The 110,426-nt window shown below is 44.4% G+C and carries 94 protein-coding genes, 2 tRNA genes and 1 pseudogene (1 of these 97 only partly in view); 60 read left to right on the top strand and 37 right to left on the bottom strand.

All coding sequences use genetic code 11. From position 1 onward, the window contains the following. Positions 1 to 91 (top strand): annotated as a pseudogene (locus FKN93_RS18080) (RNA-directed DNA polymerase); the annotation flags it as partial. Between the two features lie 323 nt (positions 92 to 414). Beyond that, positions 415 to 924 carry a transcription/translation regulatory transformer protein RfaH gene (rfaH, locus tag FKN93_RS06025; protein ID WP_040904536.1) on the top strand — a complete coding sequence of 170 codons (510 nt, stop codon included), beginning with the start codon at positions 415 to 417 and terminating at the stop codon, positions 922 to 924. 85 nt (positions 925 to 1,009) lie between these two features. Here the strand turns inward: rfaH and asnB are convergent, their stop codons facing one another. From asnB to nagA, 3 genes are all read right to left on the bottom strand, one after another. Beyond that, positions 1,010 to 2,674, bottom strand: a complete 1,665-nt coding sequence (gene asnB / locus FKN93_RS06020) for an asparagine synthase B (RefSeq protein WP_170904682.1) — start codon at positions 2,672 to 2,674, stop codon at positions 1,010 to 1,012. A 313-nt stretch (positions 2,675 to 2,987) separates the two neighbouring features. Beyond that, positions 2,988 to 4,202, bottom strand: coding sequence for an ROK family protein (locus FKN93_RS06015; protein ID WP_154168703.1), 1,215 nt, complete (start codon positions 4,200 to 4,202; stop codon positions 2,988 to 2,990). Between the two features lie 2 nt (positions 4,203 to 4,204). Next, a complete protein-coding gene (gene nagA / locus FKN93_RS06010; protein ID WP_170904681.1) occupies positions 4,205 to 5,341 on the bottom strand; it encodes an N-acetylglucosamine-6-phosphate deacetylase in 1,137 nt (378 codons plus the stop codon). 570 nt (positions 5,342 to 5,911) lie between these two features. On the opposite strand from nagA, the gene nagE reads away from it, so the two are divergent. From nagE to purF, 9 genes are all read left to right on the top strand, one after another. Next, positions 5,912 to 7,384, top strand: a complete 1,473-nt coding sequence (gene nagE, locus FKN93_RS06005; protein ID WP_170904680.1) for an N-acetylglucosamine-specific PTS transporter subunit IIBC — start codon at positions 5,912 to 5,914, stop codon at positions 7,382 to 7,384. Between the two features lie 321 nt (positions 7,385 to 7,705). Beyond that, on the top strand, positions 7,706 to 9,376 hold the full coding sequence (glnS, locus tag FKN93_RS06000) for a glutamine--tRNA ligase (protein ID WP_170904679.1): 1,671 nt from the start codon (positions 7,706 to 7,708) through the stop codon (positions 9,374 to 9,376). A 425-nt stretch (positions 9,377 to 9,801) separates the two neighbouring features. Continuing rightward, entirely contained in the window at positions 9,802 to 13,674 is a 3,873-nt protein-coding gene (locus FKN93_RS05995) for a FimV/HubP family polar landmark protein (RefSeq protein ID WP_170904678.1), read from the top strand. A gap of 95 nt (positions 13,675 to 13,769) precedes the next feature. After that, positions 13,770 to 14,564, top strand: coding sequence for a tRNA pseudouridine(38-40) synthase TruA (gene truA / locus FKN93_RS05990; RefSeq protein WP_170904677.1), 795 nt, complete (start codon positions 13,770 to 13,772; stop codon positions 14,562 to 14,564). A 169-nt stretch (positions 14,565 to 14,733) separates the two neighbouring features. Further along, positions 14,734 to 15,660, top strand: a complete 927-nt coding sequence (accD, locus tag FKN93_RS05985) for an acetyl-CoA carboxylase, carboxyltransferase subunit beta (protein WP_040904527.1) — start codon at positions 14,734 to 14,736, stop codon at positions 15,658 to 15,660. A gap of 44 nt (positions 15,661 to 15,704) precedes the next feature. After that, positions 15,705 to 16,970 carry a bifunctional tetrahydrofolate synthase/dihydrofolate synthase gene (folC, locus tag FKN93_RS05980; protein WP_170904676.1) on the top strand — a complete coding sequence of 422 codons (1,266 nt, stop codon included), beginning with the start codon at positions 15,705 to 15,707 and terminating at the stop codon, positions 16,968 to 16,970. Then, positions 16,971 to 17,516 (top strand): SPOR domain-containing protein, encoded by a 546-nt coding sequence (locus FKN93_RS05975; RefSeq protein WP_154168687.1) that lies wholly within the window; start codon positions 16,971 to 16,973, stop codon positions 17,514 to 17,516. Between the two features lie 62 nt (positions 17,517 to 17,578). Then, positions 17,579 to 18,070, top strand: a complete 492-nt coding sequence (locus FKN93_RS05970) for a CvpA family protein (RefSeq protein ID WP_170904675.1) — start codon at positions 17,579 to 17,581, stop codon at positions 18,068 to 18,070. Between the two features lie 34 nt (positions 18,071 to 18,104). Next, positions 18,105 to 19,619, top strand: coding sequence for an amidophosphoribosyltransferase (gene purF, locus FKN93_RS05965; RefSeq protein ID WP_170904674.1), 1,515 nt, complete (start codon positions 18,105 to 18,107; stop codon positions 19,617 to 19,619). 86 nt (positions 19,620 to 19,705) lie between these two features. On the opposite strand, the gene FKN93_RS05960 is transcribed toward purF, so the two are convergent. Both FKN93_RS05960 and rnt read right to left on the bottom strand, forming a co-directional pair. Continuing rightward, entirely contained in the window at positions 19,706 to 21,034 is a 1,329-nt protein-coding gene (locus FKN93_RS05960; RefSeq protein WP_170904673.1) for a Na+/H+ antiporter family protein, read from the bottom strand. A gap of 11 nt (positions 21,035 to 21,045) precedes the next feature. After that, entirely contained in the window at positions 21,046 to 21,702 is a 657-nt protein-coding gene (gene rnt, locus FKN93_RS05955; protein ID WP_004395676.1) for a ribonuclease T, read from the bottom strand. 205 nt (positions 21,703 to 21,907) lie between these two features. Here rnt and FKN93_RS05950 point away from each other — a divergent pair, with 205 nt between their 5' ends. After that, entirely contained in the window at positions 21,908 to 22,792 is an 885-nt protein-coding gene (locus FKN93_RS05950; RefSeq protein ID WP_040904520.1) for an OmpA family protein, read from the top strand. A gap of 105 nt (positions 22,793 to 22,897) precedes the next feature. On the opposite strand, the gene gloA is transcribed toward FKN93_RS05950, so the two are convergent. From gloA to rsxA, 8 genes are read right to left on the bottom strand one after another with little or no spacing between them, the layout of a single operon-like run. Beyond that, positions 22,898 to 23,314: a lactoylglutathione lyase gene (gene gloA, locus FKN93_RS05945; protein ID WP_004395674.1), complete on the bottom strand. Its 417-nt coding sequence runs from the start codon at positions 23,312 to 23,314 to the stop codon at positions 22,898 to 22,900. Positions 23,315 to 23,322: 8 nt separating this feature from the next. Further along, on the bottom strand, positions 23,323 to 23,964 hold the full coding sequence (nth, locus tag FKN93_RS05940; protein ID WP_004395673.1) for an endonuclease III: 642 nt from the start codon (positions 23,962 to 23,964) through the stop codon (positions 23,323 to 23,325). Between the two features lie 23 nt (positions 23,965 to 23,987). Then, a complete protein-coding gene (locus FKN93_RS05935; RefSeq protein WP_004395672.1) occupies positions 23,988 to 24,680 on the bottom strand; it encodes an electron transport complex subunit E in 693 nt (230 codons plus the stop codon). Next, a complete protein-coding gene (gene rsxG / locus FKN93_RS05930) occupies positions 24,681 to 25,310 on the bottom strand; it encodes an electron transport complex subunit RsxG (protein ID WP_004395671.1) in 630 nt (209 codons plus the stop codon). An 8-nt stretch (positions 25,311 to 25,318) separates the two neighbouring features. Beyond that, the gene (rsxD, locus tag FKN93_RS05925; RefSeq protein WP_004395670.1) at positions 25,319 to 26,365 is read right to left on the bottom strand and encodes an electron transport complex subunit RsxD; all 1,047 of its coding nucleotides are present in this window, start codon (positions 26,363 to 26,365) and stop codon (positions 25,319 to 25,321) included. Beyond that, on the bottom strand, positions 26,365 to 28,569 hold the full coding sequence (gene rsxC / locus FKN93_RS05920) for an electron transport complex subunit RsxC (RefSeq protein WP_004395669.1): 2,205 nt from the start codon (positions 28,567 to 28,569) through the stop codon (positions 26,365 to 26,367). The genes rsxD and rsxC overlap by 1 nt, the downstream gene beginning before the upstream one ends. Before the next feature lie 8 nt (positions 28,570 to 28,577). Then, positions 28,578 to 29,165, bottom strand: coding sequence for an electron transport complex subunit RsxB (gene rsxB, locus FKN93_RS05915; RefSeq protein WP_004395668.1), 588 nt, complete (start codon positions 29,163 to 29,165; stop codon positions 28,578 to 28,580). Next, a complete protein-coding gene (gene rsxA, locus FKN93_RS05910; RefSeq protein WP_004395667.1) occupies positions 29,166 to 29,744 on the bottom strand; it encodes an electron transport complex subunit RsxA in 579 nt (192 codons plus the stop codon). Between the two features lie 262 nt (positions 29,745 to 30,006). Here rsxA and FKN93_RS05905 point away from each other — a divergent pair, with 262 nt between their 5' ends. From FKN93_RS05905 to FKN93_RS05885, 5 genes are all read left to right on the top strand, one after another. Then, complete coding sequence (locus tag FKN93_RS05905) at positions 30,007 to 30,366, top strand: hypothetical protein (RefSeq protein ID WP_040904516.1); 360 nt, start codon at positions 30,007 to 30,009, stop codon at positions 30,364 to 30,366. A gap of 61 nt (positions 30,367 to 30,427) precedes the next feature. Further along, positions 30,428 to 32,539 carry a protein-disulfide reductase DsbD domain-containing protein gene (locus FKN93_RS05900; protein ID WP_004395666.1) on the top strand — a complete coding sequence of 704 codons (2,112 nt, stop codon included), beginning with the start codon at positions 30,428 to 30,430 and terminating at the stop codon, positions 32,537 to 32,539. After that, complete coding sequence (locus tag FKN93_RS05895; RefSeq protein ID WP_040904513.1) at positions 32,536 to 33,054, top strand: protein disulfide oxidoreductase; 519 nt, start codon at positions 32,536 to 32,538, stop codon at positions 33,052 to 33,054. The genes FKN93_RS05900 and FKN93_RS05895 overlap by 4 nt, the downstream gene beginning before the upstream one ends. Positions 33,055 to 33,189: 135 nt before the next feature. Then, positions 33,190 to 33,906, top strand: coding sequence for a DsbA family protein (locus FKN93_RS05890; RefSeq protein ID WP_170904672.1), 717 nt, complete (start codon positions 33,190 to 33,192; stop codon positions 33,904 to 33,906). A 253-nt stretch (positions 33,907 to 34,159) separates the two neighbouring features. Next, positions 34,160 to 35,398: a dicarboxylate/amino acid:cation symporter gene (locus FKN93_RS05885; protein ID WP_212755125.1), complete on the top strand. Its 1,239-nt coding sequence runs from the start codon at positions 34,160 to 34,162 to the stop codon at positions 35,396 to 35,398. Positions 35,399 to 35,500: 102 nt separating this feature from the next. Here the strand turns inward: FKN93_RS05885 and FKN93_RS05880 are convergent. Then, a tRNA-Asn gene (locus tag FKN93_RS05880) sits at positions 35,501 to 35,576 on the bottom strand. 483 nt (positions 35,577 to 36,059) lie between these two features. On the opposite strand from FKN93_RS05880, the gene uvrB reads away from it, so the two are divergent. The 5 genes from uvrB to FKN93_RS05855 all read left to right on the top strand — a co-directional run bounded on the left by uvrB (position 36,060) and on the right by FKN93_RS05855 (position 42,459). Further along, positions 36,060 to 38,090 (top strand): excinuclease ABC subunit UvrB, encoded by a 2,031-nt coding sequence (uvrB, locus tag FKN93_RS05875; protein WP_158144095.1) that lies wholly within the window; start codon positions 36,060 to 36,062, stop codon positions 38,088 to 38,090. 143 nt (positions 38,091 to 38,233) lie between these two features. After that, positions 38,234 to 39,595, top strand: a complete 1,362-nt coding sequence (gene luxO / locus FKN93_RS05870) for a quorum-sensing sigma-54 dependent transcriptional regulator LuxO (protein WP_158144961.1) — start codon at positions 38,234 to 38,236, stop codon at positions 39,593 to 39,595. Between the two features lie 7 nt (positions 39,596 to 39,602). Continuing rightward, positions 39,603 to 39,950, top strand: coding sequence for a quorum-sensing phosphorelay protein LuxU (gene luxU / locus FKN93_RS05865; RefSeq protein ID WP_154168657.1), 348 nt, complete (start codon positions 39,603 to 39,605; stop codon positions 39,948 to 39,950). Between the two features lie 51 nt (positions 39,951 to 40,001). Continuing rightward, complete coding sequence (locus tag FKN93_RS05860; RefSeq protein ID WP_170904671.1) at positions 40,002 to 40,955, top strand: LysR family transcriptional regulator; 954 nt, start codon at positions 40,002 to 40,004, stop codon at positions 40,953 to 40,955. A 301-nt stretch (positions 40,956 to 41,256) separates the two neighbouring features. Further along, a complete protein-coding gene (locus FKN93_RS05855; RefSeq protein WP_154168655.1) occupies positions 41,257 to 42,459 on the top strand; it encodes a NupC/NupG family nucleoside CNT transporter in 1,203 nt (400 codons plus the stop codon). A 91-nt stretch (positions 42,460 to 42,550) separates the two neighbouring features. Here the strand turns inward: FKN93_RS05855 and folD are convergent, their stop codons facing one another. Beyond that, on the bottom strand, positions 42,551 to 43,423 hold the full coding sequence (gene folD / locus FKN93_RS05850) for a bifunctional methylenetetrahydrofolate dehydrogenase/methenyltetrahydrofolate cyclohydrolase FolD (RefSeq protein ID WP_158138136.1): 873 nt from the start codon (positions 43,421 to 43,423) through the stop codon (positions 42,551 to 42,553). 333 nt (positions 43,424 to 43,756) lie between these two features. On the opposite strand from folD, the gene FKN93_RS05845 reads away from it, so the two are divergent. Then, positions 43,757 to 43,833, top strand: a tRNA-Arg gene (locus FKN93_RS05845). A 43-nt stretch (positions 43,834 to 43,876) separates the two neighbouring features. On the opposite strand, the gene FKN93_RS05840 is transcribed toward FKN93_RS05845, so the two are convergent. Next, positions 43,877 to 45,433, bottom strand: coding sequence for a PAS domain-containing methyl-accepting chemotaxis protein (locus tag FKN93_RS05840; protein WP_158138138.1), 1,557 nt, complete (start codon positions 45,431 to 45,433; stop codon positions 43,877 to 43,879). A gap of 221 nt (positions 45,434 to 45,654) precedes the next feature. On the opposite strand from FKN93_RS05840, the gene FKN93_RS05835 reads away from it, so the two are divergent. Further along, positions 45,655 to 46,434 (top strand): EAL domain-containing protein, encoded by a 780-nt coding sequence (locus tag FKN93_RS05835; RefSeq protein WP_170904670.1) that lies wholly within the window; start codon positions 45,655 to 45,657, stop codon positions 46,432 to 46,434. Between the two features lie 111 nt (positions 46,435 to 46,545). Here FKN93_RS05835 and FKN93_RS05830 read toward each other — a convergent pair whose 3' ends face one another. From FKN93_RS05830 to FKN93_RS05820, 3 genes are all read right to left on the bottom strand, one after another. After that, complete coding sequence (locus FKN93_RS05830) at positions 46,546 to 47,811, bottom strand: SLC13 family permease (RefSeq protein ID WP_170904669.1); 1,266 nt, start codon at positions 47,809 to 47,811, stop codon at positions 46,546 to 46,548. Positions 47,812 to 48,222: 411 nt separating this feature from the next. Next, a complete protein-coding gene (locus FKN93_RS05825) occupies positions 48,223 to 48,654 on the bottom strand; it encodes a thioesterase family protein (RefSeq protein WP_170904668.1) in 432 nt (143 codons plus the stop codon). 185 nt (positions 48,655 to 48,839) lie between these two features. Continuing rightward, entirely contained in the window at positions 48,840 to 50,372 is a 1,533-nt protein-coding gene (locus FKN93_RS05820) for a bifunctional GNAT family N-acetyltransferase/carbon-nitrogen hydrolase family protein (protein WP_004395651.1), read from the bottom strand. 267 nt (positions 50,373 to 50,639) lie between these two features. On the opposite strand from FKN93_RS05820, the gene FKN93_RS05815 reads away from it, so the two are divergent. Further along, the gene (locus FKN93_RS05815; RefSeq protein ID WP_170904667.1) at positions 50,640 to 51,413 is read left to right on the top strand and encodes a sugar transporter; all 774 of its coding nucleotides are present in this window, start codon (positions 50,640 to 50,642) and stop codon (positions 51,411 to 51,413) included. 102 nt (positions 51,414 to 51,515) lie between these two features. Here FKN93_RS05815 and FKN93_RS05810 read toward each other — a convergent pair whose 3' ends face one another. Next, positions 51,516 to 52,883: an L-serine ammonia-lyase gene (locus tag FKN93_RS05810; RefSeq protein WP_158138145.1), complete on the bottom strand. Its 1,368-nt coding sequence runs from the start codon at positions 52,881 to 52,883 to the stop codon at positions 51,516 to 51,518. A gap of 338 nt (positions 52,884 to 53,221) precedes the next feature. Here FKN93_RS05810 and FKN93_RS05805 point away from each other — a divergent pair, with 338 nt between their 5' ends. The 14 genes from FKN93_RS05805 (at position 53,222) to pyrF (ending at position 69,594) form a co-directional block, all read left to right on the top strand. Next, positions 53,222 to 54,691, top strand: a complete 1,470-nt coding sequence (locus tag FKN93_RS05805; RefSeq protein WP_170904666.1) for a protein adenylyltransferase SelO — start codon at positions 53,222 to 53,224, stop codon at positions 54,689 to 54,691. Positions 54,692 to 55,260: 569 nt separating this feature from the next. After that, positions 55,261 to 56,562, top strand: a complete 1,302-nt coding sequence (tig, locus tag FKN93_RS05800; protein WP_154168638.1) for a trigger factor — start codon at positions 55,261 to 55,263, stop codon at positions 56,560 to 56,562. Between the two features lie 109 nt (positions 56,563 to 56,671). Further along, positions 56,672 to 57,298, top strand: coding sequence for an ATP-dependent Clp endopeptidase proteolytic subunit ClpP (gene clpP, locus FKN93_RS05795; RefSeq protein WP_170904665.1), 627 nt, complete (start codon positions 56,672 to 56,674; stop codon positions 57,296 to 57,298). A gap of 83 nt (positions 57,299 to 57,381) precedes the next feature. Continuing rightward, complete coding sequence (gene clpX, locus FKN93_RS05790; protein WP_004395645.1) at positions 57,382 to 58,662, top strand: ATP-dependent protease ATP-binding subunit ClpX; 1,281 nt, start codon at positions 57,382 to 57,384, stop codon at positions 58,660 to 58,662. A 120-nt stretch (positions 58,663 to 58,782) separates the two neighbouring features. Continuing rightward, a complete protein-coding gene (gene lon / locus FKN93_RS05785; RefSeq protein ID WP_004395644.1) occupies positions 58,783 to 61,134 on the top strand; it encodes an endopeptidase La in 2,352 nt (783 codons plus the stop codon). Positions 61,135 to 61,328: 194 nt separating this feature from the next. Continuing rightward, on the top strand, positions 61,329 to 61,601 hold the full coding sequence (locus FKN93_RS05780) for an HU family DNA-binding protein (protein WP_004395643.1): 273 nt from the start codon (positions 61,329 to 61,331) through the stop codon (positions 61,599 to 61,601). A gap of 152 nt (positions 61,602 to 61,753) precedes the next feature. Next, positions 61,754 to 63,613, top strand: a complete 1,860-nt coding sequence (ppiD, locus tag FKN93_RS05775; protein WP_154168636.1) for a peptidylprolyl isomerase — start codon at positions 61,754 to 61,756, stop codon at positions 63,611 to 63,613. Positions 63,614 to 63,848: 235 nt separating this feature from the next. Then, positions 63,849 to 64,142 (top strand): helix-hairpin-helix domain-containing protein, encoded by a 294-nt coding sequence (locus FKN93_RS05770; protein WP_154168634.1) that lies wholly within the window; start codon positions 63,849 to 63,851, stop codon positions 64,140 to 64,142. 157 nt (positions 64,143 to 64,299) lie between these two features. Continuing rightward, positions 64,300 to 64,980, top strand: a complete 681-nt coding sequence (gene cmk / locus FKN93_RS05765; protein WP_154168632.1) for a (d)CMP kinase — start codon at positions 64,300 to 64,302, stop codon at positions 64,978 to 64,980. Between the two features lie 104 nt (positions 64,981 to 65,084). Then, the gene (gene rpsA / locus FKN93_RS05760) at positions 65,085 to 66,755 is read left to right on the top strand and encodes a 30S ribosomal protein S1 (protein WP_004395639.1); all 1,671 of its coding nucleotides are present in this window, start codon (positions 65,085 to 65,087) and stop codon (positions 66,753 to 66,755) included. 131 nt (positions 66,756 to 66,886) lie between these two features. After that, the gene (gene ihfB, locus FKN93_RS05755) at positions 66,887 to 67,171 is read left to right on the top strand and encodes an integration host factor subunit beta (RefSeq protein WP_004395638.1); all 285 of its coding nucleotides are present in this window, start codon (positions 66,887 to 66,889) and stop codon (positions 67,169 to 67,171) included. Positions 67,172 to 67,329: 158 nt separating this feature from the next. Next, the gene (locus FKN93_RS05750) at positions 67,330 to 67,614 is read left to right on the top strand and encodes a lipopolysaccharide assembly protein LapA domain-containing protein (protein WP_004395637.1); all 285 of its coding nucleotides are present in this window, start codon (positions 67,330 to 67,332) and stop codon (positions 67,612 to 67,614) included. A gap of 3 nt (positions 67,615 to 67,617) precedes the next feature. Beyond that, positions 67,618 to 68,787, top strand: coding sequence for a lipopolysaccharide assembly protein LapB (gene lapB, locus FKN93_RS05745; protein WP_158138152.1), 1,170 nt, complete (start codon positions 67,618 to 67,620; stop codon positions 68,785 to 68,787). A 105-nt stretch (positions 68,788 to 68,892) separates the two neighbouring features. Continuing rightward, positions 68,893 to 69,594: an orotidine-5'-phosphate decarboxylase gene (gene pyrF, locus FKN93_RS05740; RefSeq protein ID WP_154168630.1), complete on the top strand. Its 702-nt coding sequence runs from the start codon at positions 68,893 to 68,895 to the stop codon at positions 69,592 to 69,594. Between the two features lie 17 nt (positions 69,595 to 69,611). Here the strand turns inward: pyrF and miaE are convergent, their stop codons facing one another. Both miaE and FKN93_RS05730 read right to left on the bottom strand, forming a co-directional pair. After that, positions 69,612 to 70,379, bottom strand: a complete 768-nt coding sequence (gene miaE / locus FKN93_RS05735) for a tRNA isopentenyl-2-thiomethyl-A-37 hydroxylase MiaE (protein WP_158139025.1) — start codon at positions 70,377 to 70,379, stop codon at positions 69,612 to 69,614. A 222-nt stretch (positions 70,380 to 70,601) separates the two neighbouring features. After that, positions 70,602 to 71,366: a hypothetical protein gene (locus tag FKN93_RS05730; protein ID WP_040904878.1), complete on the bottom strand. Its 765-nt coding sequence runs from the start codon at positions 71,364 to 71,366 to the stop codon at positions 70,602 to 70,604. A gap of 238 nt (positions 71,367 to 71,604) precedes the next feature. Here FKN93_RS05730 and FKN93_RS05725 point away from each other — a divergent pair, with 238 nt between their 5' ends. Beyond that, the gene (locus tag FKN93_RS05725; RefSeq protein ID WP_154168628.1) at positions 71,605 to 72,843 is read left to right on the top strand and encodes a methyltransferase; all 1,239 of its coding nucleotides are present in this window, start codon (positions 71,605 to 71,607) and stop codon (positions 72,841 to 72,843) included. A 59-nt stretch (positions 72,844 to 72,902) separates the two neighbouring features. Here FKN93_RS05725 and ald read toward each other — a convergent pair whose 3' ends face one another. Beyond that, the gene (ald, locus tag FKN93_RS05720; RefSeq protein ID WP_170904664.1) at positions 72,903 to 74,027 is read right to left on the bottom strand and encodes an alanine dehydrogenase; all 1,125 of its coding nucleotides are present in this window, start codon (positions 74,025 to 74,027) and stop codon (positions 72,903 to 72,905) included. A 155-nt stretch (positions 74,028 to 74,182) separates the two neighbouring features. On the opposite strand from ald, the gene lrp reads away from it, so the two are divergent. Together lrp and FKN93_RS05710 are read left to right on the top strand one after the other, a co-directional pair. Continuing rightward, positions 74,183 to 74,677 (top strand): leucine-responsive transcriptional regulator Lrp, encoded by a 495-nt coding sequence (gene lrp / locus FKN93_RS05715; protein WP_115152709.1) that lies wholly within the window; start codon positions 74,183 to 74,185, stop codon positions 74,675 to 74,677. A 182-nt stretch (positions 74,678 to 74,859) separates the two neighbouring features. Continuing rightward, the gene (locus tag FKN93_RS05710; RefSeq protein ID WP_170904663.1) at positions 74,860 to 77,703 is read left to right on the top strand and encodes a DNA translocase FtsK 4TM domain-containing protein; all 2,844 of its coding nucleotides are present in this window, start codon (positions 74,860 to 74,862) and stop codon (positions 77,701 to 77,703) included. Positions 77,704 to 77,775: 72 nt separating this feature from the next. Here the strand turns inward: FKN93_RS05710 and FKN93_RS05705 are convergent, their stop codons facing one another. The 8 genes from FKN93_RS05705 to cyoA are packed head-to-tail and all read right to left on the bottom strand — an operon-like array spanning position 77,776 to position 84,311. Next, complete coding sequence (locus FKN93_RS05705) at positions 77,776 to 78,303, bottom strand: hypothetical protein (RefSeq protein ID WP_346009387.1); 528 nt, start codon at positions 78,301 to 78,303, stop codon at positions 77,776 to 77,778. A gap of 18 nt (positions 78,304 to 78,321) precedes the next feature. Continuing rightward, on the bottom strand, positions 78,322 to 78,858 hold the full coding sequence (locus FKN93_RS05700; protein ID WP_004395627.1) for a copper chaperone PCu(A)C: 537 nt from the start codon (positions 78,856 to 78,858) through the stop codon (positions 78,322 to 78,324). A gap of 2 nt (positions 78,859 to 78,860) precedes the next feature. Further along, the gene (locus FKN93_RS05695; RefSeq protein WP_004395626.1) at positions 78,861 to 79,487 is read right to left on the bottom strand and encodes an SCO family protein; all 627 of its coding nucleotides are present in this window, start codon (positions 79,485 to 79,487) and stop codon (positions 78,861 to 78,863) included. Further along, positions 79,484 to 80,401: a heme o synthase gene (gene cyoE, locus FKN93_RS05690; RefSeq protein WP_004395625.1), complete on the bottom strand. Its 918-nt coding sequence runs from the start codon at positions 80,399 to 80,401 to the stop codon at positions 79,484 to 79,486. The genes FKN93_RS05695 and cyoE overlap by 4 nt, the downstream gene beginning before the upstream one ends. A gap of 12 nt (positions 80,402 to 80,413) precedes the next feature. Continuing rightward, positions 80,414 to 80,752, bottom strand: a complete 339-nt coding sequence (cyoD, locus tag FKN93_RS05685; protein ID WP_004395624.1) for a cytochrome o ubiquinol oxidase subunit IV — start codon at positions 80,750 to 80,752, stop codon at positions 80,414 to 80,416. After that, the gene (gene cyoC / locus FKN93_RS05680) at positions 80,752 to 81,360 is read right to left on the bottom strand and encodes a cytochrome o ubiquinol oxidase subunit III (protein ID WP_158138158.1); all 609 of its coding nucleotides are present in this window, start codon (positions 81,358 to 81,360) and stop codon (positions 80,752 to 80,754) included. The genes cyoD and cyoC overlap by 1 nt, the downstream gene beginning before the upstream one ends. A 16-nt stretch (positions 81,361 to 81,376) precedes the next feature. Next, on the bottom strand, positions 81,377 to 83,437 hold the full coding sequence (gene cyoB / locus FKN93_RS05675; RefSeq protein WP_170904662.1) for a cytochrome o ubiquinol oxidase subunit I: 2,061 nt from the start codon (positions 83,435 to 83,437) through the stop codon (positions 81,377 to 81,379). Next, positions 83,427 to 84,311 carry a ubiquinol oxidase subunit II gene (gene cyoA / locus FKN93_RS05670; protein WP_158144077.1) on the bottom strand — a complete coding sequence of 295 codons (885 nt, stop codon included), beginning with the start codon at positions 84,309 to 84,311 and terminating at the stop codon, positions 83,427 to 83,429. Before cyoA ends, cyoB begins: the two co-directional genes overlap by 11 nt. Positions 84,312 to 85,272: 961 nt before the next feature. Between cyoA and FKN93_RS05665 the strand changes: the two genes are divergently transcribed. Next, complete coding sequence (locus FKN93_RS05665) at positions 85,273 to 86,277, top strand: carbohydrate porin (protein ID WP_170904661.1); 1,005 nt, start codon at positions 85,273 to 85,275, stop codon at positions 86,275 to 86,277. A 52-nt stretch (positions 86,278 to 86,329) separates the two neighbouring features. Here the strand turns inward: FKN93_RS05665 and dsbB are convergent, their stop codons facing one another. Next, the gene (gene dsbB / locus FKN93_RS05660; protein WP_158138161.1) at positions 86,330 to 86,848 is read right to left on the bottom strand and encodes a disulfide bond formation protein DsbB; all 519 of its coding nucleotides are present in this window, start codon (positions 86,846 to 86,848) and stop codon (positions 86,330 to 86,332) included. Positions 86,849 to 86,945: 97 nt separating this feature from the next. Then, positions 86,946 to 88,532 (bottom strand): Na(+)/H(+) antiporter NhaB, encoded by a 1,587-nt coding sequence (gene nhaB / locus FKN93_RS05655; RefSeq protein WP_158144075.1) that lies wholly within the window; start codon positions 88,530 to 88,532, stop codon positions 86,946 to 86,948. A gap of 340 nt (positions 88,533 to 88,872) precedes the next feature. Here nhaB and fadR point away from each other — a divergent pair, with 340 nt between their 5' ends. Next, positions 88,873 to 89,712 carry a fatty acid metabolism transcriptional regulator FadR gene (gene fadR / locus FKN93_RS05650; protein WP_154168618.1) on the top strand — a complete coding sequence of 280 codons (840 nt, stop codon included), beginning with the start codon at positions 88,873 to 88,875 and terminating at the stop codon, positions 89,710 to 89,712. Positions 89,713 to 89,836: 124 nt separating this feature from the next. Here fadR and FKN93_RS05645 read toward each other — a convergent pair whose 3' ends face one another. Further along, on the bottom strand, positions 89,837 to 90,997 hold the full coding sequence (locus FKN93_RS05645; protein WP_170904660.1) for a DUF1887 family protein: 1,161 nt from the start codon (positions 90,995 to 90,997) through the stop codon (positions 89,837 to 89,839). A 270-nt stretch (positions 90,998 to 91,267) separates the two neighbouring features. Then, complete coding sequence (locus FKN93_RS05640) at positions 91,268 to 93,259, bottom strand: methyl-accepting chemotaxis protein (protein WP_004395615.1); 1,992 nt, start codon at positions 93,257 to 93,259, stop codon at positions 91,268 to 91,270. A 362-nt stretch (positions 93,260 to 93,621) separates the two neighbouring features. On the opposite strand from FKN93_RS05640, the gene hinT reads away from it, so the two are divergent. The 7 genes from hinT (at position 93,622) to FKN93_RS05605 (ending at position 98,944) form a co-directional block, all read left to right on the top strand. Further along, positions 93,622 to 93,972 (top strand): purine nucleoside phosphoramidase, encoded by a 351-nt coding sequence (gene hinT, locus FKN93_RS05635; protein ID WP_004395614.1) that lies wholly within the window; start codon positions 93,622 to 93,624, stop codon positions 93,970 to 93,972. Then, on the top strand, positions 93,972 to 95,393 hold the full coding sequence (locus FKN93_RS05630; RefSeq protein WP_249374154.1) for a hypothetical protein: 1,422 nt from the start codon (positions 93,972 to 93,974) through the stop codon (positions 95,391 to 95,393). Before hinT ends, FKN93_RS05630 begins: the two co-directional genes overlap by 1 nt. After that, a complete protein-coding gene (locus FKN93_RS05625) occupies positions 95,393 to 95,782 on the top strand; it encodes a YcfL family protein (protein WP_040904485.1) in 390 nt (129 codons plus the stop codon). Before FKN93_RS05630 ends, FKN93_RS05625 begins: the two co-directional genes overlap by 1 nt. Positions 95,783 to 95,808: 26 nt before the next feature. Beyond that, a complete protein-coding gene (gene lpoB / locus FKN93_RS05620; RefSeq protein ID WP_040904483.1) occupies positions 95,809 to 96,399 on the top strand; it encodes a penicillin-binding protein activator LpoB in 591 nt (196 codons plus the stop codon). Positions 96,400 to 96,421: 22 nt separating this feature from the next. Beyond that, positions 96,422 to 97,291, top strand: coding sequence for a phosphotransferase (locus FKN93_RS05615; RefSeq protein ID WP_158138167.1), 870 nt, complete (start codon positions 96,422 to 96,424; stop codon positions 97,289 to 97,291). A gap of 87 nt (positions 97,292 to 97,378) precedes the next feature. Beyond that, positions 97,379 to 97,918 carry an alpha/beta hydrolase YcfP gene (ycfP, locus tag FKN93_RS05610; RefSeq protein ID WP_040904480.1) on the top strand — a complete coding sequence of 180 codons (540 nt, stop codon included), beginning with the start codon at positions 97,379 to 97,381 and terminating at the stop codon, positions 97,916 to 97,918. A 270-nt stretch (positions 97,919 to 98,188) separates the two neighbouring features. Continuing rightward, positions 98,189 to 98,944, top strand: coding sequence for a DUF481 domain-containing protein (locus FKN93_RS05605; RefSeq protein WP_158138169.1), 756 nt, complete (start codon positions 98,189 to 98,191; stop codon positions 98,942 to 98,944). A gap of 88 nt (positions 98,945 to 99,032) precedes the next feature. On the opposite strand, the gene rne is transcribed toward FKN93_RS05605, so the two are convergent. Beyond that, positions 99,033 to 102,176, bottom strand: a complete 3,144-nt coding sequence (gene rne, locus FKN93_RS05600; protein ID WP_199249803.1) for a ribonuclease E — start codon at positions 102,174 to 102,176, stop codon at positions 99,033 to 99,035. A gap of 610 nt (positions 102,177 to 102,786) precedes the next feature. On the opposite strand from rne, the gene rluC reads away from it, so the two are divergent. Then, the gene (gene rluC, locus FKN93_RS05595) at positions 102,787 to 103,734 is read left to right on the top strand and encodes a 23S rRNA pseudouridine(955/2504/2580) synthase RluC (protein ID WP_040904874.1); all 948 of its coding nucleotides are present in this window, start codon (positions 102,787 to 102,789) and stop codon (positions 103,732 to 103,734) included. 61 nt (positions 103,735 to 103,795) lie between these two features. Here rluC and FKN93_RS05590 read toward each other — a convergent pair whose 3' ends face one another. Next, complete coding sequence (locus FKN93_RS05590; protein WP_158138171.1) at positions 103,796 to 104,377, bottom strand: nucleoside triphosphate pyrophosphatase; 582 nt, start codon at positions 104,375 to 104,377, stop codon at positions 103,796 to 103,798. 217 nt (positions 104,378 to 104,594) lie between these two features. Between FKN93_RS05590 and yceD the strand changes: the two genes are divergently transcribed. From yceD to fabF, 8 genes are all read left to right on the top strand, one after another. Next, positions 104,595 to 105,119 (top strand): 23S rRNA accumulation protein YceD, encoded by a 525-nt coding sequence (yceD, locus tag FKN93_RS05585; protein WP_040904477.1) that lies wholly within the window; start codon positions 104,595 to 104,597, stop codon positions 105,117 to 105,119. A 31-nt stretch (positions 105,120 to 105,150) separates the two neighbouring features. Next, the gene (gene rpmF, locus FKN93_RS05580) at positions 105,151 to 105,321 is read left to right on the top strand and encodes a 50S ribosomal protein L32 (protein ID WP_004395602.1); all 171 of its coding nucleotides are present in this window, start codon (positions 105,151 to 105,153) and stop codon (positions 105,319 to 105,321) included. An 11-nt stretch (positions 105,322 to 105,332) separates the two neighbouring features. Further along, a complete protein-coding gene (gene plsX, locus FKN93_RS05575) occupies positions 105,333 to 106,358 on the top strand; it encodes a phosphate acyltransferase PlsX (RefSeq protein WP_004395601.1) in 1,026 nt (341 codons plus the stop codon). Positions 106,359 to 106,363: 5 nt separating this feature from the next. Continuing rightward, positions 106,364 to 107,314 (top strand): beta-ketoacyl-ACP synthase III, encoded by a 951-nt coding sequence (locus FKN93_RS05570; protein ID WP_004395600.1) that lies wholly within the window; start codon positions 106,364 to 106,366, stop codon positions 107,312 to 107,314. A gap of 75 nt (positions 107,315 to 107,389) precedes the next feature. After that, entirely contained in the window at positions 107,390 to 108,313 is a 924-nt protein-coding gene (gene fabD / locus FKN93_RS05565) for an ACP S-malonyltransferase (RefSeq protein WP_170904658.1), read from the top strand. A 26-nt stretch (positions 108,314 to 108,339) separates the two neighbouring features. After that, positions 108,340 to 109,074: a 3-oxoacyl-ACP reductase FabG gene (gene fabG / locus FKN93_RS05560; protein WP_040904873.1), complete on the top strand. Its 735-nt coding sequence runs from the start codon at positions 108,340 to 108,342 to the stop codon at positions 109,072 to 109,074. A gap of 233 nt (positions 109,075 to 109,307) precedes the next feature. After that, on the top strand, positions 109,308 to 109,544 hold the full coding sequence (gene acpP / locus FKN93_RS05555; RefSeq protein WP_000065130.1) for an acyl carrier protein: 237 nt from the start codon (positions 109,308 to 109,310) through the stop codon (positions 109,542 to 109,544). An 87-nt stretch (positions 109,545 to 109,631) separates the two neighbouring features. Continuing rightward, positions 109,632 to 110,426, top strand: the 5' portion of a protein-coding gene (gene fabF / locus FKN93_RS05550) for a beta-ketoacyl-ACP synthase II (protein WP_161438383.1). 450 nt of this gene lie beyond the right edge of the window; the window shows 795 of its 1,245 coding nt (coding positions 1-795); the start codon lies at positions 109,632 to 109,634; its stop codon lies beyond the right edge, outside the window.

Genomic DNA, 110,426 nt, shown 5'->3' with positions numbered 1-110,426 from the left:
GTTGGGGTTATACTCATTGTTGGAAGGGTATGAAACATTGAAAATCTATTCGGAACCGCCGTATGCGATCCACGCTTGTACGGTGGTGTGAGAGGACGGCGGGAGTGATCCCGCCTCCTACTCGATTTTTAACTCTTGATATTGAGTGAAAACTAAGTTTTCATATTTGGTTACATTTTGGGCGTGGATGGATTGTGGGAGTAATTATTGCTGTTGTTTGTTGTTAAGCCGCGCTGAGTAAACGATTATCTGCATAAAGTGACGGGATGGCATCTAATCAATACCAGCTTCGAGCCCTATTAATGATCGGAGGGTTTATCCTCTTCCCACTTCAAGTAGTTTAGGTATACTTTCGCTATTGCCCGATACATAAGTGGCGTAAATAAAAGCATAATAAGAAGGTTGGCTAAGATTATGAAAGGTTGGTATCTGCTTTATTGTAAGCGAGGTGAACAAGCAAGGGCAAAGAGCCATCTTGAAAATCAAGGGGTTGAATGTTTTTATCCGCAAATGGAAGTTGAGAAAATTCTTCGTGGTAAAAGAAAAAAAGTACAAGAGCCCGTTTTCCCGTCTTATATTTTCGTGTGTTTTGATTATAAGCAAGGACCAACGTTTACGACGGTCCGTTCAACACGTGGTGTTGTCGATTTTGTTCGTTTTGGCCCTGAACCTAAAGAATTATCGGAAGCATTAATCACCGAGCTAAAAAAACTGGAATATCTACCCGATCACGAGCAACTTGGATTACCAGAAGTAGGGCAAGAAATTGAAGTTAAAGGTGGTCAGTTTTGTGGTATTCGGGCTTTATATCAAGAGCCGGACGGTGAGGCACGCTCTATGATGTTGGTGCAGATGATCAATCAGCCAGTGGTGATCAGTATTGATAATAAAGATTTGGATCTTAAGCATCGCTTAGACAATTGAGCTTGCGTCGTTGAGAGCGTTTGATGATTAAGTAGAAAAGCTCAAGGCGCCATAGAGGCGCCTTGATTATTTATATCGAAGGTTATTAATAAGCTTCATTATGTACGGCTTTTACTGCCCGACCTGAAGGGTCAATGCAGTTTTTGAAAGACTCATCCCATTCTACAGCTTTGGCGGATGAGCAGGCGACGGATGGACCACCAGGTACGCAGCGTGCTGCAGACTCTAATGGGAACAGCTCTTCAAAGATTTCTCGATACACATAGCCTTCTTTGGTTGTTGGCGTATTGTATGGAAAGCGGAATTTAGCCGTTGCCATTTGTTGATCGCTAACTTTCGCTTCTGCGGTTGATTTCAAGGTGTCTATCCAGTTATAGCCGACGCCATCGGAAAATTGCTCTTTTTGACGCCAAGCAATGGAATCCGGTAAATAGTCTTGAAAGCATTCGCGTAAGATGTGTTTTTCCATCTTACCATTACCACACATTTTGTCGGCAGGGTTGAGACGCATCGCGACATCAATAAACTCTTTGTCCAAGAACGGTACTCGTCCTTCAACGCCCCACGCCGCGAGTGATTTATTCGCTCGAGCACAATCAAATAGGTTTAATGCGAGCAGCTTACGGACGGTTTCTTCATGAAACTCTTGCGCATTCGGCGCTTTATGAAAGTAAAGATACCCGCCAAATATTTCGTCAGCGCCTTCACCCGATAGCACCATTTTTATGCCCATCGCTTTAATTTTTCGTCCGAGTAAAAACATCGGTGTTGAAGCGCGAATGGTCGTCACATCATAAGTTTCAATGTGATAAATCACATCACGAATCGCATCCAGCCCTTCTTGAATGGTATAGGTCATTTCATGATGTATTGTGCCGATTTTTTCAGCCACTTCACGAGCGGCTTTTAAATCAGGTGCGCCTTCTAGACCAATGGCAAACGAGTGCAGTTGAGGCCACCACGCAGCCGATTGTTCATCATCTTCAATACGCATCGCGGCGTAACGTTTGGCAATGGCTGAGGTGATAGAAGAATCTAACCCGCCAGATAATAATACGCCATAAGGTACATCGGTCATTAACTGGCGTTTGACCGCCGCTTCTAACGCTTCCGTGAGTTCTTTTTTACTCGATATATTCCCTTTTACAGCATCATATTCAGTCCAATCGCGTAGGTAATAGCGGTAAGGTTCTGGATCGGTTGAACGAAAGTAACTGCCAGGAGGGAATTCACTGATCGATTTACAAACCGGCACTAATGCTTTCATTTCTGAGGCGACATAGTAGTTGCCATGCTCATCGTGACCTTGATAGAGCGGGATGATGCCAATATGGTCGCGGCCAATTAGGAATTGATCTTTTTCCTGGTCATAAAGAGCAAAAGCAAAGATACCATTGAGTTCTTCGAGTAATTCAGCGCCTTTATCTTGGTAGAGGGCTAAAATGACTTCACAATCGGAATCGGTTTGAAAGTCGTATTTATCTTGATAGCGGGCACGAATTTCTTTGTGGTTATAAATTTCACCATTAACGGCAAGAATAAGTTTTTTATCAGGGCTATACAGTGGCTGAGCACCGCTGTTTAGACCGACAATCGCTAAGCGCTCATGAGCAAGAATAGCGCGCTCAGAGGTGTAAATACCAGACCAGTCGGGGCCACGATGACGTAGTTTTTTAGACATTTCTAAGGCAATTGTCCGTAATGCACTGGCGTCGCTTTTGATGTCTAAGATACCAAAGATAGAACACATACCGCTTCCTTAATTAGATGATGTTTAATCAGATGACTTTAATTTGCCATTTTGGTTAAAAAAGGCAACACTTCTTTGTTTAAATAATTAATAGTTGCTTGTTGTGGTGAATTTTTTCTAATTTAAATTGCTTTTCAGTGAATGAGTTCTAATTTGCGTCTAATAAATCAGCAATGAAGGTGTGAGAAAGGTTAATTAGAAAGGCGATATCCCCAATCGCGTTGATGACAACGTTCATGGGGAGAGAAAGTGAATAGTTGATCTGACTTGATTAATGTGGCGAGTTGAGCACGACAACGAGGATCAATAGACCTTAGTCTTCGAGCAATTTCTGGAGTAAAACGCCATTAAGCATGGCTCGTTTTATCATAGCAAAAGCCCCAATCGTGGGTCGCTTGTCAATCGTTGATGCCACAATAGGTAACTGACGATGAAAAGCCTGTAACGACTGATTTTCAACATTACGTAAAATAGCCGGAAAAATAACCTCTTGAGCCGCAGTAATATCACCCGCGATGATGACTTTCTGAGGGTTAAATAAGTTAATCGTCATGGCTATTGCTTTACCAAGTTGATTACCGACTTGCACTAGGGCTTGCTTCGCTAGCTCATCATCTTGCAAAGCGTGTTGACAGATATCGTCAATGGTTACTTTAGGCAGATCAGATAAACTTGATTTGTAACCTTGAGCAAGCCGTTTCTTGACACGAGCGACGATGGCTGGATTGCTGGCGACGGTTTCTAAGCAACCAAAATTTCCACATTGACACTGTTCACCAAGAGGATCGATTTGGATATGGCCGATTTCGCCAACGTTGCGGTTAGTTCCTAGAAAAACGTGTCCATTGACAATGATTCCAGCTCCTGTACCACGATGCACGCTGACTAAAATAGAATCTTGACAGTCTTGGCTCGCGCCAAAGTAGTGTTCTGCCAGCGCCATGCCACGCACATCATTACCGACAAAACACTCAACATGAAAGTGGTCTCGAATAATATCGCCAAGCCCAAGCGCATCAATTTCAATATTGGGCATATATTCAACAACCCCGAGTTCAGGGTTAACGAGACCGGGTAAAGCAATACCAATCGCAATTAATTGTTTAATATTACTTTGTTGTTGGGCAAGAAAGGCTTTTAAATGATGAATTAACCCTTCGATTAGCTGAGGTTGATGAGCGTAATGAAACTCATAGGAAGAGCAAGCCAGTTCTTGGCCTCCCAAATTATACAGGCCCAGCTGAATATAATCGCGACCTAATCTGACGGCGATAGAATGAAATGGTTCGACTTCCGTGGTTAAAGAGATCGCACGTCGTCCACCGGTCGAGGCTTGCTGTGCGACTTCTTTAATCAACCCTCTTTCTAGGAGTTGGCGGGTTATTTTTGTCACACTTGCTGGTGCAAGTTGACTGACATCGGCAACTTGGATGCGCGAAATTGGCCCCTGTTGGTCGATTAAGCGATAAACAGCTGCGCTATTGAGCTGCTTAACGAGATCTACATTACCTATTTGTCCGCCATTCATGATTACTTTTGCTCGTATTGTCCATTCACTACTGTCGCTTTTACATTGAAGTCACGGTCAAAAATGGTCAGGTTAGCAATATAGCCTGGTTTAATGCGACCTAACGTCTTATCAACACCGATGGCTTTCGCTGGATATAAGCTGGCCATCCGCAATGCTTCATCTAAAGCGATTCCGACATGCTCAACCGTATTTTGGACTGCTTCAATCATCGTTAAGGCTGAGCCGCCAAGTGTACCGTGTTCATCAACACACTTGCCGTCTCGGTAATATACTTTCTTACCGACAAAAATAAAGTAATCCATTTCAGCGCCTGCAGGAGCTGTGGCATCGGTCACTAATACGAGCTTATCGCCTTTTATTTTGTGAGCAATACGGATGTTAGCGTAATCAACATGAAAACCATCAGCGATGACCCCCGTATAGACTTCGGGTGTGTCATAAATAGCACCAACAACGCCGGGTTCACGACCAGCCATCGGTGTCATTGCATTGAAAAGATGGGTTGCGAAAGAGATACCTGCAGCAAAGCTTTTACGCGCTTCCGCATAAGTGGCATTGCTGTGGCCGATAGAAACAATAATGCCCGCGTCAACGAGTTGCTCAATATGTCGCAAGTCATTATTTTCTGGTGCTAAGGTGACTTTAGTAACGACATCGTTATTTTGACAAATGAAGTCAATCATCGCTTGATCTGACTGACGAATGAAATCGACACTATGAATGCCTTTTTTCATTACATTCAAATAAGGCCCTTCTAAATGCAGACCGAGAGATTGATGTGGGTATTTTTTTTGGTACTCACGTTGTGCGCTGATGGCTTGTTGAATATCGTGATCTGACGAAGTAATTAATGTCGGGAGAAAACTAGTACAACCGGATTTTAAGTTCGCCTGATGCATTACTTGGATGGTATCTGCCGAGATTTGATCATTAAACATCACGCCACCACAGCCATTGAGTTGCAAATCAATAAATCCAGGACAGAGATTAGCACCATGGAGATCAACATGATTGATCGTGGATGGAAGTTGATTTATCGGACAGATAGCTTGAATGATGTCGTTATCCACGATAACGGCATGATCAGTTAACTTATCACTACCAGTGTAGATTTTGCAGTTTGTGAGCGCATACATAATCAGTTAATCCTTATCTATCGGGGGGAGCATTCATTGTGTTGATACCCTTGCGACTTGAAGTCTGCGTACTGTTACTCAAAACGATAACAGCCATGGTGATTTAGCGGGAGGTTATCGAGGCCAGCCGATAAGTGAAGATAGTGGTATGGCCTACTTTTTCTCCCAGTAAGTCGGGTATCTCAACTTCAATTAGTTCGCGAAATATCTATCAATCGTGTGCTTACCAAAATCGTAAGCAAAAATAAGTTTTTGAAAACCTTGTTATATAAAGAAATCATCACTGAATAGGTTATCGATTTGGCAAATAATCTATCTTTGACTGGTGCTTTATAAGCTATCTTCTTGATTAAGGATAGCGGCAAAGGTTTGTTTTTTTATATGGTAAAATAAGCTTTATGATCCTGCTAGCAAAATTGCTCGATTTCGCTGCTTTCTGGTGATTATGATCACAATTGATAAGGTTTTAATTTGCGGAGCAAAATTAATGTCATAAACTGACAGTGACTAAATTGGGCGATCAAAATAAGTAGCTCAACATATACAAAAATCCTATAGGGGGAACTTAAGGTGAATATTCTTGGATATTTTCAAAAAGTAGGTAAGGCCCTGATGGTGCCTGTCGCGACATTACCTGCGGCAGCCATTTTGATGGGGGTTGGCTACTGGATTGACCCAACGGGTTGGGGTGCAAACTCCGCCTTAGCGGCATTCCTAATTAAAGCGGGTGCAGCGATTATTGACAATATGTCAGTACTGTTTGCAATTGGTGTCGCATTCGGGATGTCAAAAGATAAAGATGGCTCAGCAGCCTTGGCGGGCTTCGTTGGCTTTTTGGTGGTGACAACCCTGCTGTCGCCTGGATCGGTAGCACAGATTCAAGGTATTGATTTAGCAGCTGTTCCTGCAGCTTTTGGTAAAATCAATAACCAATTTGTCGGCATTCTGGTCGGGATTGTTTCGGCAGAAATTTATAATCGCTATTCAACGGTTGAGTTACATAAAGCGCTCGCCTTTTTCTCTGGTAAGCGTTTAGTCCCCATTTTAACCTCATTTGCCGGTATTCTTATCGCTTTTGTATTAATGTACGTTTGGCCTGCCGTTTATGGGGGGTTGGTTTCTTTTGGCGAATCTATCCAAGGTTTAGGTGCGACAGGTGCGGGTATCTACGCATTTTTCAACCGTCTATTGATCCCTGTGGGTTTACACCATGCCCTTAACTCTGTGTTTTGGTTTGATGTTGCGGGTATTAATGATATTCCGAACTTCCTTGGTGGTGCAAAATCGATTGCTGAAGGCGTCGCTATTCCTGGCGTGACCGGGATGTATCAAGCGGGTTTCTTCCCGATCATGATGTTTGGTTTACCCGGTGCAGCGCTGGCTATTTATCATACATCTACGGCTAAGAATAAAGAAAAAGTAGCAGGCATTATGATTGCAGCAGGTTTTGCCTCTTTCTTTACTGGGGTGACAGAGCCGCTAGAGTTCTCGTTCATGTTCCTTGCTCCTCTACTGTACCTCTTGCACGCGGTACTCACTGGTTTGTCGGTATTTATTGCTGCTTCAATGCAGTGGATCGCTGGCTTTGGTTTCTCCGCTGGTTTGGTCGATATGGTATTATCTTCACGTAACCCGCTAGCCGTACAGTGGTACATGCTGATTGTTCAAGGTTTAGTATTCTTTATTATCTACTATGTGGTTTTCCGTACCGTAATTTTGAAGTTTGGTTTAAAAACTCCGGGTCGTGAAGATGATGACGAAGCCGTGAGCTCGGTTAAAGGTTCACAAGAGTCTTCTGAATTAGCAAAACAGTACTTAGAAGTACTTGGTGGCCATGAAAACTTATCGAATATTGATGCTTGTATTACTCGTTTACGTTTAACCGTAAAAGATATGTCAATCATTGATGAGAAACAGTTAAAAGCATTAGGCGCAATAGGCGTGGTTAAATTAGGGACCAATAATTTACAAGTCATTCTTGGTCCTTTAGCGGAAATCATTGCTGGTGAAATGAAATCGATAGATTCCAAATCACAACAATAATCTCTCAATCGCAGAGCGAGCTGATCACTACGGTGAGCGGCCTCAATGGCTGGTGATTATTCTGAAGCCTTCACATTAGTGAAGGCTTTTGTTTTGCTTGCGAAAAGATCCTGATTGACATCGTTAGGGTATAAAACGATAGATTAGGTCACTTATACCACCAGTTCTGGTAAATATTCGTCTGAAAACCGCAGTTTTTATTGTGAAATAGGGCGGAATTGTGGATGATTGGTGGTAATACCTATGTTGAGTTGGAGATCGCCAACTCATAACGTAGAAAATCATTTCTGACAATACTAATAAATTTTTGAGGTGCTATAGATGAGTGAAGCTGAGGCTCGTCCATCGAATTTCATTCGCCAAATTATTGATAAAGATTTAGCGGATGGTAAACACACTAGCGTACAGACTCGTTTTCCGCCAGAACCGAACGGTTATCTACATATTGGTCATGCGAAGTCGATTTGTCTGAATTTTGGTATTGCCCAAGACTATCAAGGCCAGTGTAATCTGCGTTTTGATGACACCAACCCAGAAAAAGAAGATCTTGAATACGTTGAATCCATTAAAAAAGACGTTAATTGGCTAGGCTTTGAGTGGTCTGGTAATGTTCGTTATTCATCCGATTACTTCGATCAACTGTATTTGTACGCAGTAGAACTGATCAATAAAGGGTTGGCTTATGTTGAAGAGCTGACTCCTGAGCAAATTCGTGAATACCGTGGAACATTAACTCAAGCGGGTAAAAATAGCCCATATCGTGATCGTCCGATTGAAGAAAACCTGGCTTTATTTGAAAAAATGCGTGCTGGTGAGTTTGCAGAGGGCCAAGCTTGTCTTCGTGCAAAAATTGATATGGCGTCTTCATTTATGGTGATGCGTGATCCGGTGTTATACCGCGTGCGTTTTGCAGAGCATCACCAAACCGGCGATAAATGGTGCATTTATCCGATGTATGATTTTACGCACTGTATTTCTGATGCGCTCGAAGGCATTACTCACTCATTGTGTACTCTGGAATTTCAAGACAACCGCCGTTTGTACGACTGGGTATTAGACAACATCACCATCGATTGTCATCCAAGACAGTATGAATTCAGCCGTCTAAATCTAGAATACACGGTGATGTCAAAACGTAAGCTCAATCAGTTGGTGGTTGAAAAGCTGGTCGAAGGGTGGGATGACCCACGCATGCCGACCATCTCTGGTCTGCGCCGTCGTGGTTTTACTCCTGCTTCTATTCGTGAGTTTTGTAAGCGTATTGGGGTCACTAAGCAAGACAATATGATCGAGTTTAGCTCTCTTGAGTCTTGTATCCGTGACGATCTCAATGAGAATGCACCTCGTGCTATGGCTGTACTTGATCCAGTGAAAATTGTCATTGAAAATTTTGCTGAAAATAGTGTTGAGCCGCTTACGGTTGCCAATCATCCTAATAAACCAGAGATGGGTGAGCGAGAAGTGCCTTTCACGCGTGAAATTTGGATTGAACGTGAAGATTTTCGTGAAGAAGGCAACAAAAAATATAAGCGTTTGGTCTTAGGTAAAGAAGTGCGCCTACGAGGTGCTTATATCATTAAAGCTGAGCGTATTGAGAAAGATCAACAAGGTAACATCACAACCATTTACTGCACTTATGATCCAGACACGCTGGGCAAAAATCCAGCCGATGGACGTAAAGTCAAAGGGGTTATTCATTGGGTTTCAGCAGATAAAGCCTTGCCTGCTCAATTCCGTTTGTACGATCGCTTATTTACGGTGGCAAATCCTGCCGCGGCAGATAACTTTGCGGCAACAATTAACCCTGACTCATTGATCACCATGCATGGTTTTGTCGAACCAAGCTTGAAGGATGCTCAGCCTGAATTTGGTTATCAGTTTGAACGTATGGGATATTTCTGCGCAGATATCAAAGACTCGCGACCTGATTCGCTAGTTTTTAACCGTACGGTTGGTTTGCGTGATACTTGGGCAAAAATAGACCAAGAGTAAGCCGCTTTACGTCTATCTACGGTGATTTACACCAAGCCAACCGACTTTTAGGTTGGCTTTTTTATTGGTTTTCTTTCTCATGTGATGCTTCGAGGGGGATGTCTGCTTGCTCCTATCGGAATCTTCAAGTAGCTTAGAATCAGGGGTAAGGTAAGAAAAAGAGCGGGTCTGCCAGATATTTGTGTGAGATTCCTGCGATTATTGTAGGTAAGGCACATTTTTTGTATTAGTCCCTATAGTTTTACTGGGGTAATCCGATATATTTAACAGATCGTTGTATTCCCATCTTACTTAACGTTGCAGCGGTGTTAGGCTGCATTAGTTTGGTTTGTTTATGTTCACGGAGATTCACGCACTTGCCGTCTACCTGCATTGTTAAGTTGTTTAGGTCATATTCATTTTTAAAGCACAGAGCTGAGCCTTTTATGCGTCAATTTTTTAAGCGATGGCTGTTGCCATTAACGATCGCCGCCGTGACTCAGACTTCTATCGTTAGTGCAGAAGTCATTCGTCTCATCGGCCCAAACGGTGAAGTGCAATCTGCTCCGCGTTTTAGTCGTGATATGGGACAAAATACCACCAACAATTCTGAGCCTTCACGCTTTTTCGGCCCCACATCGCCCCAAGACACATTGTGGTCTATTGCAACGCAATTAAGGCCATCAGCGAATGTTTCAGTTCAGCAAACGTTATTAGCCATTTATCGTTTAAACCCTCAAGCGTTTGAAAATCAAAATATTCATAGTTTATTGCCCGGAAGCACTCTGCGGATACCATCGATAGAACAGATTAATCGTTCGTCAACGCAAGAAGCGATCACGATTATGACGGCTCATCAAGCGCGTTTAACGGGAGCACCAGAACCAGCGGTCGCGGCTGTCCCAACGCCTGCACGTCCTCCAGTCGCACCACCCGTTACGGAAGCATCACCGCTGGTTGAACAACCGGCGCCAAGCGTTGCTCCTGATCCAATCCCTGCACCTGCGTCACTCACTGACGTTGCGCAAGCCGAACTTCTCGCTTTAGAAGAAAAAAATCATCAGTTACGACTTCTATTAGCACAAATGCAATCTGAGGTGAGTGAGTTAAAGCATGAATTGGGTGATGACAATCGAATCCGCGCTGAAGTTGAACGCTTATTAAATGAAGACCGACGTAATAATCAACAAGTTCAGCAAGGCCCTTCTACGTGGGAGGAATTATTATCCAGTACTTGGTTTGTCGCGCTATTAGCACTGATACCCGGTTTACTGATTGCGGGTATAGTCATGCTTCTATTGAGTCGCCGCTCGAAAGCCGATCAGCCAGAGCCGGTTCAATCATCAACAGAAGAGAAAGTCGCTCCGCCACCAGTTGCTCCAGTTTTACCTGAAGAGGGAGAAGAGCTAGGAGACGATGATCTTTTACTTGATGATGATCTCTTCGGTGAATCTGACAGTAGCGAAATATTGTACGGCGATGATATGGCTGAAGAAGAGGATGTCTTTGCTTCTCTTGATGAAGGCGATATGGATTTAAATCTTGACGAAGATGACGATCCTTTCGCTGGTATTGATGACGATGGTGATTTGGATACCAATTTTGCCGATTTAGCGGAAAATCAGCCATCAAGTGATGAACTTGATGAAGAAGACTTTGATCTCGCAGAAGAAGACCCACTGTCTCAAGACGCGATGGATGCTTTATTAGCCGGTGACGAGGATGAGCTTTTATCAGGCAATGAAGTTGATCAAGCGTTACTTGATGAGTTACTCATGGAAGCTGAGGTCGATGATGCGGAGCTTGACTTAGATAGTCAACTTGATGAGCTTAAAGCAGACAGTATTGATAGTGAGCCTGAGCTTACCTCAGATGAAGAGCTGGACTCGCTTTTAGACAGCATTCAATCACAAACGACAGAGTCAGATCAAGCTGATGAAGTATTGGACGACTTATTAGATGGTTTGGTTGGGGACGATCTGGATCTTTCGTTGGACGATGACAGTACCGAATTACTCGATGAATTATTGGTGAGTGAGGAGTTATCAGAACAAGATTTAGATACCGCTGTTGATAAATTACTTGATGAACTACTCGATGAATCTGACGTTGATGAAGCGCTGTCATTTAATCACGACAGCCCGACATTATTAGATGAATGGATTGATGAGCAAGAGCCAAAAGTAGAGAGCAATGAGTCCGTCGAATCTGATCCACAAGAAGCGATCAATGTATCATTGGATGATGGAACGGAGTTTCTCGATGAACTACTCGAAATTGAGCAGCAGGCTGAAGTTGAAGATAGTGAGTTCGATAGCAATAACTTTATCGATGATCTGATCAGTAATGCTCCAGCACAAGATCCGTTACTTGATGATATTCATCTTGAGGATAAGGATGAATCAACGCTTAACCAGCCAGTTGAGGAAGAGGAATTTGATTTTGATCCTCAGATTGAAGGGGGAGAAGCGGCTAGCGCGAGTGATCCAGAACCGCTAGCGAATGAATTTGGTGTTCCACAAGATGAAGATTGGTTGGTTGATGATGAAGATCCCGAACCGATAGAGCCTTTAGATGCACCATCGCCGAGTATCGATGAAGCCAAACAAGAGGTCTCTGCGCTTGATGGTGAAGTCAGCGAACCTTCTACCAAAACCGATACACCTGAAGAAATACTAGAGGTTGAAGAAGGGGAGAAAACAGATGTTGAATCGAGCTTTGAAAGTGAAGATCAAGCCTCTATTGCGACCGATGGTGAGCCACAAGCTACGCAAAGTGACCCTACTGAGTCAGAGAATGAGCCGTTAATCGAGCAAACCGAGGTTAGCGATGTTGCTCATTTAATCGATGAAGAGCCTGATGCGCCAGTTTTACCAGAAACAGAGGGGCCGCTAAGCATTGATGAGAGTGAGCTTGCCGAGTATACCGAGCAAGACGCCTTGGCGGATTTAGACGATGATATTGAGCAACTCGATACTGACTCGGTGACAGAGCCATCGAGCGTTACTACTGATACTGAAGACGCCGATGAGAATGATGCTGTTCAACCGGAACAGCACGTACCAAGTGAAGAAGAGTCATTATCCGTTGATAGCGATGAGTTAGAGAATGATGACTCAGATCCAGAGCCGGAAAGCAGTCTTGTCAATCAGGTAGCAGATCAAGATACGCTTGAAGAGCAACCAGAAACGCAAGTAGATCAAGCGCCGTCATTTGATTTGGATTCGATGTTAGAAAGTGTCGATGACGATGATCGGCTGAGTGATATTGAGCAGCTTGAACCCCAGCAGTCTGATTCTGATAGTGAGGATATCGCCTTTGATGCCGCTCTAGAGACCATTGAGGATCAAGACCCTGAATCGATTGATGAGAATGGTCAGCATGCTGAACCGTCGGAAGATGGTCCATTAAATATTGATGAAAGTCAGCTTGCTGAATATACCGAGCAAGATGCCTTAGCCGATACGGAATTTGAAACCGAATCAGAGGTTATTTTTGATGGTGATGAAGATGCTGCTGAACTTAATGACATCATGGCTAACTTTGATCAACAAGATGAGTTACAGACACCACATCAGGTTGCTGAACACTCAGACTTGACGGATCAGCAAAACACCGCTTCAATCCCTGCAGAGCCAGAGCCAGAGCCAGAGGATCAAAATGATGAGCCGATTGATTTCGCTACGTTATCCAGTAAGGCGTACAATGAGCAACAATTTACGGATTTATTGAATGACCCAATGGCCCGTCCAATGGATCTGTTTAATTCGCCGTTAGATGCTAAAACCATTGACAGTGCAGGCATGGATATTGATGCCATGTTACAAATGGGTGGAGAAGACTGGAATGGTTTTAGTTTAACCGAGGATCAAAAAGCCGTTATCCCTGATGAGATACCGGAAGAAGATCAAGCGATCTGGCAAGAGGAAATACAAAATCAGCAACCTGAAGTTGAAGTGGAAAATTGGGAAAATCAGGAAGATGTAGTTGATTTTTCACCTGAAAAGCGTGAGTTCATGACCGTTGATGAGTTGATGGCTCAAGTAGAAAGGGATGAAGGCTCGATAAATCCTGATGATGAAGCGCTTAAGCTGGATGTCGGTTTAGATGAATTTCCTGATGTGCTTGGAGATATCACTGATTTTGATGTTGACAATAATGCCGAAGCGGCCGGTAAGCTTGATTTAGCGAAAATTTACTTGGAAATGAATGACAGTAAAGGAGCAATCAAGTTACTGGAAGAAGCGATCGTTGATGGTGATGATGAAATTCGTCGCCAGGCAAAATACCTTATTGATAGGATCAATGGTCGACAATAGCCTGTAAAGATGGATGACTTTCGCGGCGTAGGTGTCTTCACGTTGTTTGGCGATCAGTATATACTGCCCGCCCCATTTTCAATGAGAAACAGAACATGAGAATTGCTCTGGGTATTGAGTACGATGGTACCCATTACTTTGGCTGGCAACGGCAACGAGACGTCATTAGCGTACAGGAAAAGCTTGAAAAAGCTCTGTCGATTATCGCGAATCATCCGGTAGAGGTTCAATGTGCTGGACGTACCGATGCAGGAGTGCATGGTACAGGGCAGGTTGTCCACTTTGATACGACAGCTGAACGTAACATGGCTGCATGGACGATGGGTGCTAACGCTAACTTACCGAAGGATATCGCTGTTCGATGGGCGAAAGTGGTTGCCGACGATTTTCATGCTCGTTTTAGTGCGACGGCGCGTCGTTATCGATACGTTATCTATAATCATACTTATCGCCCGGGGATCCTATCTTCGGGAGTAAGTCATTATCATCCAGAATTAGACGTTCAGCGAATGCAGCTGGCAGGTCAATATTTATTGGGTGAAAATGATTTTACTTCTTTTCGAGCGGTACATTGCCAGTCTCGTAGTCCTTGGCGTAATATTATGCACCTGAATGTTTCTCGCCATGAGCGTTATGTTGTCGTTGATATAAAAGCGAATGCTTTTGTTCATCATATGGTGCGTAATATTGTCGGTAGTTTGATTGAAGTCGGACGTGGAGAGAAAGAACCACAATGGATAGAGTGGTTATTGGCAGCCAAAGATCGCAAATTAGCTGCCGCAACGGCCAAGGCTGAAGGCTTGTATCTCGTTGCTGTCGATTATCCTGCGCAGTTTGAATTACCCAAAGCGCCACTGGGGCCGCTATTTTTAGCAGAGAATTTGAACTAACTGGAGCAAATAGCTTCCAATACACAGATGCATATTGATTGGGCAAAGAAATAGGTACAACCAGTTTTTTGTCTACAGTTGCGGTTTTGTATGCTTTAATCCCACGCGTTTATGTCTAATTTATATCTTTCGCACTAGCGCGGGAGATGAGAAAGTAAAAAGGTCTTGCATGAGTTGGCTTGAAAAGATTTTAGAAAAAAGCAACATTGTCAGTTCACGTAGAGCGTCTATTCCTGAAGGGGTATGGACTAAATGTACCTCTTGTGAAGAAGTGCTGTACTACGCTGAGTTGGAACGCAATTTAGAGGTTTGCCCTAAATGTAACCATCATATGCGCATGAAAGGGCGTCGTCGTCTAGAGACCTTTTTAGACGAAGATAACCGCGAGGAAATCGCTCAAGAGCTTGAGCCACAAGATAAGCTTAAGTTTAAAGATACTAAGCGTTACAAAGAACGTTTAGCGGCTGCGCAAAAAAGCAGTGGCGAGAAAGATGCACTCATCGTGATGAAAGGGCAGGTGATCGGTGTTCCGGTTGTTGCTTGTGCGTTTGAATTCTCCTTTATGGGCGGATCAATGGGTTCCGTTGTTGGTGCACGTTTCGTGCGTGCAGTGGATGCGGCGATTGAAAATAATTGCGGGTTAGTCTGCTTTTCCGCCAGTGGTGGAGCGCGTATGCAAGAGGCCTTAATGTCATTAATGCAAATGGCCAAGACCAGTGCGGCGCTGCAGCGTTTAACAGAAAAAGGCTTACCTTATATTTCGGTGATGACTGACCCAACGATGGGTGGTGTATCTGCGAGTTTGGCGATGTTAGGTGATATTAATATTGGTGAACCGAAAGCCTTGATTGGTTTTGCTGGACGCCGCGTGATCGAGCAAACTGTGCGTGAAGATTTACCTGAAGGTTTTCAGCGCAGTGAGTTTTTGCTTGAACATGGCGCAATAGATATGATCGTCGATCGTCGTGAAATGCGTCAACGTGTGGCGGGATTGTTAGCCAAAATGACCAATCATGCTTCTCCTCTGGTGGTTTCTGTGAACGCAGCGCCAAACGAAGAAACATATTCTGTACCAGAAGCGGATAAAAAAGGGTAAAGTAACCACTAACAAAGCCAAGCATAACTATGGTTCTACGTTAGATGACTCAATACTCTATTCCTCAAGCCACATCGCCACTTACGGTGTGGCTTGAGTATTTATCTCATATCCATACCTCGGCCATTGATCTCGGCTTAGAACGTGTTCAAACGGTTGCCGAGAAAGCGCAACTCACCAGACCATCTGCTACCGTCATCACGGTTGCGGGTACGAACGGTAAAGGCTCAACATGCGCCCTAATGGAAAGTATTCTTCTCCAAGCCGGCTACTCGGTTGGTGTGTACAGCTCCCCTCATCTTATTCGTTACAACGAGCGTGTACGGATTAACGGTCACGAACTTCCGGATTCAAAACATACCCAAGCCTTTGCTTACATTGAAACTCAACGTGGTAATACTACATTGAGCTTATTTGAGTTTGGCACTCTAGCCGCGCTGCGTCTTTTTCAAACTGAGCAGGTCGAGGTGATTTTGCTTGAGGTTGGATTAGGTGGACGATTAGATGCAACTAATGTTGTCGAGCATGATGTCTCGGTGATCACCAGTTTAGCGATTGATCATGTGGATTGGCTCGGTGATGACATCAACGTGATTGGTTTCGAAAAAGCAGGTATTTTCCGTTCAGGAAAACCAGCGATTTGCGGGCAACCTTCTCCACCTGCAACGGTGGCGGCTCATGCTGATGATATTAGTGCGACATTCTATCTGGTCGGTATTCAATATTACTTTGAGACGTTATCGAGTTCATCATGGCGTTGGCGCAGTGGATCATTTGAACTCAGTGATTTACCGATTCCGACATTGCCTCTTGCCAATGCTGCTACAGCCTTAATGGCATTAGGCTGCTCTGGACTTGATATTAGTGACATTGATGTGAGCGAAGGATTACGTAAAGCCAATTTGGCCGGACGTATGCAAGTATTACAGACTCAACCGACGATTTTGTTGGATGTGGCACACAACCCACATTCGGCTGACTATCTTGTCTCGCAATTAGAGCAGCGTTATCCACAGCAAAAAGTGCATATGGTGCTCGGAATGTTGCATGACAAAGACATTAAATCGACTATCGAAGCACTGACCCCAGTCGTGAAGGATTGGTATCCAGCTTCTCTTTCTGGTCCTCGCGCCGCAAGTTCACAAGAGTTAGTGCATTATCTAACCCCGACTCAACGTCAATATTCATCGCCAGTGGAAGCTTTTGAAGCTGCGTTGACCAAGGCACAAAGCAATGATGTTATCGTGGTTGCTGGATCCTTTCATACCGTGGGTGAAGTCCTTGAGCATTGGCAAGGTAAAGGAGAATAAATGGCCAGTAAATTTCAAAGCCGCTTAGTCGGTACGATCATTTTGGTTGCGATTGGTGTGATCGTATTACCCGATCTCTTGGACGGTAAAAAAATGCACTATCAAGAAGACGTTGCTAGCATTCCGCTAAGGCCTGAACTCGATAGTGATATTGAACGGTTTGAGATTCTTGATCCCATAGAAGATCAGGTGGCTTTGCCCGACTCTCCAGTCACCGTCACTGAATCGCCTACAGCAATACCGAAAGAGGCAAGTCATCAAACCGTTACGACGACCACACGTCCTGTGATTGAAAAAAATGATTATCAAGATAGCGCTTGGATCATTCAATTGATGGCACTGAGAAATGCAGAAAATGCTAAAAATGTGGTTGCTGACTTACAACGACGTGGTTATCAGGCACACACAAAACAAGAAAACGATTTTACGCGTGTCATTATTGGGCCTGATGTTTCAAAAAGTAAGTTAGAAAATCAGTTAGTGGAATTAGAGAAAATAACTGGCGCTAAAGGTCAGTTACTTAAATTTAAGCCATTAAATCCTTAAGAAAACGTTTGCGTTGCGCATTTTTCTGTTAAAATGCGCGCCAACTTAGAATGTAAGAACTCATGAATTGGTTAGATATTGTCATTTTAAGTGTGATCGGCCTGTCTGCGTTGATCAGCTTACTTCGTGGCTTTGCGAAAGAAGCGTTGTCATTGGTTATTTGGTTTGCCGCGTTTTATATCGCTTCAGAATACTACGCAAAGTTAGCCGTGTACTTTAGTAACATTAAAGATGAGATGTTTCGTAATGGCTCGGCAATTGCGGTGCTATTTATAGCCACCTTGATTGTTGGAGCGATGGTTAACTACGTCATTTCTCAGTTAGTTGATAAGACAGGGTTATCTGGAACCGATAGGATCCTCGGTGTGGTTTTCGGTGCATTACGAGGTGTTTTGATTGTCGCAGCAGCTTTATTTTTTATGGATGCGTTCACCGCATCACCAAACGCAGAGTGGTGGAAAGGGTCGCAACTGGTGCCAGAATTCAGTCGCCTGATTGCTCCCTTCTTCGAACACTTACAAGCAACATCCAGTTTTCTTTCTGGCGCTCACTAAGCGCCAGTTATTGTTGAAAGTCGAGGGTTAAGACATGTGTGGTATTGTTGGAATCGTGGGTACAACGCTGGTGAACCAGTCAATTTATGACGCGTTAACGGTATTACAGCACCGTGGCCAAGATGCCGCGGGTATTTGTACCATAGAAAGCAATCGTTTTCGTCTGAGAAAAGCGAACGGTTTAGTGAAAGATGTCTTTGAAGCTAAACATATGCAACGCTTGCAAGGAACGGTTGGGATCGGCCATGTGCGTTACCCAACAGCAGGCAGTTCGAGTGCATCGGAAGCGCAGCCTTTTTATGTCAATTCGCCTTTTGGTATCACGCTGGCCCATAACGGTAATTTGACCAATGCGGCAGAGGTGCGCCAAAAGCTGTTTGAAAAAGATCGCCGCCATATCAACACCACCTCAGATTCAGAAGTGTTACTGAATGTCCTTGCCCATGAAATAGACTCTGTTGAAAGCGAAGTGACGCCGGAAGAAGTCTTTCGTGCTGTCGCCAATGTACATCGTACAATACGTGGCGCTTATGCTGTCGCGGCAATGATCATTGGTCATGGCATGGTTGCTTTTCGTGATCCGAATGGGATTCGCCCGCTTTGTTTAGGTAAGCGTCAAGTGGCTGATCGCACAGAATATATGGTTGCTTCTGAGTCCGTTGCCTTAGATGCCGTTGGTTTTAGCTTTATGCGTGATATCGCTCCCGGTGAAGCAATTTATGCCACCTTTGATGGCCAACTTTTTACTCAGCAGTGCGCTCAAAACCCAGTACTTAATCCGTGCATTTTTGAATACGTTTACTTTGCCCGTCCAGATTCTTTCATTGATAAGATTTCGGTCTACAGCGCACGAGTCGAAATGGGTAAAAAATTAGGCGAGCGAATCAAAGAAAGTTTTAGCGATTTGGAGATTGATGTAGTGATCCCTATTCCTGAAACGTCTTGTGATATTGCACTACAAATTGCTCAAGCGATTGATATTCCTTATCGACAAGGATTTGTCAAAAACCGTTATGTCGGTCGAACTTTTATTATGCCTGGCCAGCAGCAGCGTAAAAAATCGGTGCGTCGTAAGTTAAACGCGATTCGCTCCGAGTTTAAAGATAAAAATGTATTGCTGGTCGATGACTCGATCGTTCGTGGCACGACTTCTGAACAAATCATTGAAATGGCCCGTGACTCTGGTGCTAAGAAAGTCTACCTAGTGTCGGCGGCACCAGAAATCCGTTTCCCTAATGTTTACGGAATTGATATGCCAAGTGCCAATGAGCTGATTGCCCATGGTCGCGATAACGAAGCTATCTGTAAACAAATTGGTGCTGACGGTTTAATTTTCCAAACACTACCCGATTTGATTGAAGCGGTGCGTCTCGGTAATCCTGATATTGCTAAGTTTGAAACATCAGTCTTTAACGGTGAATATGTGACGGGTGATATTGATCAGCAGTACCTTGATTTTCTCGAATCGATGCGTGGAGATGATGCGAAAACGCTAGCGGAAATTCAACAAGATTTAGCGAACTTAGAGCTGCATAACGAAGGCGCTTAACCGCTTTTATTTGATGAGTTTACCGAATGGATAAAAAAGAGCGCCTAAATTGAGCGCTCTTTTTTATAGTCAAATCTGATATAGCTCTAGAGCACCATCGCCGCTAACCAACCGAAGGCAATGAGGGGCAGGTTATAGTGAATAAAGGTCGGTACGACCGTTTCCCAAATATGCTCGTGTTGTCCATCGGCATTAAGACCAGAGGTTGGACCTAAGGTTGAATCGGAGGCTGGAGAGCCTGCATCACCTAATGCCGCGGCCGTGCCGACTAAAGCGATGGTTGCCATGGGGGAAAAACCAAAAGCCAAGCAGAGTGGTACATAAATCGTAGCAATAATCGGAATAGTAGAGAAAGACGATCCTATCCCCATGGTGACAAGGAGACCGACGACCAACATCAATAGAGCTGCGAGTGGTTTATTATCGCCAATACTGGTTGACAGCGCGGTAACCAGTGACTCTACACCACCAGTGGCTTTCATCACGGCAGCAAAGCCTGCAGCAGAGATCATGATAAAACCAATCATCGCCATCATGTGCACTCCTTTGGTAAACACATCATGGGTTTCTTTCCAAGCAATCACCCCGCCAAAGGTAAAAATCATAAAGCCAGCTAAAGCACCGATGATCATTGACCCAGTAGCGAGTTGTACCGCTAATGCCGCCACAATACCCAGTGTTGCAGTAAGTAAGTGTTTACGATTGATATGACTGCTTTCTTGGTGCTGAATGGTGGTCAGTTCGGTTGCTTGGTACTCACGTGGTTTACGGTAAGTAAAAAAGACCGCAATCAATAAACCGACTAGCATACCAAAGCCAGGTAGTAACATTGCCATGGGTACTTGACTGGCGGTAACGTTTTGTAGGCCATTATCATGCAGGTTTTTGAGTAAGATATTATTGAGGAAAATCCCCCCAAAACCGACCGGCAGGATCATATAAGGGGTGATTAAACCAAAAGTCAGCACACAGGCTATCATTCGGCGGTCGATCTTGAGACGAGCAAATACCGCCAATAAAGGCGGGATCAGGATTGGAATAAAAGCGATATGCACCGGGATCACGTTTTGCGACGACATTGCCATCAGCAGTAAAGCCACGAGCACGGCATACTTTAATCCCGTTGTCGCTGCATGATTTTGTTTACCATGGAGACGTTTAATCACGCTTTGGGCAAGGACGTCAGTGATACCAGAGCGAGAAATAGCCACCGCGAAAGTGCCTAACATAGCATAGCTCAGAGCAATCGTCGCGCCGCCACCTAAACCACTTTCAAACGCAGCGACAGACTCATTTAAACTCATGCCGGCAACAAGGCCACCGACCATCGCGCTGAACGTGAGGGCGACGACCACATTTATGCGCATCAACGCTAAAATCAGCATGACGCAGACAGATATAACAACAGGGTTCATAAATATCTCAATTAATCAGTTGTGTTTGTTTGGGCAGCTAACGGCCAGCCACCCAGTGCTTTCCATTTATTAATAATTCCGCAAAATAGTGCTGCGGTTTGTTGAGTATCGTAAAGTGCTGAGTGTGCTTCACGATTATCAAATTCCATCCCTGCGGCTTTGCAAGCCTTAGCTAACACCGTTTGTCCATAAGCTAACCCACTGAGTGCGGCTGTATCGAAAGTCGCGAAGGGGTGAAAAGGGACTCGTTTTAATTTACAACGTTCATTCGCTGCCATTACAAAACCGTGATCAAATGATGCGTTATGGGCAACGATGATCGCTCGGCTACAGTCTGCCGCCTTTTGTTCTTTACGCACCTGTTTATAAATTTCTTTTAGGGCATATTCTTCGGTGACAGCGCCTCGCAATGCACTGAAGGGATCATGAATCCCATTAAATTCTAAAGCGGCTTTTTCAATATTTGCCCCTTCAAATGGCTCAATATGAAAATGAAGGGTTGAAGCAGGATGCAAATCTCCTTGTTCATCCATGCATAAGGTAATGGCGCAGATCTCAAGTAAGGCATCCGTTTGTGGATTAAATCCAGCGGTTTCAACATCAATAACTACTGGGAAATAGCCTCTAAAGCGTTTATTTAACGCAAATGCTTCATTAATAACAGTCATGTGAGCCTAAATTAAGTGACAAGAACAACATTATTACAGATTATCTGCTTGAGAAAAACCAAATCCCAGCAATAAAATCATCAAAAGCTTGTTGTTGTGGCGAGTTTTTTGCATGTTTTACGGACCCTTCACGCAGATTGCGTTATTTGCCTTCGTTGCGGCAAGTTATCGCCTTAGTGCTTATTATTGTGGTAAGAGACAGATTATGAATAAATGGCTAATGACAGGTCTTTATGTAGCAGGTTGTCTTGGCACTGTGAATGCATTCGCTTCTGGTAAGCAATACGTTGCCTCGCCACAGCAGTCTACTTGGCAAATGGTGGTCAATACACCATTAGAGTGCCAGTTAGTGCATCCCATTCCTAATTATGGTGATGCTGTTTTCACTTCTCATGCCAGCAAACAGATTAATCTTGATTTTGAACTAAAAATGCGTAGACCGATGGGCGAGACGCGCAATGTAAGCTTAGTCTCTATGCCGCCGAGGTGGCGTCCGGGCGAGCGTGCTGATCGCATCTCTAATATCCAGTTTTTTAAACAATTTGATGGTTATATTGGTGGCCAAACGGCTTGGGCGCTCTTGAGTGAATTAGAACAAGGCCGTTATCCGACCTTTAGTTATCAAGATTGGCAAAGCCGTGACCAGCGCATTGAAGTGATGCTCTCATCGGTACTGTTTCAGCCTCAGTACAACGTGTTTAGTGATTGTGTTGCTAATCTCTTACCATACAGCTTTGAAGATATTGCGTTCACTATTTTGCATTATGATCGAGGAAATAGCGTCGAGCTTAATAAAGCATCGCAGAAGCGTTTAGCACAAATTGCTGATTACATTCGATATAATCAAGATATTGATTTGGTGTTGGTCGCGACTTATACCGATACCAGTGAAGGTCGCAATGAAAGTCAAAGTTTATCAGAGCGTCGAGCAGAATCGTTACAGCGTTATTTCCGTACTTTAGGACTGCCAGAGGATCGTATTCAAGTCCAAGGTTATGGGCAACGTCGTCCTATCGCTGATAATGCATCGCCGATTGGACGGGATAAAAACCGTCGAGTGGTGATTTCGTTAGGGCGAACTCAGGTTTGATGGAACACTGATAAAAACGCACTGGCTGTCGTATCTCATCCCCTCAGAGACAACAAAACCGCTCACTAGAGCGGTTTTGTATATCGGCATTAAACGTTAAGCTGATTAGCCTTCAAGCCCAGTACTGGCTTGTTTGTTTTGAATCAGTTCAACCATATAACCATCCGGATCTTTAATAAACGCGATATGTGTACTGCCACCTTTAACAGGGCCTGGTTCACGAGTCACATTACCACCCGCTGCTTTGATGGTGTCACAAGTGGTATAGATATCATCGACACCAATCGCAATGTGTCCATAAGCATTGCCCATCTCGTAGTCAGCGACTCCCCAGTTATAGGTGAGCTCGATGACCGCACCTTCAGATTCATCGCCATAACCTAAAAAGGCAAGGGTATATTTGTACTCGGTGTTTTCATTTTTACGCAGTAGTTTCATGCCCATGACTTGGGTATAAAATTCGATTGAACGGTCTAAATCTCCAACACGTAGCATGGTATGAAGAATACGACTATTTGACATAATGACTCCTAACTTTCTGGGTAGACTTTCTCTTTGTATTCACACAAGTCTTCAATAATGCAACTCCCGCAACGGGGTTTGCGTGCGATACAAGTATAACGACCATGAAGGATTAACCAATGGTGAACATCGACTTTGAATGCTTTGGGGACGACTTTAAGCAGTTTTTGCTCGACTTCATCGACATTCTTACCGATAGCAAACTTAGTTCGATTTGAGACGCGGAAAATATGCGTGTCAACGGCAATCGTTGGCCAACCGAAGGCGGTATTAAGAACCACGTTGGCCGTTTTTCGGCCCACGCCGGGCAGTGACTCTAAAGCGGCTCGATCTTCTGGAATTTCTCCGCCGTACTGATCAAGCAGTATTCGGCAGGTCTTAATCACATTTTCGGCTTTAGAATTGAATAGTCCAATGGTTTTTATGTATTGCTTCACGCCATCGACACCTAAATCCCATATGGCTTGCGGAGTATTGGCAACGGCGTAAAGTTTATCAGTGGCTTTATTGACGCTCACATCGGTAGCTTGAGCCGATAGTAAAACGGCAATCAGCAGCTCAAATGGCGTATTCCAGTTGAGTTCAGTTTGTGGATTAGGGTTGTTAGCTCTTAACCGCTCAAGGATCGCTAACCGCTTTGCGTTATTCATAATCAAATACCCAGTCAATCGAGTTATACATTGGTGACGCGTGCGCGCTCGATGGCCTGCTTTTCAGGCTTAGGTTGACGCTGAGCAATCTGCTTATCAATCACGTTTTTGGCGGCAATCAGAAAACCGACACCAATGAAAGCGCCTGGTGGTAGTAGTGCGAGTAGGAAACTATTGTCTAAATGCAGAAGATCGATACGCAGTATTGATGCCCAATCACCAAGCAGCAGATCAGCACCGTCGAATAAAGTGCCATTACCCAGAATTTCTCGTAGAGCGCCTAAGACGACCAGAACGGCAGTCATACCTAATCCCATCCAGAAGCCATCTTGAGCGGCAGGAAGCACTTGATTTTTTGAGGCGAATGCTTCGGCGCGACCAATAATGATGCAATTGGTGACAATCAAGGGAATAAATATTCCTAAAGAGAGGTAAAGTCCGTAAGCATAGGCTTTCATTAGTAACTGCACGCAAGTCACTAAAGCGGCAATGATCATCACAAAAATCGGGATCCGTACTTCTTTGGGAACATAATCGCGCACTAAGGAGACGGTCACATTCGAACCGACCAATACCAATAAGGTTGCTAGACCTAAACCAAGCGCGTTAGTGACGGTGGACGAGACGGCTAATAGCGGACACAGACCTAGCAACTGTACTAAAGCTGGGTTGTTATCCCATAAGCCGTTTTTGATCAGTGTTTTATGGTCACTCATCTATTGTCCTCCACAGTTCAAGGGTTGATTAACGATCTGTTCGCGATGTAAATTCACATACTCGACCGTTTGTTTAACTGCTTTTACGACCGCTCTCGGTGTGATAGTCGCTCCGGTAAATTGATCAAATTGCCCACCATCTTTGCGTACTTGCCACTGTCTTTGATTGTCATCATTGACTTGACGGCCAGTAAAACTGAGTATCCAATCGCTGATCCGTAAATCAATTTTATCGCCAAGGCCGGGGGTTTCTTGATGAGATAAAACACGTGTGCCGAGTATATTTCCTTGTTGATCAATACCAACAATGATTTTGATCGCTCCGCTATAGCCATCAGGTGCAATCGCCTCAATAGCCAATGCGGTGTGCTCTCCATTCAGAGTGGCCAGATAAACAGGCATGGCTTTTGAGCTACCGAGTAAGGGATCGCTTACTAGTGTGCATGCGGCTGACAGTTGATTATCATGCCATTCAGGTGGGATCACCTGATTTAACACTGATAATAATTGTGCGGTTTCTTGAGCTTTGATTTGGCTGGCGGTCAAATATTGGGTTAACGCGACGACACCAGTGGAAGCGCAAGCAAAGATAGCCAAAATTAACCCATTTTTACGGATGGCAGTAAACATAATGCTCCTTAATGCCCGTAAGTACGAGGTTTGGTGTAATAGTCGATTAAGGGTACACACATGTTGGCGAGTAATACCGCAAAGGCGACACCGTCAGGAAAGCCTCCCCAACTACGAATCATCACCACTAAACTCCCAATAAACAGGCCATAGATAATCCGGCCTTTATTGGTAGTAGAAGCGGTAACGGGATCGGTAGCAATAAAAAATGCCCCAAGCATCGTCGCCCCAGAAAGTAAATGAATAATCGGCGAAGCGGTCGTGCCCGGAGCCAGCAGCATCAACAGTAAACTAGAGACAATCACCCCAGAGAGAAAAGCGACCGGTATATGCCAATTAATCACCCGTAGCTTAATCAGTAATAAGCCGCCTGCTAGATAAGCGAGATTCACCCAATCCCAACCAATCCCCGCTAAACCACTGAATGGGGGTAAGGAAAGCGCTTGTGATAGTGTATTGCCAGCATGCAACGCCGTTTTTAAAGCATCCAATGGGGTCGCCATGGTCATGCCATCAATCCCTGTGCGGATCTGCTGTAGCGATAACCCATCTTGATTAAAGCCAGTAAAAATCAATGATAAAGAATCAACAAACGACACGGATTCTGGGGCTAATTGATGTGGTGCCAACCAACTGGTCATTTGTACTGGAAATGAGATTAACAGGACAACATAAGCCACCATCGCTGGGTTAAATGGATTTTGACCGAGTCCGCCATACAAATGTTTACCGACCACAATGGCAAAAACTAAACCGATGATCACTATCCACCAAGGTGAGAGTGGGGGAATAGCAATAGCAAGCAACCAAGCGGTGACAAGGGCACTATAATCTCGTAAAGCTAAACGTGGTGAGCGTTTGCGCAGTAACATCACTATGGCTTCTAAACCTAAGGCAACGGTTATCGCCAGTATCAATTGGATTAATGTTCCCCAACCAAAAAAATAGCTTTGTGCAACCAATCCGGGCAGGGCACAAATCGCGACCCATTTCATCAACTCAGCGGTGCAGCGCTTGCTATGCGCGTGTGGCGAACTAGCAATAAAAAAGGCCACTATTTTTTCTCCTCAGCGTTATTGGCTTGGTGATTGGTTTGCAGGGCGGCTTTGCGTGCTTTAGCACGAGCAATGGCTGCGGCAACGGCGTCTTTTTTGTCATCATTGGGCGCAGAGGCTATCGGTTTAGGCGCTGGGCTGGTTGCTGGAGACGAGTCATCAGTAGAAGCCTCTTGCTGGGCGGCTTTACGCGCTTTAGCACGAGCAATGGCCGCGGCGACGGCGTCTTTTTTGTCATCATTGGGCGCAGAGGCTATCGATTTAGGCGCTGGGCTGGTTGCTGGAGACGAGTCATCAGTAGAAGCCTCTTGCAGGGCGGCTTTACGCGCTTTAGCGCGAGCAATGGCTGCGGCAACGGCGTCTTTTTTGTCATCATTGGGCGCAGAGGCTATCGGTTTAGGCGCCGGGCTGGTTGCTGGAGACGAGTCATCAGTAGAAGCCTCTTGCTGGGCGGCTTTACGCGCTTTAGCACGAGCAATGGCTGCGGCAACGGCGTCTTTTTTATCATTGTTAGGCGCAGCAGCTGTAGGCTCAGGCACTGTACTCGTAGCTGAAGAGATTTCTTCGACTGGCGACTCTACGGATTGTCTCGCTTCAGCTTGTTTGGCTTTCGCGCGGGCAATGGCAGCAGCAACCGCTGGTTTCACTGCTTTCTCATTACTATCCTCTTGCTGCTTTTGCGCTTTGACTCTCGCAATAGCGGCGGCGATCGCATCATCACTGCCACTATTTTGCATCTCTTTGCGGCGATCTTCGGCAGCTTGTTTAAAGCGCTGTTCTCGTTCGGCTTTATCACGCTCCATGCGGGCTTTTTTCTCTTCAAAGCGCTGCTTCGCACGCTCAGCCGCTTCGGCTTCACGTTTGCGGGTGCGAATTTCCGCTTTCGCTTGACGATAATATTGCACCAAAGGAATTTCACTTGGGCAAACATAAGCGCAAGCGCCACACTCAATGCAATCTTTTAGATTCAGCTCTTCGCATTTATCATATTCTTCAGCTTTGGCGTGCCATTGTAACTGCTGCGGGAGTAGCGACGCGGGGCAGGCGTCGGCACATAAACCACAGCGAATACAGGCCATTTCTGCTTGCGGTGCACTAATTTCTTTGCTGGTCGGCGCTAAGATGCAGTTGCTGGTTTTGGTAATTGGCACCTGAGCATGAGGTAGGGTAAAGCCCATCATCGGCCCGCCCATGATCAAACGCGGTAATTTTTTGTCGGCTTGGTAAGCAAACTTCTCTAGCAGATGCGCAACTGGCGTGCCGAGCAGCGTCCATACATTGGTTGGTTGTTTAAAGGTATTACCGGTTAAGGTAACCACACGTTGAATCAGGGGTTCGCCATCGATGACTGCACGTTTAATCGCATGTATTGAGCCGATATTTTGCATCATCAAACCAATATCCGCCGGAATGCCATTATTAGGCACCTCAAGGTTGGTCAAAATTTTGATCAACTGTTTTTCACCGCCAGAAGGATATTTAGTCGGGATCACTCGGATCAGCAAATCTTTTTCTTTTGCCGCTTGCTCTAATGCTTGGATGGCTTCTGGTTTGTTATCTTCAATGCCGATAATCGTCAGCTTAGGGCGCAATATATGCTCGACAATACTGATCCCTTGGATGATCTCGTCGGCATGGAAGCGCATCAGTGCATCATCGGCTGTAATGTAAGGCTCACATTCAGCCGCGTTAATGATCAATATTTCAGTACGTGATAGCCCAGTTTGAATTTTTTTTGCGGTTGGGAATCCCGCACCGCCCATTCCTGAAATGCCGGCGTTGCGGATGATTTCAATCAGTTGTTCGGCTGAATACTGAGTAAAATCGGTGATTGATTGGCGCTCTATCCACGATTCTTGACCATCAGGGCGTAGCACAATGCACATTTCTGGCAATCCAGAAGGATGAGCGGTTGTGCGTGGTTCTATTGCGATGATTTCTCCAGACGTCGGCGCATGCACTGGCAGCATAAATGTCGTTGTATATTTGGTGAGCGCTTGACCTTTGAGCACCCGCTGCCCGACCTCAACCAGTAGATCGCCCGCTTTACCTATGTGCTGCTTTATTGGCAGAACAAGTTCATGAGCAATGGGAGCATGAGCGATAGCGGTTTGTGTTGATTGCTGTTTATTTTCAGGTGGATGAATGCCACCGGGGAAATCCCAAAGACGACCAGCTTGGATTTGTTCAATTAATGACAACATACCTATCCTTAATGCGCACTTTTTTGCGAATTAGACGCAGGTTCAACGATATTCACGACTGGGATAGCATTCATTTGCCATTTCCACGTTTCGGGAGTGGTCTCTAATGGGATCATCTCGATACAGTCAGTTGGGCAAGGGGCAACACACAAATCACAACCAGTACACTCGTCTTTTATTACGGTATGTAAGGCTTTGGTGCCTCCGACGATAGCATCGACAGGGCAAGCTTGAATGCATTTGGTACAACCAATGCACATATCTTCGTGAATAAAAGCGACAGTTTTCACTTTATTATCGAGATCATGAGCCGATTCTTGGACTTCAACACCCATTAAATCCGCTAACTTTTCAATCGTCGCTTGGCCACCCGGTGGGCATTTATTAATCGTATCACCATTGGCGATCGCTTCAGCATAAGGTCGACAGCCCGGATAGCCACACTGACCACATTGCGTTTGCGGTAAAATCGCATCGATTTGATCAACAATCGGATCGCCTTCGACTTTGAAGCGAACAGAAGCAAACCCCAAAATAGCCCCAAACACGGCAGCCAGTGCCGCCAGCGCAAGAATGGCGATCAGTAACGTACTCATTTATTTCACCAAACCGGTAAAGCCCATAAAGGCCAAAGACATTAAACCTGCGGTGATCATGGCAATGGAAGCACCTTTAAACGGAGCGGGAACATCGGCGACCTGAATGCGCTCACGCATCGCCGCAAAAAGAATTAGCACCAGAGAAAAGCCAACTGCCGCACCAAAACCATAAATAATCGATTGGATAAAATTATGATTTTCATTGATATTGAGTAGTGCTACGCCAAGCACTGCGCAGTTGGTGGTGATCAAGGGTAAGAAAATACCCAATAAACGGTATAAAGTGGGGCTGGTTTTATGAACGACCATCTCCGTAAACTGCACCACCACCGCAATCACCAGAATGAAACTCATGGTGCGCAAATACTCAATACCAAGTGGCGCGAGAATGTAACTTTCGACAAGATAGGCACATACAGAGGCGAGGGTAAGGACGAACGTCGTCGCTAACCCCATACCAATCGCGGTTTCAAGCTTTTTCGACACGCCCATAAAAGGGCATAAGCCTAAGAATTTTACCAGTACAAAGTTGTTAACCAGAACAGTGCCGATTAACAGCAAAAAATAGTCGGTCATAGTGATCGTTGTCTTAAATTCCGAGCTGGGCATTATCCTGCTTTGCGCAGTCAATAACAACCGAGTAAAACAAAGGTTTTAGTATGTTGACTAAAAAGTATACGCAATAATTGCGGTTAGAGAGTAAATCCTTTGATTGGCAACCTGATGCGAAGAGGAATTTGCACCATTAAGATAAGGTTATGCTGAACTTTATCGATTGAGTTCGGTCATATTCGCCATAGGTTTTAGTTTGTCGATTTTCGTTACTCAGGATAGTTGATTGGATTATTTACGTCGCCCTCGTTACCGATTATTAGCCTTACTGTTGATCAGTTGGGTGATGGTGCTCTGTCTGGCGAAAAATAGCGGCGTGTTAAGTTTTTGCCCTGAGGTGTCCTCAGTGTTCGCTGATCTGGTGTCGGCGGACAAGGATACCTTGAGTGAGCCCTGCCATTTAACAGAAAAACTGCTGAGTCATCATTTACAACAATTAGTGGAGCTATTTAGTCCATTATTGTGGTTAACGGTTGCGATCATTGTCAGTCAACGGCTGATGAGTCGCTTACCTTTTACCATTTTTCGCGAACCGAGAGTTCCCAAGCGGCGACCCCATCTTCAACTGTGTGTTTTCCATGAATAAAACCAGCATGTATTGGCATTAAAGCTACAAACCTGTTGGTGTTTATTAATAAGGAAAAACCATGTTCCCGGTATTTAGAATCTTCTTAACACGTTTAGTGCGTGTCTGTTTGTTATTAAGCTTATTTAGCTCGTTCTTGGCGCAGGCTGGAGTCGTTGCTACCGATTGGTTGACCGATGCTTATCATCCACCTGTTGCGGTACGTTTGGTGTTAACTGGCCAAAGCGATCCGCAAAGCGGAGAGGCTGCTGGTTATCTGGAAGTAAAATTAGATAGAGGATGGAAAACCTATTGGCGTTCTCCCGGAGAAGGCGGTGTTGCCCCAGAAATTGACTGGTCTGCATCTGAAAATGTGAGTGACTTTCAGTGGCATTGGCCGTTTCCTAGCCGCTTTTCGCTGCTTGGTATTGAAACGATCGGTTATCAAGGTGATACGCTCTTTCCGATCACGCTTAAAATACAAGACTGGCAACAGCCAGTCCGGTTTAAGGCGCGCTTACGGCTCTCATCCTGTTCGACCGTTTGTGTGATCACTGACTATCCTGTTGAGCTGAGCTTTGTTCCTGATCAGTTGATACCTAGTAGCGATGAAGTGGCGCAATATGCACAGGCGATGATCCGAGTACCGCAAAAAACGCAGCAATTATTGACATTAGGTGCTGTCTGGGATGAGGCTCAGCAGCGTTTACAAATCACCGCTTATAACCCACAAGGTTGGCAGCAGCCGGATCTCTTACTTGATGGTCAAAGTGATAAAGTCGTAGAAAGTAGCTTTACTCAACCTCGTATTCAGGTTGATGGGCAAAACTTGACGGCGACATTTGCCGTTTCTAGTTGGCTCGGTAAAGTGGATTTAAGTGGTGAATCTGTGCAAGTTACTTTTGCTGATCAGTCGCTCTTAGTTGAACAAACCGTGGCGATTGAATCTGGTTTGATTCAATCCACCACCTCAGGTTGGGGACTGGTACTGATGTTTGCTAGTGCCTTACTGGGTGGGTTGATTTTAAATGTCATGCCGTGTGTGTTACCGGTATTAGGCATGAAGTTAACGTCAGTGTTGACCTTGGATAAACCGCAGCGTCGTAGTGTCCGCTTGCAGTTTCTCACTTCGGCCGCAGGAATACTCAGTGCTTTTTGGTTGATAGCCATAGGATTATTGGCACTGAAATGGAGTGGTCAGGCAATCGGCTGGGGTATTCAATTTCAAAGTGCCAGCTTTATTGTTCTAATGCTGCTGATCACCACCTTGTTTGGCGCCAATATGCTCGGCTTATTCGAGTTACGTTTGCCAGTGAGTGCTTCGACATGGATGGCAACGCGCGGCTCCGATCAGCGTTATTTGGGTCATTATTTACAAGGTATGTTCGCAACTTTATTAGCAACGCCTTGTTCGGCGCCTTTTTTAGGCACGGCGGTCGCTTTCGCATTGGGCGCAGACACGCTCACCCTATGGTTTATTTTTACCGGCTTGGGTATAGGTATGGCGCTACCTTGGTTACTGGTGGCACTGTTTCCTCAGCTTGCTCTTCGGCTACCGAAACCGGGCGCGTGGATGAACCGTATAAAAATCCTCTTTGGGTTGATGTTATTGGCCACCTCATTGTGGTTATTAACCCTACTCGCTCCCCATTGGCCGATGTGGTCAATACTGCTTTATCTGTTATCTACTCTAGCACTGTGTGTTTGGCAAGGATGGAAACACTACGGCGCTCAGCGTATCGTTCTCTTCGTTCTAATTACCGTATTGTCTTTTGGCGCGGGTCTATGGCTGGCCAAACTCAGTACCACTCATGGACTCACTCAGCTTAGTGACGATTTACCCTGGCAGCCACTGGTAGGAGAGCAAATTGCTGAGCATGTAGAGCAAGGTAAAGTGGTGTTTGTTGATGTTACAGCTGACTGGTGCATTACTTGTAAGGTCAATAAAATGAACGTGTTATTACAAAATCCGGTGCATAAAGCTCTACAGCAAGAAGAGGTGGTTTTGATACGCGGCGATTGGACGCTGCCCAGTGAATCTGTCACTGCATTTTTACAAAGCCATGGCCGATTTGGCGTGCCGTTTAATGTAGTGTATGGCCCTCAAGCTCCACAAGGCATTGCTCTGCCCGTGTTATTAAGCGATCGTGCGGTGATGGATGCGCTGCGTGAGGCAAAAGGAGAGGCTCGATGAAGAAAAAGCGTTTATTACGCCTAGGACGTGAGTGGTTGATGATTGGCTTGCTACTGATCGTCGTTTCTGTGGCTATCGATCAATGGCGTAGCCAACAGATGCCAGAGCGTAATCAATTCAGTTTACAGGCGGTGGATCTCCAAGGTCAGTCAATCGATATTCAAGCCATGAGTGCAGAGAAACCCATGGTGATCTATTTTTGGGCCAGTTGGTGCAATATATGTCGCTTTGTCACCCCAACAGTCAATTGGCTCAGTCAATACTACCCAACGTTAGGTATTGCGCTCTCTTCTGGTAGCGATGAGCAGATACGACGTTATTTGGCTTATCATGACATTGAATTTCCTCAGCTTAACGATCCTCGCAGTCAAATAGGACAGGATTGGCATATACGTTACACGCCAACAATCATGATTGTGCATCAAGGGAAAATTGAATTTATTACCAGCGGTTTGACCACTCCATGGGGATTATTGGCTCGTTTGTGGCTAGCAAGTTATCCCCTTCCTACTTGAAGCTGCAGGGGTGTTGGCCACGTTCGTTCACCCCAATCGCATAGCCTATCTATGCTCATGGGGACTTACTCACTTGCCGCCTACCTGCAACTCCAAGTTGTTTGGGTATAGTCATTATTAAATAAAGGATAAAACATGAAAATCTACAAAATGGTGTTGACCGGCTTATTAGCCACCTTTTCACTGAGTAGTGCTGCTGCATTGACGGTAGAGCAAACCAAACAGTTGGCGGATATTGAACAAATTTTACAACGTAATCCGCAAGTGATTGACAATCTGCACAGCACGTTACGTATGTACGAGCAACAAGCCAATCGTTTTGAGCAGGTATTAAAGGATAATCAAGCCTATTTATACAACAACCCTGATCACCCCAGTTTTGGTGCTCAGAATCCTGAATTAACGCTGGTTTTTTTCACCGATTACAGCTGCCCTTGGTGTAAAAAACTCGATCCGGTATTGCATGAGCTGGTCAAACGTTACCCGACGGTTAAAGTGGTGAGTGTGCTGGTGCCGCTGAAAGAACTCGATAGCCCAGTTAATTCGGCCAGTTATGCATTAAACCTATGGCAGATGGATCAACAAAAATTTACTCAAGCGGATGAATTGTTGGTCAAAAAGCCGGGCGCGCATAATCCACAGTCGTTACTGCAAGTGGCTCAAAAAACCGACACTAGCCAAGCGCTGAATACACAGGAAAAAACGCAACAACAACTGGCGAAAAACTATCAGTTATTTAGTGAATTAGGGCTAAACGGTACGCCGGCGCTGTTAATCGGCCAGCAAATCATCCCCGGTTATCTACCGCTAGATAAGTTAGCACCATTAATTCGTGAAAAACTCGCGAAATAATCTTTCACTTAGCAAGTGGCTTTCTATTTGTTGAGGAAATGCAATAGGTGTCGATCTATTTTTTGTTTTTATTATGTAAGAATTTGCAAGTAAAAATGACATTTCCTTAACATTTCGCTCACGTTGACAGAACAAAAATTGACTTTAGGCCAATACCTCTCTGCTAATCTGCTGCTCACCTCGCTTTCCGCAGGAATAACATCTGCTACGACACACAGCTAATTGAAGCTGTATACATGGAGTGATCATTGAGATGAATAGGTTAACGAGAGCTATTATTATTGCTATGTTGCTGGGGATTGCTACCGGACAAGCTATTCGCTGGTATGCCCCTGTTCAGCCAGAAGAGTTTGCTAATAACATCACCCTAATCACGGATGTGTTTTTACGGCTGATTAACATGATCATTGCCCCTTTAGTGTTTACCACGTTAACGGTTGGTATTGCTAAAATGGGCGATACAACGACAGTTGGCCGTATAGGCATTAAAACTTTACTGTGGTTTATGATGGCGTCAATGATGTCATTAATTCTTGGCTTGGTGATGGTGACCATTCTATCTCCAGGTGTTGGCCTACATTTAGATATCCCTTCGAGCTCTTTGGCCAGTGGGGTTGATGCACAAGCACTGAGCTTCCGTGACTTTGTCATTCATGCCGTACCAAGAAGTGTGATTGAAGCCATGGCCAGTAATCAAATTCTGCAAATTGTGGTGTTTTCTCTATTCTTTGGCTTAGCTGCCGCTGCCATTGGTGCTCCGGCCTATCCAGTGATTGATATGCTAAAAAGCGTGTCAGAGATCATGCTGAAGGTAACCGCTTATGTGATGAACTTTGCTCCATTTGCCGTTTTTGCTGCAATCAGTGCCATGGTGGCTAAAGAAGGAATGGGGATTTTGAGTACCTATGGTGCTTTCATGGGGCAATTTTATTTCTCGCTTAGTGTCTTATGGGGAGCTTTGTTACTAATGGGCGCGTTGGTGCTCGGACGACGCGTGTTTACCCTGTTTCGCATGATACGCGAGCCAATACTATTGGCATTTTCAACGGCAAGTTCAGAATCTGCTTATCCAAAAACGCTAGAAAGTTTAAGTGCTTTTGGTACTCCTAAGCGAATTTCTAGTTTTGTATTACCGATGGGCTATTCATTTAATCTTGATGGTTCGATGATGTACTGCACCTTTGCCGTTATGTTTATCGCCCAAGCTTATGGGATTGAGTTAACCATGGCACAACAGGTGACCATGTTACTTATTTTAATGGTCACTTCTAAAGGTATGGCAGGAGTGCCTCGCGCGTCATTGGTGGTGATCGCCGCCACGCTCCATCAATTTCACATCCCTGATGCTGGCATATTGTTACTACTCGGCATCGATCACTTCCTAGATATGGGACGTTCAGCGACTAACGTATTGGGTAATGCGATTGCTGCTGGTGTCGTGGCGAAAAGTGAAGAGGGTAATGAAGCTCCGCTTGAAGAAAATGTGGCTTAACCGCTAGGTTAATCGAGTGATGTTGTTGCCTTCTCAGTTGTGAGAAATATCAGTCGACTGAAAGCAAAAAAGACGTCCTAGGACGTCTTTTTTTCTGGAATTTGGCTCCCCCTGCGGGACTCGAACCTGCGACATACGGATTAACAGTCCGCCGTTCTACCAACTGAACTAAGGGGGAATAGTTTTGCGGCGAGAATACTACTTATCCGCTCTTTTTCTGTCAATATCTACCCCTTAAAAAATCATAGATATTTTTGATGATAGAGACTTTACTTTTCTGTACTCCTTATCAGGCATGCGTTGCATTTACTTATCCACCAATTTTGTGGATAAGTGTATAAGGGGATTTGTAAAATTAGCCGTAGTTCCAATTGTTATCATACCCCCGCCAGTGTAATCGATTGCTTTTTATGGCTAGTATTTTGACTTTATAGGATTTTTTAGTTTTACCCACAGATTGTTCAGGTGTAGTTGTCAGATTCATGATTATTGCAGTGATGCGAGGTCGAGAGTCTTTTTGTGGATAAGTAATGGGATGTTTTTTGTACCAAAGGGATAATCGTTACGCGTTTTTAGTGTTAACACCTAAACTACTTGCGAGTTTGCAGCGCTGACCGGACAATAGTCATTCAAAGCAATGAATGCAGCAGGATAATGGGTAATGAGCAAAACGTTTGAGCTGGTCTCTGAATACCAACCCTCTGGCGATCAGCCGGAGGCAATTGAACGATTATTGGCAGGCATTGATGCGGGATTGGCGCACCAAACCTTATTGGGAGTAACGGGATCGGGAAAAACCTTCACGTTAGCGAATGTGATAGCTCAAGCCCAACGCCCAACCATTTTATTAGCACCGAATAAAACATTAGCGGCCCAGCTTTATGGTGAGATGAAAAGTTTTTTTCCTCACAATGCGGTGGAGTATTTTGTCTCATACTATGATTACTATCAGCCGGAAGCGTATGTTCCAACTACCGATACCTTTATCGAAAAAGATGCTTCGGTTAACTCTCATATTGAACAGATGCGCCTATCGGCGACCAAAGCGCTATTAGAGCGTAAAGATGCGATCATCGTCGCTTCGGTATCGGCAATTTATGGCTTGGGCGACCCCGATTCTTACCTAAAAATGATGTTGCATCTAAGACGCGGCGATGTGCTTAACCAACGTGACATGTTACGGCGCTTAGCAGAGTTGCAATACAGCCGTAATGATATTGCTTTTGAGCGCGGTCAGTTTCGGGTTCGTGGTGAGGTGATTGATATTTTCCCAGCCGAATCGGAGCAAGAAGCGGTTCGGGTTGAAATGTTCGACGATGAAATTGAGTGTATCAGTCTGTTTGACCCATTAACGGGTGTTATTCGCCAGCGTGATTTGGCGCGTTTTACCGTTTACCCCAAAACCCACTATGTAACACCTCGCGAGCGGATTCTTGATGCGATTGAACAGATCAAACAAGAGTTACAACTTCGGCGTCAAACCCTGTTAGATAATAATAAGTTATTGGAAGAGCAGCGCATCTCACAACGGACACAATTTGATATCGAAATGATGAATGAACTGGGTTTTTGTTCAGGCATTGAAAACTATTCTCGATATTTAAGTGGTCGTAGCGCCGGTGAACCGCCACCGACCTTATTTGATTACTTGCCTCACGATGGTTTATTGGTAATTGATGAATCACACGTGACGGTGCCGCAAATTGGCGCCATGTATAAAGGCGACCGCTCACGCAAAGAAACCTTGGTTGAATTTGGCTTTCGTTTGCCTTCAGCGTTGGATAACCGACCTTTAAAATTTGAAGAGTTTGAAGCCTTAGCACCGCAAACGATTTTTGTATCTGCAACGCCGAGTGCCTACGAATTAGAGAAATCCGCAGGTGATGTGGTTGAGCAGGTCGTCCGGCCAACGGGGTTACTCGACCCTGAGATTGAAGTACGTCCCGTAGCCACTCAAGTTGATGACCTATTATCAGAAATACGCATTCGGGCCGCCAAAGAGGAACGAGTGCTCGTAACGACACTGACTAAGCGTATGGCGGAAGACTTGACCGAGTATTTACACGAGCACGGGGTAAAAGTGCGCTATTTACACTCGGATATTGATACCGTTGAACGGGTGGAGATTATTCGTGATTTACGACTAGGAGTGTTTGATGTCTTAGTTGGGATCAACTTATTACGCGAAGGGCTGGATATGCCTGAAGTATCCTTAGTCGCGATTTTAGATGCTGATAAAGAAGGTTTTTTACGTTCAGAGCGCTCATTGATCCAGACTATAGGTCGCGCTGCGCGTCATTTGCGTGGTAAGGCGATTTTGTACGGGGACAACATTACCAAGTCAATGCGTAAAGCGATTGATGAAACCGAGCGTCGCCGTGAGAAGCAGCAAGCGTATAACCAACAGCGGGGAATAGAACCTCAAGCGCTAAGACGCAGCATTAAAGATATTATGGAATTAGGCGATGCGACGAAGCCGAAACAGCAGAAAGCGAGCAAAGTTGTGCCACTTGCTAAGGTTGCCGAACCCGGTGCGAGTTATGACTTACTCACTCCCCAGCAGTTAGAAAAGCAGATCATGAAGCTCGAAGCTGAAATGTACAAACACGCACAAGATCTCGAATTTGAATTAGCGGCTCAAAAGCGCGATCAAATTACGCAATTACGTCAGCAGTTTATCGCTAATAGCTAGAGCATATAAGAGTTGCATACGGGATAATGGTAATAAGGAGTTTGCAAAATGCGACTCTTGATGCAACAATTAAGCAAAATGCAAAAATAAAATGGCTGGGTAGGCAATTGAGCGAAAATAACGTTAAAACCAAGTATCTGTTGATGGTTGAGGATACGGCTTCTGTAGCAGCATTGTACCGATCCTATCTGACTCCGCTAGAGATTGACATTAATATCGTCAGCACCGGGCGCGATGCGATAGAGAGCCTTAACCGACGAACGCCCGATTTAATCCTGTTAGACTTGCGTTTGCCTGATATGACAGGAATGGATGTGCTTGCCGCGGTAAAAAAACAATCTCCCGATGTGCCGATCATCTTTATGACCGCACACGGCTCGATCGATACTGCGGTCGAGGCGATGCGTCAAGGTGCACAAGACTTTCTGATCAAGCCGTGTGAGGCGGATCGGCTACGTATTACCGTCAATAATGCGATGCGCAAAGCGAATAAGCTTAAAAGCGAAAATTACGATCCAAATAATCAAAACTATCAAGGTTTTATTGGCAGTAGCCAAACGATGCAGGCGGTATATCGCACGATTGATTCCGCAGCGAGCAGTAAAGCCAGCATTTTTATTACCGGTGAGAGTGGTACTGGTAAAGAAGTGTGCGCCGAAGCGATTCATGCCGCCAGTAAACGAGGCGACAAACCGTTTATCGCCATCAACTGTGCTGCGATTCCAAAAGACTTGATTGAAAGTGAACTGTTTGGTCACGTCAAAGGTGCCTTTACCGGAGCCGCCTCAGATAGACAAGGTGCTGCGGAGTTAGCTAATGGTGGAACGCTCTTTTTGGATGAGCTGTGCGAGATGGATCTTGACCTGCAAACCAAATTATTGCGTTTTATCCAGACTGGTACTTTTCAAAAAGTCGGCTCTTCTAAGCTACACAGTGTCGATGTGCGCTTTGTTTGTGCGACGAACCGTGATCCCTGGAAAGAAGTTCAACAAGGCCGTTTTCGCGAAGACTTATATTACCGTTTATACGTGATTCCATTACATTTACCGCCACTACGAGAACGGGGCGATGATGTGATTGAAATTGCTTATTCATTATTAGGTCATATGGCGAAAGAGGAAGGCAAAGGATTTGTTCGTCTCTCTTCAGAAGTGACAGAGCGTTTTAAGCATTATGAATGGCCAGGTAATGTGCGCCAGTTACAAAACGTACTGCGTAATGTCGTGGTATTGAATGATGGACAAGAAATTACCTTATCGATGCTGCCTCCGCCACTCAATGCGCCAAGAATGGCAGAGCCTACCTTTTTGTCTCAGGATGAGAAGGTGCTTTCTGTGCATGATATTTTTCCGTTATGGCTAACGGAAAAGCAAGCGATAGAAAAAGCCATTGAAGTGTGTGATGGCAATATTCCAAGAGCGGCGAGTTATTTAGATGTCAGTCCCTCAACGATTTATCGCAAACTGCAAACCTGGAATGAAAAAGAGCAGGAAAAGGAGCGTTAGAGACGTTATGCAGTGGATGAATACCGAAAAAATTGATGCATTGGCTCAAGAGATAGGCAAAGAGAATATTCCTATCTTAATGGATATTTTTTTAGGTGAACTTCGCCTTTATCATCAGCAGCTCACTCAAGGGGCTGATGGCGGCAATATGACTTACTTAATTGAAATTAGTCATGCTCTTAAAAGCAGTGCCGCCAGTTTTGGTGCCGATAAGCTGTGTGCTTTTGCGACACAAATCGATAGCAATGCTAAGCAGGGGATTGCTATGAATGAAGAAACAGAAACGGCTAAGATGCTAGAGATACTCAGCGAAACTACCCAGTGTTATGCTCAGTTACAAAGCGCGGTGCATTAACCGCTTCAAACCTGTCTTATAACAAGGCGCATTTTACTGGAAGGAAAATCAGTGTTAGCGGAACGAGCTGGGCAAATGGTGATTTTTGCTACTTTGGTGCAGCAAAAAGGCTTTACCGCTGCCGCCAGGCAATTGGGGGTATCGGTCTCTCATGTCAGTAAACAGTTGGCTTTACTTGAAGCGTCTTTGGGAATTAAGTTGGTACAACGTACAACGCGGAGTGTCACCATTACCGAAGCGGGGCAAGGTTTTTATCGGCATTGTGCCGAGTTACTTCGTTTGGTCGATGAGGCGCAAGCTGAAGTTGAAAGTCAGCGTGATGAAGTCGCTGGGCTGCTGCGTTTGGGTTTATCGCAATCTTTTGGAACTTTACATGTTTTACCTGCGCTAGAATCGTTGCGTCAACGTTATCCTGAGCTACAAGTCGAGGTCCACCTGTTTGATCATCGTGTTGACATGTTACAAGAGGGGCTCGATTTATGGATAACCAGCAATGAGCATATACCTCAGGGATACATTGCTCAGCGTCTAGCGGATAGCCGTTTTGTTGTGGTTGCCTCACCGGACTATTTACTACGCCATGGTACGCCGCATACTCCGGAAGCGTTATCAGAGCACAATTGTTTGATTTATCGCAGTTGGGATCGTGACTATACCCGTTGGTCTTTTGCAAAATCGGATCACAAGTTGACCATACAAGTTTCGGGTAACTACTCGGTTGATTTAGCGGAAGCGGTACGTGATGCTGCAGTGGCTGGATGGGGGGTAGCGTATCTAGCGACGTATCTGCTTAAAGATGAATTTCGTCACGGACAATTGATTCAATTATTGCCAGATTGGCACGCCAACCAAAATATGCCGTTTTATGCGGTTTATCCTAGCCGCCAGCATATGCCTAAGAAAACGTCGGCGGTGATCGACTTTATCAAAGACAAATTAGCGAGTCCTTGTTACTGGGACAGCCGCTTAGAGCCTTATGTGCGCTTCGCATCGACAGGATGCTAAGTCTGCCGCCTACTTAATGTTTCAATCTCCCCCTGTTTTCCTCGTCTGGCAACATTGGTCGTCTATGCATGAGTTTGTTCTTTTTTCTTAAGTGATTCTTTCCATGACTAGAAACATTATTTCCATATAGAAATAGTATCAAAAAGCAAACGTTTGTTTTGTTGAAATTCAATGGCTTAAATAGTCAGTGATCGCGTGGATTATTTTTGATCTACTCCGTTAACATTTGCTACTTGCGTATCTACTTTTGCGCTATAGAATGCCTCGCCTTGCATTATTAGTAACTTTTCGGATTGGATTTATGATCTCATTACTTGGTGTGATAGCCATTTTAAGCGTTGCTTGGCTATTTTCTGCAGATAGAAAAAATATTCGACTTAGAACGGTCGGTTTGGCTTTTTTGTTGCAAGTAGGTTTCGCCCTGTTGGTGCTCTACGTGCCAGCAGGTAAAGATATACTCAATGGGGTGACAGGCGCCGTTGCTCATTTGATCGATTATGGCCAAGAAGGGATCAGCTTTATCTTTGGTGGGTTAGCCAGTGAGAAAGTAGGCTTTGTATTTGCCATTCATGTCCTTGGTATCATTATCTTTTTTTCTGCGTTAATTTCGGGGTTATACCATATTGGCTTGATGCCGAAAGTGATTAATTTGATTGGCGGAGCGCTACAAAAATTACTGGGTACTGGCCGAGCAGAATCGCTGTCAGCAACCGCCAATATTTTTGTGGGTATGATTGAAGCTCCCCTTGTGGTTAAGCCTTATTTAAAGCAGATGAGTGATTCACAGTTTTTTGCGGTGATGACTTGTGGTTTGGCATCGGTTGCCGGAGGCACCTTGGTCGGTTATGCGTCATTGGGCGTCAATTTGAACTATTTGATTGCCGCCGCGTTTATGTCTGCGCCTGCCGGTTTATTAATGGCAAAAATGTTGTTTCCAGAAACGGAAACCTACCAACAAAAGGCCGAAATCGATATTGATATTCCAAAGGCAACCAATGTCGTCGAAGCGATGGCTGATGGGGCGATGTCTGGACTACGGATTGCGGTTGCGGTCGGTGCGACACTGCTGGCTTTTGTTAGCGTGATTGCCTTACTCAATGGTCTATTAGGCTGGGTAGGGGACGGGATCGGCATCACATTAAGTTTTGAGCTGATACTAGGGTATTTATTTGCACCAATAGCATGGTTATTGGGCATTCCATGGCATGAGGCGATTACCGCCGGATCGTTGATTGGTAATAAAATCGTCATCAATGAGTTTGTCGCTTTTATTCAATTCATCAACGTACAATCACAATTGAGTGAACATTCGCAAGCGATCATAACGTTTGCTTTATGTGGTTTTGCTAATATTTCGACGATGGCGGTCTTGATCGGTGGCTTGGGGAGTTTAGTACCAGAGCGGCGCAGTTTTATCTCTCAATATGGTTTTAGAGCGATTGGAGCTGGCGTTTTGGCTAATTTAATGAGCGCTGCATTGGCTGGTGTGATCTTATCACTATAAATATAAAAGGGGCGAGAGAGATTATTGCTCGCCCCTTTTTTGTCTCATATGTTACTTCTCATTGTTAATCAGAGATAATTAATGCGAGTGATTAAAGTTGCGTTTTATCTTGAGTATGGAACTGTTCGCACGCCATCATGGTGTTTTCAATTAAACTTGCTACCGTCATCGGGCCAACCCCACCAGGAACCGGAGTGATAAAACTGGCTCGTGTGCGTGCAACTTCAAAATCGATATCACCAATCAATTGTCCAGAAGCAAGACGGTTGATACCGACATCAATCACTACGGCTCCTTCTTTCACCCAAGATCCGGGAATAAAATTAGGCTTACCGACCGCGACGACTAAAATGTCGGCTTGACGAACATGGTGTTCAAGATCTTTAGTGAAACGATGGCAGGTTGTCGTTGTGCATCCCGCTAGCAGTAATTCCAGACTCATTGGACGCCCTACAATATTCGATGCACCAACGACAACGGCATGTTTACTCCGCAATTCGATATTGTAACGTTCTAATAAGGTAATGATCCCTTTAGGGGTGCAAGAGCGCAGTTTAGGGATACGCTGAGCTAAGCGACCGAGATTGTAAGGATGAAATCCATCGACATCTTTATCTGGTACAATACGTTCTAGTACTTGGGTCGTATCAATGCCAGCAGGTAGAGGAAGTTGAACAAGAATACCGTCAATAGTGTCGTCTTGATTCAACGTATCGATTAACGCTAAGAGCTCCGCTTCGCCCGTTGTTGCCGGCAGATCATAAGATTTCGAGATAAATCCGACTTCTTCACAGGCGCGGCGTTTACTGCCGACATAGACTTGCGAAGCCGGATCTTCGCCGACAAGAACAACCGCAAGTCCAGGAGCCCGTAGTCCCAAATCGGTGCGGGCTTTTACTCGTGCTGCGACTTCAGATCGCACCGTTTGCGAGATTAATTTTCCATCAATATATTGAGCCGTCATAACATTCCTTACTTACACTGCAAAGCACAAAATTTTGCGCGCATTGTGGCAGATGACAAGCAAAATATCCATAAGCAAACGTTTGCTATTTGATTTTTAATGTTTGTGCGGATTTTTCTGTTTCAAATTCGGTAAAGGTGATCCGCTAAATAGTGATGAGTCATGCTATTTTAGTAAGACGTTATGTGGTTGGCTGACGATAACATCGTGAGTTATGTACTCGTTAATCCGTTTTAAAGTAGTACTTTTGCTTTATATTTAGGCACTTGATAGAAAATAACGGTCAAAAGCGTTGATTTACGCGCTTGAACTCGTATAATCCTTTCCCGTAACGCGCCCTTAGCTCAGCTGGATAGAGCACCTGCCTTCTAAGCAGGTGGTCACAGGTTCGAATCCTGTAGGGCGTGCCATATTTAAGCCCCAGTACTTGTACTGGGGCTTTTTGATCGGCGCTTATTGTTTGAAGCGCACGACAAGTTCATGCAAATCGTCCGAGACTTTATCGACATCATTAATACAGTCATTCAACTGATTTGCACTCCGTTGGGTGGATGCCGCTAAGTTTGAAATATTGACGATTTGTTGATTAACGTCCTCTGCTACATGAGCTTGCTGCTCAACCGCAGTAGCAATTTGTGCTGACATATCAGCAATCTGCTCAACGGTCTGTGAAATACCTTCCAATACTTCACTACTTTTTAAGACGTATCCTAGTCCTTCTTCAGCATTTTGCACGCCTACTTTGGATACGTTTACTGCTTGCTGAGCTCGACCGGTCAGCTCAGAAATAATATTGTGGATATCTTGCGTTGATTGCTGAGTTCGAGTCGCTAATACGCGTACCTCATCAGCGACGACAGCAAAACCTCGTCCTTGCTCTCCAGCTCTTGCCGCTTCGATAGCCGCATTAAGTGCTAATAGATTTGTTTGTTCAGCAATATTTTCAATGATTTGGGCGACTTGAGCAATTTTTGTGGTCTGCTCAGAAACACTTTCAACAGAGTGACCAATCTGCTGCACCGTTTGTTTGAGCTTTTCAATTGAATCTCGAGTAATGTGGGCCGTTGTGACGCCGTTTTGAGTCAACGTATTGGCTGTTGATGCTTGCCCCGCCGTATTATTAACATGCTCGGAAACATCATTGATTGAAGTGCTCATTTGGTTCATCGCCGCAGCGACAGTCTCGGTTTCGGCTTGCTGGCGTATGATTTCTTTACGGGCGCTTTGAGTTAAGCTTTGCCCACGCTTCATGCCCGATGAAACGTCACTGGCCGCGTTTTCAATTCGCGCCAAAATGGTACTTAGATGAGCGGCTTGACTGTGGAGGGAGACTTTAATCGTTCCTAGATCGCCACTATCGTCTGTATAAGTGCTGACCGCTAACGGGTGACTAAATGAGTTTTTCAGTAGTGCGCTGAGTGATGCAAACATTTTCTTGCGTGCGTATGATACCCAGCCTGAGAAAATAACAACACTGAGCAGAAGAAATCGCTCAGAGAGTTGGGGATAACCCAAATGCCATAGTACGATAGCGAACAAGAAAGCGATGCTTAACCATAGATATTCAGGGTTTGCGATAAAAGTGAGTGGTTTTGTCGATTTTCCAGACTTAATGCGTTGATAAAATTTTTCTGCTCTGGCAACTGCTTGTCTCTCTGGACTGGAGCGGACGGATTCATAACCGACGACTTTTCCATTTTTAGTAATAGGAGTAACGTAGGCATCTACCCAGTAAAAATCGCCATTTTTACAGCGGTTTTTCACCAATCCCATCCAAGGCTTTCCTGCTTTTAGATATTGCCACATTACCTCAAATGCTTCAGCGGGCATGTCGGGATGGCGTACGATATTATGCGGTTGACCAATTAGCTCGTTCTTGCTGAAACCACTGATGTCGACGAAGGCATCGTTACATTCCAAAATAATACCTTGGGTGTCGGTCACCGTAATTAATTTGGTTTTTGGGTCAAAGGTTTTTTCTTTATTGGTCGTTGGTTGGTTATTACGCATAACGATATCCTAAGCAAGGGGATGCAGTGAATCAAATCGTTTCTATTAATAAGCGTAATACAAATTTCATAATCGGCTATGGCGTAATAGGGTAAATCCACTCGCTTATTTAAAAATAGGATCAGAATCGGTTCGGTTTACTTTTAAAGAATCGCAGGTTTTGCTTGATTATTATGCTACTATTTTCTGGTGTATAAGTTTGTTTGATAAGGCTCGTTGTTATGACTTCTTGCTCTGATCCTCTTTCTCGTGTGAGTTGTGCTCACTGCCAATCTCATGATGGACTGGAATTTTCATTTACGATGGCTTTTCAGCCGATCATTGATGTTAAAAATCGGACGATTTTTGGCTATGAAGCATTGGTGAGAGGCGAGCAGGAGCAGTCTGCTTACTCAATAATTTCTCAAATTAATGAGCATAACCGTTATTTGTTTGATCAAACTTGCCGAGTGAAGGCGATTCAGCTCGCTAGCCAATTAGGGTTAGATTCGATGTTGAGTATCAATTTTTTACCGAATGCGATTTATCAACCAGAACGCTGTTTGCGGACAACGATAGAAGCTGCTCAACGCTATGATTTTCCTATCTCCCAGATTTTATTTGAATTTACTGAAGTTGAAAAATTTGAAGATACGACACACGTTAAACGAGTAGTGGAGTATTATAAATCGTTGGGCTTTTTAACCGCGATTGATGATTTCGGTTCTGGCTATTCTGGATTGAATCTCTTGGCTGATTTTCAAACCAATATCGTTAAATTAGACATGCAGTTAATTCGTGGTATTGATGTGGATCTGACCCGACAAAGTATAGTGCGTAACTGTTTAACGATGTTTAAAGATCTGAATATTACACCGTTGGCCGAAGGGGTTGAAACGCTGGCGGAGTTGGGCTGTTTAATCGCACTGGGCGTTCCATTAATTCAAGGTTATGTCTTTGCTAAACCTGGTTTTGAGCGCTTACCTAAACCGGATATAGACTATATATTGAATAGCCTATAGCGGTGAAGACGAAATCGTATCGCATAAAAACGCTAAGTTACAAAGTTACTTAGCGTTTTTTTGTTATTTTATCTCAGATATCCGTTTAAAGGGATTCTGTTAGGCTTCGTTTTAAATAATGACAACAATCGCCAATAGCACCAATAATCCCCCCAAAATAGAAGGGCGTTGGAAGCGGTTCGCCGCTTTTAGCTCTGAACCAGGTACAACGGGCACGGTGGTTGAAAGAGCAGCAACGGGACCCCCTGTTAAGAAGTACTGCATAACCGCACAACCACCAGCAGCGGCCGCGGCGGCGGCAAGTGGAGAAACATCGTATTTCAGTACAATCGTCAGAAATGGTAATACAATCGCTGCTGATGCTGCGTTTGATTGAGTGATCAAACCAGCAATCGCTGACACTAACAACATTACCACGATCGGTGCGTAGTTAAGCGCAGGATCAAACCAGTTGGCGACTATGTCTACGACACCAACATTACGAATGACAGTTGACATAAATAAGAAGCCGATAGTCGCAATGAGCGGGATAGCAACTCGTTGTACGCCTTCAAGCATCATTGACTCAGCTTGTCCTAGTGGTGTTTTGGCTAAAATGGCGACTAACAAAGCAGAGAACACACCAACTAAAAACACTGGATAACCGATAGTAAAACCAATCACCAAAGCAATGAAAGGTAAAATAGCGATTAAAAAGCTTTTGTCTTCATATTTATCTTTAATGTCTTGCAAAATGGCATTGATTTGCTCTTGGGTATAAGTAATACTACTACGTTTTTGCTCAACGCGTAGACGCCAAAAGCTGATCGCAATAATTGATAAAGCGGTCACCGCACCAATGACGTTGATCATACCAAAGCCAATACCAGCAGTGGCGATGACAGCAAGTAGGGTTGGGTGAGTGAATCCACCAAAGTTACCTAAGTGACCGGCATGCGCTTGTAATCCTGCGACTTTATCTGGATTAACACCGAGTTTAATCGCGGCAGGACCAGTAATGACCGCAGTAATAGCGGGTTGGGTAAAACCAGTCAGACCACCAATCACGCCAGCAGCGACGGTTCCTGCACTGGCAATGCCAGGGCCTCCTCCAAAGCGGCTACCCAACAAAATGATGCGTTGAATAATCACGTTGAGGAAGCCGGTTTTTTCCATGACACCAATAAAAAGTAATACACCCGCCATATCAGCAATCACGGGGTGTAAACTGCCGTTGACCATTTTCAAAACAGTAATATCCGCACCGCCGGTGACGGGGAAACCAGCCAGTAAAGCGGCCAATGTCGAGCCGATAATCGCGGTCATATACAGTGGCGTTCGACCACTGATCATTAATATCAGGGTAAGCCCGATAACTAATTGTGCAATAAGTAACATAGTACCTCTCTTAATTTAGTAATTGATGATCCCTTCTCACTTGCCGTTGCCGAGGTATTGAATGTATCAATGACACTTAATCATAATGTTACCAATCTTAAGGCCACGGATTCACTGACCACCGACTCGCTATCTCATGTTGTCTGGGCATCGAAGATGTTGATGATGAACCATTTTGAGCAGAGAATATCACCACTTCAGAGTTAGATAATGAGTATAAAGTGTTATAAAAAGTAATTACCTAGTGTTTCAGTCTGTAAGATGAGGAAACTATACCGAATTAAAGGGGGTTAATGATGACAATGATCATGGTTGTTGCCGAAAAGAGACGGCCTTTCTCGGAGAAAGGCCGTTTTGTCTAATAGCTCTCAAAATCATCTTAAAGCGATGTCAGGGAGAAGGTGGTTGGAATCACGATGTTGCTTCAATCGTATTAATGGCGTGGATCAGTTTGTCGGATAGGTGAGCTTTTTGTCCGTTTTTGAAGTTAAACATGACTACGGTCGCCGAGCCTGTCGTGGTCACTTTGCCGATCTTTTTACTGACCGCTTGATATTCCATAGTAAAACGATCGCTTTGAATATCAACTACACGTGAACCAATCAGTAAGGTATCAGGAAAGGTGACCGGAATTTTGTAACGGCATTGGGTTTCACTTAGCACTGGGCCGATACCTGTACTTTGCGTTTCTTCCATCAGGGCAACTTGTTTGAAATAGTCGATACGCGCGGTTTCAAAATAACGAAAGTAAACCACATTGTTCACATGCTGTAGCGCATCCATTTCTCCCCAAGCCACAGGGATTTCAGTAATAACCGGAAAATCAGCGAGTAAATGTTCCATAAAAGTTAGTTCCTATGTGCGTGTGACAGGGTATTCTAACGTGAACGGAATGAATGATGGTGAGTTTGGTAACATTAATTTAACGTTTTGAGGGGTGAGTAGCAAAGTTAAAGACAACCTACGGTGAATAATTTCATTTTTAACAGTAGGTTGTCTTGAGTGCGTGTCATTTTGTTAAGAGAAGGTTAGTTTTTGGGGTGAGTAAATCCACCGTACAGATCCATACGACGATGGCGTAAATTAGTCACTGAGCCTTCAGTATTGAGCTGCTTCAGTTTATCGAGATCAACATCGGCAAAAATGATCATTTCGGTGTTAGGACTTGCTTCAGTGATCGTTGCATCGTGTGGGAAAAAAACATCGGACGGTGAAAATACAGCCGATTGCGCATATTGAATATCGACATTATCAACCCGTGGCAGGTTACCGACGCTTCCCCCGATAGCTACATAACACTCATTTTCAATCGCTCTGGCTTGCGAGCAAAGCCGCACACGTTGATAGCCATTTTTGGTATCTGTCCAAAATGGCACAAAAATAATTTGCACATCTTGCTCTGCTAACATCCTTCCTAGTTCTGGAAATTCACTATCATAACAAATTAAAATCCCCACTCGTCCGGCATCGGTTTCAAATACGCGGACTTGATTGCCTCCATCAATTACCCAGTCACGTTTTTCATGGGGAGTAATGTGTATTTTGTATTGTTCGTCGATAGAACCATCACGATGCAGCAAATACGCTACGTTATACAATTGACCATTTTCTAACACTGGCATGCTGCCAGCAATAATATTGATGTTGTAAGTGACGGCCAGCTTTGAGAAATGATGTTTGATTTGTTCACTAAAAGAAGCAAGAAAACGAATCGCTTCGACGCTGTTTTGTTCACGTTTTAATCCCATCAGTGGCGCATTAAAAAACTCCGGGAACAGGGCAAAGTCGGCTTGATATTTGGCTAATGAATCAATGAAAAACTCAGCTTGATCGAGCAAATCCTCTACGCCATCAACGGCGCGCATTTGCCACTGGATGATACCAATACGAACCAGCGTTTTTTCAACGTCGTGTACCGACTGAATATCTGCCTCATAGAAAAAATTATCCCATTCTAATAATGTTGCGTAGCCTTTTGAGTGGTCATCTTCTGGGAGATAATGGCGCATGATACGCTTAACATCAAAATCGTTCGCTAATTGAAAAGAGAGGATCGGGTCGTGTAACTCACGGCGTTTTACTTTTTCAATATAGTCAGCAACGGGCATTTGATCGGCGTGTTGAGCATAGCCTGGTATACGTCCACCCGCTAAAATCGCCTTAAGGTTATTACTGCGGCATAACTCCTTTCTCGCCGCGTACAACCGTCGCCCTAAACGTAAACCACGATAATCAGGATGGACAAATACATCCAAGCCATAGAGAGCATCACCGCTGGTTTTATGCTGAATGACATTATGTTCACTGATAATGTCAGTGTAGACATGCGGTAGAGAGAATCGGTTGTAATCGACTTTGATGGTGAGAGCGGCACCGATGATTTTACCATCGTCTTCGATACAAATCTGACCATCGGGAAATTGATGAATGAGATCCATGATCGTCATTCGTGGCCAAGCTCCCCCAACATCGTGGAAAACGAGATCCATCAGTGCGGCTAACTCAGGATAATCGTTCTTTTCAATCACACGCAGAGTTAAGCGTGGCGCGATATTACTCATACTTTATGAACTCCTTTTTTAACCATACTGGCTAATTTATTGGCGCGATTCAAGGTTAAAGATAGTGAGCTATCTATTCGTTACCGCATTAGGTGGTGTCGATAGGGTTAATTTTATAACAGAAATGTCATTAACTTGTCGCACAACCTGGATGCTTGTTACGCGATTGCCGCTGAAAAAATAGTCACCATGGTCCATAGTACTAGCTTATTTTTCGTCAACCGATAGATGACATTTATCGGTTTACCATACATTGAGGTAACACTCATGAAGTCCTGTCCATTACCGCTTTTATATACTTTAGTCAGCGCGGCTCAGCTGATTAAACGTCAATGGCGGAAATTTTTATGGCTCTCTTGGCCACACTTAGTGATCACTCAGTTAGGGGGATGGCTTCTTTCCAATCCGTTTTTCTCTGAGCAAATGCCTTTGGTGTTCCTAACGGGGGTAGTAATGATTGGTGTGACGGCTTGGGTTACCGTCAGAATGCACAGAGCTATTTTACTCGATCATTCATTCGAGATAAAGAATCCACAACCCGTCTCTGGGCTAAGAGAATTGAGAGTCATCGGTTATTGGTTATTGCTATTTTCGGGATTATTGGTACTTATTTTTCTATTAACTTTCTCAGTCATGATTCTATTTGAACTCTCTTTCTTTGGTTTAGCGTTGCTGTTTTTGCTATTGGCTGTACCGGTTATTTGGTTATTTTCTCGCTGCCTATTAGTGATCCCTGCGGTATCGATCGACGATGAACCACGCGGGCTCATTACCGCATGGCGTTTGTCTCAGCCTTATCAGATATCGCTGTTTTTGCTCGTTGGTGTGTTACCACTAGGGGTTGGGTTCGTGGTGTATCAGTCAGCCCAATGGCATCAAAGTGTCAGTTTTTCATTGTTGGTGAATATATTGGGTTATGCATTTTGGATCTACGAGCTGTGTCTATTGTCGCTCAGTTATCGATGGATTAAACAGCGTAAACAGATCGATAACATGCTTGATACCTCGTCAAATAAACCGTCTTTACTGATTAAAGAATAATGTTGGTATGGGTAGAAGCGTCATTCATATAGATAAGAGCCATCCTTGGTTCGCATCTGCATCTATCTATCTATCTATCTATCTATCGTGTCAGGGTAAGCATTATTCGCAAGGGGGGGCTAAGTGAATTAACGCTAAACCGCCCAACGCCGTTTCACGATATTTTTTATTCATGTCTTTCCCTGTTTGGAACATGGTTTCAATCACTTTATCTAAAGAGATTAAGCACTTACTTGTGCGTTTCAGTGCCATGCGAGAGGCATTAATCGCTTTAACGGCGCCCATCGCATTACGTTCAATACAAGGAACTTGCACTAAGCCACCAATTGGGTCACATGTCATTCCTAGTGAATGTTCCATGGCAATTTCTGCTGCCATACAAATTTGCTCATTACTGCCGCCACGTAATGACGTTAATCCTGCCGCCGCCATCGAAGAGGATACGCCTATTTCTCCCTGGCAACCGACTTCGGCTCCTGAAATGGAGGCATTCATTTTATATAGCATACCAATTGCCCCCGCGACGGCGAGAAAATCTTTAATTTGTTTAAGATCCAAAGGGCGAATAAAGCGATGATAGTACATCAGTACTGCGGGAATGACTCCGGCTGCGCCATTGGTTGGGGAAGTGACGACCTGACCTCCAGCCGCATTTTCTTCACTGACAGCAAAAGCAAATAAGTTAATCCAATCCATGACTTCTAATGGGTCTTGTTCTGTGGACGCATTGGCTTCGAGTTTTTTCAAGAGCGCAGGTGCTCGGCGAGTCACATTAAGTCCGCCTTCTAAAATGCCTTCGGTTTCAAACCCTCGTTCCATGCAAGAGGACATCACTTGCCAAATCTGTTCTGATTTTCGATCGATCTCTTGCCCATCACGCAAAGCAAGTTCATTGCGAAGAACGAGACCGGCGAGACTAAGCCCATTACGTTGCGCTTTGTTGAGCAAGTCATCGGCACAGGTAAAAGGAAATTCAACGTTAATGGGTGAAGCGGCGTGACCATGTTCAAGTTGCGCAGCGGTAGCAATAAACCCACCACCAATTGAGTAGTAAGTTTCAAAAGCGACAAGGCGATGTTGCTGATCAAACGCGCTAAACGTTAGGCCATTTTCATGTAAAGGTAAGCTCTGTGGATGAAAAAGGAGATCATCTTGATGAGAAAAAGGGATGTTTTTTTTACCTGCTAAATTTAACGTAGCGGTTTGTTGAATGGTGTGTAAATCCATCTTCGCTTGTGTGATATCAATAGTATCTGGCTGATTACCGAGTAGTCCGAGTAATACCGCGCGATCGGTATGGTGACCTTTTCCGGTCAATGCTAATGAGCCATACAAATCAATCTGGACTCTGGTCACTAGCGATATATCCTCAATCAAGGATAAAAATTGAAAGCCAGCGATCATCGGTCCGTTGGTATGAGAGCTGGATGGCCCAACACCAACTTTAAAAATATCAAATATTGACAACATAATGTTTCCCTTATTGGTGTAATGCACTCGGCTACGTTTAGTGAGTATATACCCTTCCAACTTGAAGCTGCAGCGGTGTGAGCGGCGTTTGTTTATCTCTATCACATCGTGTCTATGTTCATCGGGCTTCACTCACTTGCCACTTCGCTGCGACTCCTCGTTATTCGGGGATAGCGCTCTTTTTCTTGTCATACTGAAAGCGACGCTGCGTTCAGCGCAAGGTTGTTTTGATGAGTGTTATCCATCGAAAACCGAGTGTGCAGAGGATAATATAAAACCTAGTATTTTACTCAAGTATTTGCTATTTTTCGCAAAATACCACCAAAAGAGCAGCATTGATGTCTATCTGGCAAACCACGACACTGACCAATCGTTACCATGCGTTACCCAAGGTTTTTTATCGAGAAGTAATGCCTCAACCGCTCGATAATCCAAAATGGATAGCATGGAATGCGGAATTCGCTACTCAGTTCGGTTTACCCGATCAACCCGATCAAGAACTGCTTGTTTGTTTCTCTGGGCTACAGATGCCGGAGAGTTTTAAACCATTGGCAATGAAATACGCGGGTCATCAATTCGGGGTTTATAATCCAGATTTAGGCGATGGGCGAGGTGTGCTATTAGCCGAAATAACCAGTCTCTCAGGGGAAGTCTTTGATCTGCATTTAAAAGGTGCTGGGCTTACCCCTTATTCACGGATGGGGGATGGGCGTGCGGTCTTACGTTCGACAATCCGTGAGTATTTATGTAGCGAGGCGATGGCGGGATTAGGCATTGCCACCACTCGAGCGCTGGGGATGATGGTTAGTGATACGCTAGTCTATCGTGAGCAAGCAGAAAAAGGCGCTTTATTAGTCAGAATAAGCCAAAGCCACGTGCGTTTTGGTCACTTTGAGCATTTCTTTTATACTAATCAAATCAATGAGCTACGTTTATTGGTCGATAAGGTTATCGAGTGGCATTATCCGCAATGTCTGCAAGCGGATAACCCTTATGCTGATTGGTTTGCACAGGTTGTTGAGCGAACCGCAAAGATGATTGCTCAATGGCAAGCGGTCGGTTTCGCTCATGGGGTGATGAATACGGATAATATGTCTATTCTTGGACAAACGTTTGATTATGGTCCTTTTGGGTTTTTAGATGATTATGACCCAAGTTTTATTTGTAACCACTCGGATTATCAAGGCCGTTATGCCTTTAATCAGCAACCAAGAATAGGTTTATGGAATCTGTCTGCTTTAGCACACGCTGTATCACCACTTATTGACCGCGGAGATTTAGAACAAGCATTGAGCCGTTATGAACCGCTACTTAATCAATATTTTAGCGAGCTAATGCGTCAGAAACTAGGCTTATTGACTCAGCAGCCTGGGGACAGTGAGTTATTCGAACAGCTATTTACGTTACTCGCGAAACATCGAGTCGACTACACGCGTTTTATGCGTCAGTTATCGTGTTTAGATCATGCTGATGAACAAAGCGTTATCGATCTCGTTGCTGATAGAGACGCTGGTCAGCGGTGGCTAGAGCATTATCTGCAGCGTTGTCAGCAAGAGAAAGACGCTCAAGGCCATTTAGTCTCGATCTCTCAACGTTGTGCCACGATGCGCAACCATAATCCGAAATACATTTTACGAAATTACTTGGCACAGATCGCAATTGAACGCGCTGAGCAGGGGGACTATCGTGAATTGGAGCGGTTAACCAACGTATTACGTCACCCTTTTTCTGAACAAGTCGAGAACGAGCATTATGCTCAATTGCCGCCCGATTGGGGAAAGACGCTGTCGATAAGCTGCTCTTCTTAGCTTATGATCTCTTGCACCTCGAGGTTACTATCGGTCTTTTTTAAGTAGGACCTTCATCCTATTCTCATCTCGACGATGCCTTGTTGACTATAGACTCGTCATTACGGTGGGACCGTCGAGTGTCGAATTTTTTAAAGTATAAAAGTAAGAGCAAGATCTCTTTTTATCGATTTGGATAAAAAAAGACCTCGATTCTCTTGAAAAAGCCTTTATTGTCCCCATTTCGATTACAGCGTGTTGAAACGAGGTGATGGATTTTTTAGCACTTAGGCGAGTTTTTATCAGATTGACGGGTTCCGGCTTGGGGTTTAACTCGACAGCAAAAGCTTGGGTCGGTAGAATGTCGCGTCTAAATTTTTGTCCTGAGACTAATCAGAGATACCTTTATTCGGCGCAAATCGGCAAAGATATCACTCATTAGTCCGGCGTGAAGGTGAGTTAACTGGATACGCCGATGCTCCATGTTTTATCGCTAAGTGTTCAATCGAGCACCACACAAGGATGCAGCCAGTCAACGTATTGGCTCATGATGCTCAGTAATACTGAGCCAGTTTTGAGGTTTATAAATAATGCAAGTTACTGTTGAAACGCTAGAAGGCCTAGAGCGCCGTCTCAATATTACTGTTCCAGCTGCAAACATCGAAGATGCGGTGACAGCGGAACTACGCAACATCGCGAAAAACCGTCGTTTTGATGGTTTCCGTAAAGGCAAAGTGCCAATGAAAATGGTTGCTAAGATGTACGGCAAAGCAGTACGTCAAGATATGCTTGGTGAAGTGATGCAGCGTCACTTTATCGAAGCTATCGTAAAAGAAAAAATCAACCCAGCGGGCGCACCAACGTTTGCTCCTGTTTCAATGGAAGAAGGCCAAGATTTGGTATTCACCGCTACTTTTGAAGTTTATCCAGAAGTTGAGTTGAAAGGTTTAGAAAACATTACGGTAGAAAAACCAGCAGCAGAAGTGACCGACGCCGACGTCGCTGAAATGCTAGAAACGCTTCGTAAGCAGCAAGCGACTTGGGTAGAAGTGGATGAAGCGGCTGAAGAAGGTAAGCGTGTTTCTATCGACTTCATCGGTTCGATTGACGGTGAAGAGTTTGAAGGCGGCAAAGCGGAAAACTTCCCACTAGAAATGGGCGCAGGCCGTATGATCCCTGGTTTTGAAGACGGTATTGCTGGAAAAACCAAAGGCATGGAATTTGAAATCGACGTGACTTTCCCAGAAGATTACCATGCGGAAAATCTAAAAGGTAAAGCGGCTAAGTTTGCTATCAAAGTAAACAAAGTTGAAGCTCGTGAGCTACCAGAATTGAACGATGAATTTGTTGCTAAATTTGGCGTTGCAGACGGTGGTCTTGAAGGTCTTAAAGCTGAAGTTCGCAAAAACATGGAACGTGAGCTAAAGCAAGCCATCAAAACACGCGTTAAAGAGCAAGCGATTGAAGGCTTAGTAAAAGAGAACGAACTACTGGTTCCTTCTGCTTTGGTTGACCAAGAAATCAACGTACTACGTCAGCAAGCAGCCCAACGTTTTGGTGGTAACACTGAAGCGGCTAACCAACTTCCACGTGAGCTATTTGAAGAACAAGCGAAACGCCGTGTTGTTGTTGGCCTACTACTTGGTGAAGTGATCCGTACTCAAGAGCTGAAAGCGGATGAAGAGAAAGTAAAAGCGATCATCGAAGAGATGGCCACCGCTTATGAAGATCCAAGTGAAGTGATTGCTTACTACCAGCAAAATGAGCAAATGATGAACAACATGCGCAATGTAGCTCTAGAAGAGCAAGCGATTGATGCCATCATTGCCAAAGCACAAGTAACGGAAAAAACCGTTAGCTTTAATGAGCTAATGAACCCAGAAGCGGCTTAATTTTAGTCGGTGATCAGCAAGAAGGGTTGACGAAACCTCGACTCTTCTGCTAACAATGGTCCGTGTGATGCCCATCATTCGGGCCATTTATTTTAGGGATATTAAGACTATGAGCTACCAAGAAAAAAATGCAATGTCGCCAATTATTGACGCGCTAGTACCCATGGTGGTGGAACAAACTTCTCGTGGTGAGCGCTCATACGACATCTATTCTCGCTTATTGAAAGACCGTGTTATTTTCCTAACGGGTCAAGTAGAAGATCACATGGCAAATCTTGTCGTGGCTCAACTGCTTTTCTTAGAATCTGAAAATCCAGATAAAGATATTTTTCTATACATCAACTCACCCGGTGGCAGCGTAACCGCAGGTATGTCGATTTATGACACGATGCAGTTTATTAAACCGAATGTAAGTACCCTGTGTGTTGGACAAGCTTGCTCTATGGGTGCTTTTTTATTGGCAGGTGGTGCTCCTGGCAAACGTTACGTTCTGCCTAACTCACGTGTCATGATTCACCAACCACTCGGTGGATTCCAAGGGCAGGCATCGGATATTCAGATCCATGCGCAAGAAATTTTGAGCATCAAGAATAAATTAAATATGCTACTTGCAGAGCATACCGGACAGCCACTAGATGTCATTGAACGTGATACTGACCGAGATAACTTTATGTCAGCGCAGCAAGCAGTCGATTACGGTATTGTTGATGCGATACTTACCCATCGCGGTGAATAACAATCGTAATAATTGATTAACGCAATTTGGGGTAAATTGTTATACACTCAAATTATCAAGAGTAAAGGCTAAGAGGTTAGCGAATGACAGATAAAAGCAAAGAGGGTAGTAGCAGTAAGCTACTGTACTGCTCTTTCTGTGGCAAAAGCCAGCACGAAGTTCGCAAGCTAATCGCAGGTCCTTCAGTCTACATTTGTGATGAATGTGTCGATCTTTGTAACGATATTATTCGTGAAGAGATCAAAGATGTTTTACCGAAGAAAGAGTCGTCGGCGTTACCAACACCGCGTGAAATTCGTGAACATCTTGATGACTATGTGATTGGCCAAGAACACGCGAAAAAAGTGCTCGCTGTTGCGGTATATAACCACTATAAGCGTTTACGTAACGGTGATACGACCAGTGATGGTGTGGAACTCGGTAAAAGTAATATTTTGCTGATCGGTCCAACCGGTAGCGGTAAAACACTGTTGGCAGAAACGTTAGCTCGCTTTTTGGATGTGCCATTTACTATGGCCGATGCTACGACCCTGACGGAAGCGGGTTATGTGGGCGAAGATGTTGAAAACATCATCCAAAAATTGCTACAGAAATGCGATTACGACGTTGCAAAAGCGGAGCGCGGAATCGTGTATATTGATGAAATCGATAAGATTTCACGCAAAGCAGAAAATCCGTCGATCACTCGAGATGTCTCTGGTGAAGGCGTTCAACAAGCACTGCTTAAATTGGTTGAAGGTACCGTTGCTTCTGTTCCGCCACAAGGTGGACGTAAGCATCCTCAGCAAGAGTTTTTACAGGTTGATACCTCCAAAATCCTCTTCATTTGTGGTGGTGCTTTCTCTGGTTTGGATAAGGTGATTGAGCAACGCGTTGCTAAAGGCACTGGGATTGGTTTTGGTGCTGAAGTTCGTTCAAAAGACAACAGTAAGTCATTGAGTGAATTATTCACCCAAGTTGAGCCAGAAGATTTGGTTAAATACGGTCTGATTCCTGAGTTTATTGGTCGTTTACCAGTGACCGCAACCTTGACGGAGTTGGATGAAAAAGCGTTAATTCAAATCTTGTGTGAGCCTAAAAACGCGCTGACTAAACAGTACGCTGCTCTTTTCGAGTTAGAGAAAGCAGAACTTGAATTTCGTGAAGATGCCTTGCGTGCTATCGCTGCTAAAGCGATGAAACGCAAAACAGGAGCACGTGGTTTACGTTCAATTCTCGAAAATGTTCTGTTAGAAACCATGTACGAGCTCCCTTCAATGGCAGACGTTGAAAAAGTCGTGATTGACGAATCCGTCATTAATGGTGAGTCAGAGCCGCTACTTATTTATTCTGGAAATGAGAGTCAGGCAGCAGGCGCTGAGTAAAAAGTGTTCAACCATTTTTAAAAGGAGGTAGTGATACCTCCTTTTTTTAATTCCGTCATTGAATCCAGTCAGTTAGGCCCCATATACTCCGATATACATAAAAGCGGAAGAGAGAATAATATGAACTTGGAACGTTCCGAGCGTATCGAGATCCCAGTACTACCTCTGCGCGATGTGGTGGTATACCCACATATGGTCATTCCTCTGTTTGTTGGCCGTGAAAAATCCATCCAATGCTTAGAAGCAGCGATGGATAACAACAAACAAGTGCTCTTGGTTGCTCAAAAACAAGCTGAAACCGATGAGCCGAAAGTTTCCGATCTATTTGCAGTAGGAACGGTAGCGACCATTCTTCAACTATTAAAACTGCCAGACGGTACGGTCAAGGTTTTGGTTGAAGGCCAGCAGCGCGCGAAAATTAATCAATTTCATGAGGGTGATTTCTTTTCAGCAGAGGCGGAATATCTGCTGACACCAGAGTTGGATGAAAAAGAACAAGAAGTGATTGTTCGCAGTGCGATCAATCAATTTGAAGGCTTTATCAAACTGAATAAGAAAATCCCACCTGAAGTACTTACTTCACTGAATGGGATTGATGAAGCCGCTCGCTTAGCTGATACCATCGCCGCTCACATGCCTTTAAAATTGGTGGATAAGCAAAAAGTATTAGAGATTTTAGACATTTCTGAGCGTTTAGAATTTTTAATGGGGCAAATGGAGTCGGAAATCGATCTGTTACAAGTTGAGAAGCGTATTCGCACTCGAGTGAAAAAACAGATGGAGAAATCTCAGCGTGAGTATTATTTGAATGAGCAAATGAAAGCTATTCAAAAAGAGCTCGGTGAGATGGACGACACGCCTGATGAATTCGAGACTCTGCAAAAGAAAATCGATGATTCAAAAATGCCCAAAGAAGCTCGCGATAAAACTCAGCAAGAGCTACACAAACTCAAAATGATGTCACCGATGTCAGCAGAAGCAACCGTGGTGCGTAGCTACATCGATTGGATGGTCAGCGTGCCTTGGACGAAGCGTTCAAAGGTTAAAAAAGATCTCGCGAAAGCGGAAGAAATCCTTAACGCTGATCATTACGGTTTGAAACGAGTTAAAGAGCGCATCTTAGAGTATCTTGCGGTGCAAACTCGGATCAATAAACTCAAAGGCCCTATCCTATGTTTGGTTGGACCTCCAGGGGTTGGTAAAACGTCATTAGGTCGTTCTATTGCATCAGCAACGGGTCGCCAGTATGTGCGTATGGCACTAGGTGGGGTACGTGATGAGGCGGAGATTCGTGGTCACCGTCGGACTTATATTGGCTCACTGCCTGGAAAATTAATTCAGAAAATGGCTAAGGTTGGGGTAAAAAACCCACTTTTCCTGTTGGACGAAATTGATAAAATGTCTTCAGACATGCGTGGCGATCCTGCTTCAGCGCTGTTAGAAGTTTTGGATCCAGAACAGAACAATTCGTTTAACGACCATTACTTGGAAGTGGATTACGATTTATCTGATGTGATGTTCGTTGCAACATCAAACTCGATGAATATTCCAGGGCCACTGCTGGATCGTATGGAAGTGATTCGCTTGTCTGGTTATACCGAAGATGAGAAGCTCAATATTGCTAAGCGCCATTTGGTGAATAAGCAGATTGAGCGTAATGGACTAAAGCCCAGCGAAATCATCATCGAAGATTCAGCGATCACTGGCATTATTCGCTATTACACGCGTGAAGCTGGTGTGCGTGGACTGGAACGCGAAATTTCGAAAATTTGTCGTAAAGCGGTGAAGAAGATCCTGCTCAATGCCTCAGTGAAAACGGTAACGGTCAACCAAGAAAACTTAAAAGAGTTTTTAGGGGTACAGCGTTTTGATTACGGTAAAGCCGATGATAGTAATCGAATTGGTCAAGTAACGGGGTTAGCGTGGACAGAAGTTGGTGGTGACTTACTGACGATTGAGACTCAATCGATGCCAGGTAAAGGTAAGTTAACCCAAACGGGTTCACTTGGCGATGTGATGCAAGAGTCTATTCAGGCCGCCATGACCGTCGTTCGTTCTCGTGCTGATAAATTAGGCATCAATAGCGATTTTTACGAGAAAAAAGACATCCATGTCCACGTTCCTGAAGGCGCAACTCCGAAGGATGGGCCAAGTGCAGGTATTGCAATGTGTACGGCACTGGTATCTAGCTTAACGGGTAATCCTGTTAAAGCTGAAGTCGCAATGACGGGAGAAATCACGTTACGTGGTGAAGTGCTCCCTATCGGTGGCTTAAAAGAGAAGTTGTTAGCAGCGCATCGTGGCGGCATAAAAATGGTCTTAATTCCAAAAGACAATGAACGTGATTTGGAAGAGATCCCAGATAATGTCATCGCAGATTTACAAGTGATCCCTGTCCAGTGGATCGATGAAGTCTTGCAGCTTGCCTTAGAAAATGACCCAGCTGGGGTTAGTTTTGCTGTTGTAAAATAGTGATGTGTAGCAAAAATAACTAAAAGATTACGCTGATAGGTCGAAAAAGGCTTGTCAGCGTTTTTTTTGGGAGCTAACGTTACCAACTATGGCTTAAGCCCTGTTGTAATAAGGCATTAAGCCTGTTTTTAATCTTAATGGAACGAAATCGGCACCGAACAAAACAATAACTTGGTGACCAAAGGGGAATTACAGTGAATAAGACACAACTAGTAGAAAAAATCGCAGAAAATGCGGATATTTCCAAAGCATCCGCTGGTCGCGCACTGGATGCATTTATCGAAGCAGTGACCGATACACTTCAATCTGGTGATCAAGTAGCGTTAGTAGGTTTTGGTACTTTCTCTGTCCGCTCACGCGCAGCTCGTACTGGCCGTAACCCAAAAACGGGTGAAGAGATCCAAATTGCTGAAGCTAAAGTACCCGCGTTTAAGGCTGGCAAAGCTTTAAAAGACGCTTGTAACTAATACAGGGTGTTTTTTGCCGTTTTAACGCAAAAATAATTCGAACCTTTTGAAATTATGCGCATCCTACTGATGCGCATTTCTTTTTCTGATATTATCGCGCTATTCAATTTTGGCTGAAGCATTTAGCTTCAAACCCGGAGAGCAGTACAACTATGATGGAACGATTACGCGAAGGCGTGAACAGCATCGCGGTGAAAATTATCCTAGGACTCATCATCCTATCGTTTATCTTTGCAGGCGTGGGTAACTATATCGTTGGCGGCGGCAATAATGCAGCGGCCAAAGTCGGCAAGACAGAGATCAGTCGTGGGGAATTTGAACAGGCGTATCAAAATGAACGTAATCGCATGCAGTCACAACTTGGCGATTACTTTTCTACATTACTAGCAGACCCAACTTATGTCGCTTCACTACGACGCTCAGTGCTTGATAGCATGATCAATGATATTTTAATTGAGCAGCATGCACAGTCGCTCGGTTTACGTGTAAGTGATAATCAAGTTCGTCAAGCCATTATTGCCATGCCAGAGTTCCAGTCGGCAGGTCAATTTGATCAAAATATCTATCAATCTGCTCTGCGTCGTGCAGGGTTTACCCCCGATGCTTTTGCCGAGTATATGCGTCGTAGTCTGGTCCGTGATCAACTGGTTGCGGCTTTACAGACCAGCGAGTTTACTTTACCCGGTGAAGTCGAAGGGTTGAGTGCGTTAGTGGCTCAAGCTAGAGATGTGCGAACCATCACGCTACCGACCACTGATTTCGCAAAAGAGGTTCAGCTAACAGATCAAGAGATTGAGCAGTATTATCAACAAAATGATGATCGATATACTCGTCCGGAACAGATGAGAATTTCTTATATCGAGTTGTCAGCGCAGCAGTTGAAACAAGCCATCACCATTACGGATGAGCAGACCAAAGCATTCTATGACGCGCATCAAGATAAATATGCTTCTAAAGAACAGCGTAAAGTCAGCCACATCATGATCCAAGGTGATGATCAACAAGCAGCTCAGGCGATTTTAGATCAATTACACAATGGGGCGGACTTTGCTCAATTGGCGAAAGAGAAATCACAAGACATTGGTAGTTCCCAAGAGGGTGGTGAGCTAGGTTGGATTGAACGTGATACGATGGACGCGGCTTTTGAAAGTGCGGCTTTTGCTCTTCAACAAGTCGGTGAAATTAGCGGGCTGGTAAAATCGGATTTCGGCTACCACATCATTAAACTTGATGAACTTAAGGCTCCAGTGATTAAGCCTTATGAGCAAGTTGCTGCTGAGATAAAAGCAGAGTTACAAGATCAGCAAGCGGTTGATCGGTTTTATCAACTACAAACTGAGCTAGAGCGTATTGCTTTTGAGTCACCAGACTCGTTAGATGAAGCCGCTAAGGCAATTGGCGCAGACATTCAACGTACGGATTTTATTTCAGTCGCAGAATTGCCTGCTACATTGAGTGCTCCTGCGGTTATACAAGCGCTGCGACAGCCAGAAGTCAAAGAAGATCAACTGAACTCGGATGCAATTGAAATTGCCCCTGAGCATGTTGTGGTTGTCCGTGTTGAGCAAACTCGTCCAGAAATTATTTTACCGTTGGCCGAGGTTCGTGAGCAAATCGTTGCGACGTTATCGCGTTTAAAAGCGGAGCAGCAAGCATTGCAATTGGCAAACGATTTAGTCACGGGTTTAAACGCTGGCGATAATAGTTTATTAGACGACCATCAATTAGCCTTTAGTGAGGTTCAGCGTATGGACAGAAGTTCTCCATTGGCTGAAATCGTCTTCTCTATGCCGAAGCCAGAAGGCGAGCATCATGTTTATGCACATGGCAAAGATGCACAAGGCAACGTTGTTGTTATCGCTTTAGCTGCTGTGACGACTGAGGTTGACCCACAATTGAATCAGCAAATTGGCGCTCAGTTATCTCGCATTGGACTACAACAGAATGTTGAGGGTATTTTGGGTGTATTACGTCAAAATACGAAAATCCAATATTATGGTTTAGAGCAATAACGGCCTGTTATGTAAATAACATGTTTGTCATTTTGGGCTGCATTTGCAGCCCATTTTATTTTCTTGTTTTGTTCAAATAGTCGATGTGACTAATCCTTTATTATCGTCTTGTCTACCCCTGTGCTATGAGAAAATACAACGTTGTTGATCACCAAGATCCAGCGTGTTCGATCGGTGATTCCTGTTCTATCTGGTGGTGTAGGGATGCGATAAACACTTAAACAAGGAAGGAACAATGATTAAGAATTATTTACTTGCCCTGCTGCTGGGCTTAAGCCTGCCCGTTAGCCAAGCGATGGGCGAAGAAACGGTCAGCGTTAATCAGGGCTTTGAGATCACAGTGAATGTTAATACCGCCTCTGCAGAAGAGATCGCAACTTTGTTACAAGGCATTGGCTTGCAAAAAGCTCAGGCGATTGTTGAATATCGTGAGATAAATGGTCAGTTTTTAACAAAAGAAGATCTAACTAAAGTGAAGGGAATCGGGCCAGCAATCGTGGCAAGAAACGATAAACGTATTTTACTGTAATGTGAACCACCCGCGAACAAGAAACTCAGGCTTAGCCCTGAGTTTTTTTATGAGGGGGACTCCTCGTCTGAAACTCGCATCTTATTGCCAGTTCAGTATATAATTCATCGTTGACCAATCACGCGATGAGTCGTGAACTAAACGAATGGAGTAAAGCATGTCCTTGCAAACAACGGTAATTACCGTGGATGGACCTAGTGGCGCTGGTAAAGGCACACTGTGTATGTTGTTGGCGAAAAAGCTCGGTTTTCAACTGTTAGATTCGGGCGCAATCTATCGCGTACTTGCCTTAGCCGCGATTCATCATGGCGTTGACCCTGAGTCTGAAGAGGCATTAGTTCCTCTAGCCACACACCTTGATGTTGAGTTCATTGCTGAAGGCGACTTGGTTAAAGTAATTTTAGAAGGTGAAGACGTTTCTAAGGCCTTGCGTAAAGAAGAAACGGGTATGGCCGCCTCAAAAATTGCTGCCTTGCCTCGTGTCCGTGAGGCGTTATTGCGTAGACAGCGTGCGTTCGAGCAAGGTAAAGGCTTAGTGGCCGATGGGCGAGATATGGGAACCGTGGTCTTTCCTGAAGCTGCGGTAAAAATTTTCCTTGATGCAAGTGCAGAAGAGCGTGCGCGTAGACGCTATAAGCAGTTGCAACTGAAGGGCCTTGATGTTAAATTTGACGCCCTTTTAAGCGAAATTCAAGAACGTGACGATAGAGATCGTAATCGTTCAGTGGCGCCACTGCGTCCAGCGGAAGGTTCGCTATTATTAGATTCAACGACTTTGTCTATCGACGAGGTTGTGGCTCAAGCATTACAATACATCGAATCGAAGTTAGCGGAATAAACCACGTTAGCTAAGAACGTTGGTCGCAAGGATGATGACTGGCGATTTTAACAACCCCATGCGGTAGGATACCCGTGGACGTTTAATTATTGAAGATTAAATACATGACTGAATCTTTTGCTCAACTCTTTGAAGAGTTTCTAAACGAAACCCAATTTCAACAAGGTACTATCGTTAAAGGTACTGTAGTTGCGATTGAAAATGGCTATGTACTTGTTGATGCAGGCCTTAAGTCTGAGTCTGCTATTCCAGCAGAACAGTTCAAAAACGCTGCGGGAGAACTAGAAGTAGAAGTTGGTTCAGAAGTTGACGTAGCACTTGACGCTGTTGAAGACGGTTTCGGTGAAACTCAACTTTCTCGTGAGAAAGCTAAGCGTCACGAAGCTTGGATCGTTCTTGAGAAAGCTTACGAAGAAGCTGAAACGGTTATCGGTATCATCAATGGTAAAGTTAAAGGTGGCTTCACTGTTGAATTGAACGGTATTCGTGCATTCCTTCCAGGCTCTCTAGTTGACGTACGTCCTATCCGTGACACTGCTCACCTAGAAAACAAAGAGCTAGAGTTCAAAGTTATCAAGCTAGACCAGAAGCGTAACAACGTTGTTGTTTCTCGTCGTGCTGTTATCGAATCAGAAAGCAGTGTTGAGCGTGACGAACTTCTTGAAACTCTACAAGAAGGTACTGAAGTTAAAGGTATCGTTAAGAACCTTACTGATTACGGTGCATTCGTTGATCTTGGCGGTGTTGATGGTCTACTACATATCACTGATATGGCGTGGAAACGTGTTAAGCACCCATCAGAGATCGTTAACGTTGGTGACGAAATCCTAGTTAAAGTTCTTAAGTTTGACCGTGACCGCACTCGTGTATCACTAGGTCTAAAACAGCTAGGCGAAGATCCATGGGTAGCTATTGCTAAGCGTTACCCAGAAGGTCACCGACTAACTGGTCGTGTTACTAACCTAACAGATTACGGCTGCTTCGTAGAAATCGAAGAAGGCGTTGAAGGTCTAGTACACGTTTCAGAAATGGATTGGACTAACAAGAACATCCACCCATCTAAAGTTGTTAATGTTGGCGACGAAGTAGATGTGATGGTTCTTGATATCGATGAAGAGCGTCGTCGTATTTCTCTAGGTCTAAAACAGTGTAAAGCTAACCCTTGGCAGTCATTCGCTGAAGCGCAAGCTAAAGGCGACAAAGTAACTGGTAAGATCAAGTCTATCACTGATTTCGGTATCTTTATCGGTCTTGACGGTGGTATCGATGGTCTTGTTCACCTATCTGATATCTCTTGGAATGTTCCTGGAGAAGAAGCGGTACGTGATTACAAGAAAGGCGATGAGATCTCAGCAGTTGTTCTAGCAGTAGATGCAGAGCGTGAGCGCATCTCTCTAGGCGTTAAGCAAATGGAAAATGACCCATTCAATGCTTACGTTGCAGACAACAAGAAAGGCACTCTAGTTAACGGTACAGTAACAGCCGTTGATGCTAAAGGCGCAACGATCACTCTTGAAGATGGCGTAGAAGGTTATATCCGCGCTTCTGAAATTGCTCGTGACCGCATTGAAGATGCCTCTCTTCTTCTAAGCGTTGGTGATAAAGTTGAAGCGAAATTTACTGGTGTTGACCGTAAAAACCGCGTAATCAACCTATCTATCAAAGCGAAAGATGAAGCTGATGAGCAAGAAGCAATGGCAACTATCAACAAGCAAGATGAAGCTGCTTTTGGTAATGCAATGGCTGATGCTTTCAAAGCTGCTAAAGGCGAATAAGTTAAATTCGTAAATAGAAAGGAACCTGCATAGGTTCCTTTTTTTTGCCTTTTCTCTACAAAATTAAGCAAGTGTTTGTTGGAACTGCTATTACTGACTATAATCAAGGTAAAAACTCAATGAGGGAAACTATGACTAAGTCTGAATTGATAGAAAGGCTGTGTGCAGTACAAACGCATCTGTCAGCCAAAGAAATTGAAGATGCCGTAAAAGATGTTCTTGAACACATGTCCAAAACGTTAGAAGACGGAGAGAGAATCGAAATTCGTGGTTTCGGCAGTTTCTCTTTACACTATCGTGAGCCTCGCATTGGACGTAATCCAAAGACTGGCGAAAAAGTAGAGTTAGAGGGAAAATATGTACCTCACTTTAAGCCGGGTAAAGAACTACGTGAGCGGGTTAACCAGAACATTTAGTAATACGACAAGTACACCAGCGGCATGCTTTTTCAGTATGCCGCTTTTTTGTGTCTCAAAAGTCACTGGATTATTAGATTGAGCATGGTTTGTCAGACGAATTTACTGCATAATCAGCAAGCGAATTGGTGAATATGAACCTAAATAGGATAGGTATTATGAAAATAATAAAAATTATCGTGTTATTGGCCTTATTTCTTATCGCGTTAGCGTTAGGTGCTCAAAATCAAGCGATCGTGACGTTTAATTATCTGCTTGCCCAAGGTGAGTTTCACTTATCAACGTTATTGGGCGGCGTGTTTGTGACCGGTTTTTTAGTGGCTTGGATTTTATTTGGTGGTTTGTATCTTAAAGCGAAGCTTGAGATACGTAAGCTTAATCGTAAAATAGCCAAGCAAGTCGTGCCGCAAACGCCAATCAAGCCAAAAGCTAATCTGGAATAATTAATGTTAGAACTTCTCTTCTTGCTCTTGCCCATTGCTGCCGCTTACGGATGGTATATGGGCAATCGTAGCGCCCAGCAAGACAAGCAGAAGCACTCTCACCAAATCTCCCGCCAATACGTTACGGGGTTAAACTTATTACTTTCTGATCAATCTGATAAAGCCGTTGACCATTTTATTGAACTGCTTCAAGTTGATAATGAAACGATTGATACTCATCTCGCGTTAGGTAATCTGTTTCGTTCCCGTGGTGAAGTCGATCGCGCCATTCGCATCCACCAGAATCTTATTTCCCGATCAGGCTTAACGATTGATCAAAAAAATCTAGCACTGCAACAGCTTGCTAAAGACTATATGGTGGCAGGTTTTCTCGATCGCGCCGAAAAAATATTTGAACAATTGATCGATGAACCTGAGCATCGCGAGTCCGCTTTGCAACAATTAACGGCGATTTACCAACAAACACGCGAATGGCATAAAGCGATTGAGTGTGCACAGGCGTTAGTGAAGTTGGGGCGTAAGCGGATGAAAAATAGTATCGCTCATTTTTGGTGTGAGTTGGCAATGCTAGAGCAATCTGACGGGCAAGATAATAAAGCCATGCAGTTTTTTAAACGTGCATTGCATGAAGATCCTAAATGTGTCCGCGCCAGTATTTCGCTGGGTAAGCTGTGTCTCGCGAATCAGCAATATCAGCAGACGATCAGTCATTTAGAGCGTGTCTTAAGCCAAGATATTGACTTCATTGGTGAAGTGTTACCAACCTTGGCTGAATGTTATCATCACCTTGGTCAAGAAGATGCTCTGGTTGAGTTTTTGCGCCAATGTATTGATAAGAATGCCGGAGTTTCTGCGGAGTTAATGCTTGCGCAGTTGGTCGCTCAACATGATGGTGTGGCAAGTGCTCAAGAGCTGTTAACTCGTCAATTAGTTAAAAACCCGACCATGAAAGGTTTTTATCGCTTAATTGGTTATCACATCGCAGAAGCGGAAGAAGGCAGAGCGAAAGCCAGCCTTTCTACCTTACAAAAATTGGTTGGAGAACAGCTAAAAGCCAAACCTCACTATCGCTGTCGTCATTGCGGATTCTCGACTCACTCGCTGTATTGGCATTGCCCCTCTTGTAAGGGGTGGGGGACAATTAAGCCGATCCGTGGTTTAGATGGTGAGTAATTCCCTCATGTATGTTTAACCAGAAATAGACCGAGCATCCATCGGTACGTATTGAATGGAACAAAGGTTAAGTATCAAAACGATAGGTCATTATTAGGAGTAAAAATGAACGACCAAAAAGTCATTGTTGCCTTGGATTATGAAAAACGAGCAGAGGCGCTTGCCTTCGTCGATAAGATTGACCCATCGAGCTGTCGATTAAAAGTGGGTAAGGAAATGTTTACTCTATTTGGCCCGGAGTTGATACGTGAATTGCATCGCCGTGACTTCTCTGTCTTTCTTGACTTAAAGTTTCATGATATTCCGAATACTTGTGCGAAAGCGGTTCGCGCTGCAGCAGAGCTTGGCGTATGGATGGTAAATGTCCATGCTAGTGGCGGTGAGCGAATGATGGTGGCCGCTCGTGAAATACTCGAACCTTATGGTAACGAGCGTCCGTTACTGATAGCGGTGACCGTATTAACCAGTATGGAGCAGGTCGATTTGGCAGGGATAGGGATTAACCTTGCGCCAGAGCAGCATGTACTACGTTTAGCGACCTTAACTAAAAATGCTGGCTTAGATGGCGTGGTCTGCTCTGCTCAAGAAGCCTCTGCATTAAAACAGCATTTAGGCTCATCGTTTAAGTTGGTTACACCGGGGATTCGTCCGGTTGGAGCTGATGTTGGTGACCAAAAACGGATTATGACGCCGATTCAAGCCCTAGAAGCGGGCTCGGACTATTTAGTGATTGGACGGCCTATCACTCAAGCTAATCATCCCGCTCAAGTCTTAGCTGAGATTAATGCCTCACTGATGGCTGTTTAGCATTGAGAGTGCGCCAATTAAATTGGCGCACCGCTATGAAATTTAAAATCATCATCTGGGCTCTGGATGAGCTCAGCTTCAATAGCAGCAAAATAGTCGATACGTTGACGGATATCGTTTGCTGCAATGTGTTCAGCTAATGCTAGATAATCTTGATAGTGCCGAGCCTCAGAACGCAATAATGAGAGATAGAATCGTCCAATCTCTTCCGGTAAGTGAGGGGCTAACTTAGCAAATCGTTCGCAAGATCGAGCTTCGATAAACGCACCGATGATCAATTTATCAATCAATGCATCCGGTTCGAAGGTTTTAACGTGCTTAAGCATGCCTTTGGCATAGCGACTCGCATTGATTGGCTGATACTCTAACTCTTGGCGTTCAATAATTTCTGCTACTTGATAAAAATGATGCAACTCTTCTTTGATCAATAAAACCATTTTCTCAATCATCGCTTCGCCATAGGCACAGTCACTTCTCGCGTGAATCGATTTCGACAACTGACTGGTTCCTTTGAGAGAAAGCAAATCGCCTTGGCATTGATAAGCAAAACGTTCATAGGGTTGAATTAAGGCTGTCAATTGCTGAGTGGCTTCATCGGTTAGCACATAGCGTTTGAGTAAAAAAATGGCGCTTTGCGCAGCCTTCAGCTCACATAATAAATGATCTCGTAAAATAACGTTTAAATTCTCAGGTCGTTTGGCTTGAACTATCCAAGAGTCGGGCGTCGGGCAGAGTAGGAATTGCTCAATTGGAGCGAGTAATGGTTGAATGGCGGTCTGTATCATGGTCATTAAAAAATATCGGCTTAAGCTATCATTTGGATCAGTAGTGATAGGATGAACTTGACGTGGAGCCCCAATCATACCATTGGTCGATATTCATGGGGAACAATGGTAACGTCCTATACGGTTACTTGTCTCGGGATAAAAGACGGTAAATGATGAATTGTCGTCTGTCTGGCATTTGATGATGGAGGATGGCTATGGGAAAAGTATCGAGTTGTCCCTTTACCACTTTTTCTTCTCACCAAATAATGCTTCCATATCACTGTTGCGCTCTTTGTCTTCCATTTGTTGGACATCAGCAGCACTTTTAGTTTGACGGCGTTGTTCAATGTCATCATGCATGGTTTGCAGTTTTTCTCTTGCTTGAGTCGAATAGCTGTCGTTTTTGGTATTCAGAACATCAATCCCTTTGCGGAGAAGTTGCAGTGCGGTACCTGGTTGTCCACGAACAATCGAATCGTTGGCACGCTTAATCACGTTTTCAATATTAATTCGAATTTGAATGGTTTCAAGCCGAGCGTTTTCTGCGACGAAGGCTTGGGTATCAAAACGACCTTTGTTGTGTTCACTGCGTACCGTATCTCGGAGTCGTTTAACCAGTTTGAGCATGACAATGGCTTGCTTATCGCTACTTGGAACTTTAAACGGCGTACTTTCTCCACCGGGATGGTTTTCTTTTAGGTGTTTAATTTGTGCCTGCATATTTTCGACGCGCTGTGCCAATTGCTTATTTTTGGGATCTAAATCAAGCATGTTTTGCAGAGCATCAAGAATTCGGTTATTTAAACAAACCAGCAAATCTTTACTAAATGGCATATGATGCGCATTACCGATTAAATCTTCAGTAGCATCAATAATGGTTAGATAACGTGCAGATTCTTGTTTCTTGGCCGTTTCTATTTTCAATCGATACTGCAACATAATGTTGTAGCCTAAGATCAAAACCAGAAGCACGACTCCGAGAGCGATAAGTAAACCTATATTCATAAAATCCGTATCTTTTTTAGAGCCCGATAATAAAGGATACACTATCCTACCTGTATCGACATCACCAACAAATAGACAATCTTAATTATTTATGTGTTAAGCATAAAAAAGTGTAACCGAGCCGTCATTTTAGATGAGGATAGGCGATCTATTGGCAGTATAGTACGGTTTTTTGCCAATGGTCTTCTTTCTTCCTCGTTAACTTGACCCTAAAATAGCGCTTTAGTTAGGGGGCATAATGCAGACACTTTTTACTCAGCTCGATAAATTTCTTTCTCAAACCGCGTTGTTTTGGCGTTTTGAGCCCTTTCATCATAGTGTGGATGATACTGATCATTGGCATGGGGTTAACTCTGAACTGGATCGTTGGCTTAACTCGCTCTCTCCACAGCAAATAGCTCAACTGAAACAGCAACCGGATGTTTTGCTTTGCCATCTATCGATATATATTGAAGGACTTGCTGAGATCATTGCCAGCACTCACGATTTTCTTGTAAAACAGCCATTACTCACGGTATTGCCTACTGACGAGAATACGCAAAGGCTGCATTCGCTCTATACGGGTATTCCTGGGCGAAAAATTGAACAAATTAAGCGATTGGGACAACAGTTGATCGCTCGGCATCAAGGTCAATCATGGTTAGAGTGGTGTGCAGGTAAAGGGTATCTGGGGCGTTTTTTAGCCACTTATTCTGATAGTCCAGTGCTCAGTTTTGAATATCAAGAGGCCTTATGTCTACAAGGACAAGCTGAAGCGGATAAGCGCCAATTAGCGATGATGTTTGTGCAAGGCGATGCTTTTAAACCGAGTAGCCAAAAGTTGTTTAAACCCTGTCAACATGCGGTGGCTTTGCACGCTTGTGGTGATTTACATGTGCGCTTAATGCAATACGCTGCGCAAGCTTCGGTGTCTGCAGTGAGTGTTGCGCCTTGTTGTTATCATCTTATCGAAGCGGATCACTATCAACCATTATCGAGTTTAGGTCAGCAGTCTGGGTTGAATCTCACTCGCCAAGAGTTACGTATTCCTGTTCAAGAGACGGTTACTGGAGGTGAGCGAGTGAAACGTCACCGTCAACAAGAGATGAGTTATCGCTTAGGCTGGGATGAGTTACTTAAAGCGGAATTAGGCTTAATAGACTATCAACCGACACCAAGCATTAAAAAATCACAGCTTTCTGAAGGCTTTAAAGCATTTTGTCTTTGGGCAGCAGAACAAAAAGGCTTTTTGTTGGCGTTAGATAAGATTAATTTTGCGAACTATGAACAGCAAGGGTTAGCCCGTTATTGGCGTATGGAAAAATTGAGCCTTGTTCAACAAGGCTTTAGACGCTTATTAGAAATGTGGCTCGTTTGTGATAAGGCACTGTTCTTAGAAGAGCAAGGTTATCAAGTGTCAGTCAGTGAATTTTGTCCGCGAGAGGTAACACCAAGAAACTTGCTCATTCATGCCAAGCAGGCTTCTTTACTGGGGTAAAGCGGTCGTATCAGTCGACACTATCGTTACGTGCAGCCAGTTTTAGCGTCGACTTAAACTCAATGCGTAGATTTTAGCGCCTCTATCGCGTTGATATAAGGTAAATTAAAGCTGTCTGCGACTTCTTTACAAGTTACTTGTCCTTTGAGGATGTTCAGTCCCGCCAATAATCCTTTATCCTCGAGCAACGCTCGTTGATAACCCAGATTGGCAAGTTTTACAATGTAGGGAAGGGTAGCGTTATTGAGAGCAAAAGTGGAGGTTCGTGCTACGGCTCCCGGCATATTCGCGACACAGTAGTGAACCACATCATGCACGACATAACTGGGTTGATCGTGGGTAGTGGGATGAGAAGTCGCGAAGCATCCCCCCTGATCGATAGCGACATCAACGACCACCGATCCGGGTTTCATGCGTTTAATATGTTGTTCATTGACCAATTTTGGGGCGCTGGCTCCAGGGATCAACACCGCACCAATCACTAGATCGGCGTGAATAATTTGTTGTTCAATGACGTCAGCGGTGGAGTAGAGCAGTGTCGCTCGACCTTGGAACTCTTCATCTAATTTGCGTAAGGTTTCTAGATTACGGTCGAGTAGAGTGACATTCGCACGTAAGCCAATGGCGATTCTTGCGGCACTCGCGCCGACTACTCCACCTCCCAATATCAATACGTTGGCCGGCGCGACACCGGGCACGCCGCCGAGGAGAATTCCCATTCCTTTGTGAGATTTTTCCAACATACGAGCTCCGGCTTGAATGGACATTCTGCCAGCCACCTCAGACATTGGTGCTAGTAGTGGTAATCGACCCATACTATCTGTTACAGTTTCATAGGCAATACAGACAGCATTACTCTTGATAAGTGCTTCAGTTTGTGGAAAATCTGGAGCAAGATGCAAATAGGCAAATAAAATTTGCCCTTCTTTGAGCATAGCGCGTTCTGTGGCTTGAGGTTCTTTGACCTTAACGAGCATTTCGGCTTGCGAGTATACGTTTGCTGCATTAGGAACAATGGATGCCCCTGCAGCGATATAATCATCGTCTGAAAAGCCGATACCGGATCCTGCTTCGGTTTCGACAATCACTTGGTGGCCATGTAAAGTAAGCTCTCTTACACTGGCGGGTATCATTCCCACGCGATATTCGTGGTTTTTGATCTCTTTAGGTACACCAATAATCATTCTAACTCCTTACATGAATCATTCATGTTGGGTTTTTGTTGGAGTTTTGTGTCGAGTTTATGACTAGTATAGTTGTGCGTATATAAAGTTTGATGCTGAATATGAAGAAGTTGTAATATATTTTTTTGCAAGGAAGTAATAAGGTGGAATAAAAAATGGCAGACAACTATAAAAGGCCCTCCAAGGATCTTGACCGTATTGATCGCAATATCTTAAATGAGTTGCAAAAAGATGGTCGTATTTCGAATGTAGAATTATCCAAACGGGTTGGTCTCTCGCCAACCCCTTGTTTGGAGCGGGTAAGACGACTTGAGCGTCAAGGATACATTACTGGGTATACTGCCCTGTTAAATCCCCAGTATCTTGATGCCTCACTGCTCGTGTTTGTGGAGATTACCCTTAATCGGGGGGCACCAGATGTTTTTGAGCAATTTAATGTTGCTGTGCAAAAACTCGATGACATCCAAGAGTGTCATCTCGTTTCTGGGGATTTCGATTATTTATTGAAAACACGAGTATCCGATATGGGAGCCTACCGTAAACTATTGGGTGATACCTTGTTGCGGTTACCTGGCGTTAACGATACGCGCACCTACGTGGTCATGGAAGAAGTGAAACAAACCAATCAACTGGTGATAAAAACTCGTTAAGCTTGATGATGTGAATAAGAGACTTCTTACCGCATTCTGACGTTGATACATTGGGTTTTTAACCGTGATATGGTTAAATCTACCAACAGTCTGAGCGGCCATCGCCGCTCAGACTGTTTTCTCCTCTCCAATATGGGTTATAGTATTTTTTATACTGGCCATTATCATAGTCAAGTTGGTATATGTTCAAACACAGTAACAATAAAGTTGAAACGATCATCAAAACCTCTGAGCAGTTGCCTCCCTCACGTTTAAATGGCAAGCAGCGTTTAAAAGAGTGTGGGCTTATCTTGGCGGTTCTCTGCTCCGTGTTACTGGCGGTAGCTTTACTGACCTTTCACCCAGCGGATCCTTCTTGGTCACAAACCGCGTGGGGTTCTGACATTCAAAATGCTGGTGGTATCGTCGGCGCTTGGGTTGCTGACACACTCTTTTTTGTTTTTGGCTCGCTGGCTTATCTATTGCCGATTATTTTTACTGTCACGGCATGGATAACGTTACGCCGCCGTGAGGAGCAAGAAAGCATTGATTTGATGCTGTGGGGGACCCGTTTACTCGGCTTAGTTATTTTGATCCTCACCAGTTGTGGGTTAGCTGATATCAATTTTGATGATATTTGGTATTTTTCGTCCGGTGGGGTGATTGGTGATGTTCTCACTAGCTTAGCATTACCGACCCTGAACTTACTTGGTACGACCTTAGTGCTGCTCTTTTTATGGGGAGCGGGGCTAACGTTATTAACCGGAATCTCTTGGTTAACGATTGTCGAGTGGCTCGGCAGTAACGGTATCCGAGGCGGTCAGTGGTTGATTAACCGTGTCCGTGGTGACAAAGACGAGCTTATCCAGCCACAGAGTATTGATCTTGAGCCGATGTCTCCCGATGTCGCGCCTGACAATACCTCATCCGTCAATTCGATCTCTGAGCGTATTTTGGAGACGAATAATAAGATTGTTGAACGCCAGTCAACAACAACAGAGCAAGCACCGCGACGCTTCAATATTCATATTCCGGATAACCAAAATACAGAGAAACCGGAGCGGAAAGTCTCGCTTAATGCGACGATAGAAGAGTTAGAACAGCAAGCTCGTCAATACGACGACTTTGCTGAAGAACAGGATTTCACTCCCTCTGTTCAAGAAAATCCTGTTCAGCCAGTCGAATCTATAGGATCGGTGACGCTGAGCGAAGCGAACGTGGATGATGAACCTGTATTTAATCCTCAAACGTTAGAGGAAACGGAATGGGACGATCCCATGACTCAACCTGCGATATCTCGCTTAGATGTTGTTGAAGACGAGTCATCGTCGCCCACATTAAGCCACTCGCCATCATCGGATCCGAGACTGACTGCTGATCATGAGCAGAATATTGAGATGAGTGATGACGACGATGAGAGTATTGAAGATGAGTCATTGCCATTGGACGCTGATGTTCAGGCATTTCAAAGCATGGTGTCTGATGCGCAAGCCAATATGGCGGCGACCCAAAATCCATTTTTGATGCAGCAAAATGTCAATTTGCCCAAACCTGCTGAGCCAATGCCCACTTTAGAGCTACTGTATCATCCTGAGAAACGTGAAAACTTCATAGATCGCGTAGCGTTAGAAGAAATTGCCCGTTTAGTAGAATCAAAATTGGCTGATTATAAAATTCAAGCTCAAGTGGTGGGGATTTTTCCTGGGCCGGTGATTACGCGTTTTGAATTGGATTTAGCGCCTGGAGTCAAGGTCAGTCGAATATCGAGTTTATCGATGGATTTAGCTCGCTCCTTATCGGCGATGGCGGTACGAGTCGTGGAAGTTATTCCTGGTAAGCCTTATGTTGGCTTAGAGCTACCGAATATGAGTCGACAAACGGTGTACTTGTCGGATGTCGTCAGTAGTGCGCAATTTAAAGAGGCGAAGTCACCAACGACCATGGTTCTTGGGCAAGATATTGCTGGTGAAGCCGTGGTTGTCGATTTATCAAAGATGCCACACGTGTTAGTGGCAGGAACCACAGGTTCCGGTAAATCGGTTGGGGTTAACGTGATGATCCTCAGTATGCTTTACAAATCGACGCCAGAAGATGTGCGATTTATCATGATTGATCCTAAAATGCTCGAATTATCGGTATATGAAGGCATCCCACATTTATTGTCTGAGGTTGTCACCGATATGAAAGATGCGTCCAATGCATTGCGTTGGTGTGTCGGCGAAATGGAGCGTCGTTATAAATTAATGTCAGTATTGGGCGTGCGTAACATCAAAGGGTTTAACGATAAACTCAAAATGGCAGCGGAGGCTGGGCATCCGATTCACGATCCACTTTGGAAAGAAGGGGATAGCATGGATACCGCTCCCCCGCGTTTGGAAAAGCTGCCCTATATTGTTGTCGTCGTCGATGAGTTTGCAGACTTAATGATGGTGGTTGGTAAAAAAGTAGAAGAGTTGATCGCGCGCTTGGCGCAAAAAGCCCGAGCGGCGGGTATACACCTTATTCTTGCTACTCAACGCCCTTCAGTGGATGTGATCACCGGCTTAATTAAAGCAAATATTCCAACTCGCGTGGCGTTTACCGTATCAACCAAAACGGATTCTCGAACTATTCTTGATCAGAGTGGCGCAGAGTCATTACTGGGAATGGGGGATATGCTCTATCTCCCTCCGGGGTCGAGCCATACTATTCGCGTTCATGGAGCGTTTGCGTCTGATGATGATGTCCATGCGGTGGTCAATAACTGGAAAGCTCGCGGTAAGCCTAACTATATCAGTGATATTATCGCTGGTGATCAAGGGCCAGAGTCGCTGCTGCCAGGTGAGAAAATGGACGATGATGAGGAAATGGACCCGCTATTCGATCAAGTCGTTGAACATGTTGTAGAAACTCGCCGAGGTTCGGTCTCTGGTGTCCAACGTCGGTTTAAAATTGGCTACAATCGTGCGGCAAGAATCGTTGAGCAGCTTGAGGCGCAAGGTATTGTCAGTGCACCAGGCCATAATGGTAATCGCGAAGTACTAGCGCCTTCCTCTAACCGAGAGTAGCCTTTAAAATTAATCTATACATAAAAAGGCCCTGTGTTCAACAGGGCCTTTTTTCATCATTAAACGCGTAGGTTATTGGCTAGCTGGTTTTATCACTTGATAGCGAGTTGTAACTAAGCAAACTGCGGGGGTTTGATCGGTCAGAAAAGCTTGTTTACCAGCGATACGATCGCTAGTAAGAACCATAGTTTCTTGATTCAGTTTACCTTGAAATGTCCACTTACTGAACGCTTCGTGCCTTGCGTCAGCACAATTGGTTTGTAACAAGTAACTTTCGATCGCCGTTGCCTGACATTGGCCCGCGGCATTTTCTACGGCATGAAAAGTGATATGGCTCGCTCTGTCTCGATAATCGGTGACCGTGAAGGCATGAAACAACTGATCATGGCTAATAGGGGTTATCTGCTCTAGCATGCGGTGTGGATTGAGTTTCAGTACTTCTGCCGAAAATTCAGTGAGCATGCTCTCGCAGGGCAGTGCTTGCTGCTCGGCAATAATATCCATTGAGGTTGTGGGTCTTGTCGGAGACTCAGCCATGACACTGCAAGAGATGGTACTGGTGAGTGCAATCAAAGACAGTTTTTTCGCGGAGGTAAGCACTTTTTTCTCCCGAGGTGATTAATGGGCGTGAGTGTGGTTGTTACTCATATCCAGTACCGGTAGCTCAACAGGATAAACATTTTGCGCATCATCGATCAATTCGACAACAACAGTTTGCCCAGCGACGAAGGGCGTTGCAATATCCATAAACATAATATGATAGCCACCTGGAGTAAGATCAAACTGACCATGAGCTGGCACCGTGATGCTCTCGACTTGACGCATCGACATACGGCTATTTTCCATCACCATATGATGTAACTCAGTATGTGTTGCGGCATCGCTACGTGCAGCGATGAAAACAATATCAGAGTCAGACTGGTTGACCAATGAGAGGTATCCGGCACTGACTTTGGTTCCTGGAATGGTGGCTTTCGCTTTAGGCTCTGCAATCGATAAGCCTTTACCGATAGCAATCAGTTGTTCATCTTGTAAAGAATGATGAGCATGATGATGACTAGAGGCGGCATCGCTTTCAGCCGTGAAATGACGAACGATGGTTGCTAATACGAGTAGCAAAATGACGCCAATAAAGAGTTGGACAATACGATTCATGATTAACCTTGTTTAGTTTCTTGGTAGCGTTGTAGTGTGCGTTCGATACGGGCAGCCAGTTCTGTCGGTGTTGTACTGTAGCTCATCGACGTAACAAACTGTCCATTAGGGGCGATAACAAAGAATCGGGAGACATGATCAACGGTGTAGCTCAATGCGGAATTTTGCATATTAACCATGTCATAATAGACACCATATTGGTTTGTGATTTTATTAATGTCTTCTGCAGTGCCAGTTGCGCCTTTAATTCTGGGATCAAAATGCTGCGCAAATTGATGCAGTGATGTCAGATCATCGCGCGAGGGGTCGACACTGATAAACAAGCCTTGTACCTCATCACCGACTTCGGCAGGTAGCATGCGAAAAGCCGCCGACATGACGCCCATTGACGCCGGACAGACCTCGGCACAGCTCAGATAACCAAAGTAAAGTACCACTACTTTCCCTTGATAATCATCCAAATTAATGTCACCCAGTGCGGTATGAAGACTAAAGTTACCACCGATTTGATTGGGTTGTACTGGTCGCTCCCCGATGGGGACGGTTGAATATTTAACATACAAACTAATAACAATGGCGATCAAAATCGCCCCAGTTATTAAGGTGTATTTAATCGCTTTTGAACTCATGACGATAGGCCTTCTAAACTGAACGTTGGCAGTGCCGCTTGAATATCGTTATGTACTGCTACATGAGCGAAATCAACTGAAATCAATAAGCAGAACAGCATGATACAAGCAATAGATAACAACATTAATTGTTTGCCCCACTGCTCGGTCGGCATCTTTTGAAAGCCAACCTTGGCGATATATAACCAATAAAGGCTAATCAATCCCATACCTAAAGCGAACCAGCTTCCCGCATATCCATGGTAAGTGAGTGCCCAACATGCCACAGCAAAGGCAATAATATAACCAATGATATGGTAGCGAGCCTTAGCGATACCTTCTTGAATAGGAAGAACAGGAATGTTAGCCGCTTTATAATCATTAAATCGATAAATGGCAATCGCATAAGAGTGGGGGATTTGCCAAATACAGAACGTTAAAAATAAAATGGCGCCACCAATATCAAGTTGATGAGTGACGGCAAAGTAACCAATGACAGGAGGACAAGCACCAGATAAACCACCAATTAAAGTACCATGCACAGAATGGCGTTTATAATAGAGGCTGTAAAAGCCGACATAAACGACAAAACCCAGTACACCGAAGCCAAAGGCAAGTTTTGAGGTGAAAAAATACAAAATGGCAAAGCCAGCAAGCCCAAGTAAGCAAGCTTGCATCAGCGCGTGTGAAACGGGAACGATTTTTTGTACCAGTTCACGGTTACGTGTACGCTGCATTTTTGCATCTATGTCTATGTCAATATAGTTATTAAAGACACAGCCAGAGGCTACGACCAAACTGGTGCCAAGGCAAACAGCAATAAAAAGTTGCCAGTCAATCTGGCCTTGTGAGGCCAGAAAGAAACCACCCGCCGCGGCAACGAGGTTGCCGCGGATGATGCCTGGTTTAGTAAGTTGTAAATAGTGCTTGAACATCATTACTTCCAGTTAGTGTCCCATCAGCATATTGTGGTTAAGATGCTGCATGATCCACATAGAGCCGACTAAGACGATAGCGACAATTACCACAGAAAAGACGGCGGTAATCACATTCCAAGCTTGCTCTGATGAGGTGTTCATATGTAGAAAGAACACAAGTTGTACTAGGATCTGAGCCACGGCACAGATCAGAATGACCACAACTTTGGTGGTTGGCGAGCCAATGTCTGCCATCACCATCGCAAATGGGATTAACGTCAGGAGTACTGAATACAAGAAACCCAGTAAGTACTCTTTCACGCTACCATGCGCTTGACCACCATGGGTCTGTTCATAAGAGTGTTCCATTACATTACCCCCATTAAGTACACTACGCTGAATACACAGATCCAGATAATATCTAAGAAGTGCCAGAACAAGCTGAGTAGTGCTAAGCGGGTCTTATTCGCTGTGGTGAAACCATCACGTTTAAAATGGAAGAATAAGACGATCATCCAAATTAAACCAGCAAAGACGTGCAGACCGTGAGTCGCCACCAATGCGTAGAAAGATGACCAATAGGCACTGGTGCTAAAAGTAGCCCCAGCGAGGCTAAGATGATGGAACTCATAGAGCTCCATGATCAAGAAGCCAAAGCCTAGCGCGAAAGTAATGCCTAGCCAAGTCGCCATGCCTTTCATATCATGGGCATTTTGCTTTAGCATTGCCATACCGAAGGTTAAGCTACTTAGCAATAGTAAAGCCGTTGTGCCAGCAACAAACCAAAGGTCAAACAGAGCGCTTGGTTCAACCATTCCAGCAAAGCTGTTAGAAAAAACCGCAAAAACAGCGAACAGGGTACCGAACAATAAACAGTCACTTAGGATATAAACCCAAAAGCCAAAGAGATCGTCACCGGCGGTATCATGATGATCATGATCATCATGTAAGTCATTAGTTTGAGTATGTGTGCTCATTATTACTCCTCAATCCTCATACCGTTTGTTTAGAGCCAGAAAGCTCTGGTTGAGAGTTGAAATGCGGGTGGTCTTGATAAACGCGCTCTAGATGCGGAGTTTCAATCGCTTCAACCTCCGATACTGGAACATAGTAATCTTTGTTGCGGTCGAAGCTGTAAGCAATCCACGCACCAATCATACCAACGAAGCCAACAATCACCATCCACCAGATATGCCAAACAAAAGCAAATCCAAATACCAATGAGAAAGCACTGATTACGACGCCAGCCCAAGTATTTTTTGGCATATGGATCTGTTTGTAACGCTCAGGTTTCACGTATGCCATACCATGTTCTTTACGGTAGTGATGCTCATCACGATCGTGAATTTTTGGCAATGTCGCAAAGTTATAGAATGGTGGTGGTGACGAGGTCGCCCACTCAAGAGTGCGGCCATTCCATGGGTCACCTGTGGTATCTAAGTTATCTTTGCGATCACGGATACTGATGAAGATTTGCCATACTTGCGCAGCCACGCCAAGAGCGACGAGACCAACACCCGCAGCAGCAATCCACAACAGCGGTGCCCATTCTGGGTTTTCTATGCTCGATAAGCGACGAGTCATGCCGTTAAAGCCCAATACATAGACAGGCATAAAGGCAACAAAGAAGCCGACACTCCATAGGACACAAGAGATCTTGCCCCATTTTTCGTTGAGCTTAAAGCCGGTTGCTTTCGGGAACCAGTAGGTTAAACCTGCAAAGTAGCCGAACAGCGCACCACCAATAATCACGTTATGGAAGTGGGCGATAACGAATAAGCTATTGTGTAGGACAAAGTTAGCCGCAGGAACGGCCAGCATAACCCCTGTCATACCACCGATAGTGAAGGTGATAAGGAAGGAGAAAGTCCACCACATACTGGCTGAGAACTCGACCCGTCCTTTGTACATGGTAAATAGCCAGTTGAATATTTTCACCCCGGTTGGAATGGAAATAATCATGGTTGCAATACCAAAGAAGGCATTGACGCTCGCCCCCGCCCCCATGGTGAAGAAATGGTGTAACCAAACCACAAAAGAAAGCAGCATGATCACTGCGGTAGCAAGAACTAACGATGTATAACCGAAAAGACGTTTGCGTGAGAACGTCGCCACCACTTCTGAGAAAATACCAAATGCAGGTAAAATCAAGATATAAACTTCAGGGTGACCCCAAGCCCAAATCAAGTTTACGTACATCATTGGGTTACCACCCATGTCACTCGTAAAGAAGTGAGTACCGATATAACGGTCAAGGGTGAGTAGGGTAATAGTGACGGTTAGAATCGGGAATGCCACGACAATTAAGGCGTTGGCGCAGAGCGATGTCCAAGTAAATACTGGCATCTGCATGAGTTTCATTCCAGGCGCTCGCATGCGCAATATCGTCGCGATGAAGTTAACCCCAGTTAACAAGGTACCTATCCCGGATATCTGCAGCGCCCACAGCCAGTAATCGACCCCGACCCAAGGGTTATATTCATTCCCTGAAAGAGGAGGATAAGCCAACCAACCCGTTGCCGCAAACTCACCGACAAACAATGAGATATTGACAAGAATTGCCCCTGCCACGAATAACCAAAAACTCAAAGAGTTAAGGAAAGGGAAGGCGACATCTCGAGCCCCGATTTGTAGCGGAACAATGATATTCATTAAGCCGACGATAAAGGGCATCGCAACAAAGAAAATCATGATCACGCCGTGAGCGGTAAAGACCTGGTCATAATGTTCTGGTGGAAGGTATCCAAGACCGACGCTCTCTGCCGCTTGATGCGAACGCATCATGACAGCATCAGCAAATCCACGAAACATCATCACACCTGCGACGATGATGTACATCAGACCTATCTTCTTATGGTCGACAGAGGTAAACCATTCGTGCCATAAGTAAGCCCATTTTTTTGCGTAAGTGATATAACCGAGCAGTGCTAAACCGCCGAGAACAACCGCAAGCATGACGGGTAAAATAACCGGGTCATGATACGGGATAACGTCCCAGTTCAGTTTACCGAAGACTGCATTCGGCTCGGCATGAACATCGCCTTTATAAGCCATTTTGGACTCCTGAATATTTCTCAATGATGTCTTTAAATTGCAGTGGATTAACCGTAGAGAAGTAGGTAATCGGGTGCTGAGTTCGAATCTGCTCGTGGGAATTATCCACTAGCGCTTGATAGCTATAGTCATCAAGCACGTTGCCTGAACTTTTTACTTGGTTAACCCATTGCTCAAATTGCTCATCAGTGACGGCATGAGCTTTAAAATGCATATTGGAAAAACCTAATCCACTGTAGTTCGCTGACATGCCACGATAAACACCTTCTTCAGAAGCCATTAAACTCAAACGGTTTTCCATCCCTGCCATCGCATAGATTTGACTACCTAATTGAGGGATAAAGAAAGAGTTCATCGTTGTATCTGAAGTCACCAGAAATTGCACTGGGCGATCAACGGGAAATGAAATTTCGTTGATGGTGGCGATTCCTTTCTCTGGGTAGATGAATAGCCATTTCCAGTTCATCGCGACGACCTGAATAGTCAACGGTGGCTTATCTGACTCTATTGCTTGCCTCGGATCGAGTGAAAAAGCAGTAAGATAAGTGATGCGGCCCAACGCGAGAATAATCAAACATGGAATCGCCCAAACGACGATTTCAATCTTCGTTGAGTGTTCCCACTTGGGTTTGTACTCAGCCTTAGTGTTGCTATGACGGTACTTGTAAGGAAAGTAAATCGCCATGAACAAGACCGGGATAATGATAATTGCCATGAGTAGCACGGAGGTAATGATCAGTGATTTTTGCGCTTCACCAATCGGTCCTTTGGGATCAAACAACACCATATCAGTGCTGAAGATAGCGCCAATAAGACCTAAAACCGCAACCCCTAACAATATCAAAGTAACTTTAATGTTACTTTTGGTTTTCATTTTTCCTCCCAGGAAACCATAGAGTCTTATGTAATGGATAAATAAACGTCAAAACTAAGTCAGTGATGAGGGATTATCTATCAACTAGTTTGCTTCGGCACATTATTCTAAAGAAAACAAAGCAGTCTGCAACACATTATACACGTATGTTACAACTAAGTAGCCATTTGGCATTCTACGTCACAACAAAGCTACCGAGTTCACTGCAGTTTTTCATTTTGTCAACAAAGAAAAGTGCTAAAACGATTAATTCGCTGTCAGTTAAGCTCGTTTACGGATAATGAGAGTGGTTCGATCATTGGCATATTTATATTTGTTTTTCGCATTGACATGGCGCGCTATTTTTATGACTGCTAGAGGAAGGTTTGCCATGACCAATTCGGCAAGTCGACCGTAACAGGCCCAATGATGGTGAGGCTTGATTGACGATAAGCTAAATCATGTCAAGGCGAAAGCAAGATTATTTTCAGACCGAGAGAAGGGATCTATTATTTAACCTCTAACGATATCATGCACACATAAGTAATATCATTCTCGTCTCCGCCATTCATCATTTTATCTATGCCTATGCCCACATGTTTTATCAAGCTAATAACATTCTTGGGTTTAATTAATTTTTTCAGTAAAAAAATTAACATTAAAAATCATGCCAGTAATTAATTTCGTATCCAAATTAATTTAATAAGCGTGACGAAACGGAAATAATTCGTAATTTATTAATTGGGAACGGTTTTCATTGTGATCAGATTCATGGTTTCTATCTATTTGGTGAATGTACACTCAGCTCGTCAGCGGCACGAAGGGATTCTCATGCACAGTGGTCACTGACCTCGGACTTCAAAACGATAACCACATGAAAACGATGTACCCCCTAATCGCACACTTGGGGTCTGGGTAAAGCTAAGGACAGCACTAAACTAATAAAATCAACACAATGACCTTAAGGTCAATGGAGATAATAATGAAATTTAATACCTTTGGTAAACTTTCGCTTGCTTCTGTTTTGGTCTCTGCTGCACTGGCTGCGAATGCAGGGATCAGCGTTGAAAATGAACAGGGTTTATTTACTATTGGCGGTGATGTTGAGTATGATCTTAACTTCGTCGATAAAGATAGAAGCAATCAAGGTACTCAAGACTTTAGTCAAAGTGGCCGTATTTTGGTGCAGATCGCAGCAGAACGTGAAGTCGCGAATGATCACTATTTAAGAGTTCAAGTTCAGCCGCTACTAAAATCCAGCGGTGATGTGGATCTGGATGATGCTTTCTTCGCTATTGGTCGTCAAGCCGATTGGGAATTAAAAATTGGTCGCTTTGAAGGCTTTGATATGTTCCCTGTTGGCCAAGATACGATGCTCGATTTTGCTCGTACTAATGCCGCTGGCGATGTTATTGAACCTTACCGTATGAAAGACGCTCGTGGCCGTGGTGACTATGGTCAAGTGAGCTATGCAAAATCGATCGATAGTCTCTACTTTGAATTAGGTTCGCTGTTTAAGCAAAATGATGGCGCTGACAAAAACGCAGTTTTTGTTCGCCCTGTGGTCGCTTTCCAAGCTACAGATAACTTACGTTTTGCTGCAGCATTAGAAGCAAACCTAACGGCAGATAAAGCCGATGCGGCTAATGATTATCTTGGTTATGGTGCAACGGTTAACTACTCAGTACAAGACTTTAGTCTGGATTTGAGTTACGCCTACCGTGATTTTGATGTCACTGGTACTGAAAAAGATACTTCCATTGGTGCAGTGATTCAGTATAAGCGCTTTGGTTTAGGCCATATCTATTCACAAGCAGATACTGGCAGCAAAGAGAAAATGAATACGACTTGGGCATCTTATGAAATTGCTAACGTAATGGATGTACAAGATTTCTCTATCTACTTGGGTTCTTACTTCTCGAAAGTTGACAACGCTGCCGATGATCAAGATGTAGGTGTTCGCGTTCGTTTCAAATACTTCTTTTAAGTAATTAATTGCACTGCTGATTTTGCCCACCACATCATGGTGGGCATTTTTATCATTTCTGTTTTACAAACTGTACGGCCACCATCACGCTCAGCGCGAGTAAATTACCTGCAAAAATTACCACCAACCATTGCGGCATCGATAGATTGAATAATTGCCAAGAGATTTGGCTACAATCGCCATACGCTTCAAACATCCACGGCATCCATTGATTAAGTGGTGCCCAACTCGGAAAAGTAACAAACAGATCGCAAGTATTAAATGGAGATGGGTTCAGTTGATAATCGACATGTTGGAGTGAAAGGCTTAGGCCTTGATAAGCGCTGTAACCCCAACCGGCAAAACCAAGCCATCGCAACAGAGCGCGTTGGGGGTTAATTAAGCCGATACCTGCGGCACCGACAATGCCGAGCATAGCGATACGTTCATAAACACACATCACGCAGGGAGCAAGCAGCATGACATGCTGGAAGTAAAGTGCGCAAAGTTCAAAAAAAATCACTAAGCCAAGCAGTAAAGCCCATGATAGACGAGAGCGGGAAAAGCGTTGAAGTTGAAAGATAAAGTTCACATGACTGTCCTTGCTAAATTAACATGACGACGAAATAGTTATTTCGTCGTCGATTAGAGCTTTTTAGCTTGGATTGGTTTCTTATTCAATACAATTTTTAATGGCTGCTGAGCATGGCTCCCGCTTTGAGGCTATGATGGGTTATCCAGCCAAGATCATAAAAATACCCAGTCATCGGTTCTAGGAAGACGATCACACCGACTAATCCCACTAAGGTCATGACAATGGTATAGGGTAGCGCCATAAACACCATGCGCCCATACGACAAGCGAATTAATGGCGCTAGCGCTGAAGTGAGTAAAAATAAGAAAGCGGCTTGGCCATTAGGCGTTGCTACAGAGGGGAGGTTGGTCCCGGTATTTATTGCCACTGCAAGAAGATCGAATTGATCTCTTGAGATAATGCCGTGTGTTAACGCCGCTTGAACCTCGCTAATGTAGACCGTACCGACAAATACGTTGTCAGAAACCATCGATAGCAAGCCATTAGCAACATAAAACAGAGCCAGTTGACTGCCCTTATCATCAATATGCAGAACCGCATCGATAATAGGTGTAAACAGTTGTTGATCGATGATCACGGCGACAATCGAGAAAAAAACCGCCAGTAACGCGGTAAAGGGCAGCGCTTCTTCAAAAGCTTTACCCATCGCATGTTCTTCAACGATGCCAGAAAAGCTGGTGGCGAGAATGATCACTGATAAACCGATCAGACCAACCGCAGCAAGGTGTAAAGCTAAGCCAATAATCAGCCAAACGGCAATCAAGGCCTGAACCCAAAGTTTGGCAATATCTTGTTTTGTTCGGTTGCGGCGAGCTTGGCTATCAAAGTCCATGAGTATTTGTCGTACATTGATAGGCAGTGGAGCGCCATAACCAAATATCTGAAATTTTTCTATCACCACACAAGTTAAAATACCGCAAAGCAACACAGGAATAGTAATGGGGGCCATACGGATGAAAAATTCACCAAAAAGCCAACCCGCGTGATCGGCAATGATAAGATTCTGCGGCTCACCAACCATGGTCATCACGCCCCCTAAAGCGGTACCGACGCCTGCGTGCATTAATAGTGAGCGTAGAAAAGCGCGATAGTCTTCTAAGTCATTACGAGTCAGTTCAGAGATTTGCTCATCGTGAGTATGATCGTGCGTAGCGAGAATGGGCTGCCCAGAAGCCACTTTATGATAAATGGCATAGAATCCGACTGCGACACTGATGATCACGGCGATGACGGTTAACGCATCAAGGAAAGCGGAAAGGAATGCGGCAGTTAGACAAAAGGCGACAGATAACAGTATTTTGGAGCGGATGCCGAGTAAGATTTTGGTGAAAATGAACAGGAGCAAGTTCTTCATAAAGTAGATCCCTGCGACCATAAACATCAATAAAAGTAGAACTTCAATGTTGGCGACTAACTCGTGTTTGACCTGTTCTGGACTGGTCATGCCTATCGCAATCGCTTCAATCGCCAGTAATCCACCGGGCTGGAGAGGATAACACTTCAGCGCCATAGCTAAAGTGAAAATGAATTCCGCGACTAACAACCATCCGGCAACAAAAGGATCGATGAAAAAGAAGACGATAGGATTGATAATAAGGAAGGTAATAATGGCAACTTTGTACCAATCAGGCGCTTTGCCTAAAAAGTTTTTAATAAAGGCACTTCCGAGTGACATCGGCATGGTTATTTCTCTCAGTTAGTTAGCGACCTTGATGACATGAGATGAGCCGCAGCTCTGCTACTGGCTTCCTCAGTCGTTGAGGATAGAGACGGATAAGAGTAGAGGATGAGGATTGGAGAGTAAATATAGTAGCACGGCTTTTAACGCTTTGTTTTTGGTAAGTTACATTGAAAAAATCGTAGTTATATGACGAGACTAATAAAACCTTGTCAAAAGATAGAGTAATTAATCCAACAAAAAGCTCACATAACTTTACTGAGGGTTTGTTTCCGCTGAATGACAACTGGTGGTATGATGAGTACTATTCGACGCAAATCAACAGACACTGGATAAGTAGTTAATGGTTATCAAGGCAAAAAGCCCAGCGGGTTTTGCAGAAAAATACATCATCGAAAGCATTTGGAATGGCCGCTTTGCTCCTGGGTCAATTTTACCCGCAGAACGTGAATTATCAGAACTTATCGGCGTTACTCGAACCACTTTACGTGAAGTATTACAGCGTCTGGCTCGTGATGGATGGTTAACCATTCAACATGGCAAGCCGACCAAAGTGAATCAATTTATGGAAACTTCAGGTTTGCATATATTAGACACCTTGATGACATTGGATGCGGAAAATGCCACCAGTATCGTTGAGGATCTGTTAGCGGCACGGACTAATATCAGCCCAATCTTTATGCGTTACGCATTTAAAAACAATCAAGAGAGCTCGGCAAGAACCATCAGTAATGTGATTGAGTGCAGTGAAGCACTGCTGAATGCTGAAAGTTGGGATGCGTTTATCGCTTCTTCACCTTATGCCGAAAAAATCAAACAGCATATCAAAGAAGATGGTGAGAAAGATGAAGAAAAACGTCAAGATGCCCTGATCGCTAAAACGTTCAACTTCTATGATTACATGCTTTTTCAACGTTTAGCTTTCCACTCGGGCAACCAAATTTATGGCTTGATCTTTAATGGGGTTAAGAAGCTCTATGACCGTGTTGGTAGCTACTATTTTTCTAATCCTGAGGCTCGTCAACTGGCCCTTGCGTTTTATCGTCAGTTGCTGGATGTGTGTCAGACCGAAAATTTTGAGCAATTGCCTCATGTGATCCGCCACTATGGTATTGCTAGTGCGCAGATTTGGAATCAAATGAAGATGACGTTGCCATCGAACTTTACCGAGGATGATCACTAGCTATTAGCTATCCTTTTCCTCGTTCAATCGTTCATGACGCGCTATTGAACGAGGAATGCTTATCTTGCTGAGCGCTGATGAACCTGATGGTTCACTGGAATCTCACGCTTGTTGGTCGTAAAGATTATACCGCCTCTCCACCTCCTGCTGCTTTAAACCAATGAGTAAGATGAGTTTTCAGATCTTTTAACTCATCGGGTCCAATCAGGGCCAAGCCTAGATCCTCTGCTCGAGTTATATCATTGTGGCGGAGTGGACGAAAACTCACCAACATTGCTCTCGCTTGTAAGCCACCAAGTAAATCACGCAAAGATTCAAGCTTATAGAGGGTGTCATCGCCATCGTCGCGCATGCCTTTCGTCTTGCATTCAATGATGTGCAGTTTGTTGTTGACTACGGTGGCGACGTCCAGCTCATTACGAACCTCTCGCTCACCAAGCTGACGATAGACTTGTACATTAAGAGAGCAGTCTTGAATGGTCGGTAGATCGTGTTGGATCTGTTTTACTGTACTGTGGACTAAGGTTTCTAACCATTCGCCATTGGCAAAGCGGCGTGCATCTTCATTGACAAAGCTCAGTATCCCTTGTTGATAAGTGGCAATTCCACTGTCAACCAAATCATCGAGCAATAAATTTAACTCTCGATAGCCTTGCTGCTTTTCTGATAATTCAACCTCTAAACGTTGCTCTTTTCGGCACGTGGTCGCCAGATAGTTGAGCGTAGCCAGACCGGGACCGAGTTCCAGTGCGTGACTTGCCCAACGCTGTCCTAGAGCGTGGAGTTTGAGATCGAGCTGAGGCGATAAATGGTATTCACTGAACTCACCCCGAGCGCCAAAGATAGTCAGATAATCGGCAATGGTGATGTTATCTTGCAGTTGTGTGTCGCCAGCATCCTCTGGATAGAGCCAGCAAAGTCTGTCGCTGCTGGGTTCAACGACAAAAATAGGCCAATGATGAGTACGAAATACCTCATACACACTCAGTAAGCGATGACGAAGGCCACAGCTGGCATTCAATTTCACCTCTTCTTTACGATTTTTGAGTTTTTCTGCCAGTTGTCGAATTGCGGCTTTTATTTTGGCTATCTCAGCGCCAGCAGGGATTTCAAAAAATTCTGACGTGATCTTACGCCGATCCAGAACGGTACTTAAGCGAGAAAACAGACTGCGCTGAGAGTCGTCACCAATAAACACAATGTGCCGACTGATGGTCCGATTGTCGAGTAGGGGGGTGACTAAACGCACGGGGTCTTGGTCAATAATGCCAACATGAACGGCCATAGATAATCCTCATGTGTGGCTTGCAAAGTGGAGAGGGGAAATAGAAAGTGTGCAAGCCTTTGTGTTGATATAACGGTGAGGCCGTGAAAAAACAACCAGAAGAGCGAATAAAAGTACCAGAGCAGCGCAGTTTTGACACAGAGCTAACCCAATGCTGGAGAACAATACGCTTAGCTGGGGGGATGAGTAAGCGCCCCATTCACAAGCTGTATCTATGATCATGGGGCTGGGTGTGGTTCCTGAAAACTCAGGACATAATGGTTGGATAAATTACAAGGTGAAACGGTGTACCAATTGTCCTTGTTGCTCGGCTAGACGGGTTAAATTCGCACTGGTTTGGGCGATTTCACTCATCGCTTGATAGCTTTCATCGGCAATATGATTAATGTCTTCAATACTGCGAGCCATTGAGCTGGTGGTTTCACTCTGTTCGAGTGCCGCTTGGGAAATATGGGTACTCATTTGGCTAATCTCGATGATCAGAGCTTGGATCTCCTCCATGGCACTATTGGCCGTTGAAGCTTTTTCTACCGATTGATCCATATCTTGCATACAGCTCTCAATCACTTTACTGGCCGTATTTGAACTGGATTGTAAATTACTGATCATGGTTTCAATTTCAGATGTCGATTGCGTAGTACGCTGCGCTAATACACGCACTTCATCTGCGACAACCGCAAAGCCCCGTCCTTGTTCTCCTGCGCGTGCCGCTTCGATAGCCGCATTTAATGCGAGCAGATTCGTTTGCTCGGCGATATTGCGAATTACATCCAAAATCGAGCCAATTTTACTGCTCATTTTATGCAGTTCACTGACGGCACTGACAGAATCGGTCAGGCGCGATTCAAGTTGATTGATAGTGGTGATGTTGTCATTCATGATCCGTCGTCCAGATTCTGACGCACTTTCTACTTGTTGGACCATATGCAAAGAGTTTTGTGCATTATTCGCCACTTCTTGTACCGAATGAGCCATTTCGGTCATTGCTGTAGCGACATTCGCGGTTTGCTCACGCTGGCTATTGAGTTTATTTTGCGCACGTTGTGATGTTGATTGGTTAGTATTTGCAGTCAGGGTGAGATCATCGGATGCGGTGTTCAGCTTCATTAGGATATCATGCAGATTATCCGCTAAAGAGTTAATGTGCGAACTCACTCGAGCAAATTCATTATGATGGCGAACTTCAATACGTTTGGTCATGTCGCCTTGGGTTAAGCTTTCTAAGGTTGTGAGGATATATTTAAGTGGGCTTCTTACACTATGAGCAATATGATAGCCAATCCCCGCGGCTAATAGAGTGACCAATAAACCGATCGCAATCGCTCGATAGACGCCAGAGTCATACACTTCTCCCGCATCATACAATGCATGATTTAAATCTTGTGTTGCTGCTTGGTTAAAGGAGTCTAAAATGACCATGGCGTTATCGACATCCTTCGCTAGGTTGGCAATATTATCATACAGAGCATAGCGGGCTTGTAGATACTCATTATGCTGATCAAGTACGCCACCTTTATGGCCTACATCTAGAGTGAACTGTTGAATAGATTCACTAAAATTTCGGTTAAGTTCTGGTAATTGAGCCGCTAGGCCTCTGAATGCATCATTGAGTTGAGAGACTGCGCGCCGATTTCTGGCGAGAGATTTATCGACAAACTCTCGATCTGAACTTGCTAGGGCATCAGAGGTGATTAGCTCGGCATCCCTTAGGCGCATAAAATAACCATTCGCCATCATCTTTATCGATACGCTGGTCTGTTGATCAACCAGTTCCCTCATACCAACACTGAGTGATGAATGCAGGCGTTGAAAGTCACGAGTCGATTGTTGCACTTTAGCCTGCGCATCAAACATCGCTTGATAGTTGGTCATCGCTAAATAGGCTTCATTGAAGTAGCGTTGTTCTAGTTCTCGTAAAGCGCTGATCCGCTCTTCGAGTACCGAATGTTGAGCACTCGCTGCGGCTAGTTTATCAATCAAGAGCTGAAATTCACTTTGTGCTTGGGTAAATTCCTGACGGCGCTGATTCATCAGCTCAACATTTTGGGTGGTCAAAAAATCTTTAAACGATTTATCCGCAGAAAGGAGCTGGACACTGGTTTGATTAGATAACGAGACCAGTGGTAATACCGAACTCGTTACACCTTCGAAATTTTGGTGGATCTGACGCATGCTGTCCATCATGATGGTCACGGTAATGGCGAACATAATAATGATCAGTGTAAAGCCTGCGTACATTCGTCGAATAACAGAACCTTGCATATTTCTCTCCATGAAGTACTTTGTAGCAAAATGACTCAACAAGATTCATTCCATTTAAGATTGTACTCTTCGTCAGACTCGCAGCCCCTTAGTATGATTGAACGTTGTCAATCGGGTGACCTTTCTCGTGTTTGACGTGCAACAATAAATGGCATGAATGGCAGTCATAAAAAATTAACAAATTAGTCAGTATTGTATTGATAATGACACACGCATTTCATGATCCGGGCCGCAAAACGTCGGTTGCGTAAGTAGTTGAAAGCCATTCTGTTAAGTGGGCCGTGTTTTGTATTGAGCTTTATCGTCCCTTGTCGCATACTCAACGGAAACGATTTTATTCATCTCGATTAATGGAGTATGTCATGGCTGAAGAAACCCTATTTAGCAAAATCATCCGTAAAGAAATCCCTGCTGATATTCTTTATCAAGACGAACTGGTTACCGCATTTCGCGATATTAATCCACGCGCACCAAGCCATATTTTAATTATCCCTAACCGATTGATTGCGACTGTGAATGATGTGACCGATGAGGATGAATTAGCCTTAGGACGTCTTTTTACCGTGGCTAAAAAAATAGCTAAGCAAGAAGGAATTGCAGCCGATGGCTATCGTCTGATCGTCAACTGTAATGCCCACGGTGGTCAAGAGGTTTACCATATTCACATGCATTTGGTTGGTGGCCGACCTTTAGGTCCGTTGTTGATGAGTTGATGCTGGTTTTGCGGGGGAGAAAACACCAAGTGAACGTTTATCTGCTGCGCAGCAGTTTGCTTTCGGTCTGCGTATTACTGAGCGCTTGTACTAGTTTTACCGCTGGTAACTTATTTAGCCATTACAGTGCGCAAAATGCTCGATTACATCAGACCGTAAAAGAGGGCGATTATGCTCAAGCTAGTGCAACGTTATCGGATTATGTCGCTGGTGATATTTTAGATAATCTCGAAAAAGGGCGGGTTTATTTACTTGCTGAGCAATTTGAACAGAGTCGTTCGGCATTCGCCTTATCTGATGCGGCTGTTCAACGTCAGCAAGATCAAGCCGTTATTTCATTAAGTGCGACAGCAAGCAGTGCTGGTGCATTGGCTATCAATGATAACTTGCAAGAATATACGCCTGCTGATTATGAGCTCGGTTTTTTACACCTTTATTTGGGCTTGAACTACCTGCATAGTAATCAATTAGAAAGTGCATTGGTTGAAATGCGTCGCGCGAATCAGGTACAAGAGCAAGCTCGTAAAAACCGTCAAGCGCAATTAGAAAAAGCACAGAAAGAGTTACGAGCAAGCGGTATTACTCCCAATATTGGCAGTATTTTAGCGCAATACCCGGATGCAGGAGAGACACTACAAGCAGTACAGAGTGGTTATCTGTTGTACGTGTCGGCGTTGTTGTATGAAGCCGCTGATGACCTAAACAGCGCTTATGTTGATTATCGGCGAGCATTAGCGGTGGTGCCATCCAATCGTGCCGTGATTGATGGTACGATGCGGGTCGCGAAGCGTTTAGGTATGAATGAGCATTTATCTCAACTGACGCAACGCTATGGTGAAAGAACAGCGCTGCATGCTCAGCAAGGTCAAGTGATTATTATTGAGGAGCAGGGGGTTGTTGATGCGAGACAGAATTGGCGTTTGACACTCCCTCTCTCGGATCGGCGGGGGAATACGGTATTATACTCTTTGGCGTTACCTTATTATCCAACAGCCGCACCGACGCGTTTTTCTCCACTATTCTTAAATCAACAAGTGTTACCAAGTGATTTACTGACCGATGTTAATTTGATGGCAAGGCATGACCTCTCCGAACGTATGCCGAGTATGGTGGTTCGTCAAGCTTTGCGGGTGGTTGCCAAAGATCAAATCCGTAAAGAGAGTACACAGGGTGATGGGGTGAGTAGCCTTTTGCTGAATGTGTTTAATACGTTAACCGAGCAACCGGACACTCGAAGTTGGATAACTTTGCCCGGTCGTGTTTATGTGGCGCATCATAGTGTAAAATCAGGTGAGCAAACTCTGACTTCTGATGGTCTAAGCTATACCTTTAATGTGCCAGAAGGCGGTACGACTTTGGTGTGGGTTTCTCGGCAAGGAAGTAAAGCCACCATCTGGCACCGACAACTAGGAAGGTTATGATGAAAACAATCATAGTAAGTGTATTGGCGCTCTTTTTTCTAACGGCTTGTGCCAGTAATACCGCCGGTATGCGAGTTGATGGTATGAGTCAACGGGTGTTATTTGCTGATAATGTGCTGGCGGGAAGAGTACAAATAGAAGAGATTAAAACCGTTCAAGCTCATGGTCATACTCGAGGCGTAGTACAAGTACTCAGTCGTTATCGCGGTGATCAACATCTTCAATATCGTTTTTATTGGTATGATGATAATGGGCTTGAAGTTAATCCACAGCCGGGAACTTGGCAGGCACTGATGTTACGTGGCGGTGAACAACGCACCATGTCAGAAGTGTCAGTTAATCCGCAAGGAACGCAGTTTCGATTACAAATCCGTGAGTTAAATAATTAATTGATCAGATGAATTGAGGAAACAACATGAGAAAGAGTGTAATTGCACTGCTTGGTGTCGCGGTTTTATTGGGCGGATGTTCGAACCGAGTCAGTTATGGTGATGCACAAGCGGTGGAAACAGTAACTGTCGACTTTGGTTCTACGGATTTACAAAAAATCGCGGCAGAGATGGTCGATAGCATGATGATGTCGGGCTCCGTAGCAGCGATCACTCGCGATGCACGTCCTATCGTCTTTGTGGAACGGATTAAGAATAAAACCAGTGAGCATATTGATACTGAATCGATCACTGACACTGTTAGTACCAAAATGCTCAATTCAGGTAAATTCCGGTTTGTCGATATGGATCGGGTTGAAGCGGTACGTAAGCAACTGAATTTCCAAAATACCGATGAGTTGGTTGACCAACGTTCCGCGATTCAATTTGGACAAATGGTCGGTGCGCAATACATGCTGTACGGTAACTTATCAAGCATTGTTAAAAGTGCCGGTAATGATAAAGATGTCTATTACAAAATGACCATGCGCTTAATGGACTTGAGAACGGGTTTGATTGAGTGGGCTGATGAAACAGAAATACGTAAACAGCAGTCTAGAAGCTTATTTGGTTGGTAAGTATACAGTAATGAGGTGAGTGATGGCGAAAATGTCGTGGCGTGAAGCATGTCGACTGGATACGACGTTAGCGTCATTAACTCACTTTTTTCCTTCTCCTCCAGAATATGCACAAACCCTAGTCGGTGGTCTAACCAATCGCTGTTGGCGGATTGAACACTCTGCTGATGAGCACTATGTGTGGCGGCCCGTTACCACAATCACTAAAGCGTTCGCTATTTCTCGTTTTCAAGAATATCAAATTCTAAAAGCGATAGAGCAAACACAGCTCGGACCTAAAGCCATCACCATTAATGATCAAGGATTATTGGTTGAATGGGTAGCGGGTAAAGCGTTGATGGAAGGCTTGCCCGGTGACTCATTAATTCCGTTGCTCGCCAAGATCCATCAAACCTCGGTAACTCGTCTACCCGTAGCCCCTTTTAATTACACCGCACGTGTCGATCACTATTGGTTGCAGCTATCCGATAAATTGAAGAGTGCCGAGTATGAAGCCCTCTATCATCAATGGCGATCAGCACCGAGTTGCTCGTCAATACCTGCGAGTTTGTGTCATTTCGATTTTGCTGGTTACAACATTATTCAAACCCATATAGGCTACCGAGTGATCGATTGGGAGTACGCCACTCTTGCTGATCCTCGTTTGGATCTTGCTTTGATGATTGAAGCGACTGAGCTGCCATTATTGGAATCTGTATTTCGTTATTGCCACTATCGTCAGATCGATCAGGTTGATGAATGGATTGCTGGTGTAAAAATGTGGCAACCTCGCTGCCAATTGATGGCGATGTTGTGGTATTTACTCGCATTTCAGCTTTGGGGCGATGACTCTTATTTGCAGCAAGCGGTTAAATTACAACAAACGTTAGCGGTTTTTTCTCAGCAAGCTTGAGTTGAAGTCATGAATAATGCAGTAGATAACATTTTAATCCCTAGCTTTCGTGGTAGATTAAACATTCAAAGCAGTGGGGGGAAGCGTATGATTATTTATTTACATGGATTTGATTCAACCAGTCCGGGCAATCACGAGAAAATTTTACAACTGCAATTTATTGATGATGATGTGCACTTTATCAGCTATAGCACACAACATCCTAAGCATGATATGCAGCATTTATTGAAAGAAGTGCATCGCGCGATTGAACGTTCAGATGATCCCCATCCACTGATTTGCGGTGTTGGATTAGGCGGATATTGGGCTGAGCGAATAGGTTTTCTGTGTGGTATTAAGCAAGTAATGTTTAACCCCAACTTGCACCCAGAACGCAATATGCAAGGCAAAATTGACAGGCCAGAAGAGTATGAAGATATTGCCACGAAATGTGTTGAGCAGTATCGCATGAAAAATAAAGGCCGCTGCCTAGTTTTCTTATCACGACAGGATGCAGTTTTAGATAACCAGCAAACGGAACAGCAGTTACAAGCCTATTATTCGATTGTATGGGATGAAGAGCAACCACACAAATTCAAAAAAATCTCTCAGCATTTACAGGCTATCAAAGCGTTCAAAAACGCTTAATGATTCTCGATGAACCTTGATTTCAGCAGCCAGTTATATGGCTGCTTTTTTATGTAATCAATTTTGATGGTGATCTGAAATTATCCTTCATACGCTCAAGAGATAGCGATAGAGCAGCGTATTTACCATCAAGAGAATGACGCATGTAAAACAATAATGATCTATGTTAAGTCGATGAATATAGAAAGATTTTAACATAATTCTTACTTAGGTATTCAATAGGTTTGTTAGAGTGACCGTTTATTTCGATTAATGAACGGATAAACGCTGATGATGAAACACACGATTCCATTTTCATTGAGTACACTCTGGATCGGATTATTGACTTCTAGTTTTGCTGTAGCAGACGTTACCGATACAAAAAGCCCATGGAGTGGTGATGCTAAGCTTGGGTTTATTTATTCTAAAAATAGTGCATCAACACTGTCGGTAAACTCAGGTGCGCTGGTTAAATATCAACAGGGGCAATGGCGACAGCAGTTAGCATTAGCGACCTTTTATTCCTATAAATCTGACAGTAATGATGATGGTACGAACAAGTATCGTCTTATTTACGATATTAAACATGATGTTAGCCGGCACTTGTTCGTATTTGGTAATAGTAAGTATGAGCATGATCAGTATGCGACCTATCGTCATCAAGCTTTAGCAGTTGGAGGACTTGGGGCGACATTACTGGATACAGAAACCACTAAAGTGGATCTAGGTTTAGGTCCAGGTTTTCGTCATTCGGTACGTCAGCCTTCTTCGACGGTGCAGGGTTCACGTAGTGATAATGAATGGATTGCGAATGCATTTGTACAAGCGCAAAGTGCGATTAGCCAAAATTTAGCGATTGGTGCGTCAGCGCGAGTCGATTATGGTGATAGCAATACAACGACGAGCATAAAAGGCTCATTATCCAATAAATTGGCTGAACGTTTAGCTTTGGTTTTTGATACGGAGTACATCAATAACAGCACGGTTGCTAAAGGAAAGAGCCGCGATGAAATTTATAGTACGCTTAGTTTAAGTTATGCTTTTTAGTTTGTCACAGAGATTGATTGACGAGTGGTTAGTTAACGAATAAAAAAGGCGTCCTTAATAAGGACGCCTTTTTAATCGGTATAACGAGTTAGAAAGACTGAGGTTTAGTCATGCCTGCCGCTGCTTGTGTACGTGCAGCTTGGCTACCAGCACCTTGAGGCTGATAACGTTGGTCACGGACTGGAGCTGCCACGACATTGATCTCTTTTAAGTCTGCTGAACCCGGGGCTTTTGCCATTGGAGCAAACGCATAACCTTGTTTGCGAGCATGATTGGTTAACGTAGGGGCGTTAATGACAATCGGTGCTTCTTCAGGTAATAAGTCATCGGTTTCAACAATCACAGGTTCAATATCCGTATCGCTGATCACCAATGGCTCTTGTAGATCTTCAACGGTCTCATTTTGTGTCTCTGATTGTGGAGCACACTGTTCTATGCTCTCAACAGAGGTCTCTATTGACTCGCTAGCGACGATAATCTGCACTTCTGCATCAGGCGTTGCTTCACTTGTTATAGGCTGCTCAACAACGCTTTGCTGACTATCGACGGTCGTGACTAGCGCATCTTGTGATACAACGTCTGTTTCAGTACGACGAATGATCACTTTACCCATGGCCATTTCTGGGAAAGCAAATCCACCGAGCACGACAGTTGGTGTCACTGGCGAAGCCTCAGTATTGAGATCAACAGACGGTTGATGGGTCGTTACCTCTGTTGGCGTTGCTACTGCTTGATGCTGTTGTCCATGTGGTTTAGCAAGGTCATAACGCGGCATGACTTTACCCATTGCCATTTCAGGCGATGCCACTCCTCCTTTACGTAGGCGGAAAGGATTTGGACGGCGATCACGACCACGACGGCGACGTTGTCCACTGGCACGTAAGTGGCGAGGTGAACGGCGATTACGGCGTTGTTTCTGTTCGTCTTGATCTTGAGCATCAGCATGACTGGTTTGCTCTTGGTCGACTGGGCTTTCAATAGCTGCTAATGGTGTGGTGTCAACCAGTGTTGGTATTGCTTGTTCCGCATCAGGCGATAACACTATCGGCTCATCAACGACAGGATTTGAAGTTTGTTGATCCTTAACGCGAATCGACTTCTCCAACTTACGACGTTGACGGCGTTCTTTCACAACCGCTGGTTTTACTTCTTGAATGTCTGGCGTGATGGCTTTGTCGGCACGAGGGGATGGAACGGCCTCTTTTTGTGCTTCTTCAGCCAGTTGACGACCTTGCTCTTGAAGTTTGAGCGATTGGTTGTTGTCTCGTTGTGGTTTATTACGACGAGGCTGCTCAGGACGCTCTTGGGCAGGTTTGCGATCTTGTTGTTTACGTGGTGCAGGCGTTGCTGATTCTTTGTCTGCCTTTTCAACCACGTCATCCGCTTTGCGTTTATTGTGCTTATCACGCGGATTACGGCGACGTTCATTACGCTCACGACGAGGTTGTGCGGGTTTCGTTTCTATTTGAGCGGGCACAACGGGTTCTTTCACTTCTTCAGACGTTGAGCTGAATAGCGTTGATAGTGCTTTAAAGAAACGGCTGACCAGTGTCGGCTGCTTTTCTGTTACTGGTTCTGCTGGCGCTGTTTCTACTTGAACCCTCGGTGTCGGTGCATTTTGGGCTGGAGAAGCAAAACCTTTCAGTACTGGCTCTTCAATACGCTTAGGTTTAATTTCAGCGTCAGTCAGTTCTTTCCCTTCGGCTTCTCTCATTGCTTCCAGTTTATTTGGGATCAAGTAAGAGAGAATCTCTTGCTCTTCGCCTTCACGAATACGTAGCACTTCAAAATGTGGCGTTTCCATATCCGAGTTAGGGACAATGGTGATTTTCACTTCTTGATTACGTTCAATATGGTTAATCGAGCGGCGCTTTTCATTCAGCAAATAAGACGCGATTGAAACAGGTACCACGGCAAGAACTTGAACCGTATTGTCTTTTAGTGCTTCTTCTTCGATAAGGCGCAGTACAGATAATGCCAGTGATTCATTGTCACGAATAACTCCAGTGCCTGAGCAGCGAGGACAAATGTGATGACTGGCTTCTGCTAGAGAAGGACTTAAACGTTGACGAGACATTTCCAACAAACCAAAGCGAGAGATACGCCCGATTTGTACGCGAGCGCGATCTAAACGCACGGCTTCACGTAAACGGTTTTCAACTTCACGTTGATGGCGAACTGGTGTCATATCGATAAAGTCGATCACCACTAGGCCGCCTAAGTCGCGAAGACGCAATTGACGGGCAATTTCATCCGCAGCTTCTAAGTTGGTATTTAAGGCAGTCTCTTCGATATCACTGCCTTTGGTTGCACGAGCCGAGTTGATATCGATCGACGTTAAGGCTTCGGTTGGGTCAATAACAATCGAGCCACCAGAAGGCAGGCGAACTTCACGTTGGAAGGCCGATTCAATTTGGCTTTCAATCTGGAAGTGACTGAATAGCGGAACCTCACCGTCGTATTTCTTTACGCGACTGGCAAAGTCTGGGCGAATAAGACGGATATGCTCAAGCGCTCGTTCGTAAATGGTATTGCTATCAATGAGGATTTCGCCAATATCACGACGTAAATAGTCACGGATCGCACGAACAATGACGTTACTCTCTTGGTGAATGAGAAAAGGCGCTGGGTTGGACTCAGAGGCTTGCTTAATGGCACTCCAATGATTGAGGAGAACATTCAGATCCCACTCCAGTTCTTCAGCACTTTTTCCGACTCCCGCAGTACGGACGATAAGTCCCATACCTTGTGGTAAGACCAAGGTGCTTAATGCTGTTTTTAGATCGGTACGCTCATCGCCTTCGATACGGCGAGAAATTCCGCCAGCACGAGGGTTGTTGGGCATAAGAACTAAATAACTTCCGGCTAATGAAATAAAGGTGGTTAAGGCTGCGCCTTTACTGCCACGCTCTTCTTTCTCAACTTGAACAATTACTTCTTGGCCTTCACGCAGCACTTCTTTAATGCTTGGACGACCTTGGTAAGTGTAACCTTCAGGAAAATAATCGCGGGAAATTTCTTTAAGAGGGAGGAAACCGTGTCTTTCTGCACCATAGTCAACGAATGCAGCTTCGAGACTAGGTTCAATACGAGTGATACGGCCTTTGTAGATATTGGCTTTTTTGGATTCATGTCCAGGACTTTCAATATCTAAATCAAACAGTCGCTGGCCATCAACCAAAGCGACACGCAACTCTTCTTTTTGAGTTGCGTTAATTAACATTCTTTTCATTTAAAATCTCGTTATCTTTTCTTTGTTTTGATTATTATTCTTGTTGTTGTATTTCGTTTTCACGGTGCCAGATCCCATGGCTTATTGATTACAGCCTCCCGGCTGGAGGGGATGCTCTGAGGGCACTTCAGTTATCACAAGCATACGTTTGCTTGTGAACCGCGCGGTGGCGGTAGGTACTCAACATGAAAAGGCGAGGAGTAGAACAACAAGAAAACCGCTATCAATCGTGTCTTACGCCATATGCTGCACATCAATAGTCAGAGAACTACTCACATTTTTGCAAGGAATAAAAGGCTAAACAACATGCCAAACCTTTCATACTTTGCAGCTGTGAACTATAGCAGTGACTGCTAAACTCAGCAATCGGCATTGTAAGAAACTCCTTATTTTTTTAACGGTCTGTACAAAAAGATCACAGTTCGCGAGGTCTACGTCACGAAAAACGTCAATAACTTTGTGATTCTTTGATTCACTGTCATAGGTGTTTCAAGGTGTAACGAAGATTTGCTGTTATTTTCGCCAGTTTGAAGTGGCATTTATCGTAAACGTAGTTTTTTCCTGTGAAGAAAAAGGTGATTTTCCGCCAATTAAGGTTAAAATGGCGGTTATGAGCGAAATTAAAACCCAAGTCCAGTTCGTCGATATCGATGAAGATATGGCTGGTCAACGCATTGATAATTTTTTGCGTAACCAATTAAAAAATATTCCTAAGAGCGTGGTTTATCGAATCTTGCGCAAAGGAGAAGTGCGAGTTAATAAAAAACGCGTTAAGGCTGAGTATAAACTGGCCGCAGGCGATAGCATCCGTATTCCTCCGGTGACGATGGAGGTCAATGACTCAGAACCGGCCGCACCCAGTATCAAGCTTAATCGCGTTGCTGAACTAGAAGCGTGTATCGTCTATGAAGACGATCATCTTTTGATTCTCAATAAACCTTCTGGAACGGCAGTACATGGTGGTAGTGGTTTAAAATTTGGCGCAATTGAAGCTTTGCGGGCATTGCGTCCACAGGCACGTTTTTTAGAACTCGTCCATCGTATTGACCGAGACACGTCTGGTATTCTATTGGTCGCTAAGAAGCGCTCGGCCTTACGTCATTTACAAGCGCAATTTCGTGAGAAAACGGTACAAAAATACTATTTTGCATTGGTGATGGGGCGTTGGCCTGCGAATGTTAAAGTGGTCAATGCACCATTATTAAAAAATGAGATTAATAGTATTGTTCGGGTAAACCCTAATGGTAAACCATCAGAAACTCGTTTTAGAGTGCTCGAACAGTTTGCCCAGGCAACTTTGCTTCAAGCAAGCCCGATTACAGGGCGAACGCACCAGATACGTGTACACACTCAATATACGGGTCATCCCATCGCTTGGGATGACCGATATGGTGATCGCCGATTTGACGCCTACGTGAGTCAATTTTCCATTAATCGACTGTTTTTACATGCTGCCAATATTCAATTTATGCATCCCGCAACAGGAGACAAAATGGATATCAGTGCACCATTGGACGCGTCCTTAGAACGTGCATTAGGACAAATGCGCCAAGCTTGATGGTTCTTTGAGGATGAATCTCGCCTCGGTGTGTATTGTCGTGGTGAGATTCGTTCGATGATTAAATCACTCTAATCTGTTCATTTTCTAAGAGTTTAATTAGCTTAATCAGTGGCAAACCGATTAATGAATTGGGATCATCCCCCTCCAAACGTTCAAAGAGAGCAATGCCCAGTCCTTCGCTTTTAAAGCTCCCAGCGCAGTAGAAAGGCTGCTCTTTATCGACATATCGAGCCACCATATCTGGTGTCAGCGAACGAAAGTGTACTTTAAAAGTATCGATAGTGACTTGCGTTTGTTCGGTTTGAGTATTGTGTAGCGCGAGACCAGTGTAAAAAGTGATGGTTTGACCACTTTGTTGCAGTAACTGATGAATCGCTGTCTCTCGGTTGTATGGTTTTCCAATGATTTGACCATTGATAACACATACTTGATCTGAACCAATCACTAGACTTGGTGATGATAGCTGGCAAGAGCGCGCTTTGTTGGTCGCTAAGCGCATCACCAGCTGTTCTGGTGTCTCGTCAGTCAACGGTGTCTCATCACAATCAGGGCTAGCGGTAACAAAAGGAATAGCCAGTTTTTCTAGTAATTGTTGTCGATAAGGTGAGGTTGAAGCCAAAACTAGTTGGTAATTTTGCATTTTGATTTACAATTGTCTTCAGTGTATGAGTAGCATACCGGAAACTGGCAGATCGTCTCAAGTAAAGTGAGCGATATGGTACACCTTACGACGGATTAATCCTGTATTTATCATACGATAGTAACGTGCTTCTTAAGCCAAGAGCGAAATAAGGCATAGCAACTTTTTTGCCTTTTTCTTTGACTAAAACAATTTTGGAAGATAATATTCGCGCCCTATGCAAAAGGTAAAAATACCGCGAACGATTGACCCGGCAAAAGCCGCTCAAAAACGATTGGATTATGATGGTATCATTCAAGCCAGTCTTTTAAAGCGCTTAGAAGAGTCAGTTGATGGCGTAAAACGCGACGCACAAGTCTCATTGTCATTTGGGATGGATGAACAGCAACTGGTTGTTATCTCTGGTAAAGCTAACATCGAAGTTGATTTAGAGTGTCAGCGCTGTAATCAAGCATTTGCACATGAATGCACCATTGAGTTTACTTATACTCCTTACTACAGTGAGCAAAGTGAGCAAGATGCACCGGATGAGTACGATTTGGTAGATCCTAACGAGTACGGTGAGATTGATTTGATTCAGTTAGTTGAAGACGAGTTCATTCTTGGTTTACCCCAAGTAGCGATGCACGATGAAGCGGATTGTAGCGTTAACTCAGACAATTTGGTGTTTGGTGAGATCCCCGACGAAGTGTTGGATGATAAGCCGAATCCATTCGATGTTTTAAAAAGTTTGAAGAAGTAAATCTTCAATCCATAACACAGGAGTAGGGTCAATGGCCGTACAAAAGAGCAAGAAATCACGTTCAATGCGTGGTATGCGTCGTTCACATGATGCGCTAACTTCAGCTGCACTATCTGTAGATGCAACTTCAGGTGAAACTCACCTACGTCACAATGTAACCGCTGAAGGCTACTACCGTGGCAAAAAGGTTATCAACAAGTAAGGTTGTGACCTTTGCAAAATCTAACCGTTGCACTTGATGCAATGGGCGGGGATTTCGGTCCTCGCGTTACAGTGCCTGCCGCCGTGCAGGCACTGTCGCATTTCCCAGAGCTAAAAGTGATATTAGTGGGTGATCATAGCGCGATCACTCAGCAATTATCTTTACTAGGTTACCAACCCGATCCTCGTTTGAGTATTGTGCACAGTGATCGAGTGATCGCTAACTCAGAAAAACCCTCACTAGCATTACGCCATAGCCATGACAGTTCAATGGGTTTGGCTATCGATCTGGTCGCTCAACAACAGGCGGATGCTTGTGTCAGTGCTGGTAACACCGGCGCGCTGATGGCACTCTCACGTTTTCGTTTAAAGCTTCTCCCTGGGATTGAGCGTCCGGCATTAGTAACCGCTTTACCCACGATATCGGGTGGTAAAACGTGGTTATTGGATCTTGGTGCGAATGTCTCTAGTGATGCTGATTCCCTGTTTCAATTTGCAGTGATGGGATCGGCATTGGCTGAGCAACATTTACAACGTTCCCCCCGCGTGGCGATTTTAAATATTGGCGCGGAAGAGATAAAAGGTAATGATCTGGTTAAGCGTTGTGCACAGCTGCTAAAGCAAACTCAAGCGGTGAATTTTATTGGCTATATTGAAGGGAATCAGTTATTGATGGATGCCGCCGACGTTGTGGTGTGTGATGGATTTGTCGGTAATGTTTGTTTAAAAACCTGTGAAGGGACTGCACAACTCTTTATTGATAAGTTAAAAAATCTCTTTTTAGCCTCATCCATAAAGGGTTGGATTGCACGAAAAGTGTTTTCTGAACTGTTTTATGAATTAAAAACCTTGAACCCCGACCAGTATAACGGCGCAAGTTTGCTAGGATTACGCGGCATAGTCATTAAAAGTCATGGAAGTGCCGATGTATCCGCAGTCGTCAATGCGATAGGTGAAGCGGTTCATGAAGTGAAACGACAAGTCCCCAGCCGCATAAGCGATCGTTTGGAAGCGGTTTTACTCGAGAGGCATTATTAGTCTTCATGTATAGCAAAATTTTAGGTACTGGCAGCTACTTGCCATCTCAAGTGCGTACTAACGCAGATTTAGAGAAAATGGTAGATACCAATGATGAGTGGATTGTGACCCGGACGGGGATTCGTGAGCGTCGAATTGCCGCTGATAACGAAACCGTCGCCGATATGGCATTTTATGCTGCTGAAAAAGCCATCGAAATGGCGCAAATTGATAAGAATGAGATTGATCTGATTATTGTTGCCACGACGAGCGGCAGTCATACTTTTCCCTCTTCTGCTTGTCAGGTTCAAGCTAAGCTCGGGATCAAAGGTTGTCCAGCTTTTGATTTGGCTGCAGCATGCTCTGGTTTTGTGTATGCATTGTCGGTTGCTGATCAACACATTAAATCAGGCATGTGTAAAAAAGTACTGGTGATTGGTGCGGATGCATTATCGAAAACGTGCGATCCAACCGACCGCTCAACCATTATTTTATTTGGTGATGCGGCAGGAGCGGTGGTGGTTGGTGCTAGTCAAGAGCCCGGTATCTTATCGACTCATATCTATGCCGATGGTGAGTTTGGTGAGTTACTCAGTCTTGAAGTGCCTGAGCGTGGCGGTAATGTTGATAAGTGGCTGCATATGGCCGGTAACGAAGTGTTTAAAGTCGCCGTGACTCAATTATCAAAATTAGTCAAAGATACTTTAGCGGCGAATAATTTGCATAAGTCGCAATTAGATTGGCTGGTGCCGCATCAAGCCAATTATCGAATTATTTCTGCTACTGCAAAGAAACTTTCTATGTCATTAGATCAAGTTGTGATGACGTTAGATCGCCATGGTAATACTTCAGCTGCAACGGTACCAACCGCATTAGATGAAGCGGTGCGCGATGGACGCATTCAACGTGGCCAGTTATTGCTGTTAGAAGCGTTTGGTGGTGGTTTTACTTGGGGCTCTGCCTTGGTTAAATTCTGATTGCTCCCCAATCACTTATTTGACGTTGAAGAGTCGCTTGACTCTTTATCCATTTTATTAGGTTAAGGAAAGAACATGAGCAAGTTTGCTATTGTATTCCCAGGCCAAGGTTCACAAGCAATCGGTATGCTTGCGGAGCTTGGTGAACAGTATGGTGTTGTAAAACAGACGTTTAGCCAAGCTTCTGAAGTATTAGGTTATGACTTATGGGCATTAGTTCAACAAGGCCCAGCAGAAGATCTTAACCAAACTCATCGTACGCAACCCGCTATCCTTGCTGCATCGGTTGCTATTTGGCGTGTGTGGCAGTCATTGAACTTGCCTCAACCTGAAGTCTTAGCAGGACACAGTTTAGGTGAATACTCTGCGTTAGTATGCTCGGGGGTGATTGATTTTCAGCAGGCGATCAGCTTAGTTGAATTACGTGGTCGATTAATGCAAGAGGCTGTACCTGCTGGCACGGGAGCAATGTATGCGATCATTGGTCTTGATGATGAGGCGATTGCCAACGCGTGCCAACAAGCCGCTCAAGGTCAAATTGTTTCTCCGGTAAACTTTAACTCCCCAGGTCAGGTCGTGATTGCTGGGCAGAAAGAGGCCGTTGAGCGTGCTGGTGTACTGTGCAAAGAAGCGGGTGCCAAGCGAGCATTACCCTTGCCAGTGTCAGTGCCATCGCATTGTGCATTAATGAAACCCGCCGCAGAAAAATTAGCCATTGCGCTCGCTGGACTTCAGTTTAATAGCCCTTCAATTCCGGTCATTAATAACGTTGATGTGCTGGCTGAAACGGATCCTGCAAAAATTAAAGATGCCCTTGTGCGTCAGCTTTATAATCCGGTACGTTGGACAGAAGCGGTACAAAGCATGAGTGACCAAGGGATTGAAAAACTTATTGAAGTTGGTCCAGGTAAAGTGTTAACTGGATTAACCAAACGCATAGTGAAAACACTGGATGCGGTAGCCGTAAACGATAGCGCTTCATTCGAAGCTGTGCAATAAAGTAGGAATCAAACATGAATGAATTCATGAGCCTTGAAGGTAAAGTCGCTCTAGTCACGGGAGCAAGTCGTGGGATTGGTCGTTCAATCGCAGAAGTGCTTGTCGCACGCGGTGCAACCGTGATTGGAACAGCAACCAGCGATAGTGGCGCAGATGCAATCAGTACTTATCTAGGCGAGAAGGGTAAAGGGTTTGCTTTGAATGTGACTGACCCTGCATCGATCGAATCGGTACTCAAAGCGATCAATGAACAGTTTGGCAGCATCGACATTTTAGTGAATAATGCCGGTATCACACGTGATAACCTATTGATGCGTATGAAAGACGAAGAGTGGATGGATATCTTAGATACCAACTTAACGTCGATTTTCCGCTTATCGAAAGCGGTATTACGTGGCATGATGAAAAAACGCCATGGTCGAATCATTAATGTCGGTTCGGTTGTTGGTACCATGGGTAATGCTGGACAAACTAACTATGCAGCGGCAAAAGCGGGCGTAATTGGCTTTACCAAGTCGATGGCACGCGAAGTTGCATCCCGTGGTGTGACTGTGAACACAGTTGCACCAGGTTTTATCGCCACAGATATGACAAAAGCGCTGAATGATGAGCAACGTGCTGCTACACTAGCGCAAGTTCCAGCGGGTCGTCTGGGTGAACCTCATGAAATTGCTTCTGCAGTGGCTTTTTTAGCGTCCAATGAAGCAGCTTACATTACGGGTGAGACTCTGCACGTCAACGGCGGAATGTACATGGTTTAATGCCAAGTGTTTGGAGAAGTTAAGCGACAGTTGTCAATAAATGCTGACTTTTCTTAACAGTTGGTTTTTAGGTGCGCAACATTTGTGCATGATTTATGTCAAAAATGGTGTGAATTTCGGTTAAAATCGGTAAATTTGTGGTTTGACCAGCAAGGTCCCCCTTGCAACTTTCACTAGTTCGAATAAACTACGGAATCATCGCATTAGGCGAAATCTGTAAAGGAAAAGAAAACATGAGCAACATTGAAGAACGCGTAAAGAAAATCATCGTTGAACAGCTAGGTGTAGACGAAGCAGAAGTAAAAAATGAATCTTCTTTCGTTGAAGATCTAGGTGCAGATTCTCTAGACACTGTTGAATTAGTTATGGCTCTTGAAGAGGAATTTGATACTGAGATTCCTGATGAAGAAGCAGAGAAAATCACTACTGTTCAAGCTGCGATTGATTACGTGACCAGCAACGCTCAGTAATGTTCTCCCCAGGCGGCCCTCTGGCCGCCTGAGTTTTTTAGTCATCTATCCCTCTCATAGAATGTTTCTATCCCGGAGAATATGATCGTGTCCAAGCGTCGTGTCGTTGTCACTGGCATGGGTATGTTGTCACCAGTAGGCAACACTGTAGAATCTTCTTGGAAAGCCCTGCTAGCTGGTCAAAGTGGTATTGTTAATATTGAGCACTTTGATACTACAAATTTCTCAACTCGTTTCGCAGGTCTAGTCAAAGACTTTAATTGCGAAGAGTATATGTCTAAAAAAGAAGCCAGAAAAATGGATCTTTTTATCCAATATGGCATTGCTGCGGGTATTCAAGCTCTAGACGATTCCGGTCTGCAAATTACGCAAGCTAATGCGCCACGTGTTGGTGTCGCCATTGGTTCGGGAATTGGTGGTCTTGAGTTAATTGAATCTGGCCATCAGGCATTAATCGAAAAAGGTCCACGTAAGGTTAGCCCATTTTTCGTTCCCTCAACCATTGTTAACATGGTTGCAGGTAACCTTTCTATTATGCGTGGTTTACGTGGTCCAAATCTTGCAATTTCAACCGCTTGTACCACTGGCTTGCACAATATTGGTCATGCCGCACGGATGATTGCTTACGGTGATGCCGATGCCATGGTTGCGGGTGGTGCAGAAAAAGCCTCCACACCTTTAGGTATGGCTGGTTTTGGTGCTGCGAAAGCGTTATCCACTCGCAATGATGAACCACAAAAAGCTTCACGCCCTTGGGATAAAGATCGTGATGGTTTTGTATTGGGCGATGGTGCTGGTGTGATTGTGCTTGAAGAGTATGAACACGCTAAAGCTCGTGGTGCTAAAATTTATGCTGAGTTGGTCGGTTTTGGTATGTCAGGT

It is taken from the genome of Vibrio sp. A8-1, assembly GCF_013048685.1.
GTDB classification, from domain to species: Bacteria; Pseudomonadota; Gammaproteobacteria; order Enterobacterales; family Vibrionaceae; genus Vibrio; species Vibrio metschnikovii.
The sequence above is the reverse complement of the archived record's forward strand: the minus strand, read 5'-3'. Positions and strand labels throughout refer to the sequence as shown.

What these genes read in the sequence shown, in the direction of transcription:
- FKN93_RS05725 (WP_154168628.1), top strand. Translation starts at nt 71,605, where the DNA reads ATGCAGACACTTTTTACTCAGCTCGATAAATTTCTTTCTCAAACCGCG.
- fadR (WP_154168618.1), top strand. Translation starts at nt 88,873, where the DNA reads ATGGTTATCAAGGCAAAAAGCCCAGCGGGTTTTGCAGAAAAATACATC.
- rsxC (WP_004395669.1), bottom strand. Translation starts at nt 28,569, where the DNA reads ATGTTGTCATTAATTGAACAAATCCAAGCTGGTCGTCTTTGGGATTTC.
- FKN93_RS05665 (WP_170904661.1), top strand. Translation starts at nt 85,273, where the DNA reads ATGAAATTTAATACCTTTGGTAAACTTTCGCTTGCTTCTGTTTTGGTC.
- ald (WP_170904664.1), bottom strand. Translation starts at nt 74,027, where the DNA reads ATGATTATTGGTGTACCTAAAGAGATCAAAAACCACGAATATCGCGTG.
- yceD (WP_040904477.1), top strand. Translation starts at nt 104,595, where the DNA reads ATGCAAAAGGTAAAAATACCGCGAACGATTGACCCGGCAAAAGCCGCT.
- miaE (WP_158139025.1), bottom strand. Translation starts at nt 70,379, where the DNA reads ATGATACAGACCGCCATTCAACCATTACTCGCTCCAATTGAGCAATTC.
- uvrB (WP_158144095.1), top strand. Translation starts at nt 36,060, where the DNA reads ATGAGCAAAACGTTTGAGCTGGTCTCTGAATACCAACCCTCTGGCGAT.
- gloA (WP_004395674.1), bottom strand. Translation starts at nt 23,314, where the DNA reads ATGTCAAATAGTCGTATTCTTCATACCATGCTACGTGTTGGAGATTTA.
- rnt (WP_004395676.1), bottom strand. Translation starts at nt 21,702, where the DNA reads ATGACTGTTATTAATGAAGCATTTGCGTTAAATAAACGCTTTAGAGGC.
- clpP (WP_170904665.1), top strand. Translation starts at nt 56,672, where the DNA reads ATGAGCTACCAAGAAAAAAATGCAATGTCGCCAATTATTGACGCGCTA.
- FKN93_RS05625 (WP_040904485.1), top strand. Translation starts at nt 95,393, where the DNA reads ATGAAAACAATCATAGTAAGTGTATTGGCGCTCTTTTTTCTAACGGCT.
- ycfP (WP_040904480.1), top strand. Translation starts at nt 97,379, where the DNA reads ATGATTATTTATTTACATGGATTTGATTCAACCAGTCCGGGCAATCAC.
- rfaH (WP_040904536.1), top strand. Translation starts at nt 415, where the DNA reads ATGAAAGGTTGGTATCTGCTTTATTGTAAGCGAGGTGAACAAGCAAGG.
- folC (WP_170904676.1), top strand. Translation starts at nt 15,705, where the DNA reads ATGACTCAATACTCTATTCCTCAAGCCACATCGCCACTTACGGTGTGG.
- purF (WP_170904674.1), top strand. Translation starts at nt 18,105, where the DNA reads ATGTGTGGTATTGTTGGAATCGTGGGTACAACGCTGGTGAACCAGTCA.
- FKN93_RS05750 (WP_004395637.1), top strand. Translation starts at nt 67,330, where the DNA reads ATGAAAATAATAAAAATTATCGTGTTATTGGCCTTATTTCTTATCGCG.
- nth (WP_004395673.1), bottom strand. Translation starts at nt 23,964, where the DNA reads ATGAATAACGCAAAGCGGTTAGCGATCCTTGAGCGGTTAAGAGCTAAC.
- FKN93_RS05700 (WP_004395627.1), bottom strand. Translation starts at nt 78,858, where the DNA reads ATGAATCGTATTGTCCAACTCTTTATTGGCGTCATTTTGCTACTCGTA.
- FKN93_RS05900 (WP_004395666.1), top strand. Translation starts at nt 30,428, where the DNA reads ATGTTCCCGGTATTTAGAATCTTCTTAACACGTTTAGTGCGTGTCTGT.
- FKN93_RS05810 (WP_158138145.1), bottom strand. Translation starts at nt 52,883, where the DNA reads ATGTTGTCAATATTTGATATTTTTAAAGTTGGTGTTGGGCCATCCAGC.
- FKN93_RS05840 (WP_158138138.1), bottom strand. Translation starts at nt 45,433, where the DNA reads ATGCGTAATAACCAACCAACGACCAATAAAGAAAAAACCTTTGACCCA.
- hinT (WP_004395614.1), top strand. Translation starts at nt 93,622, where the DNA reads ATGGCTGAAGAAACCCTATTTAGCAAAATCATCCGTAAAGAAATCCCT.
- FKN93_RS05825 (WP_170904668.1), bottom strand. Translation starts at nt 48,654, where the DNA reads ATGGAACATTTACTCGCTGATTTTCCGGTTATTACTGAAATCCCTGTG.
- fabD (WP_170904658.1), top strand. Translation starts at nt 107,390, where the DNA reads ATGAGCAAGTTTGCTATTGTATTCCCAGGCCAAGGTTCACAAGCAATC.
- ihfB (WP_004395638.1), top strand. Translation starts at nt 66,887, where the DNA reads ATGACTAAGTCTGAATTGATAGAAAGGCTGTGTGCAGTACAAACGCAT.
- lrp (WP_115152709.1), top strand. Translation starts at nt 74,183, where the DNA reads ATGGCAGACAACTATAAAAGGCCCTCCAAGGATCTTGACCGTATTGAT.
- pyrF (WP_154168630.1), top strand. Translation starts at nt 68,893, where the DNA reads ATGAACGACCAAAAAGTCATTGTTGCCTTGGATTATGAAAAACGAGCA.
- nhaB (WP_158144075.1), bottom strand. Translation starts at nt 88,532, where the DNA reads ATGCCGATGTCACTCGGAAGTGCCTTTATTAAAAACTTTTTAGGCAAA.
- rsxB (WP_004395668.1), bottom strand. Translation starts at nt 29,165, where the DNA reads ATGAGTACGTTACTGATCGCCATTCTTGCGCTGGCGGCACTGGCTGCC.
- FKN93_RS05820 (WP_004395651.1), bottom strand. Translation starts at nt 50,372, where the DNA reads ATGAGTAATATCGCGCCACGCTTAACTCTGCGTGTGATTGAAAAGAAC.
- FKN93_RS05695 (WP_004395626.1), bottom strand. Translation starts at nt 79,487, where the DNA reads ATGAGTTCAAAAGCGATTAAATACACCTTAATAACTGGGGCGATTTTG.
- clpX (WP_004395645.1), top strand. Translation starts at nt 57,382, where the DNA reads ATGACAGATAAAAGCAAAGAGGGTAGTAGCAGTAAGCTACTGTACTGC.
- FKN93_RS05570 (WP_004395600.1), top strand. Translation starts at nt 106,364, where the DNA reads ATGTATAGCAAAATTTTAGGTACTGGCAGCTACTTGCCATCTCAAGTG.
- cyoD (WP_004395624.1), bottom strand. Translation starts at nt 80,752, where the DNA reads ATGGAACACTCTTATGAACAGACCCATGGTGGTCAAGCGCATGGTAGC.
- FKN93_RS05995 (WP_170904678.1), top strand. Translation starts at nt 9,802, where the DNA reads ATGCGTCAATTTTTTAAGCGATGGCTGTTGCCATTAACGATCGCCGCC.
- asnB (WP_170904682.1), bottom strand. Translation starts at nt 2,674, where the DNA reads ATGTGTTCTATCTTTGGTATCTTAGACATCAAAAGCGACGCCAGTGCA.
- rpmF (WP_004395602.1), top strand. Translation starts at nt 105,151, where the DNA reads ATGGCCGTACAAAAGAGCAAGAAATCACGTTCAATGCGTGGTATGCGT.
- folD (WP_158138136.1), bottom strand. Translation starts at nt 43,423, where the DNA reads ATGACGGCTCAATATATTGATGGAAAATTAATCTCGCAAACGGTGCGA.
- FKN93_RS05630 (WP_249374154.1), top strand. Translation starts at nt 93,972, where the DNA reads ATGCTGGTTTTGCGGGGGAGAAAACACCAAGTGAACGTTTATCTGCTG.
- FKN93_RS05975 (WP_154168687.1), top strand. Translation starts at nt 16,971, where the DNA reads ATGGCCAGTAAATTTCAAAGCCGCTTAGTCGGTACGATCATTTTGGTT.
- nagA (WP_170904681.1), bottom strand. Translation starts at nt 5,341, where the DNA reads ATGTATGCGCTCACAAACTGCAAAATCTACACTGGTAGTGATAAGTTA.
- cmk (WP_154168632.1), top strand. Translation starts at nt 64,300, where the DNA reads ATGTCCTTGCAAACAACGGTAATTACCGTGGATGGACCTAGTGGCGCT.
- glnS (WP_170904679.1), top strand. Translation starts at nt 7,706, where the DNA reads ATGAGTGAAGCTGAGGCTCGTCCATCGAATTTCATTCGCCAAATTATT.
- cyoA (WP_158144077.1), bottom strand. Translation starts at nt 84,311, where the DNA reads ATGAAAACCAAAAGTAACATTAAAGTTACTTTGATATTGTTAGGGGTT.
- FKN93_RS05710 (WP_170904663.1), top strand. Translation starts at nt 74,860, where the DNA reads ATGTTCAAACACAGTAACAATAAAGTTGAAACGATCATCAAAACCTCT.
- FKN93_RS05605 (WP_158138169.1), top strand. Translation starts at nt 98,189, where the DNA reads ATGATGAAACACACGATTCCATTTTCATTGAGTACACTCTGGATCGGA.
- FKN93_RS05855 (WP_154168655.1), top strand. Translation starts at nt 41,257, where the DNA reads ATGATCTCATTACTTGGTGTGATAGCCATTTTAAGCGTTGCTTGGCTA.
- FKN93_RS05640 (WP_004395615.1), bottom strand. Translation starts at nt 93,259, where the DNA reads ATGCAAGGTTCTGTTATTCGACGAATGTACGCAGGCTTTACACTGATC.
- FKN93_RS05885 (WP_212755125.1), top strand. Translation starts at nt 34,160, where the DNA reads ATGAATAGGTTAACGAGAGCTATTATTATTGCTATGTTGCTGGGGATT.
- rsxA (WP_004395667.1), bottom strand. Translation starts at nt 29,744, where the DNA reads ATGACCGACTATTTTTTGCTGTTAATCGGCACTGTTCTGGTTAACAAC.
- FKN93_RS05960 (WP_170904673.1), bottom strand. Translation starts at nt 21,034, where the DNA reads ATGAACCCTGTTGTTATATCTGTCTGCGTCATGCTGATTTTAGCGTTG.
- fabG (WP_040904873.1), top strand. Translation starts at nt 108,340, where the DNA reads ATGAGCCTTGAAGGTAAAGTCGCTCTAGTCACGGGAGCAAGTCGTGGG.
- luxO (WP_158144961.1), top strand. Translation starts at nt 38,234, where the DNA reads ATGGTTGAGGATACGGCTTCTGTAGCAGCATTGTACCGATCCTATCTG.
- tig (WP_154168638.1), top strand. Translation starts at nt 55,261, where the DNA reads ATGCAAGTTACTGTTGAAACGCTAGAAGGCCTAGAGCGCCGTCTCAAT.
- cyoC (WP_158138158.1), bottom strand. Translation starts at nt 81,360, where the DNA reads ATGAGCACACATACTCAAACTAATGACTTACATGATGATCATGATCAT.
- FKN93_RS06015 (WP_154168703.1), bottom strand. Translation starts at nt 4,202, where the DNA reads ATGAATGGCGGACAAATAGGTAATGTAGATCTCGTTAAGCAGCTCAAT.
- lpoB (WP_040904483.1), top strand. Translation starts at nt 95,809, where the DNA reads ATGAGAAAGAGTGTAATTGCACTGCTTGGTGTCGCGGTTTTATTGGGC.
- truA (WP_170904677.1), top strand. Translation starts at nt 13,770, where the DNA reads ATGAGAATTGCTCTGGGTATTGAGTACGATGGTACCCATTACTTTGGC.
- FKN93_RS05895 (WP_040904513.1), top strand. Translation starts at nt 32,536, where the DNA reads ATGAAGAAAAAGCGTTTATTACGCCTAGGACGTGAGTGGTTGATGATT.
- lapB (WP_158138152.1), top strand. Translation starts at nt 67,618, where the DNA reads ATGTTAGAACTTCTCTTCTTGCTCTTGCCCATTGCTGCCGCTTACGGA.
- FKN93_RS05615 (WP_158138167.1), top strand. Translation starts at nt 96,422, where the DNA reads ATGGCGAAAATGTCGTGGCGTGAAGCATGTCGACTGGATACGACGTTA.
- FKN93_RS05645 (WP_170904660.1), bottom strand. Translation starts at nt 90,997, where the DNA reads ATGGCCGTTCATGTTGGCATTATTGACCAAGACCCCGTGCGTTTAGTC.
- rpsA (WP_004395639.1), top strand. Translation starts at nt 65,085, where the DNA reads ATGACTGAATCTTTTGCTCAACTCTTTGAAGAGTTTCTAAACGAAACC.
- FKN93_RS05815 (WP_170904667.1), top strand. Translation starts at nt 50,640, where the DNA reads ATGAAGTCCTGTCCATTACCGCTTTTATATACTTTAGTCAGCGCGGCT.
- FKN93_RS05835 (WP_170904670.1), top strand. Translation starts at nt 45,655, where the DNA reads ATGACTTCTTGCTCTGATCCTCTTTCTCGTGTGAGTTGTGCTCACTGC.
- rne (WP_199249803.1), bottom strand. Translation starts at nt 102,176, where the DNA reads ATGAAAAGAATGTTAATTAACGCAACTCAAAAAGAAGAGTTGCGTGTC.
- cyoE (WP_004395625.1), bottom strand. Translation starts at nt 80,401, where the DNA reads ATGTTCAAGCACTATTTACAACTTACTAAACCAGGCATCATCCGCGGC.
- FKN93_RS05730 (WP_040904878.1), bottom strand. Translation starts at nt 71,366, where the DNA reads ATGAATATAGGTTTACTTATCGCTCTCGGAGTCGTGCTTCTGGTTTTG.
- FKN93_RS05970 (WP_170904675.1), top strand. Translation starts at nt 17,579, where the DNA reads ATGAATTGGTTAGATATTGTCATTTTAAGTGTGATCGGCCTGTCTGCG.
- FKN93_RS05590 (WP_158138171.1), bottom strand. Translation starts at nt 104,377, where the DNA reads ATGCAAAATTACCAACTAGTTTTGGCTTCAACCTCACCTTATCGACAA.
- acpP (WP_000065130.1), top strand. Translation starts at nt 109,308, where the DNA reads ATGAGCAACATTGAAGAACGCGTAAAGAAAATCATCGTTGAACAGCTA.
- FKN93_RS05950 (WP_040904520.1), top strand. Translation starts at nt 21,908, where the DNA reads ATGAATAAATGGCTAATGACAGGTCTTTATGTAGCAGGTTGTCTTGGC.
- luxU (WP_154168657.1), top strand. Translation starts at nt 39,603, where the DNA reads ATGCAGTGGATGAATACCGAAAAAATTGATGCATTGGCTCAAGAGATA.
- FKN93_RS05830 (WP_170904669.1), bottom strand. Translation starts at nt 47,811, where the DNA reads ATGTTACTTATTGCACAATTAGTTATCGGGCTTACCCTGATATTAATG.
- rsxG (WP_004395671.1), bottom strand. Translation starts at nt 25,310, where the DNA reads ATGTTTACTGCCATCCGTAAAAATGGGTTAATTTTGGCTATCTTTGCT.
- cyoB (WP_170904662.1), bottom strand. Translation starts at nt 83,437, where the DNA reads ATGGCTTATAAAGGCGATGTTCATGCCGAGCCGAATGCAGTCTTCGGT.
- FKN93_RS05770 (WP_154168634.1), top strand. Translation starts at nt 63,849, where the DNA reads ATGATTAAGAATTATTTACTTGCCCTGCTGCTGGGCTTAAGCCTGCCC.
- FKN93_RS05890 (WP_170904672.1), top strand. Translation starts at nt 33,190, where the DNA reads ATGAAAATCTACAAAATGGTGTTGACCGGCTTATTAGCCACCTTTTCA.
- FKN93_RS05935 (WP_004395672.1), bottom strand. Translation starts at nt 24,680, where the DNA reads ATGAGTGACCATAAAACACTGATCAAAAACGGCTTATGGGATAACAAC.
- FKN93_RS05805 (WP_170904666.1), top strand. Translation starts at nt 53,222, where the DNA reads ATGTCTATCTGGCAAACCACGACACTGACCAATCGTTACCATGCGTTA.
- lon (WP_004395644.1), top strand. Translation starts at nt 58,783, where the DNA reads ATGAACTTGGAACGTTCCGAGCGTATCGAGATCCCAGTACTACCTCTG.
- accD (WP_040904527.1), top strand. Translation starts at nt 14,734, where the DNA reads ATGAGTTGGCTTGAAAAGATTTTAGAAAAAAGCAACATTGTCAGTTCA.
- ppiD (WP_154168636.1), top strand. Translation starts at nt 61,754, where the DNA reads ATGATGGAACGATTACGCGAAGGCGTGAACAGCATCGCGGTGAAAATT.
- rluC (WP_040904874.1), top strand. Translation starts at nt 102,787, where the DNA reads ATGAGCGAAATTAAAACCCAAGTCCAGTTCGTCGATATCGATGAAGAT.